Here is a 115,343-nt window from a genome sequence, read left to right as displayed (position 1 = left end):
GCGCGTCCTCGGCCTGGAGTTCGGCCAGGACTTCGCGGGCTACTTGCTCGGCTGCCGGGTCACCCACCCATGACAGTGTGGTTGCTGTGTAGGCGTGCATCTTGCCCGGGTCGTACTGGTAGTGGTGCTCGGGGTGTTCGGGTCGTGGCCGGTGTTCGGCAAACTGCTCGACGCGGTCCAGGGCTGCGAGAGTCTGCCCGCGGTCGCCAAGCCGGGCCCAGGCACGTCCTTCCTGAGCAGTCGCCTGCACGATCGCAGACCCGCCGGCGGGAGCGACCGCCTGGGCGTGCTGTGACAACTCGGCGGCCTGTCGGAACTCCCCGCGCACCAGGGCATCCCAAGCCGCGGTCTCCAGGCACCAGGCGCTGATCTCCGGCTGCTCGGCCTGCTCGGCGAGGGTTGCCGCGGTGGTCAGGTGCGCGCCCGCGGCGGTCCGTTGCTGTAGGTCGACGTGGACGGTGGCGCGAAGCAACGACAACCAGCCGCCCGCGACGAGCAGGCGTCGCTTCTGGCTGAGGGTGGCGCGTCCGTCTATCAGCTGCTCGACGAACCGCTGGTGCCGCCGAACTCGCGGCAGTAGCTCGGCCGGCGGCGTTGTCGAGTAGGCCATGGCGAGGGAGTCGACGCTGTGCTCCAGACAGTGGAGGACCGCATCGGTGACGTCGGAGGCGGCCGCACGGCGGGCCAGTTCCAGCGCTTCGAGCTCGCTCTCGGCATCCTGCGGCGCGGGGGTACGCAACAGGGCGGACAGTGAGCCGTTCGCGGCCAGCGTCCGGTCGAGGGCTTCGGCGATCTCTCGGGTGGGCCGACGCCGGCCGCTCTCAAGATCGGCCAGGTGCCCGGCGCTCACCACGGCCAGTCTGCCGAGTCCCCGATACGACAGGCCGGCCCGCTCGCGTCGCTGGCGCAGCTCAGAGCCGAACGGCGATTCGGTCATGGTCACGTCCCCTGCTTGCGGTCAGGGTGGCGGCGGCCGGGCCGCAAGACACCGACCGCCAGGTCCGACCGTAGCCGGATCCGGTCCGTAACGGCACCCCTCGCACGGGTGTCGGCGAACGCTTGCGGACGTCAGCACCCGAAGACCCTGTTCGCAAGCTGCGAACGGGGTGGTGTGGACCGCGAACGGGAGACGCCTGCCCTCGGCGCCTTATGGCCGTGACGATCGAATCATCTCTGCATCGGGAGGACTCATGCTTGTCACCGTCATGCGGCGCCTTCTGTGGCGCCGACGGGTCAAGGCTGTACAGGCGTGGCGCGACACCGAGCGTCAGGAGTACCTGAGGGCGGTGCAGCGGTTCACCGCGCTGGAGCCCGCCAGGCTCGGCCGGACCGGACGGCCGCGGTCATGAGGTGGTGGGAGGCCGGCATGCCAGGCAACGATCGCGACGAGATCCCCGCAGACGAATTGGACGAGCCCCAGCCCTCGATCATGCGCCAGTTGCTGTCATGCGAGGACGCCGAGCGGCTGGAGATCGCCCCGGGGCAGTGGTACCTGCCGGGCACTCCACCCTGAGCCCCCGTCCGTGTCGGGGGAGTGGTGGGCACCGCCCTGTGTTCCAGTGGGATGGCGCGGGGCGGTGCCGGCCCTCTTACCTGTGATGGTTCACCGCCACTGTTTGAAGCGGCGGACCTCCTGGGGCCAGCCGCAAGCCTCCGCGATCTTTCCGGCCCACATTCTGGCCGTCTCCTCGTCGGGCACATCCACGATGGTCAGCCCGCCCAGGAACTCCTTGGTCTCGACGTAGGGCCCGTCGGTGAACAGCACCGCACCGCTGGTGGCGTCCGCGCTGAAGACCGGGCCGTCCTCCTCCTCCAGGCCGCCGGCGAAGACGAATGCTCCGGCGGCCTTGATCTCCTCGACGACCGCCCTGGAGAGCGGGCCGCGTCCACGGAACCACTCCTCGCTGTGGTCACCCACCCACTGCTGGTTGAAGTAGATGAGGTACTCGGGCATGTTTGCTCCTCTGGTCATCCGGATCCGGCGTTCGGCTCCACCTACGCTACGAACGGCACATGGGCGATCCGACACCTGCGATCCTCATTCTCTGGCCCGAGACCGGCGGTTGCTCAGGAACCCGTCGATGATGACGTCGAGTCTCCAGGCGGCGTGGGCGCGGCTGTCGCGGCCGGCGGTGGTCATGATCGGGCGCAGGGCGTGGATGGTCGGGTGGGTGTCCGCGGGGAGGCTCCCGTAGACGGCGTCGAGATCGGATCCGGCGGCAGCCGACATGGCCTTCTCGGTGGCCGCCGCCGGGCCGTCGGCCGCGGCCAGCGCGCGCTGATCACGTAGCCGGGCGGCCAGTTCGAGGGCGGATGAGGTGACGTACTGGTCGAGCAGGTCGGCGGCCCAGGGGCAGAGGTCGTCGTCGACGCCGCCGGCGCGTAACAGGGTCATGGTCGCTTCGAGCAGGCGTAGGGCGTTCGGCCCGGTGGGCACTCGGGTGATGGCGACCAGGGCGATGTCGTCGTGACTGCCGAGGGTGGTGATGGTCCGGTTGACCAGCAGTTCCAAGCGGGCTCGCCAGTCGCCGTCGGCCGGACCGGGTGTCTCGACGGTGGCCAGCGCCAGGTCGTGGACGTGGGCCATCAGTTCGTCGCGGTCGGTCACGTAGACGTAGAGCGACGCCGGTCCGGTGTCGAGTGCCTGGGCGAGTCGGCGCATGGTCACCGCGCCGTAGCCGACCTCGTCGACCAGCTCCAGTGCCGCCGTGACGACTGCGTCGAGGCTCAGTGGGGCTTTGGCGGGACGGGTGCGGGGGGTGTCCCGAGTCCGGGCGGTGCTGTCGGTCACGCCACCACTGTACCCATTGACGAACACTGGTCGCCACGAACATAGTTCGTAGCGAACAGTGTTCGTTAGAAGTTTGGCGGGGAGAAGGTCTCAGCATGAGCATCAAGGTCGTCGTCCTCGGAGCGGCGGGCCGCACCGGCCGCCTCATCGTCACCGAGGCCCTGCGCCGCGGGCACCACGTCACCGCGGCCGTCCGAAATCCCACCAGCCTCGAATCCGCTCCTGGCCTGCACGTGGCGCGTGCCGACGTCCGCGACCCGGACAGCCTGCGCCAGGTCATCGAAGGCCACGACGCCGTCGTCTCCGCCATCGGCGCCCCCGGCCGTCAGGCGGACAATCTCTACTCCGAGGGCGGCCGCGCCATCGTGGCAGCGATGTACGCGACCGGAGTGAAGCGGCTGCTGGCGATCACCTCCGTCGGCGTCCGGCACGACGACCCCCAGCACGCCTGGTGGTACCGCAGCCTGATCCGGCCCATCGGCGCCGACCTGTACGCCGACATGGCCCGCATGGAGCAGATCGTGCGAGACAGCGACCTCGACTGGACCTTCGTGCGGCCCACCTACCTGCTGGACCGTGAACCCACCGGCGCCTGCCGCGCCGTGGACGACAGCACCCCGGAGGGCGGTTGGCGTGTCACCCGTACCGCCGTCGCTTGTTTTCTCGTCGAGGAGATCACCGCGCAGCGCTGGTCCCGCCAGGCGCCCGGTCTTGCCGAATAGCCGCCCCGGCTGATCCGGATGCCGGGCGGTGGCCGGCTACCTGGACGTTCCCGCTTCGGAATGATGTTCAGGCCTTCTTCTGCATGCTCGATCTCGCCGGGTTGCCCTGGTGGGCCGCTTTGGGGTCCTTCTCGCCCTGTTTCGCGCGGACTCCGGCCACGATCCGGTCACCGAGTTGCTTGTCGACGTGCTGCCAGTACTCGAAGGCCCGTTCGAGGATCGGTTCGCTGACGCCGTTGAGCAGGTGGCCGACGATGTTGTCGACCAGCCGGCTGCGGGCGTCGTCGTCGAGGACCTCCCGGACCATCGTGCCGGCCTGACCCCAGTCGTCGTCCTCGGCGTGCAGCGTGTACGCCGATCGAACCATGTCACCGTCGGAGTGCCAGGTGCCGCCGTCGTCGGTCAGCGCCGGGTCGGCCAGCGGTCCGCCGTAGGAGTTCGGCGCGTACACCGGGTCGGTGGCATTGCGCATGCGCATCGCGCCGTCCTTGGAGTAGCTGTGGACCTCGACCTTCGGCGCGTTGACCGGGATCTGCCGGTAGTTGACCCCGAGCCGGGCCCGGTGCGCGTCGGAGTAGCTGAACCCACGGGCGAGCAGCATCTTGTCCGGCGACAGCCCGGTGCCGGCGACGGTGTTGTTCGGCTCGAAGGCGACCTGTTCCATCTCGGTGTGGTAGTCGGTGACGTTGCGGTTCAGGGTCAGCCGCCCGACCTCGTGCAGCGGGTAGTCGGCGTGCGGCCACACCTTGGTCAGGTCGAACGGGTTGAACCGGTAGTTCCTGGCGTCGTCGAACGGCATGATCTGCACGTGCAGCGTCCAGCTGGGGAACTGCCCGTCGCGGATGTGCTCGAACAGGTCCCGCTGGTGGTAGTCGGTGTCGGCCGAGGCCATCTGGTCGGCCTCGTCCTGGGTGAAACACTCGATGCCCTGATCGGTCTTGAAGTGGTACTTGACCCAGAACCGCTCGCCGGCCGTGTTGATCCACATGTAGGTGTGGCTGCCGTAGCCGTTCATGTGCCGCCACGTACGCGGGATGCCCCGGTCGCCCATCAGCCAGGTGACCTGATGCGCGGACTCCGGTGACAGCGTCCAGAAGTCCCACTGCATGTCGTGGTCGCGCAGGTTGTTGTCCGCCCGGCGTTTCTGGGACCTGATGAAATGCTGGAACTTCATCGGGTCCCGGATGAAGAAGACCGGGGTGTTGTTGCCGACGACGTCGAGGTTGCCGTCCCGCGTGTAGAACTTGACCGCGAAACCGCGCGGGTCGCGCCACGTGTCGGGCGAACCACGCTCACCGGCGACGGTCGAGAAACGGACGACGACGTCGGTCTGCTCACCGGGGGAGAACACCGCGGCCCGGGTGTACGGGCTCAGGTCCCGGGTCACCTGGAAGGTCCCGAACGCGCCACCACCCTTGGCGTGCGGCTGGCGTTCCGGAATGCGTTCCCGGTTGAAGTTCGCCATCTGCTCGATCAGGTAGTGGTCCTGCAGCAGCAGCGGCCCGTCGGGTCCGACGGACAGGGAGCGCTCGTCGCTGGCAACGGGCACCCCGGCATCGGTCGTGGTGGGTGGTCGCTCGGATGTGGTCACGTTGGTGCTCTACCCGTAGGCGGGCCGGGCACACCAGCGATTCACAGCGAGTCGGCCAGCCGGTCGTCGGCGGTGCGCAGGCGGGGCGGCAGTTCGCCGGAGCCGCGGCGGATCAGTTCGGTCGGGATCCAGTGCCGGCGTGGTGGGCTGTCGTCGCCCTCGATGCGGCTGAACAGGGCCTGGGCGGCGATCCGGCCCATCATCGCCGGGTCCTGGGCGATGACGGTGACCGCGGGTTCGAGCAGGTCGGCGAGCGGGAAGTCGTCGAAACCGATGAGCGCCACGGTCCGGTGCAGGCCGAGGCGCCGCAGCGCCCGGACGGCGCCGATGGTGACCAGGTTCTGCCCGGTGAACAGGGCGGTCGGCGGCTCGGCGCGGTGCAGCAGGTCCATCACCTTGCTCTCGGCCGCGGGAATGGTGTGCAGGTCCGGGACGATCAGGGTGGGGTCGGTTTCGAGGCCGGCCTCCCGCATCGCGTCGAGGAACCCCTGATGGCGTTGGCGGGCGGTGGCGATGCGGGTGTAGTCGCCCAGGTAGGCGATCCGGCGGTGCCCGTGGTCGATGAGGTGCCGGGTGGCCTCGGTGGCCCCGATGACGTTGGTGGCCAGGACGGTGTCGGCGGGAAGGCCGTGGCCCGGGCGGTCGACGAAGACGACCGGGGTGTCGCCCTGGAACTCGTCGACCAGGTAACTCTGGTCGTCGCTGGCCGGGACGATGATGAGCCCGTCGGCCCGGCGCATGGTGAAGGCGCGGGCCAGTTCCCGTTCGCGCTGGGGATCCTCGTCGAGGCTTCCGGTGAGCACCTGGACGCCGCGGGTGCGGGCCTCGTCCTCGACCGCGCGGTGCAACGCCGACGAGAACGGGTTGCTGACATCTTCGAGCAGAAGAGCGATCGTTCCGGTACGGCGGTCGCTGCGGCGCAGGGTGCTGGCGCCGATGTCGGGGCGGTAGTTGAGGGCCTCGATGGCTTCGCGCACCTGCTCGGCGAGCACGGGGTTGACGCTCTGCACGCCGTTGACGACCCGCGAGACCGTTTTGAGGCTCACTCCGGCGGCGCGGGCGACGTCATTCATCCGTGCGCGGCCGGTCCTGCCGGCCTCCGACGTCGGTTCGCTTGACACGGTGCTCCTCGGTGGCCTGGTCGGGAGGCGCAGCGTACCAACGCCACCGACCGGAGACAACGATGTCTCGTCCATGTTCGCTCAGGGCGGTGGAGGCAGGAAGTAGCTGGTTGCGGGTTTTCCCAGATCGCGCGACATCGACGAGAAACCCGAGCGTGACATGGTGTTGACAACCCCCACGCCGGGGCGTCTACTCCCAGACAACGTTGTCTCGGCACTTCGAAGACGCACACTCCCGCTCCCATATACCTCCTGGAGGCATTGATGCCCCGTGTACTCGTGACCGGCCGCCGGCTCCCGGCGATCGCAATGGTGGCCGCGTTGAGCCTGTCGTCCGCGGCTTGCGGTTCCGACGCCGCGGACGGTTCCGGCGACAAGCCGATCGTCGGCCTGATCACCAAGACCGACACCAACCCGTTCTTCGTCAAGATGAAAGAGGGCGCGCAGCAGGCCGCCCAGCAGCAGGGCATCGAGTTGCAGACATTCGCCGGCAAGCAGGACGGCGACAACGAGGCCCAGGTGCAGGCGATCGAAAACCTGATCTCGGTCGGCGCCAAGGGCTTCCTGATCACCCCGAACGACTCGAAGGCCATCGTCCCGGCGATCGACAAGGCCCGTCAGGCCGGCCTGCTGGTGATCGCCCTGGATACCCCGACCGACCCGGCCAGCGCCGTCGACGCCACCTTCGCCACCGACAACTACCAGGCCGGTCTGCTCATCGGACAGTGGGCGAAGGCCAAGTTCGCCACCGACGGCAAGCAGGCGAAGATCGCCATGCTGGACCTCAACGCGAACCAGATCTCCGTCGACGTCCAGCGCGACCAGGGCTTCCTGGAGGGCTTCGGGATCGACGTCAAGGACAAGACGAAGATCGGCGACGAGGCCGACCCGCGGATCGTCGGACACGACGTCACCGACGGTGCCGAGGACGGCGGGCGTACCGCGATGGAGAACCTGCTCCAGAAGGATCCGTCGATCAACCTCGTCTACACCATCAACGAACCCGCCGCCGCCGGCGCGTACGAGGCCGTCAAAGCCGCCGGCAAGGAGAAGGACGTCACGATCGTCTCGGTCGACGGCGGCTGCCCCGGCGTCGCCAACGTCGAAGCCGGCGTCATCGGCGCCACCTCCATGCAGTTCCCGCTGAAGATGGCGTCCCTCGGCGTCGAGTCGATCGCCAAGTTCGCCAAGGACGGCACCAAACCCGCCGCCACCGAGGGCAAGACCTTCACCGACACCGGCGTCCAGCTCATCACCGACCAGGCGCAGAGCGGCGTCGACGGCAAGGACTCCACCTGGGGCAAGGACAACTGCTGGGGCTGACCGGCGCCCCACCGACCCATCCTCACCCCCTCGCCTGAGGAGCGCCGATCTTGGCCACCCCGTCACCCACCCTCGCCGAATCCGACTCCACACCCGACTTCGAGGTGACCGGCACCGACTCCTGGGGTCTGCGGCTACAGCATCTGCTGCATGCCAACCCGACTCTCGGGCCGTTCGCCGTCCTGATCGTGGCGATCGCCGCGTTCAGCGCCATGAGCCCACGATTCTTCTCCGCCCCCAACCTGTCGCTGGTCCTGGCGCAGGTCACCGTGATCGCGGTCCTCGCCCTCGGTCAGACCCTGGTGATCCTGACCGCCGGCATCGACCTGTCGGTCGGCGCGATCGCCGTCTTCTCCTCCATCCTGATGGCCTACTTCGCCACCAAAGCCGGCCTCCCCGGCGCGTTAGCCCTGGTCATCGGCCTGGTCCTGGGCACCGCGATGGGCGCCCTGAACGGTTTCCTCGTCACCCGGATCAAGCTGCCCCCGTTCATCGTCACGCTCGGCACCCTGACCATCTTCTTCTCGCTCAACTCGGTGGTCAGCAAGAGCGAGACGGTCCGCGGCTCCGACATGCCCGCCCTGATGACCTGGACCGGAACCACAATCCCGTTCGGCGGGTTCCGGCTCACCTACGGCTCGATCATCATGCTGCTGCTGTTCGCCGTGCTGCTGTACGCCCTGCGTATGACGGCCTGGGGCAAGCACGTCTACGCCACCGGCGACGACGGCGAAGCGGCCCGCCTCGCCGGCATCCGCACCAGCCGGGTGCTGCTGTCGGTCTACACCGTCGCCGGCGCCCTGTACGCCGTCGGCGCCTGGATCCTCATCGGCCGTCTCGCCTCGGCCAGCCCCAACGTCGGCACCGACTACAACCTGGACTCGATCACCGCGGTGGTCCTCGGCGGCGCCAGCCTCTTCGGCGGCCGCGGCGGGGTGATCGGCACCCTGATCGGCGCGCTCATCGTCGGCGTGTTCCGCAACGGCCTGCAACTGGCCGGCGTTGAGGTGGTCTGGCAGGGCTTCGCGATCGGCCTGCTCGTGCTGGTCGCGGTCTCCCTCGACCAGTGGATCAGAAAGGTGAAGGCATGACCGGCGTCAGCACCCCGGTGCTCCAGGCCAAAGGCCTGACCAAGCGGTACGGCCGGGTGGTCGCCATCGACGGCAGCGACCTCGAGCTCCACGCGGGGGAGATCCTGGCCGTCATCGGCGACAACGGGGCCGGCAAGTCCAGCCTGATCAAGGCGCTGTCCGGCGCGCTGGTCCCGGACCAGGGCGAGATCTACCTCGACGGTGAGCGGGTCAACTTCCGCAACCCGATGGACGCCCGCGCCGCCGGCATCGAAACCGTCTACCAGACCCTCGCGGTCGCCCCCGGCCTCGACATCGCCGACAACCTGTTCCTGGGCCGGGAGAAACGGCGGCCCGGCATCCTCGGCTCCGTCTTCCGGATGCTCGACCACAAACACATGCGTGCCGAAGCCAGCCGGCACATGAGCGAACTCGGCGTCGCCACCCTCCAGAACATCGGACAGGCCGTCGAGTCGCTCTCCGGCGGCCAGCGCCAAGCCGTCGCGGTCGCCCGGTCGGCCGCCTTCGGCAGCAAAGTGATCATCCTCGACGAGCCCACCGCAGCGCTCGGGGTCAAGGAGGGCAACCGGGTGCTGCAACTCATCCGCGAGGTCCGCGATCGAGGGCTGCCGGTCATCCTGATCAGCCACAACATGCCACACGTCTTCGAGGTCGCCGACCGCATCCACATCCAGCGTCTCGGACGCCGGGTCGCGGTGATCACCCCGGAGACACACTCGATGTCCGAAGCGGTAGCCATCATGACCGGCGCGGCCCCGGCCCCGCCGGTCCAGTAGACGAGGAACACCATGCGATACGCGGCGATCCTGGGTGAAGCCCTGGTCGACCTTCTGGAAACCCCGACCGACACCGGCCCGATCTACCGCAGCGCCATCGGCGGCGCACCGCTCAACGTGGCGGTCGGTGTGCGCCGCCTCGGCGGTGCCGCCCACTTCGTCGGTGCGCTCAGTGACGACCTGTGGGGAGACCGGATCGCCGCGTTCCTCACCGACAACGACGTCGACATCCAAGGTGTACGGCGAGCGCCGGCCCCGACCACACTCGCCCTCACCACCTTCGCCGGCCCCGAACCGCAGTTCCGGTTCTACGGCGCGCCCCCCTCGTACGCCCAACTCCGGACCGCGGACCTGGACCCGGCCATGCTCGCCGGAGCCGCAGTCCTCTACACCGGATCGATCAGCCTGCTCGCCGAGCCGATCGCCGACGCCGCCCGCAAGGCCTGGGCGCAGCCCGGGCCGCTGCGGGTGCTCGACCCCAACGTCCGCCCGGCGCTGCTGCCGGACCGGGCCGCCGTCGGACACCTGCGCGAGCTCATCGAGGACTTCGCGGCCACGGCCGACCTGGTCAAACTCAGTGAGGCCGACGCGGCGGCACTCTACGACGGCGCCGGCGCCGAGGAGGCGGCGACCCGCCTGCGGGCCATCGGCGCCGCTGCCGTGGTCGTCACGCTCGGTTCCCGTGGCGCATGGCTCGACGCCTGCGACGAGGCCACGGCGATCGCAGCACCCGCCGTGGCCGCCGTCGACACCACAGGCGCCGGCGACTCGGTGATGGCCGCACTGATCTCCCGGCTGCTGGCCGACGGACGACCCGGCGGCATCGCCCGCTGGCGCGACGACGTCCACTTCGCGCTGCACGTGGCCGGCCACGTCTGCGAACATCACGGTGGTGCGGCCGCCATGCCCACCCTCGCCGACGTCCGGAGGCGCTGGGGCCTTTCCGCCGCCCGACCTTGACCGCTGCACCACCGTTTCGAAGCTTCGCGGTATCCGCGGTCAAATCCCTCTGCCGTGCGATGATGTCGCGCCCGGCCTACAGACTCTCGCACCGGTCACGCAGGCGACCGGGACACCGGGCCGGAATGTCGTGCTCGCAGCGGATTCGTCCCCGGTCGGCCTCGCAGATCTTGCACGGTTCTCCACCTTCGCGGCGATCTTGCACGGTTCTTCACGTCTGGGAACGGTTTGTCGTGCAAGGTCTGCAACGCGGGGGAGACCTTGCAGCTTTCTTCCCGTCGGGACGCGGAAAGGCCTGCAAGATCGGCACGAGGGTGGAGAACCGTGCAAGATCCGCGAGCGACGAGCCGCGGACGATCAGCCGCGGGGAGGCGTCGCGGGCGAGGAGAGATCATCCGCCTGAGGGCCGTCCTTCCCAGGCTGAGGCGGCTGTGCAGAAGTCGCTTCCGGTGGTGAAGCGGTCAAGATCGGCGAAATGGCTACCGCCTCGGTGCGGTGCAGGTCCAGCGGCCGTTCTGCCAGCCGCACGTCTGCTCGTAGCCGGAGCGGAACGACCCGAGCCACGCGATGTCGTCCCGGTACCGGGTGGGCGGCGGCGCCGGAGCGAAGTTCGCCGCGTCGTCGGTGCTGCCGCTTCCGTCGTACCGCGCGACGGCCGGATAGGGGTAGACCGGCCTGGTCCGTACGACGGCCTCGTCCTGCCGCATCGAGGTGACGAGCCGGACCGGCGCCACGCCGTTCTCGACCCAGTCGATGGTGGGGGTGAGCGCGTCGAACGCGTCCGGCCCCTGACCGCCACCGCAGTGGCCGACACCCGGCAGCATGAACAGGCGCGCGAACCGCTGGGTGGCGTCCGTCCCGCCCATGCGCTCGGTGAGAGCGTGGTAGTAGGCGATCGTGCCGTACGGCGAGATCGCCGGATCCGCCCAGCCGTGCCAGAGCACGAGCCTGCCACCCGCGGCACGGAAGGCCGTCAGGTCCGGGTTGCTCGCGTCGTAGATGCCGGCCTGCCGGCTGATCTCACGGAACGTCGCCGAGTCGTAGTGCAGGTCGCGCAGCGTCATCGACGGCCGGGGAGTGGCGTGGACGAGGTACTTCAACGCGTTCGTCGTGTTGCGTTCGGCCATGGCCGGGGCGCCGGCGGCGGTCGGGGTGACCCAGCGGGCCCAGTTGGCCTCCGAGCCCACCGGCTCACCGCCCGGATACATCAGCCGGCCCCGCTCGTCGCGCGGCCCGTCGTACAGCTTGCGGGCGGCGTCGACCTGCGCGTCGGTGAGACAGCCGTCGCCGTCGGTTCTCACCGGGCAGCGCAGGCTGCCCGGATCGAACGCGCACGCCCGCGGGTCGTCGATCTGCCCGTCGGCCAGGCCGTCGCGTGCGTCGCACTCGCGCAGGACGGCGGCGTGCAGCGCGGGAAGCTTGGCAGCGGTCAGGATGGGTCGGCCCTGCGCGTCGGTGTTCGCCGTGGCGTGCCAGCCCGTCGACCACACGATGAGCGACGTGAACAGCGACGCCGGGGCGCCGGCGATGATGCCGTCGAAGTCGTGCGGGTAGCGCTGCGCCTCGGTCAGCCCCTGGTGGCCGCCCTGCGAGCAGCCGTCGAAGTAGGACCAGCGCGGCCCCTGCCCGTAGTAGAGGGTGATGAGCCGCTTGGCGACGAGTGCGACCAGGTGGTCGGCCCGGTAGCCGAAGTCGGCTCGCAACTGCGGATCCGTACCGAAGACGGCGTCGAAACCGGTGACGCCGACATGTCCCTGGTTGTTGGTGGCCACCGCGAAGTCGCCGCGGTCCAGCGGCACGCATCCGTCCGCCGCGTCGGCGAAGAAGTCGACACTGCCGCAGAACGCCCCGCACCCGGTCTGCAGATACCGCTGCCGCCATGTCCCGGTGGGCAGGAGCACGTCGAACTGGATCTGCGGCGCCACCGTGCCCTTCACCTCGCAGGCGGGCCAGCCGCTCGGCGAGGTCGTCTCGGCCGCGGACCCGATGACCGCCGGAGCGCCGGCCGTTCCGGACAGGTCCTGCCCGGCGAGGGCCGCGCAGTCGATCGCCGGCAGCACCACCGGAGGCCCGGCGGGGGAGCCGGCCGCAGCGGCGAGCACACCGGCCACGGCCACATCGGGCGCGGCCTGACTGCCACCGGCCACCACGAGGACGGCAAGGACAACCGACAAGACCCGCAATCCAGCGGTACGGACGACGCGTCCCGGAATACGTGTGCGCATGTGTGTCCCCCGTTGCGGCCCTGTGATCCCGACTCCACGACACGAGCACGGAAAGCTAAATCCGGCCGTAGACAGGTGTCAATCTCGAACCCGACACCGAAGATCGGCGGCAGCACCGTGCGACGCCGCCTCGCCGCCGGGTGCCGGCATGCGAGGCTTCCAGGGTGTTCATCAAGGGCATCATGCTGAACCGGACGCCGCCGGGTCCCTACCCGTTCGATCTGCCGGCGGTTCGTGCGCTGCGGGAGAGCGGAGAGCTGCGCCTGACCACCCCGGTCACCTTCCTGGCCGGTGACAACGGGACGGGCAAGTCGACCCTGGTGGAGGCCGTCGCGGTGGCGGCGGGCTTCAACCCCGAGGGTGGCAGCACCTCGTTCAACTTCGCGACCCGGGCCAGCGAGTCCAGCCTGGGGGACCACCTGGTGCTGTCCCGGGTGCCCGGCCGGCGCCCGCGGACGGGCTACTTCCTGCGCGCCGAGACGTTCTACAACGTCGCCACCGAGATCGACAATCTCGGTGTGACCGACGGATACGGCGGGACCTCGCTGCACGAGCGTTCCCACGGGGAGTCGTTTCTGGATCTCGCCACCCACCGGTTCGGTCCGGGCGGGCTCTACCTGCTCGACGAGCCGGAGGCGGCGCTGTCGGTGCAGGGGTGCCTGGCCCTGCTGATGCGGATCGGTGAGCTGGTCGTGCAGGGCAGCCAGTTCATCATCGCCACGCACTCACCGATCCTGTTGGCCGCGCCGGACGCCACCATCTTCGAGATCGGGGCGGCCGGCGACATCTCCCGGATCGACTACGACCAGGCTGACGCGGTGGTGCTGACCAGAGCGTTCCTGGCGAACCCGGAACGTTTCCTGGGGCGGCTCCTCGCCGACGACGCGAACTAGGAGCCCGCTACTCCGCAGGCCCCGCAGGAGGCGACGCGGCCCGTGCCGCCGGCACCCGATCATCCTGGTGCCGTGACCGAGGCCGGCCCCGTGGAACGAGACTCCGGGGAGACCGCTGGTGCGGTCTCCCCGGAGCGGTCGGGAGCGGGTCAGCCGGCCGCCCGCCGGCCGACCACTGTCGCGCCGGACGCCTGCGACCAGCCGGCGAAGTCGTTCAGCGGGGTGTTGCTGATGCCGAACGTGCCGTCGCCGTTGGCGAACGCCACCGGCTGCGTGTACCACCACGGGGAGTTCGGGCCGGGGGTCAAGGCGATGTCGGTACGGCCGTCGCGGTTGTAGTCGCCGGTCACCACGGTGGCCCCGGGGACCTGGGCCCAGCCCGCGAAGTCGCCGACGCCGCCGTTGGTGACCCGGAAGGTGCCGTCGCCGTTGGAGAACGCCACCGGCACGGTGTTCCAGCCGGCGCCGCCGGTCAGGGCCAGGTCGGTACGGCCGTCGCTGTTGAAGTCACCGGCGACCGTCCGCGCGCCGGCGGCCTGCGACCAGCCGGCGAAGTCGTTCAATGGCGTGTTGGTGATCCGGAACGTGCCGTCGCCGTTGGCGAACGCCACCGGCTGGGTGTACCACCACGGGGTGTTCGGGCCGGGCGTGAGCGCGACGTCCGTACGCCCATCGCCGTTGAAGTCTCCGGTGTTGAGCCGGACGCCAGGCGCCTGAGCCCAGCCGCCGAAGTCGCCGACTCCGGTGTTGGTGACCCGGAAGGTGCCGTCGCCGTTGGCGAACGCCACCGGCACGGTGTTCCAGCCCGCGCCGCCGGTCAGGGCCAGGTCGGTACGGCCGTCCTTGTTGAAGTCTCCGGCGAAGGAGGACGCACCGGGCTCCTGAGCCCACGTGGGGAAGCCGCTCACCGCCGTGTTGGTGATCCGGAAGGTGCCGTCGCCGTTGGAGAACGCCATCGGAACCGTCGTCCAGCCGGCGCCGCCGGTCAGGGCCAGGTCGGTCCGGCCGTCGTTGTTGAAGTCACCGGCGACCGGAGTCGCCCCGGACTCCTGCGCCCAGGCGGCGAAGTTGTTCAGCGGCGTGTTGGTGATCCGGAACGTGCCGTCGCCGTTGGAGAACGCCACCGGCTGAGTGAACCACCACGGGGTGTTCGGGCCCGGCGTGAGCGCGACGTCCGTACGCCCGTCGCCGTTGAAGTCTCCGGTGTTGAGCCGGACGCCCGGAACTCCGGCCCAGCCCGCGAAGTCGCCGACGCCGGTGTTGGTGACGCGGAACGTGCCGTCGCCGACGGAGAACGCGGCCGGCATGGTGTTCCAGCCGGCGCCGCCGGTCAGGGCCAGGTCGGTGCGGCCGTCGGCGTCCAGGTCGCCGCCGGCGAGCACCGGCGACGCCCCGTTGGCCGCGCCGGCGAACAGCAGCCGGTTGGGTGAGCCCGTGCCGATCTGGCTCAGGACGCCGGTCGTGGCCGTGTTGATGATCAGCGACTTGATCGTCGCCGGCGACGCCGTCGGGCGGCCCTCCAGGAACAGGGCCGCGGCGCCGGTGACGTGCGGCGCGGCCATCGACGTGCCGTCGATCGTCGCGGTCGCGGTGTCGGAGGTGAACCAGGCCGAGGTGATGCCGGTTCCCGGCGCGAACAGGGTCACGCAGGTTCCGAAGTTGGAGTAACCGGTGTCGCGGCTGTCCGAGCGGGTGCTGGCGGCCACCGTGATGGCGGCCGGCGTGCGGGCCGGACTCTGGCCGCAGGCGTCCGAGGCCGCGTTGCCGGCCGAGACGGCGTACGTCACCCCGGAGTTGATCGAGCGGGTGACCGCGTCGTCCAGCGCCTGGTTGGCGCCGCCGCCCAGGCTCATGTTGGCCACCGACGGGCCGGTGTGGCGGCCGGTCACCCAGTCGACGGCCGCGATGATCGTCGAGGTCGGGGTGCTGCCGCTGCATCCGAAGACCCGGACCGGGACCAGGGTGACGGCCTTGGCGACGCCGTGCACCGAGCCGCCGATGGTGCCGGCCACATGGGTTCCGTGGCCCCGGCAGTCCTCGGTGCCGCGGCCGTCGCCGACGAAGTCCACACCTGCGGCGACCCGGCCGGTGAACTGGGAGTGGCCGGCGCGGATGCCGCTGTCGATCACGTAGGCGGTCACGCCGGCGCCGGTCGCCCTGCTGGCGTAGACGCCGTTCAGGGTGCCGCCGCGCTGATCCACGCGGTCCAGTCCCCAGGTCGCCGAGGTCTGCACCCCGTCCAGGCTGACGAGCTGGTCGGCCGCCACATAGGCCACGGCCGGATCCTGGCGTACGGCGGCGAGCTGGCCGGCGGTGAGAGTCGCCGAGTAGCCGTGCAGAGCGTGCTTGTACTCGCGGTGAACCTGCACTCCGCTGGTGCGGGAGCGGGCCACCGCCTTGGAGCTGTCGGCGGACTGTCGCAGCACGACGATGTAGCTGCCGGCGGCGACCGGTTCGCCGGATGCCGTGATCAACGGCGCCGGGTCGGCCGGCGCCGCCACCGCCGACGTCGCCGGCGCCAGGGCCGACACCGCGGCCACCGCGGCTACGACCAGCGTGCGGCTCCATGGCCGGCCGGTTGATGTTGCTGGGATCTTCACGCGCCCCGTCCTTTCGGTTCCATCGACCTGCCTCGCTGCGGCAGATCGACGAAATCGTGGCTGGGAGCGTTGAGACGGCGCTGACGTCGCGCTGAAAACGCGACGTCAGCCCGCTGATCCAGGTCAGGCTGCAGCTGGGCGGCGTCAGTTGCCGAGCAGGCCGGCGCGCTGGGCGACCATCGCCGCCTGGACCCGGTTCTCGCAGCTCAGCTTGGTGAAAAGGCGGTAGACGTGAGTCTTGACGGTGCCTTCGGAGACGAACAGCTGCTGGCCGATCTCGGCGTTGGACAACCCCTGCGCCAGCAGAATCAGCACCTCCCGCTCCCGGCCGCTCAAACCCTTGACCAGATCAAGATCCCGATCCGGTCGTACGGGTGAAGCCGGCATCCGATCCAGCACCTGACGTGTGATCCTCGGGGACAGGTACGCGTTCCCGGCCGCCGCGGCACGGATCGCGAACGCCAGTTCCTCGGCGGCCGACTCCTTCAGCAGGAACCCGGCCGCGCCGTCGGTCAGCGCCTGCGCGACGTACTCGTCCTGTCCGAACGTGGTCAGCACGACCACCCGTACCGCGGGCGCCAGGCGGCGGATCTCCCGCAACGCGGCCAGGCCGTCCATGACCGGCATCTGGATGTCCAGCAGCGCCACGTCCGGCCGGTGCCGCACGACGATGTCGACGGCGGACCGGCCGTCGGCGGCCTGGGCGACCAGCTCGATGCCGTCGACCGGCCGCAGGATCGCGTCGATCGCGGTGCGGATCAGCGAGTCGTCGTCGGCCAGTGTCACCCGCAGCGCCCCGGTCACGGCGTCTCCTCCCGCTTCTGCTTGTCCACCAGCACCCCGTCCCGGAAGCAGAACCGGTAGATCATCTCACCGGCGTCGGTGCGGAGCTGGTCGAGCAGTGCCGCCGGGTAGTCCGCACAGCCGGCGGGAGCGTCCAGGGTGTCGTCGGGCTCGGGCAGCATCGCGCGTACGTCGGGTTCCGGCTGACCGATCCGGATCGCGTCGTACGTCTCCTGGTCGACCGACACCATGGCGGTCGTCAGCCAGATGCCGGACCCGCACAGCACCAGGAACCCGGCGATGGACACGGCCGTGGTCACCAGGACGATCCGCGACCGGCGGCCCTGCCGCTCGACCAGGGACGCGAAGTCCGGCCCGGTGGCGGCGACCGCCGGCGGTGACGAGGGTTCGTCAGCGGTGTAGGCGAGGGTCGCCGCCAGCCGGAACCCGCCGTCGGGGGTGGGCCCGTGGAACAGCACACCGTTGGCGACCCGGACACGTTCGGCCAGCCCGAGCAGGCCCTGCCCGGAGGTGACCTGTTCGGTACGGCGGCCGGGCGTGTTGGTGACCGCGGCGATCAGCGCGTCCGGCTCGTACCGTAGAAGGATCTTGATGGTGCCGCCGTGAGCGTGCCGGAGCGCGTTGGTGAGGCCTTCCTGAACGACGCGGTAGGCGGCGTGCTCGGTCATGGTCGTCAGCGGTCGCGGCTCGCCCGCCCGCTCGAACTCGACATGCGCTCCGGAGGCCCGGGCCTGCTCGACCAGTTCGTCCAGGCCGGACAGTGGCCGCACCGACGACTGGGCGCCGTCCTGGCCGAGCAGGCCGAGGATCTGCCGCAACTCGGTCAGCGCCGCCGCGGACGCCTGCCGGATGAGCAGGGCCTCCTCGGTCTGCGTCATCCCGGCGTAGAGCGAGATCAGGGTCAGCCGGTTGCCCAGCGAGTCGTGCAGGTCGCGGGCGATGCGGGCGCGTTCGCGGATCTGCGCCTGCCGGGCGATCTCGGCCTGCCCGCTGTGCAGTTGCACGTTGCGGTGGTGCATCGCGGCGAGCAGGGTCCGTCGCCGGCGCACCAGCCGGGCCACGCCGGCCGGTGCGCAGGCCAGCAGGGCATACATGGACGAGACCAGCACCGCCCACTCCAGCGTCAGCGGCGTCTCCCACAGCACCGACAGCACGAAGCACACCCAGCCGGCGGCCAATCCGGCCACCACCTGCCAGACCCGGGCGGCGCGGTAGCTCAGCGACGCGCTGAGCACCACCATCGGCACGACGCCCAGCCCGCCGGCGCCGAGGCCGACCAGCGCCGCCACGACGTACGCGCCGAGCGGGTTGATCAGCCGCAGCACCATCAGCACCGGGGTGGTGAACCCGACGAGCCACGGCGCGAGCGGATAGAGGTCCGCCGCCACGGCGCCCACCGTGGCGCCCGCCGTCACCAGGATCAGCAGGCCGGCCTCGTAGACCAGGCGCCAGGCGCCGGCGGCGGCGATCCGCTCACGCCAACGAGCGATGATCACGGATTCTCCTCAGTGGCTGTCGCGGGTGATCCGCCGGACAGCGTCGTGGGCTTCGAGCAGACCCGCACCGGTCCGCTCGCGGTAGATCCTGACCGATGCCGCCCAGCCGTCGCGACCCAGAGTGTCCCTGACCTCCGCTCGCAGCGCCTCCGGGTCCGGCGCGGTCACCGCCCGGCGGCCCAGGTACTGCCCGGCGATCAGCATCACCAGGCCGGCCGCGCCGAGCACCAGCCCGGCGACCATGAGCGGGGTCACGGCTGCGCCGGGATGGTGACGGCGCTCTTCTCGGCGAGTTTGCCGTCGACGAAGCAGAAGCGCCACAGATCCGGGCCCTCGCCGGTGATCGGGCTGATGCCGTAGTAGACACACGACGCGCCGGCCGGGGCGCCGGTGCGCAGATCGCTCTCTTCGAGGTCTTTCAGCGGCGCGGGCAGGGCGGCCAGCACCTGACTCTGCGCCGTTCCCTCCTTCTGCGCGTCGAACTGGGCGCGGGTGATGCTGGCCTTGCTCAGGTCCAGGCCGGCGTCGATCCACTGGTAGGCGACCCATCCGAGACCACCGCACAGGACCACGAGAACGACCGCGATGACGATGACGACCTTGCGCATTCCGATTCCTCCGTCGTTGTGGGGAGGACTCGAAGCCTTCCGAATTCCGGCGTCCAAATCGTCAGGCCATCGTTCGAACGAGAGCACCCCGCACGTCAACGAAAGTCAGAGACCGATTCTGCGGTACGCCAGACGACGCGTTCCCTGGCCAGGGGCCGCGTGTCGGTCAGTGCACCGGTGGTTTCAGCGCGTCGAGCAGGAAGCCGAGATATCGGCGCCGCCGATCGCCGTCCACTGCGACGGCGCTGAGCGCTGCCACGATCATGGCGATCAGGTAGGGCAGGTCCTCGGGGTCCAGATCGGCACGGACGTTTCCGGCCTCCTGTGCCTTGCGCAGCAGCGGGGTGAGGGTCTCGGCGCAACCGGCGAGCAGCGCGGTGGTCTCCTCGGTGACGTTGCCCAGCGACGCGACCAGGCCTTTCTCGCGCAGAATGATCTCGTACAGCCGCTCGGCGACGTTGAGCAGCGCGTCGCGGGGGGCGTCGGTCCGGGCGAACTCGGCGATCAGCGGCTCCACCTCGGTGGTGAAGATGTCGTCGTAGGCGGCGCGGGCCAGCGACTCCCGGTTGGGGAAGTGCCGGTAGAGGGTGGCGATCCCGACGCCGGCGACCTTGGCGATGTGGTTGAGGGAGTCGCCGTCTCCGGTCGCGAAGACCTGCCGGGCGGCCGCCACGATCCGCGAGACGTTGGCGAAGGCGTCGGATCTCATCGCCGTGTGGCTCTTCTCACCGCGCTTGACGATCACGCCTAAACGATAGCATCCTCTCGTTTTGAGAGTTGACTATCACTTAGGGGTTCCCGTGTCGACGCTGCTGTACCGCATCGGAAAGAGCGCCTACGCCCATCCGTGGCGCCTGCTCACCGCCTGGCTGCTGTTGCTCGCCGCCATCGGCGGTTCGCTGGCGGCGTTCCCGATGCACCTCAAGAACGAGATCCGGATCGACGGAACACCCGCCCAGCAGGTCATCGACGACCTCGCCGATCGGCTCCCGGAAGCCTCCGGCGGCCAGGGCATCATCGCGCTGCGCGCCCCGGCCGGCGCCCACGTCGACGACCCGGCCAACCAGCGGGCCCTGCTCGCCGCGGTCGACGCGATCTACCGCAGCGAACACGTCATCGACGCGCGCACCGCAACGGCGGCAGCCGGCGACACCCTGATCGAAGCGGCCACGGCCATCGCCCAGGCCACGCCGGCCCCGGCCGCCGGCCGCCCGCTCCCGCTGATCTCCGGTGGCACCCCGGTGCCCGGCGTCCTGCTCTCCGGCGACCGCGCCGCTGCCCTGATCACCTTCCAGTTCGACAGGCAGACCTTCGAACTGCCCGCCGGCGCCATCGAGCGGATCGTCGACGCGGCGACCAGCGCGGTCAGCGGCAGCGGCCTCGGTGTCTACCCGTCGTCGGCGATGATCGAGCTGCCCGAGGTGGTCGGCGCCGGTGAGATCATCGGCGTGCTGATCGCCGCCGCGGTGCTGGTCGTGACCCTGGGCTCGGTGATCGCCGCCGGCCTGCCGCTGGTGTCCGCCTTCGCCGGGGTGGCGACCGGTGTCGGCGGCGCTCTCGCGCTCTCGCACGTGCTGCAGATCCACTCGCTCACCGTGGTGCTGGCCCTGATGATCGGGCTCGCCGTCGGCATCGACTACGCGCTGTTCATCGTCAACCGCCAGCGCCGCCTGATCCTCGACCAGGGGCTCAGCGCCCACGAGGCGACCGGCCGCGCCACCGGCACCGCCGGCAACGCCGTCCTGTTCGCCGGCGCCACCGTCGTCATCGCGCTGGCCGCCCTGACCGTCATCGGGATCGAGCTGCTGACCGTGATGGCGCTGGTCGCCGCGGCCACCGTGATCCTGGTCGTCGCCGCCTCCCTGACCCTGCTGCCCGCCCTGCTCGGCCTCGCCGGCTCCCCACGCCCCCGCCGCGGCGCGACCCGTGACCACGGCACCCACCGACTCGCCACCCGCTGGGCCGGCCTGCTGGTCCGCCGTCGTCATCTGATCGCCCCGGCCGCCGCCCTGCTCGCCCTGGCCCTGGCCGTCCCGGCCCTGCACATGCGGCTCGGACTGCCGTCCGGCGAGGCGTACGACACCGGCACACCCCAGCGCACCAGCTACGAGATCGTCGACGACAGCTTCGGCGCCGGCTACAACGGCCCACTGATCATCTCGGCCTCCGCCGACGACGGGCCCATCGACATCAGCGACCTCACCGGCCTGCACCGCGACCTCAGCAGCCTCGACGGCGTCGGCCTCGCCGGGCTCAGCGCCGACGGCGGCACCGCCGTGCTGTCGGTCGTCCCGGAGACCGGACCCAACGACGAACGCACCGCCGACCTGGTCCGTGCCATCCGCGACCACACCGGCTCCTACCAGGCCGACTGGGACCTCGCGGTCGGCGTCACCGGGTTCGCCGCCCTGGCCATCGACGTCTCCGAGCGCCTCGCCGACGTGCTGCCCGTCTACCTCGGCGTCGTCCTGCTGCTGTCGCTGCTCGTACTCCTGCTGGTCTTCCGTTCGATCCTGGTCCCGCTCAGCGCCACCGCCGGCTTCCTGCTCAGCATCGCCGCGACCTTCGGCGTCACCACAGCCGTCTTCCAGTGGGGCTGGCTGCAGAATCTGCTCGGCATGGACGCCACCACCCCGGTGCTCAGCCTGCTGCCGATCATCGTCACCGGCGTCCTCTACGGACTCGCCATGGACTACCAGGTCTTCCTGGTCTCCTCGATGCGCGAGGCCCGCGTCCACGGCCGGCACGGCAACGACGCGGTCGTCCACGGCTTCGGCCAGGCCGGCCGGGTGGTCGTCGCCGCCGCCGTGATCATGACAGCGGTCTTCGCGGGCTTCATCTTCAACGCCGACCCGATGATCAAGCAGTTCGGGCTGGCGCTCGCCGCCGGCATCCTGATCGACGCCTTCCTGATCCGGCTCACCCTGATCCCCGCGCTGATGGCCACCTTCGGTGACCGGGCCTGGAACCTGCCCGGCCCGCTCGCCCGGCTGCTCCCGGACCTGGACATCGAAGGCGACCGCCTGATCACCCACCTGGCCGGCAGCGCCACCACCAGGCAGCCGGAGCCCACGCCGGTCGCGCGATAGCCAGCCCGGCCGGGACCGCGAGCCGTCGCTCACGACTGGAATGCGTGCGGTTTTACCGTGGTGGGCGACGGCCGGGACCGTGAGCCGTCGCTCACGACTGGAATGCGTGCGGTTTTACCGTGGTGGGCGACGGCTGGGACCGTGAGCCGTCGCTGGGCGCGGGAATGCGGGCGGAATTACCGGGGTGAGCGACGGCTGGCGGGGCGAGCGGCCTGTTCCGGGTGCCGGCGGGACGGTCAATGGTGCGGGTGGGGAGTTGTGGCGCGTACCGAATCGTGGTTCAAGGTGGTTTTGATCTGGTTCAGCAGGGCTGCGGCGGTGAACGGCTTGTTGAGGATGGGCACGCCCTCCGGGAGGCGGCGATCACTGTCGGCGGTGTAGCCCGACATGAAGACGATGCGCATCGACGGGCAGGCCCGGAGCGACGTCTGGATGAACTCCAGGACCGGCATGCCCGGCATGATGACGTCCGACAGCAGGAGATCGAACCCGGCCGGGTCGTCGTGCACGTGCCGCAGCGCCTCGTCGCGAGTGGCGGCGTCGACGACCTGGTAACCGCCTCGGGTCAGCACCCGGCGGGTGATGGCGCGGATGTCGTCGTCGTCCTCGACGACCAGAATGCGTTCGCCCAGCCCGCGGGCTGCTTCACCGGCGGTGGGCAGCGGCTCGGTGGCCGGTGGCGGCTGGTCGGCGGCCGGCAGGAAGACGGTGATCCGGGTGCCCGCGCCGGGCGCCGAGTCGACGGCGATTGCACCCGCCGCCTCGTGCACGGCGCCGTAGACGGTCGCCAGGCCCAGGCCGCTGCCCTGACCGGTGGCGCGGGTGGTGAAGAACGGCTCGAACGCCCGCCGCTGGACCTCCTCGTCCATGCCGCAGCCCGTGTCGGCGACGGTGAGACTGACGAAACGCTGCGATGCGGGCCGGGCGCCCAGCGCCGTGGCCGGGACCTGGCCGGTCTGTCGCGTCCGGATGACGAGGCTTCCGCCTTCCGGCATCGCGGCCCGTGCGTTCACCACCAGGTTCATGATGATCTGTTCCAGTCGGCTGGGATCGATGGTGACGTGGTCGAGGTCCGGTTCGATGTCGATGACGAACTCGATGTCCTCGCCGATGGTGCGGCGCAGCAGTCGTTCGATCTGGCTGACCACGTGGTTGAGGTCCACCACCTCGGGGTGCGAGGGTTGCAGGCGGCTGAAGATGAGCAGCTGGCGGGTCAGTGCGGCGGCGCGGCGGGCGGCGTCGTCGATGTTCTCCAGGTCGGGGCGGCACGGGTGGTCGGGTCCGAGCTCGTCGAGCACGAAACCGGTGTAGCCGCTGATCACGCCGAGGATGTTGTTGAAGTCGTGGGCGACCCCGCCGGCCAGCTGGCCCAGGGAGTCGAGGCGTTCCGCCTGGTGGAGCTGGCGTTCCAGTTCGCGGCGACGGTCCGCGGCCTCGACCTCGGCGGTGATGTCGCGCAGGATGCCCTCGACGGCGATCGGCACGTCACCGTCGTACACCGCGACGAGACGCTGTTCGGCGCAGGCACGGGTGCCGTCGGTGCGGGGCCAGTGCAGGACGAGCGGGGTCTCCGGCGGTGACTGCCACGATCGCCGCATGACGTCGCGGTCCTCGGGGTCGGTGGTGTCGAAGAGCAGTTCGGGACGCTCGTACAACTCGTCGGGGGTCAGGCCGGTGATCGAGGCCACGGCCGGGCTGATGTATTCGAGTTCCGGAGTCCGGCCGGGACGAAACCGGAACAGCACGTCCTGAAGGTTCTCCGCCACCAGCCGGAACCGTTCCTCACTGGTGGCCAGCGCCGCCTCGGCCCGCCGCCGTTTGTGACGATCCCGGGCGTCGCGGAGTTCGCGCTGCACGGCCGGCGCGAGGCGGGCGAGTTTGTCCTTGAGCACGAAGTCGGCGGCCCCGGCGCGCATCAGGGCGGTGGCGGACTCCTCGCCGATCTGGCCGGACACGACGATGAACGGCACGTCCATTCCGGTTTCGCGCAGCAGCCGCAACGCGGACTCGGCGTCGAACATCGGCATCCGGTTGTCGGAGATCACGATGTCGGGGGAGCGGCGCTGCAACGCGGCCCGCATCCCCTCGGCGGTCTCGACCTGCTCGTAGTCGAGCCGCAGGCCGGACCGGCGCAGCCGGTTGACCACCAGGACGGCGTCGTCCTCGCTGTCCTCGATGAGCAGCAGCCGGATCTGGTCCGGCTCCTCAGTCATGATGTCGTCCGACCGGCCGGTTCACCAGCAGCCAGTACATGCCGAGCACCCGCACCGCTTCCAGGAACTCGTCGAACGCCACCGGTTTGCGGACGAAACTGTTGGCGCCGAGGTCGTAGGTGTTCACGATGTCGCGTTCCTCGGTGGACGTGGTGAGCACGACGACGGGCAGATACCTGGTCCGCGGGTCGTCGCGGATGTGCCGCAGCACCTCCAGACCGGTGACCTTCGGCATGTTGAGGTCCAGCAGCACGAGCGCCGGCAGCGCGTCGGGTTGCCCGTCGGCGGGGAACAGGTACCGGATCGCCTCCTCCCCGTCGCTGGCGATGTCCACGGTGTTGGTGATGTTGTTCTTCTTCAGCGCCCGCAGGGTGAGCGCCACGTCGTCGGGGCTGTCGTCGACGAGCAGGATCCTGCCGTGGATGTTCATTGCGTTCCCTTCGCCCGGCTCATCAGGTTGAAGTAGAACGTCGCGCCCCGGTCCACCTCGGCCTCGGCGAAGATGTGACCGCCGTGGCGGCGCACGATGCGGGCCACGGTCGCGAGCCCGATGCCGGTGCCCTCGAAGTCGGAGGTCGTGTGCAGCCGCTGGAACGCGTCGAAGAGCTTGCCGGCGTAGGCCATGTCGAAACCGACGCCGTTGTCGCGTACGAAGAAGCAGGTCTCGCCGGACCGGACGGTGCGGCCGACCTCGATGGTGGCCGTGTCGCGTGTGGCGGTGAACTTCCAGGCGTTGGCCAGCAGATTCTGCAGGGCGAGCCGGAACAGGTGCGGGTCGGCCTCGACGGTGAGCCCGTCGGGCACGATCAGCTCGACGATGCGGTCCGGATCCGTTCCCCGCAGGTCCCCGATCACCTCCTGGCACATCGCCGAGATGTCCACGGCAGCGCGGTCCAGGTCGGCCCGGGTGGCCCGGGACAGATTGAGCAGGGCGTCGATCATCCGGCCCATCCGGCCGACGTTGCGCTGCAGCCGGTTCAGGTAGTCCTTGCCGACGTCGTCGAGGACGTCACCGTAGTCCTCCAGCAGGGCGTCGCTGAATCCGTGCAGCGACCGCAGCGGCGCACGCAGATCGTGCGAGACCGAGTAGGCGAACGCGTCGAGCTCCTTGGTCGAGGCCTCCAGCTCGGCGGTACGCTGCGCCACCCGCGTCTCGAGGCTGCTGTTGAGACGCCGGACCTCGTCCTCGGCCCGTTTACGTTCGGTGATGTCGGTGGAGATGCCACACACGGCGTAGGGTTTGCCGACGCTGTTCAGGACCGGGAACTTCACCGACATGTACGTGTGCACACCGTCGACGCTGTCGGCGGTCTCCTCGTACTGAACGGTTCTGCCGGCCTCGGCGACCCTCAGGTCGTTGGCACGCAACTGCTCGGCGAGTCCGGGCGGGAAGACGCCACGATCGTCGAGTTCCACGACACGGTCACGGGTGACCCCGAACAACCGCTCCCATTCCCGGTTCACGAGCAGGTACCGGCCGTTGTCGACCCGCTTCATGTAGATGATCGACTCGGTGTTGTCGATCAGCTTCTGCAGCTGATTGTGGCTGGCCGTCGCCTCCTTCTGCGCCTCGGCACGGGCCCGGCCGGCCCGCGCGACGACGTTCAGGCAGTAGACGCCGAACCCGCCGAGCAGCCCGAGGTTGACGCCGGCCAGCGCCATGGTCGTCCGGTCGGTGTGCTTGCGGATCAGCAGGCTGCCCAGCACCGAACTGGCCGCGACGGCAGCCGACAGGACGAGGCGGACATCGACCGTGACCGGCCGGGACAGTGCCATGGCGCCGGCTCTTGCGACCGCAGCAGTCATCGCCATGGCGGCCCCCGATGCGCCCGAGCTTGGTCAGGGCATGACGCTAACACCGTGTGCAATCACATCGGGTGGCTTTCGTCAGGGTCGGACCGATGCTCGTACTCGATGTGCAGCATGCTCCCGGCAAGATCCACGAGACGCCGGACACCGCGATGGTCAGGTGCCGAACCGTGCACGATGCCGACATACGCCAGCGTGCCGTGCCGCCAGTCCAGAGCCGTGCCCGGCTGTGCCAGCACCTCCACCGACTGGATTCCCGGCACCTCACCGAGCCGGTCGACACCGTCGAGACGGCGTAACGCCACCGCGTCCATGGGCGGGGTGAGGAAGTACTGGAACGCGTGCCGCCGGTAGACGGCCCGCGGTGGCTCGTAGGGCCGGCCCAGCGCCACCGTCAGCGCGGCCCGCACCAGGTCGAATCCCCGTGCGCGCCGGACCAGGTCGGCGACGTACCCGCCGAGGCGGCCGTTGATCTCGATGATCCGCGGCCCGTCCGGGGTGAGCTTGACCTCGGTGTGGGTGACGCCGTGGCGTACGCCCAGGGCCGTGAGAGCCGCCGTCGTCAGCGCCAGGACCTGCGCCCGCCAGGCCTCGCTCAACGTCCCCGGGACGACATACCCGGTCTCGCGCAGCGGCGCCGCCAGGGGGAACTTTCCGGTGACCTCGATGTGCCGGATCTCGCCGTTCGAAGTGATCGACTCGACGGAGACGTAGTCGGCCCAGCCTGCTCCGGCGGCTGCGGGATCGCCGTGGAGCATCTGCTCGACGACGAACTCGGCCGGGGCGCCGCCGGACGCCGGATCGGTGAAGGCACGCAACCGGCGATGCGCTTCGTCGATGTCGTGCACCGTGCAGGTCCGTGCGCTCGCCGACCCGCTGCGCGGTTTCAGGACGGCCGGGAGACCGGCGGCGTCCAGGGCCGGACCGAGCTCGCCCGGGTCGCGCACGAGCCGGCACGGAGTGTGCTGCACACCGGCTTCGGCGAGCACCCGCCGCTGGGTGTACTTGTCGGTCAGCGCCGCCGCGGTGGGAACACTGAGGAAGGGCAGGCCACGACGCTCGGCCAGGGCGGCGGTCCGGTTCAACCGGCTCTCGCTGAACGTCACGATGCCGGTGAGTCCGGCACACTCGGGCCGGTTCAGGATCTCCTCGTCGGACGCCCCGGTGATGTCGCAGACCGGCGCCAGCGCACGCAGATCGTCGTAGTGGCGCCGCACGTGCGGCAACGCCCGGTCACAGAGGAAGACGACCTCGGCCAGGTTCCGGGCGGAGGCGAGGATGCCCATCGGGCTGGCCGACCCGAAGTCGAACACCACGGCCAGCCGCGGCAGCACCCCCGGAGAAGTCATGGGGTCGCCGATTGTGAGCCGGCGACCGGGGCGGGGAAGAAGCCGGAGCGCTGGAAGAACCGTACGTAATGGCCGAGAAGCCGGGTGTCGACCGGGGGCATCGTGATGCCGGATCCGGCCAGCGCGCGCCGGGCGTTGTCCCGGCCGAAGCGGGGGAACACGCCGGCGAAGTACATCTCCTTGACCACGAGGCCGCTGTGCGGGCTGCGGTCGACCCAGAGCGGGACGAACGGTGTGAACGGGTGCCGCGGATCGCCGGCCACGAACGCGACCACCCGGGTCACCCACTCGCGCAACGGCAGCTCCTCGACCGGGTAGCCGTGCTCGCGCAGCACCTGTGTCATGTCCCGCAGTGTCGCCGGGCGCGGATTCGTCAGGTGGTAGGTGTGCGTCCGGGCGGTCCGGTGCAGCGCGATGTGGACGATCTGTGCCGCCAGCACGTCGACCGGCACGAGGTCGAGGGGGATGTCGGCGTCCGGTGCGATCCCGGTGTCGACGATCAGACGCAACAGCGCGCAGGTGGCGTTCTCCAGGTTCCACGTGCCCTGCGTCAGATCGCCGGAGATCTCGTACGGCCGGTGGACGGCCACCGGCAGCCCGGCGCCGGCCGCCTCGGCCAGCACCTTCTCGGCCATCCATTTCGTCTCGGTGTAGCCCATGAACAGGTGCTCCGGGTGGTCCAGCGGGGTGTCCTCGGTGACCTCGCGTATCCCGGCGGCCCCGGACCCGGCGAGCACCGCGAGTGTGGAGACGAAGTGCACCGGTGTCCGCCGGTGCGTCGCGAGCCGCACGATCTCCCGGGTGCCGCCGACCGTGACCGGGGCCAGGCGGGCGTACGGATAGGTGAAGTTGACGTAGGCGCCGGCGTGCAGGATCAGGTCGGTTCCGGCGGCCAGTTCGGCGAATCGTGCCTCGGTGAGCCCGAGCCGCGGCCGGCTGAGGTCGCCGGTCAACGCCCGGACCCGGTCCGGGGGCAGGTCGCCGAGCCGGTATTGCCGCTGCCCGATCTCGAGACGGTGCCGCGCGTGCTGCGGGTCGTCGGCGCGGACCAGGCAGGACACCTCCGCGTCGGTTTCGGTCAGCAGCCGGCGCAGCAGGTAGCCGCCGAGGAATCCGGTGCCACCGGTGAGCAGCACGCGCCGGATCGTGGCGGGCGCCACCGCCCTGGCGGGCGACCGTGGCCGGATCACCGCGGCGGACCGGCCGATCGTCCGCAGATCGGCCTCCATCGCGGCGCTGTCCTCGTCGTGCAGGCCGGCCCGTGCCTGCTGCACCGCGGCGATCGAGCCGGCCAGGGTCGGGTCGGCCAGCAGCCGCGCGGTCAGGAACCGGCTCTGGCCCGGGTCGACACCGAACATCGTCTGCAGCCGGACGAACAGACGCGCCGCGAGCAGGGAGTTGCCGCCCAGGTCGAAGAAGCTGTCGTCGAGCCCGACCTCGTCGGGCGCCACGTCGAGGACCTCCGCCCACAGCCGGGCCATCCCGACCTCGATCGGCGTCCCGGGCGGGTGCGCCGGTGCGGTGCCGTGGACCGGGCCGGCCGCGGTGGTGGTCAGGAGGGCCGCCCGGTCGATCTTGCCGGTGCCGGCCAGCGGCAGGCGATCGAGCGCCACGATCCGGGCCGGGATCATGTGGCGCGGCAGCCGGTCGGCGAGCGCGGCCCGGACCGCGGCCACCGTGACGCCGGGATGGGCCGGCTGGAAGAAGGCGACGATCGTGCGGGTGTCCGCGTCGTCGCCGGTGGCGACGACGGCCGCTTCCGCGACCCCGTCCGAGCCGGCCAGCACCGTCTCGATCTCGTCCAGCTCGACCCGGAAGCCGCGAACCTTCAGCATCCGGTCCCGGCGGCCGAGGAAGTCGATCTCACCGCCGGGCAGCCAACGGGCCCGATCGCCGGTACGGAACAGCCGCGCGCCCGGACGGCCGGAGAAACGGTCCGGCACGAACCGGACGGCGGTCAGCTCCGGATCGTTGACGTAGCCCAGGGCGACACCGTCACCGCCGACCCACAGTTCGCCCTCGGCACCGACCGGCACCGGATCGCCGTCGTCGGCGAGGATGTGACAGGTGGAGCCGGACACCGGCCGCCCGATCGGAATCCGGGTCGTCCGGTCCGGCACGTCGACGATGTGGTGGGTGGTGGAGAAGGTGGTGTTCTCGGTCGGCCCGTACCCGTTGAGGAACCGCCCGGGTGGTCCCGCGGCCAGCACCGAGCGCACGTGGGCGGGCACCAGGACGTCGCCGCCCGCGATCAGGCAGCGCAGCCCGGCGAACATGCCGGGACGGGTCCGGGCGCACTCGTGGAACACCCCGGCGGTCAGCCACACCACCGTGACGGCGTGCGTGGTGAACGCTTCCTCCAGCCGAACCGGGTCCAGCAGGGTCGCCTGATCGACGATGATCAGGCGGGCGCCGTTCAGCAGCGCGCCCCAGATCTCGAAGACCGAGGCGTCGAACGCGGGGTGGCCGGTGTGCGTGACCCGGTCGGCAGCGGTGACCTGCAGATAGTCGGCGCCGATCACCAGGCGGGCGATCGCCCGGTGCGGCACCGCGACCGCCTTCGGCACACCCGTCGAGCCGGAGGTGAACATGATGTAGGCCGGATCCAGGCCGGTCGCGACGCCGGGCGGGAGCGGGTCCACGTGCCGGTGGTCGGTGGCCGTCACTCCGGCGCAGCCCGCCAGGACGCCGGCGGTGTCCGGCAGCCTGACCACGTGCCGGATGCCGATCTCGTCCATCAGGGTCTGCAACCGCGCCACCGGATCCGACGGATCCAGCGGGACATAGACCGCGCCCGCCTTCAGGATGGCGAGCATCCCGGCCGGGGCCTCCAGACACCTGTCGCCCAGCAGTCCCACCGGGTCGCCGGGCCGTACCCCGATCTCGAGCAGGCGGGCGGCCAGGCCGTCGGACCAGCGGTCGAGTTCGGCGTAGGTGATGTGCCGGTCACCCTCGACGACCGCCGCCGCGCCGGGCGCCGCCGCGACCCGGGCCGCGAACAGGTCCGGGATCGTCGACCTGCCCGGAAGGCCGGCTGGGTGACCCGACCGATCAGCATCCACGAGAACCTCCGGCCACCAGCGATGTCGCCGCACCAGCGTCGCGGCCGACGAGATCGGCCGCTCTCACCCATCGTGTCTGCCGCACTTCGATCCGTGAAGGCAAGTACCTCGATCGCTTGACGTCCCAGCCGGGTCACTCCCCGTTCTCGATGATCAGGTCCGCGTTCTCGCGGACCTCCTCGGCCGCGTAGAACGCGTCCTCGTGCCGGGCCCATCGGGCCCAATGCGGGGCATAGGTCTGCCCATCCCGATCCAGCGCCCGCCGCCTGCGGATCACCGTGGGGCTGTCAACCCAGATCAACCCACTGGTGTACGGGCGGAGCGCGCGCCCACCCGCACCGACTCCCTCGACGACCAGCCAGCCGGCGTCCGGCACCGGATGCTCCTCGGCGTACGCGCCGGCCGCCCAGTCCCAGCGCCGCCACACCGCGGGGCGTCCCTCGGCCAGCGGCGTCAGCACCCAGTCCCGTAGCGCGGCGACGCCCTGGTCCAGGCCGTCCCATCCGGCGTACAGGTCGTCCATGTGGATCAGCGGCGCGCCGAGCCGGGCCGCCACCGCCCGTGCCAGAGTCGTCTTGCCGGCCCCGGACCGGCCCTCCACCGCCAGCACCCGCCGGCTTCCGGCCCGAGCCGGCCGGCCCACCGCCCACGCCACCACCCGGGCGGCGGCCTCGTCGAGCACCTCGCTCATCCGATCAGCGACACTCGCTCGGCGATGGTCACGAGGGCCCTCCAACGTCGGCCGGATCCGCGGTATGCCCGCGGGTCAGAAGTCCAGGTGCTGGTATTCGACGCCGTCCAGCCAGCCGGTCAGCTCCGCCACCTCGTCGCCGGTCATGCCGTGGGCGACCCATTCCTCCTGGTCGTCGAGCCGGAGGAAGCCCTTCGCGGCGAAGGCGCGCCGCAGGTAGTCGGTGAAGGCCAGGCCGTGCTCCTCCTCCCGGACGACCGGATCCGCGCCGGCGTGCGGCAGCCAGACCGAGTACGGGCCGCCGCCGCTGATGTTGGCCTTGTGCAGGTAGTCGGCGGCGATGACGACGGCCAGTGGCCCGGCGAGTTCCGGATGCAGGTCCGCCGACTCGTCCACCCAGTCCTCGACCTCGGACCACGCCGTGTCGAGGTCGATGACCTCCAGCGGGTCGGCGACGGCGAGATGTTCGGGCACATCGGGCGGGAACGGGCCGTCCCAGGTGCCGCGGGGCACGAGGTCGATCGTTCCGACGATGCGCCAGAAGGCGGCCAGCGCCGGCGGCACCGCCGATCCGGTGATCTGTTCCAGTTCGCGCAGCCGGTCCTCGATGTCCGCGTCGGGGCCGGGCAGTGCCTGCTCGAGACCGACCGGCCAGCCGCGGGCGATGAGAGCCGCGGTGAGGTTGGCGGCGTTCTGCCGGACCCGGTCCATGGTCAGGGCGGCCACCTGTTCGGCTTCCGCGCGCCACACGTCGTCGAGGTGGGCGACGGCGCCGAGGTCGCGCCACACTCCTCGATGGTCCCCGTCGAGATAGCGTGCGACGAGCTCACCCGGTCGCAGCTCCCGGCCGGCAGGTGTCGCCGTCTGCGCTGCCCGCAGGGCCCGGGCAGCGTCGAGCGCCGGGCCGGTGACGGCCGGATCGGCATGCGTGAGCACTTCGCGGGCCACCCAGCCCAGGTCTTCGTGATCACGGAGCTGCACGCACAGATCAAGCCACCGGTGGTCCTGCGACACCAGATCGCGCAGTCCCTCCGCGTGCCACTCAGGGCCGGATGCGGAGAAGGATCGCGGTGTCAGAAAGCTGAGCGCCTCGCTCGCAGCCGCCAGGCCGGCCGTGGTCGCCAGACGTTCGCCGGAGAACAGATGGCCGAGGTTGTCCCACGCCGTTCCGTCGTCGGTGAACATGACCTTCACCGCCATGAACCGGCCCAGGTGGTCGTGGTCATGGATCCCGTGCCGCAGGGCGTCGCGAGCCTCGGCGGTTCCGATCCCGAAAAGCGCGTGGGCGGCGGCGACCGTGACCGGCTGGACGAGACACCGCTCCCACAGCTCGATCAGGGCCGGAACGGCCGGCTCATACCGCAGCCGCCCGAGCTCGCGGATCTGGTCGGTCACCGCCCGCCAGTCATCGACAGCACGGATGGCGGCGATGCTCTTGTCCTGGTAGGCCTTCACCTCGTGTGCGGTGAGGTTGTTCCACTGCTCGATGTCGAGACGAGTCCGGCTGCCGAGATCCGGCCAGCGCGCGAGGGCTCCGAGAAGTGACTCCAGCACACGCGCGCCACTGATCTGATCTTCGCCCGGGTCGCTCACGCGCACAGTATGCCAAGTGATCTAGCGCAGCTTGAGAGCAGCGCAGTAGAGGGGATCTCCTGGCCGGCCGCCGTCGACTTCCTCGAAACGCCATGGCGATGCCGCGACCACGTCGTCGAACTCGGCGACACTGGCGAGCCAGTAGTCGAACCAGTCGGTCACCGTCTCGTCGTGGCGGACGCGGACACGTAGTTGTCCGCCCGGCCGGTTCGCCCGGATGTTCCGCAGGTGGTACCCGGTGTGATCCGGGTTCTCAGTCTGGTACGGATCGATGTTGGATCCGAGAATCACCGTCTCCGGATGAGCTGCCGCCGCCATCGCGGCCAGCCGTCGCGAAGCGGCCTCCGGCGAACCGAGCAGCGCCAGGTTGCCGCCCAGCAGCAGCAACGTGTCGAACACTCCGGTCGGTAGATGGTCGATGTCACCGACGTCGGCAGCCAGCCCGCGCTCCCGGCAGACAGTCACCGCACCGAGGGACGGGTCGATGCCCTGTACCTCCGCTCCTCGGTCACGCAACGCGGCCATGTGACGGCCTGCTCCACAACCGATGTCGAGAATGCGCCCGGCGGCCCGGCCGAGGAACGCGACCTCCCGGTCCGGCCAGAACTCCGGTCCCTGGAAGTAACGCGCGGCGTCCCCGTGGCCGGTGAACCCGTCGTCACGTTCGATCACCTCCGCGGCAACGCCTGGACCGGCCTGCCCGGCCCAGCACTGCTTGAGAAGGTCTCCGAACGCGTCTCCGACCACGAGGCTCATGAGATCGAGTGATATCAGACGACAGGCGCTGGGCGGAGATCGGGCAGACTCGGTGAGATGCGGATCAGGGCTGGTACGACGGACGATGTCGGCGCGGTGCTCCGGCTGATGGACGGTGCGGTGGCATGGCTGGTGGCCCGGGGGATCGCCGGACAGTGGGGCACCGAGCCGATGTCCGGCGATCCGGGGCGGATCGCCCGGTTCACCGCGATGGCCGAGCAGGGCGAGTTGCACGTCGCGATGGTCGCCGGCCAGGTGGCCGGTGTGCTCGGGGTGGGTTCCGCGATGGATTACGTCCCGGCGGTGGCCGAGCCCGAGTTGTACGTGCGGCTGCTGGTCACCGACCGGGCACATGAGGGCGCCGGAATCGGAGCGCGGCTGCTGGACCACGCTCGCGGGATCGCGCGGGAGCGTGGCGCAGGCTTGCTGCGGGTCGACTGTTATGCCGGGGCGGATGGCGCGCTCGTCAGGTACTACGAACAGCAGGGATTCACCGCCACCGAGACGTTCCGGGTCGGAGAATGGCCGGGGCAGTTGCTGGTCGAGCGACTCGAACACCGTTGACGCCGTCGACACGCGCTGAGGCCCCGGCCCGTGCTCGTCAGCGCATCGTTCCGCCGTGTACGAGATAGTGCAGGTCGCACAGCAGTTCCGAGAGGATCACCGGATCCAGGGCCGCGAAGTTCGGGGCACCGGAGAGGCGCGCGTCCCGGAAGGTCTGCACCGGGTCCTCGGCCGGGAACTGGACGCTGATCCCCGGGTCGAGGGGAAAGGTCAGCCCGCCCCGGCCCGGCAGGTGGCACTCGAGGGTGTCCTGGATGCCCGCGTCCATCGGCGTGCTCCGCTCCCACCATCCGCGCCGCTCCAGTTTCAGCAGCCGGTCGACCGCGACGTTCGCCCCGACGAATTCGGTCAGTCGCTGCTGGGCGGCCTGTTCCGCGGTCAACCGTCGCACCGGCCGCTGGAGCTGCAGGAACGGCTGGAGAATCTCGTAGTCGACGAACAACCGCGTCCAGGTGGGCAGGTCGGCCTCGATGTGCAGCGGGTGCGCGACACCGACCGAGGCATCGCCGGCCAGCACGAACTCCTTGTCGTCGACGTCTGCCGGGCTGCCGTCCTCGGCCACCCGGAACGCGGTGCCCACCGTCCCCTCCGCGGTGAACGTCGCCCACACCAGGCGCGACACCACGTGCCGCATCAGCGGGTGCTCGACGAGCAGCCGCCGGAACTCGTCGGCGGTCCACCGCCGCTGGACCACCATCGCCGTCTCCAGCCGGTGGATCAGGTCCGCGGCCACCGTACGGACGTCCTTCTTCAGCCCGGCATACCTCTTGTGGGCCGCCGTGGCGAGCGCCTCGTCGTCCTGGGCCCCGGGCTTGGGCAGGTCCTTGCGCCGCATGCCGTCGTCGTCCACGACGTAGGGCTTGAGTTGCTCGTCGAAGCCCACCACGAAGCGGCGCGGTCCGTAGTCGAGGGTGAGCCGGCCCCGGGCGTCCAGCCCGAAGTCGGGGACCAGCCGGTCAGCCAGCTGTTCGGCGGTGAGGCCCAGTTCCCCGGCGACGACGTCGATCCGCTCCTGCGCGGCATGTCTCAGCCCGGCGAACTTCACCTTCTGCGCGATGCCGTGCAGGTGCATGAGCGCCACCTCGGTGCCGATCTCCCGGAGCACGTCGAGCCCGGTCACGGCACGAGCGTGACCGCCTTCGCCGGGCCAGGCGCGGATGACCGGCGCGAGCCGGCGGACCGTGTCGTCGTCACCGGTCAGCGCCAGAGCCTCCAGAGCCCAGCTCTGCTTCGGCGGGCGTCCGGCCGATTCCCAGCTCTGGAACAGCGACCAGCCGAACTCGGCCAGCGAGGCCCGGTCGAGGGTCTCCCGCACGATCGCGACGCCCGGATACGGGGTGCCGATGCGGGACAACGCCAGCATGGTGCACAGGTGCCGGACGGCCGCCGCCGGCAACGCATGGCGGCGGCCGTGCAGCAGGATCGGGGCGAGTGCGGCGGTGTCATCGGCCCACGCCGGCAGGTCAGGCATCCGCTTCGGCAGGATCTCGGCCGGGTCGATCGACAGCAGCGCGTCCACGGCGGTGGCGGCGGCCGGCCCGTAGGCGACCGCGGCATCGCGGACGACGTCCTCGTGACCCGCCGCCGCCACGGTCCGCAGCGCCTGCTCCGCGGCCCGGCGTGCCGGACCGGCCGGACCGGCCGCGGCGGGCACCAGTTCGCGGGCTGCCGACTCCGGGTGCTGGCGCAGCCAGGACACCGCGATCCGCCGCACCGATTTGCCGCCGCCGAGCCACGTGGCCATCAGGGTCGCGACGTCGAGGCCTTCGGCGGGCAGCAGCAGGGGACCGTAGACGTCCGCCCCGCCCGTGCGGCGGGCGTTGTGCACCAGCACCGGCAGCGCCTCCACATCGAACCTGGCGAGCAGGCGGGGCAGGGTCCGGGGGGACCAGAAATCCGTCGGCCGCCAGTCCGCCAGAAACTCGTCCGTCATCGAACGCGGCGCATCGGTGAAGAACCTCTCCACGTCCACCGGATGCTGCGGGCGTCCGTCGCGCAGGTTCGCCGCCGTCCGCTCCCAGTGTTCCGGGCCGCTCAGTGGCGCTTCCTGCGCGAACTGCGCCAGTTGCGCCGCACGCTCACCGGGAAGCCAGCACACCCGGGTCAGGTCCGGCGGGGTGAGGCCGTCGACGACGATCGGCTTGTCCACCGTGCGTGCCCGGGTCCACGGCGGCGTCGCCAGCAACGGGTGCAGCGACTCGGCCGGTGCGGGCGGCAGCGTGGTCAGCGACGCGAGGATCGGCTCGATCTGCCGGCGGGACGCTTCCGGCAGCATGGGCAGCGCCGCTCGTACTATCTCCGGGCTCGCGGTGACGCGCCGGTGCAGCAGCTCGGTGACGCGCCGGTGGCTGCCCGGGGTATCGGCTGCGAGCCCGAGCAGGCGCAGTGCCCGCACCGGGAACCGTTCCGCGGCCTCCATCAGCGCGGGTTCCGTCAGGTCGTCGTCGACGTGGCGCAGCAGCGCCTCGAACGCCTCGTCGGTGGGAATCAGCGTGAGGCCGTTGAACACCGCACGCCGCTGCTCGGAAGAGCCGTTCTTACCGGCCAGATCGAGCAGGCGCGCCCCCACGATCGGCCCGATCACATCGAGGGCCGTGGCCAGCAGGCCGAGCGCCGGCGCCAGGTCGAAGTCGCGGACGCGGTGGCTGATCCGCTCCCACTCCTGCGGGGTGGACACCACGAACGCGGCCAGCGAGTCGTCGCGCAGCTCGGCTGGACAGTCCGCACCGAGCCACCCGGGTTCGGTGGGGAGCAGGAACGCCGCGAGCATGTGCTGCTTCGTGGACCGGTAGGGCTCGATCGCCTGCCGGGCCTGCTCGTATGCCGCGTCGTCGGCGAAGGCGAGGCGGGCCCGCACACGCTCCGCCGCCAGCCGCCACGGGGCGCCCAGCCAGTACGAGATGCGCTCGTTGCGGCCGAGGTGGCCGCCATATCCGTTCTGCAGGCCGCTCAGCTCCAGGACGGCCCGTGCGGCGAAGTCCAGTCCGTGTGCCGCGGCCCATCCGTCGGCGACCGCCGCCTTGACATGCCGATGGGCGAAGACGTCCCAGGAGGCCCACGCGGCCGCCGCCGCGCCGAGTGGGGTGATCCGGCTCCCGTCGAGGAACGCCACCGCGGCGGCCACCAGATCCGGTTCGCTGCTCCGGTCGGCCAGCACCCGCTCACGATGATCGCGTGTCTCGGCCAGGATGTCGTCGGCCTTGGCCGCCGCACCGTTCAGGGAGGGCGGACGACCAGCCGGCCGTCCGCCGCGCCGCGGCCGGATCCGGCGCACCCACGCGTCGGGAAGGACGAACGTGTCCTCGTCCGGAAGCTCGACCTCGAAACTGCGCACCCTGTGTCTCCCCAACTTGATGGACGATGGGCGGCACAGTATCGATGGGCTACGACAAAACCGAGTCGGCAGCTCCGGCATGCTCTATATTCGGCCCGAAGATCCGCAACGGCCGAGTTCGATGGGTGGCAGCGCAGTGACCATGACGCCGCTGCGGCCCGGTGACCCCGATCGGCTCGGGCAGTACGAGTTGCTGGGCCGGCTCGGCGCCGGCGGTATGGGCACCGTCTTCCTCGGCGCCGGCCCGGACGGGCAGCGGGCGGCGGTCAAGGCCATCCGCCCCGAGTGGTCGGCCGACCCCGCCTTCCTGGCGCGTTTCCGCAGCGAGGTGAAACGGGCGCGGGAGGTTCCGCCGTTCTGCACGGCCGCGGTCCTGGACGCCGACGTCGAACACGATCCGCCCTATCTGGTCGTCGAGTTCGTCGACGGGCCCAGCCTGGCCGGCGTCGTCGGAGAGCGAGGACCTCTCAACCCCTCCGAGGTGTACGGCGTAGCCGTCGGCGTCGCAACCGCACTCGTCGCCATCCACGGCGCCGGAGTCGTGCACCGCGACCTGAAACCGGCGAACGTCCTGCTCGCCGTCGGCCTGCCGAAGGTGATCGACTTCGGGATCGCCCGCGGGGCCGAGCTCAGCGCCGAGCTGACCGGTCCTGATCAGGTGATGGGTACGATCGGCTACGTCGCCCCGGAGAGCCTGGGCGGCTCCGGGAAGGCCGGTCCGGCCGCCGACGTCTTCGCCTGGGGTGTGCTGATCGGCTACGCGGCGACCGGCCGCACCCCGTTCCGCGGTGACTCCCCGATGGCGACGATCGGCCGGATGCTCACCCAGCCGCCCGACCTGAGCGGCATTCCCGGCTCGCTGCGTGACCTGGTCGCCACCACCCTGGAGAAGGATCCGGCGGGCCGGCCCACCGCCCGCGAGCTGCTCGACTCGCTGCTCAGCATGGGCACCGCCGACGTGTCCTCGAACGTCACCCCCGAGCTGCGGGAGGCCGCCCTCGCCGCCCGCGCCCGCTCCCGGCTGCGCCGATGGCCGCGACGGGTGCTGACCGCGGCTGTGGTAGCCGTGCTGCTGGGCACCGCCGGGTTCGCCGCCGTGCAGGCCCGCGCCGACGCCGACCGTGCCTCTGACCAGGCGAAACAGCAGCAACGTGAGCTCGTGCAGCAGGATCTGCTGGCTCGCTCGGCGGCCGCGCTGACCGCGGATCCGGGGCTGGCGTCGCGGCTGGCGGTCAGCGCCTACGGGATGGACCGGTCGGCGCGCAGCGGCGCCGCGGTGATGGCGGCCCTGGCCACCGGGTACGCGGGGGAGCTGACCACGGGCTCGCCGGTGGTCAGTGCCGCGTTCCGGCCGGACGGCAAGGTGATCGCGGTGGGCGGGGAGAGCACGGCCGAGTTGTGGGCGGCCTCCGCCCGTACCGCCGCGTTGCCCTCCGGGTTGGGAAACGTGAACGAACTGGCCTTCAGCTCGGACGGCCGCATCCTGGCCGTCGCCGCCGACCGGCTCACCCTGTGGAACGTCGCCGATCCGGCCGACCCACGCCTGCTCACCACCCGGGACCTCGGGCCGGCCGTCACCGACGTGCGGTTCAGCGCCGACGGGCGGCTGTTCACCGTCGCGGGCCGGGCCACCCTCTGGGACATCCGCGACCGGGCCCGGCCACGCGCGCTCTGGAACAGCACCGCCACCGTGATGAGCGCCGGCGGCGCCCTGTTCGCCGGCACCGGCGCCGACGGGCGGCTGACGCTCTGGCGTGCCTCCGGGGCCCGGATCGTCACCGGCGTCTCGACCGGCGTCCCGGTCGCTGTCAGTGCGGACGGCCGGCTCCTGGCGGTACAGGACGGCGAGAAGGCGATCCACTTCTACGACCTGACCGACCCGGCCGACCCACAACGCCGCGGCACCATCACGGTCTCCGGCGACCGGTTGTCAACGACCGAATTCGATCATTCTGGTACGGCCATCGCGCTCGGTCGTATCGACGGCACTGTCGAGGTGTGGAACGTCGCCGACCCGGACTCCCCGGTGCAGACGAAGGTGATGACCCGGACCGGCGGGTGGATCACCTCGATCGACTTCAGCCCCGACGGCGCCCGGATCCTGACGCCCGGGCCGCGCCTGACCAGGTCGGCGATGCTGTGGCAGATCGACGGGTTCACGCCGCGGCGCCGGGCCACCCTCAAGGGCGCCACCGTGATCCCGGCACGGACCGTCTCGGTGTCGGCGGAGGACGTGGTCGCCGCCGGATCAGCCGAGCACCTCGACTACTGGGACGTCATCGACGCCGGAAACCCGCGGCCGGCCGGTACCGCGAAACTCGCGCCGGCGGCCGGCGCGCCATTGGTGAGCAGCACCTACGCGGTCCACGGCACGACCTTCTACTACACCAGTGGCAGCCTCTACTCGCTGACCGGCGGCGTCCCGCGCAACGTCTTCCCGGACCTCGACGCGGGCGCCGTCCTCGACCTCGACCCGGTCCGTGGGCTGATCGCGGTCCTGGCCGGCGGCCCGCAGGAACAGATCCGCATCCACCGGCTGGCCGGCGACCAGCCACCACCGCTGGTCGCCACCATCCCGGCCACGAACGTGTTCACCGCCCGGTTCGGCCTGGCCGGCGGCACCCTAGCCGTCGCCGGCAGCGCCGGCCAGCAGAGCGGCAGCAGCAACGTCACCGTCTGGGACCTCGTCGACCCGGCCGCGCCGACGAGGACCGGGACGTTCGAGGTGAGCAGCGTCGGGCCGGCGGCGCTCGTCGCCGGACCCGCGTTCACCGTCACCGTCGGCCAGGATCTGACCGTGTGGAACAACCGGGACGGCAACGACCGTTCGGTCCGGACCGCCCGGCGCGCCGACTTCGGCCGGCCCGACTCGCTCGCCCTGTCCGCCGACGGGTCGCTGCTCGCGGTCACCTCAGGCGGCTCCACCGAGATCTGGAGCGTCGGCTTCGCCAGCGATCCGGTGCTGCTGGCGGTGCTGGGCGGGCGGACGACCGGGTCGGCGTTCAGCTCCCGGCAGCCGCTTCTGGTCACCGCTGATCCGGCCGGGGTGGCGCTCTGGGACCTGGTCCCGATCCGGGCGGTGCTGCGCGACCCGCTGCCCGCGGCCTGCGCGCAGACCAGCGGCCTCACGGCGGCGGAGTGGGCGGCGTACGCACCGGGCCTGAACTTCGAACGCCCCTGCTCCTGACCCGTGCTGTCGGCAACACGACGTACGAGCCGGCCGCCGTCCGCTGTCTTCACCATGACCCTTCCGTTCAGGAGGAGTGATGGGGACAGCGCATCGTCCGGTGTCGGCGCCCGCCGCCTGGGCCGTCAGTCTGGCCGCCACCGCGGCGTCCACCTACGCGTTGGACGCCTGCGCGGCCGCCGCCGGCGCCGGCCTGGTCGCCACCGGGCTGCTCGCCGACCTCGACCATCGATCGGTGGTGGCGTTCCTGCTGGCGAGCTATACGGTCTGGGTGTTCGGGCTGCGAGCCAACCTGCGAGCGAACGGCAGCCTGCTGGCGGCGACCGGCACCAGCACCAACGTGCTGTCGAAACTGGCGTACGACCTCACCCGCCGCCGGTTCGGCGACGGCCGCGCCGCCCGGCTGGCCGCCGCCGTGGCCTACACCGGCACCGAGGTCGCCAAGGAGGTGCCGTACTACGTGGCCGCGTTCGGCGCCGCCGCCGCGACCGACGCGATCACCACCGACGAGGCGCTGGTCTTCCTCGGCGGCGCCAACCTCGGCGCCGCGTTCTACGAGGTCGCGCTCGCCCGCCTCACCCGGGCCGTCCTCGCCCGCAACCGTGGTCACGCGTCGTTCGACATCGACTGGGTGCCGTCCGAATACCTCAACGACTACTACCGCACCGTCGAACCGGACGAACTCGCCACCATCGCGTTCCTCGTCGACGCGATGCGCCACGCCCAACCCGGTCAGCCGATCCTGTACGTCGGGACCGGTCCGACCCTCCACCATGTCTTCGCGTGCGCCGGGACGGCATCCGAGATCCATCTGGGCGACTACCTGCCGGAGAACCTGGCCGAGATCCGGCGATGGATCGAGCGCGCGCCAGGCGCCCACGACTGGCGGCCGTTCGTCCGATACACCCTGCAATGCGAGGGCAACCCCCATCCGTCCGACGACCAGGTGACCGCACGGGAAGACCTGACCAGAGCAAAGATCACCGATTTGGTACGGCTGGACGCCCGCAAACGCAACCCGGTGCACCGGAGCTACCCGACGGTGGTCAGCGCCTACTGTGCGGAATCGGCGACCGGCGACCGCGCCACCTGGGAACTGCTCATGCGCAACATCACCGGCCTGGTCGAGCCGGGCGGCCTGTTCCTCACCGCGGCGCTGCGCCGGTGCCGTGGCTACACGGTCGGTGGCAAGACCTTCCCCGGCGCCGACATCGACGAACACGACCTCCGAGCGGCTCTGCGCCCCGGCTTCGAACCACTGCACGAGAAGATCGAGGTGGTCCCGACCGCCCAGCATGACTCGCACGGCTACCACGGCATCCTGCTCTGCCGGGCACGCCGCGATCTTGGCGGGTGATCGGCTCCGGTTACGGTGGTGGACCATACAGAGGAGGAACATCGGTGGTCGACGGTTGCACGGTGACGGTGTGCCGGGATTGTTGTTGCGGCAGCCGGACCAAACATCCGGGAGTCGACCACGACGCCCAGCTCGACGGCCTACGGGCGGCGCTGGAGCCTGTTCACCGGGTGCGGACCAGCCTGTGTCTTGATGTGTGCTCGCAGTCCAACGTGATGGTGGTGCAGCCCGGTTCGGCGGCCCGGCGTGGGGGAGCACGGCCGGTGTGGTTCGGGCTGGTCCTCGACGATGCGGTGGTCAGCGATCTGGTGGCCTGGATCAGGTCCGGCGGGCCGGGCGTGGCCGCGCTGCCCGCGGTGCTGGAGCTGTCCGTGATCACCCCACCGGTCCTGACCGACCGCTGAGGTCTCCATCCACCCAGGCGCTCGCCACCCGGTGTCTCGAACGCCGCCCGTAGCCATCACCGCAGCGGTGATGCAAGCACACGTTGGCGTTGGGTGTGCCCGGGTCATCGTCCCGGCGTGGATGGTCGCTCACGCTCGGCCGTGCGTGCGCTTCTGTCTCTGCCCCGGCAATGACCGGAGCACACGATCGGCCAACGTGTGCGCTGGTAAACGTTGCCATCCCAACCCACACCACCCGCAGCTGCCCGAAACCGCCAGCCGTCGCCCAGCTCGGTAAAGTCGCCCGTATTCCGGTGCTCAGCGACGGCTGGCGGTTTCGGTCCGGACCGCGCCGGCAGAACTCGGCCGCGACTGCTCTACGGTTCTCGACCGAGCGGGCGGAGCCCGGTGGTGACCTTCAGTCGTAGGGGCGTGCCGACAACGGCAGTCCCGTGGTGGGGAAGGTCGTCGACTTGCAGGCCATCGGCACGGAACGCTACGGGATCGGCATCCCGAACAACCGCCCGCAGCTGTGCCGCGCGATCAACGAGGCGCTCGACGACTTCCTGCAGGACTCGTGGGAGGCAACGTTCAAGGACTTCCTCGGCCCGGCCGGCGTCAACCCGGCCAACAAGAACCCGAAGAAGACGTCGGCCTGCGAAGAACCCGGGCCGGCCTTCACCAAACGCTGACCCCACCGCGCGGCGGGTGGTCAGGTCAGGGTCCACTCCCAGTGGTAAGTGTCCGCTTTGAGCAGGTACTGGGGGAGGGTGTCGGGGCCGCATGAGGCGGTGCCGAGGCCTCGGTGGGCCGCGTCCAGGTGGATCACGGTCTCGGGCCGGGGGATCAGCTCGTCGTGGTGGGTCGCCCGGTCCAGGTCGGCGGCGGTGAAACGGGTGACGCTCACCTGCCGGGGCTGGTCCATGGTCAGTTCCACGGCGGGTAGGTCCGGACCGGTCAGGCGCAGTCGCCGGACCCCGTGCCGGCCGCCGCTCTCCTGCGGGCGCAGATACGGAGTGAACGCGTCGTCGATCCGGCAGGAGTGCTCACCGACCGGGCCGCCGGCGTGGCGATCCGGGTAGGTGTCGCGGGGACCATGCCCGTACCAGGACATCGACTCAAGGCCGGGTCCGAGATGGAAGACCGTCCCGACCCGGGGCACGTCGTCGAGCCCCACGGGCAGCGTCACCTCCTCCTGAACGCAGATGACCGGCCCGAAATCCCGGCTCGTCTGCCGGTGCAGCACCAGCCCGGCGGCAGTCTCGTACACCGCGTCGACGACCGTACGGTCCGCTTCCCGCCGGATCGCTGTCACCCGCCGCACCGGGTCGGCAAGACCGAGCCGCAGCCACCGTGCGGCCGACCCGCCGATCCGGTCGTTGTCGGTCGGCGCCCGCCAGAGGCTCAGCCGGGGCGCGGCAGCGAACACGGCATGAACCAGCAGGCCGTCGTCGTCCACTTCGGCGGGCCTGCTGTTCCCGGTCGCGCCGGACCGCCTCGCCAGCGTCCGCTGCTCCGGCCGGAGCCGGACCTGCGGCCGGGCGATCTCGGTCCCGGCCGGCGCCCACGGCTGGTCCGCACCGACGGACACGCGGAGGGTGAGCCACTGCTCGGCCTCCGGGTCGCCGCCGCTCGCCGGGGCCGGAATCACCGCCTCCTGCCTGGGTCCGAGTTCCGGCAGCGTCAGGGGCAGCAGCGAGCCGTCCAGTTCCCAGGCCGCGTTCAGCCAGCCGAGATCACGGAAGGCGCTGCGGTTGACGATCCGCACCTTCCCCTCCCCGGCGTCGGACAGCCGGATCGGGGAGGCCAGTTCCCGATGTTCGTCCATCGCCGGTTTCGGGGTCCGGTCCGGGAAGACCAGGCCGTCGGCGCAGAACGTGCCGTCGTTCGGGCTGTCACCGAAGTCGCCGCCGTAGGCCCAGCGGTACCCCGATTCGGCCACACCATCCGTCCAGTGCTCGCTGCTGGACGGACCGGCCGGCCGCCCGTCGGAGAGCCGTTGCAGGATGCCGTGGTCCCAGAACTCCCAGACGAACCCGCCTTGCAGTCCGGGGGTGGTCTCGATGGCGGCCCAGTGATCGGCGAGGGTGCCGTTGCTGTTGCCCATGGCGTGCGAGTACTCGCACATGATCAGTGGCCGGTTCTGCTCACCGGAGCGGGCGTGCTCGACGATCTGCGCCAGGGTCGGGTACATCGGGCAGACGATGTCGCTGCCGGTCAGCCCGCCGGTCCAGTCGTCCTTGATCGCCCCCTCGTACTGCAACGGCCGGGTCGGGTCGGCGCGGCGCAGCCATCCGGCCGCCGCGTCGTGGTTGGCCCCGTAGTCGCTCTCGTTGCCCAGCGACCAGATGATCACGCTGGGGTGGTTGCGGTCGCGGGACACCATCCGGGCCACCCGGTCGACGAAGGCGGGCAGGTAGCGCACGTCGTCGGCGATCTCGTGGGCGTGGTCGTGGGCCTCGATGTCGGCCTCGTCGACGACGTACAACCCCAGTTCGTCGGCGAGGTCGAGCAACACCGGGTCGTTCGGGTAGTGCGAGGTGCGGATCGCGTTGAACCCGTGCCGCTTCATCAGGACCAGGTCGGCGCGCATCTGCTCGGCGGTGACGGTTCGCCCGGTGCGGGGGTCGAAGTCGTGCCGGTTGACGCCGCGGATCATCACCCGCACCCCGTTGACCAGCAGGTCCCGCCCGGCGATGGCGACAGTCCGAAAACCGATCCGGATCTGTGTACGGTCCAGCTCGGCCCCGCCGGCATCGTGCAGGACGACGTCCAGCGTCGACAACGCCGGTGTCTCGTCCGACCAGGGCACGACATCCGGGACGACGGTGGAGAACCGCGGTTCGGCCCACCAGTCGGACACCCGGTCCACGTCGATCTGCCGCTGTTCGTGGGCGGTGTCCAGCGGCACCGGCCGGCCGTCGAGGGTGACGGTGACCCGCCAGCCGCCGGGCAGCACCGGCCCGGTGCCGAGGACCCGCACGTCGACCCGCAGACTCCCGTCCCGATCGGCGACGGTCCGCAGGTCACCCAGATACGTGGGGCCGGTGCTGTACAGGAACACCGAACGGGTCAGCCCGGCGTGCCACCACTGGTCCTGGTCCTCGATCGCGGACGCGTCCGACCACTTGACCACGGTCAGGCGGACCGTGTTGGTCTCGCCCGGCCGTACCGCCGCGGTGATGTCGAACTCGCTGGCCAGGTGCGAATCCTTGCCCCAGCCCACCTCGACGCCGTTGACCCGGGCCAGCAGCACGCTCTCCGCCGCTCCGACGTGCAGCACGATCCGGCGGCCGGCCCACGCGGCGGGCACGTCGACGTCGCGCTCGTACACGCCTGTCGGGTTGTGTTCCGGCAGCCGCAGCGGCGCACCCGGCCAGGGCATCGTCACGTTGGTGTAATGCGGCAGGTCGGCACCGCCGGCCTCCTGCACGGTCCACGCGCCGGGGACCCGGATCCCGGTCCAGTCGTCGCCGGCCGCCTGCTCCGGGTGGTCGAGGAGCTGGAACCGCCAGGTGCCGTCGAGGGGAAGGCGCCGGTCTGATCCGTCGAGGTCGCGCCGGATGGCGTGTGCGGTGACCCGCCGCCAGCCGGTGATCTCCGGGGTGTCCCAGATGCGGTCAGCCACGGCGCAGCCGGAAGGTCTGCACCTCGAACGCGCGCAACCCGAGCACGACCTCCTCGCCGTCGAGCGTGACGGGTTCGTCGACAGGCCGTTCGAGCAGGTCGGTCCGGACCACGCCGGCCAGCGCGAACCCGGTCCGCAGCCGGCCGGCCGCGCGGGCGCCGAGCGACTCGTAGAGGCGCACCACCACGTCACCGGAACCGTCGTCGGCCAGTTTCACGGCCTCCACGACGATCGCGTCGCCGCTGGTCTCGATCAGCGGCGCGACGGCTGCGCCGCCGCCGGCGGCACGCAACGGCAGGTTCAGCGCATAGGCCTCGGCGATGGCGGTGGAGATGTCAGAGCCGGGCACGATGGCGTACGTGAACCGGTGGCGGCCCTGGTCAGCGTCGGGGTCGGGGCTGCGTGGTGCGCGGAGCAGGCTCAGCCGTACCGTCGTGGTGGTCCCGCCTTTGATCCTCGTCTCCCGTCGGGAATCGTGACCGTAGGTGGAGTCGGTCAGCAACGCCACGCCGTAGCCGGGTTCGCCGGTGTGGATCCACCGGTGCCCGCTGACCTCGAAGCGGGCCGCGTCCCAGCCGGTGTTGGTGTGGGTGGGCCGGTGGACGTGACCGAAGGGGATCTCGGCGGCCACCCGGTCGGCGTGCACGTCCAGTGGGAACGCCGCTTTCAGGAACTTCTCCCGCTCGTGCCAGTCGGCGTCGGTGACGATGTCGACGCGCCGGCTGCCGGCGGTGAGCCGGATCGTCTGGGTGATGGTGGAGTCGCCGTGGCTGCGGACCACCCGGACCGCGGCCAGCAGCGGCCCGTGGTCGGTGAGCGTGACCTCGTCGGCCTTGTCCAGATCGGTCGACTGGTGTGCGTAGTGGCGTTCGACGTCCCACGCGTCCCACTGGCTCGGCCGGTCCGGGTGGATCTGCAGCAGGTTGCCGGGGCCGGCCAGGGCCTCCCGCCCGCTGGTGTGGTCGACGACCGAGCGAAGCAGCCCGGCCTCGTCCACCACCACCCGGACCAGGCCGTTGTCCAGCACGATGCCGCCGCCGTCACGTTCGGTGGTCACCGGGGCGCCGGCGAACAGGCCCGCGGTGGGCGGGGCGGCAGCGCCGGCCGCGACGTCCACCGCGACGGCCCAGCGGCCATCGGCGAGTTGCTGTGCCTGCGCGGACTCACCGGTGACGACCGCTACCTCACGGCGTGGCCGGGGACTGGTGTTCAGCAGCAGATGTCCCGGCTCGCCGCCGATCTGCGAGGCCGCTTTCGCCACCAGGACACCGAGTTCCTCGGCGACCCGGGCGTAGGTGGCCTCGGCCTCGCGGTGCACCCAGGCGATCGAGCTCCCCGGCAGGATGTCGTGGAACTGGTGCAGCAGCACGGTCTTCCACAGCCGGTCCAGCTCCTCGTACGGATAAGGCGCTCCGGTCCGTACCGCCGCGGTCGCCGCCCACAATTCGGCCTCGCGCAGCAGGTGTTCGCTGCGCCGGTTGCCGGCCTTGGTCCGGGCCTGGCTGGTGTACGTCGCCCGGTGCAGTTCCAGGTAGAGCTCCCCGGACCAGACCGGGGCGTCCGGGTACTCGGCCTGCGCCTTGGCGAAGAACTCGTCCGGCGGCTCGATCTCCACCCGGGGCGCGCCTTCGAGGTCGCGGAACCGGCGGGCGCGTTCCAGCATCTCGCGGGTGGGGCCGCCCCCGCCGTCACCGTGCCCGAACGGCGCGAGCGACCGGGTGGCCCTGCCTTTGTCGGCGAAGTTGCGGACCGCGTGCGCCAGCTCGTCGCCGGTCATCGCGGCGTTGTAGGTGTCGATCGGCGGGAAGTGCGTGAAGATCCGGGTCCCGTCGATGCCCTCCCACCAGAACGTGTGATGCGGCAGCGGGTTCGACTCGTTCCACGACAGCTTCTGGGTGAGGAACCACTCCATCCCGGCGAGCCGCGCCAGCTGCGGGTAGGCGCCGTTGTAGCCGAACGAGTCGGGCAGCCAGACCCCCTTGGTCTCCACCCCGAACTCGTCGAGGAAGAACCGCTTGCCGTGGACGAGCTGCCGGGCCAGCGCCTCGCCACCGGGCAGGTTGCCGTCGGCCTCCACCCACTGCCCACCGACCGGCACCCACTGGCCGGCCGTGATCGCGTCCCGGATCCGCTGGTAGACGGCCGGATAGTGCTGCTTGACCCACGCGTACTGCTGGGCCTGGGAACACGCGAAGACGAACTCCGGGTACTCGCTCGCCAGGGCGGTCACGTTGGCGAAGGTGCGCGAGGTCTTGCGGATCGTCTCGCGCAGCGGCCACAGCCAGGCGCTGTCGATGTGCGCGTGCCCGACCGCCGACAGGGTGTGCGCGCTGGCGTGTGCCGGCCGGGACAGCACCTGCGCCAGAGCCGCCCGCGCGGCCGGAGCGGCCACCGGCACCGGATCGGCGTCCAGCAGATCCAGGGCCCGTTCCAGGGCGCGCAGGATCTCGTGCCGGCGCGGATCGGTGACGGCGAGTTCGAGCATCAGCTCGCGCAGCACGCTCAGGTCCAGGCCGAGGTGCCAGACCTCCTCGTCGAGGACGGCCAGGTCGGCGGCGGCGAACCGGTACAGCGGCCGGTCCCCGGCGGTCAGCTTGTCGCCGAGCGGGGTCGGCTTGAATCCGTCGGCCAGGATGTCCGGGTTGGCGGCCGCCTCCAGCAGCAAAGTCACCTTCGAAGACCCGGGCGGCGGTACGACGTACTGGTTCTGCGGGTTGATGGCCTTGATCGGCGTCCCGTCCGCGGCGTACACCAGAGCCTCGGCCTGGTTGCCCGGCCAGTCACCGACGAAGCCCAGGTCGAAGACGGCCTCGACCCGGCGACCGGCCCACGACGGCGGTATCTCGCCCTCGGCCCGGAACCAGGTCGTCGACCAGGGCCGGCCCCACGGGCTGCCGAGCGTGAACGGCTCGTAGCCGGCGGTCAGCGCCTCGGCCACCGGGACCGGCTCGTCCGGCACGTGCCAGGCGGACAGCCGCAGCGGGATCCGCTCGCTGTACGCGGCGGGCAGGACGCGCTCCTTGAGCACCCGGTCGAGACGTCGTTCGACCAGGGTCCGGTCGTCGTGCATGTCCGTTCTCCTAGGGTCTGTTTCGTGAGGGGGCAGGAGCGAGGCGAGCCCTAGCTCAGGTAGCCGAGTTGCGGCAGCTGCTGCTGGTATTCGTCGAGCAGGCGCCGGGCCACGGCGACCGAGTCGACCAGCGGGTGCACGGCGAAGGCCCGCAGCGCCGCCCGCCGGCTGCCGGTGGTCGCCGCCTCGATGACCGCCCGCTCGACCGCCTTCACACTGGCGACCAGCGCGGCCGCGTGATCCGGCAGCGGGTCCACGACGGTGGCCCGGGCCCCGCCGGCCCCGACCGTGCAGGGCACCTCGATCACGGCGTCCTCGTCGAGACCGGGCAGCGCGCCCTGGTTACGGATGTTCAGGATCAGGGTGGCCCGCTGGTCCAGCGCGATCGCCCGCATCAGCGCCAGAGCGATCTGCTCGTAACCGCCCGACTCCAGGTCGCTCTCGTCGCGGTCCCCGGCGCCTGCTGCGTCCCGGTTCTCCGCCATGTAGGTGGTCTCCCGCTCCAGCAGGGTGGACTGCCAGGCGGCCAGGGCGCCGGTGTCGCAGCCGGCCACCGTGGCGTAGAAGCGGCTCTGCTGATCGAGCAGGAACGAGCCACGGGTCTGCGCGGCGCCCTTGGTGGCGGCCACCCCCTCCCGTCCGAAGTAGTAGTAGTGCAGGTACTCGTTCGGGATGGCGCCGAGCGTGCGGATCCAGTCGGCGCCGAAGAGCTTGCCCTCCTCCAGCGACAGGAGCGCGGTGTCGTCGGCGAGCAGCCGGGGGAGCAGGTCGACGCCGTCCACCTCGGCCCGCCGCAGCCAGCCGAGATGGTTGAGCCCGGCGTAGTCCAGCCGGACCCGCCGCGGGTCGGCGCCGAGCGCCCGGGCCACGCGTTTACCCAGGCCGGCGGGGGAGTCACAGATGCCGATCACCCGGTCGCCGAGGTGGCGGGACATCGCCTCGGTGACCATGCCGGCCGGGTTGGTGAAGTTGATGACCCAGGCCTGCGGCGCCACCGCGGCGATCCGCTCGGCGATGTGCAGGGCGACAGGCAGAGTCCGCAGGCCGTACGCGACTCCGCCGGCGCCGACCGTCTCCTGCCCGAGCACCCCCTCGGCGAGCGCCACCCGCTCGTCGATCACCCGGCCTTCGAGACCGTGCACCCGGATCGCGGAGAACACGAAGTCGGCGTCCCGGATCGCCTCGTCGAGATCGGTGGTGGTGTCGACCACCGGGGCGTCGGGCACCCCCTCGGCCTGCTCGGCGAGCACCCGGCCGATCGCGGCCAGCCGCCCCGCGTCGAGATCGTGCAGGGTGACCCGGGTGACCCGGCCGGGCTCGTGGTCGGCGAGCAGCGCCCGGTAGACCAGCGGAACCCGGAAGCCACCGCCCCCGAGGATCGTCAGTTTCATGCGGTGAGCACCTCCACGCCGGCCTCACGCAGGGCGGCACACGTCGTCGGGTCGGCGTCGTGGTTGGTGACCACGACGTTCAGATCGTCCGGCCCGCAGATGCGCGCCACACCGGAACCGGGGAACTTGGCCGCGTCGGCCACCAGCACCACCTGGTCGCTGGCGGCGATCATGGCGCGCTTGATCGGCACCTGGATCACCGTCGTGTCGACGATCTGCCCGTCCGGCTTGATGCCGCTGGTGCCGAGGATCAGCCGGTCGGCGTGCACCTGGCGCAGGTTGTCCTCGGTGAGGAAACCGACCACGCAGCGGTAGTCGCGGCGCACCACCCCGCCGAGCAGGATCAGTTGCACGGTGGGGTCGTCGGCCAGCTCCTCCTGGACGGCGAGGCTGCTGGTGATGACCGTCAGCGACCGGCCGTGCAGCAGTTTCGCCACCTGGTGGGTGGTGGTGCCGACGTCCAGCAGCACGGTCTCGCCGTCTCTGATCAGCTCGGCACACCGTCGCGCGACGGCCTCCTTCTCCACGGTGCGCACGGCGGCGACCTCGGCGAACGGGTCGTCGGCGTCCTGCACCAGGGCGGCGCCGCCGTGCACCCGGCGCAGCAGGCCCTGGTTGTCGAGCATCAGCAGGTCACGGCGGATCGTGGCCTGGCTGGCACCCAACCGGTCGGCGAGCGTGACCACCGACAGCGGGCCGTCGCGGAGGCCTCGCAAGATCAGATCGTGTCGTTGCTGCTGAAGCATGCGCTGAGCCTACACAGCAGATTCGATCATTTCCATGCTCACTTTTGATTGACTATTGATAAAAACGATCGGCTGTTCCACGATCGTGCTTACCTTTGCAGACATCAGCGCGAAACCTCGGGGTCGTCACCCCCAGGCCGTCACCTCGGGGTCGTCACCCCGGGCCGTCACCCCGGGCCGTCACCCCGGGCCGTCACCCCGGGCCGTCACCCCGGAAAGGAGCCGTCGTGGAAGCCCACCCCGCGTCCACTCCGGTCACCGACGTGTTCCTGTCCGGACTGCTCTTTGTCGACGTCGTCTTCAGCGGCCTGCCGAAAGCCCCGGCTCTGGGCACCGAGACCTGGGCGACCGGCTTCGACACCGGCCCCGGCGGCATCGCCAACCTCGCCGTCGCGGTCCGCCGCCTCGGCCTGCACACCACCCTGGCCGCCGCCTTCGGCGACGACTTCTACGGCAACTACTGCTGGGACGCCCTCAGCGCCGGCGAGGACATCGACCTGTCCCGCTCGCGCCGCTTCCCGGGCTGGCCGATGCCGGTGACCGCGGCCCTGGCCTACGACGGTGACCGCGCTCTGATCACCCACGAGCAGCCCACGCCGATCACCTTGAACGAGATGATCGGCGAACCACCCGCCTGCCGTGCGGCGATGGTGCACCTCGGCCAGGACCCACCCGGCTGGCTGGCGCCGGTCTCCGCGGCCGGCGGACTGGTCTTCGCCGACGTCGGCTGGGATCCGGCCGGCCGCTGGCCCGAGGAACTGCTCGACCTGCTGCGCCAATGCCACGCCTTCATGCCCAACGAGCACGAGGCGATGGCGTACACCCGGACCTCGACACCACAGGCGGCCCTGGCCCGGATCGCCGAACTCGTACCCCTCGCCGTGGTCACCCGCGGCGACCGGGGAGCACTCGCGATCGACGCCACCACCGGCGAGGTCGCCGAAGTCCCTGGCCTGCCGGTCGACGCCGTCGACACCACAGGCGCCGGCGACGTCTTCGGCGCGGCGATGATCGCCGCCACCCTCGCCGGCCGCCCGCTCGCCGACCGGCTCCGCTTCGCGAACCTCTGCGCAGCCCTGTCCGTCCAGGGCCTGGGCGGCGCCAACTCGGCGCCCGACCGGCCCCGGCTGCGGCGCTGGTGGCAGGCCGCCCCACTTGATCTTCGACACGAGTACAGCTTTCTGGAATCCCTCTGATCCTCCCCTCAGTTTGTCGTCCCTCAGTTTGGAAGGAATCACCATGACCCTTTCCCGACGCCACTTCCTCCGGTACGGCACCGCCGGCCTCGCCGCCGTGGCGATTCCCGGTCTCGCCGCTTGCACCTCCAGCACCGCCACCACCGGCTCGACGGACGCCGGGACCACCGCCCTCTGGTACTGGGGCGACGGCCTCAGCGACAAGGTGGTCGACGCCGCCAAGACCCAGTTCGCCTCGCAGACCACCCTGGAACCCACCAAGGTCGGCGGCGACTTCAAGCAGAAACTCACCACCACCCTGTCGTCCCGGCAGTTCGTCCCCGCCATCACCGGCATCAAGGGCGAGGACATGGCCAACTTCCGGGCCAACGCCGACCAGTTCGCCGACCTCAACGAATACGGGTTCAAAGACCTGTCGTCGCAGTACCTGGAGTGGAAGGTCAAGCAGGCCACCACCGCCGACGGCAAGGTCATCGGCTTCCCCATCGACATCGGCCCGACCGGCATGTTCTACCGCGAGGACGTCTTCGCCAAGGCCGGCCTGCCCACCGACCCGGCCGCGGTCAGCGCACAACTCACCAGCTGGGACGCCTTCTACGACGCGGCCGTCGCCGCCAAGGCCAAGGTCCCGGGCACCTTCCTGGTGATCAACGCGGGGGCCATCTTCAACCTGGTCATCGGGCAGGGCACCAAGCGTTTCATCGACGAGAACAACACCTTCATCGGCGACCAGCCGCACGTGAAGGCCGCCTGGGACCTCGCGGTGAAGGCACACACCCTGGGCATCTCCGCCAAGATCGAGGACGGCTCCGCCGACTGGACGGCCGGCATCACCAAGGGCACCCTGCCGTCGATCATCGGCGCCGCCTGGGCCGGCATCGACATCCGCAACAACGCCGCCGACACCTCCGGCAAGTGGCGGGTCGCCTCCGCACCCGGCGGGCCGGGCAACTTCGGCGGCTCGTTCCTGGCCATCACCAAACAGGCCGCGAACCCGCAGCTCGCCTTCGACATCGTCAAGTGGATCCTCAGCCCGGAGAACGCCGCCAACAACTTCACCGACGCGTCACTGTTCCCGGCCAGCCCCGCCACGTACACCTCGGCCGCCCTCACCACCGGCGACCCGTTCTTCGGCGGCCAGAAGACCATCGACGTCTTCGGCCCGGCCGCCCAGAAGATTCCCATCGCGTACGAGGCAGCCGCCGACGCCGCCGTCTCCGCCCCGTACTTCAACCAGCTCGGCAACGTCGAACAGGGCCAGAACGCCGACGAGGCGTGGGCCGCCGCGATCAAGGAAGCCAAGCAGATCGGCGAGCGACAGGGCGTCAAGTGACCACACGCGCGAGGGCACTGCGGTCGGCCTGGCCGCAGTACCTGGCCATCTCACCGTTCTACCTGCTGTTCACGGTGTTCCTGCTCGGGCCGACGCTGTTCTCGCTGTACCTGGCGTTCCACAGGTGGGACGGCATCGGCGAGATGCAGTACGTCGGACTCGACCAGTTCCGGTACCTGATCGACGACCAGACGTTCTGGCTGTCGGTCCGCAACACCCTGATCATCTGGGTCCTGAGCACCGTCCCGATGCTCTTCCTGGCCCTGGTGCTCGCGGCCCTGCTGAACAACACGAAACGCCTCGTCGGCTTCTACCGGGTGGCCCTGTTCATCCCGAACATCACCTCGGTCGTGGCCGTCGCCATCGTCTTCGGCGCGCTGTTCGCCACCAACTCCGGCCTGGTCAACATCACTCTGCAAGGCATCGGCCTGCCCGGGGTGCCGTGGCTGACCGACTCCTGGGCCATCAAGATCGTGATTGCGATGCTGATGACCTGGCAGTGGACCGGCTACAACGCGCTGATCTACCTGGCCGGCATGCAATCCATACCCAGCGAGCTGTACGAGGCGGCGAAGATCGACGGCGCCGGGCCGGTACGCGCGTTCTTCTCGGTCACCGTCCCGCTGCTACGGCCGATCATCCTGTTCACCGTGGTGGTCTCCACCATCACCGGCATGCAGAGCTTCACCGAACCGCAGGTGCTGTTCGGCAACAACTCGGCGGTCAACGCCAACTCCGGCGGCCCCGGCCAGGCCGGCCTGACGATGGTCCTCTACTTCTACCGGACCGCGTTCGGGCAGAACGACTACGGATACGGCGCCGCCATCGCGTGGGCGGTGTTCCTGATCGTCATGGTGTTCACCATCCTGAACTGGCGCCTCGTGCAGCGCCGGGCCGACTGAGGGGGCGCTGTGCGCAAGATCCTGCTTCATGCCAGCCTGGGCGTGGCGGTGCTGCTCTCGCTGTTCCCGTTCTACTGGACCGTGGTGATGGCCACGAACACCACACAGGACGTGTTCCGCAACCCGCCGAAGCTGACGATCGGCCCGCACCTGCTCGATAACGTCCAGCAGGTGCTGAAAAGCGTCGACCTGATCGCGCCCATCGTGAACACCGTCCTGGTCGCCGTCTGCACCACGATCCTGGTGCTGTTCTTCGACTCGCTCGCGGCGTTCGCCTTCGCGAAGTACGACTTCCCCGGCCGCAAGGTGCTGTTCGGCCTGCTCCTGCTGATGTTCATGGTGCCCACCCAGCTGGCCCTGATCCCGCAGTTCGTGATCATGGCGGACCTCGGCTGGGTGGGCACCCTCAAAGCGCTCGTCATCCCGGCCGCCGCCAACGCGTTCGGCATCTTCTGGATGCGGCAGTACATCAGCAGCGCGGTCCCCGACGAGATGCTCGACGCCGCGAAACTCGACGGCGCCGGCTTCTTCCGCATCTACCGCAGCGTCATCCTGCCGGTGATCCGCCCCGGCCTGGCCTTCCTCGGCATCTTCACGTTCATCGCCGCCTGGAACGACTACGTCTGGCCACTGATCGTCCTGCTCGATCCCAACAAGGTCACTCTGCAGGTGGCGTTGTCCCAGCTCAACGTAGGCCTCAAACAGGACTATTCGGTGCTGATGGCGGGCGCGCTGATCGGCGTACTCCCGCTGGTCTTGATGTTCGTGCTCTTCGCCCGGAACTTCATCGGAGACGCCGTCAAGGGAGCCGTCAAATAGCCACCACCCGCCGCCCGGCCGTCAGGGTGCTGCGAGCATCGCCAGCACTGCGGGCCATCCGTCCACCCGTGCGCGTTGATCGTCTGCGCGGGTGCCGCCGAAGCGGAGCTGTCCCGTGGCGACGCCGGTGGGAACGTACGGGAAGGTGCCGACGACATGTCCGGCCTTCGGATAGATCAGGATCTTGGTGTCCGGGCGCCGCTCCTGCAGCCGTTTCGCCGACCCGGCCGAATCCCACAGCTGATCGTCGCCACCGGCGATCGCCAGCAGCCCGCCGGAGATCCTGTCGACCGGGATGGGCCCTTGCGGCACCGGCTTGCCCCGATGGGTCCAGGCCGGCCGGTCCTCGTAGGGATAGCCGGCATGGACGACGTCGCTGGGTGCGTAGACGACCACCCCGTGCACCAGGTCGGGGAAGTGCTGCCCGACCAGGAGCGCCGCCTCGCTGCCCCGGGAATAGCCGATCACCGAGACCGGTCCGCCGCCGGTCTGCGCCGCCAGGTGCCGGAGCGCCGTCGCGAAATACTCCAGCGGGACCCGTTCCAGCGTCGCCGGTAGTCCCGGCGCGTCGAAGTAGGCCAGCGCCATCGCCGGGTGCCCATGCGAGGCGAGTTGGGCGGCCTCCCAGAGTTGACTGCTACCGCCTTCCGAACCACCGAAAATCAGGACCGGCCGCCGGACCTGGCCCTCCGCCGACGGCAGATAGATGTCGGCGACGAGTCCGTCGGTGTCCACCCGCTGGTGGGTGACGCCTGCACCGAGCCACTGTCGTCGCGCGACGGCCGTCGCGGTGGCGCCGCTCGCCGCGGTCGCCGTCAACCGCACTTCGGAAGGGCCCAGCTCGGGGCGGGCCGGGGCCAGAAAGCTGGTGTCGGGGTCGGCGCCCTCCGGCGCCATCGACCAGAACAGGCCCATCCCGTCCACGCCCTGGTAACTGCCGCCCGTCGAGGGGGCCGCGTCCAGGTCGGCGACGCCGGTCCGGTCGGCGTGCACCACCGCGGTGCCACGCCAGGTGATGTTGTTCCGGTCGGTGGTCTCCGAGCGGATCGTGACGGCGCTGCCGGCGGCCAAACCTGTCACCCGGATCCCTACCCGCTCGTCGGCGAGCGTGACCGCGGCATCCACGGTCAGCACGGGATGCTCGTCCGGCGCTGAGCAGGCCGGGAGAGTGGCGAGCAACAGAACTACGGCGATGGCACGACGAAACATCCGGTCAAGCTAATCGATTCGATGGGAACGATCATCCCCGCCGGGAGCCGGACCGGGTCGACAGGTGCTAACTTCTACAGCCTGTAGAAGTTGGTGGGCTGATCGAGGGATGTGGGCGCCCGGCGATGACGGCGACTCTCGGTGATCTGTTGCTGGTCTTCCTGGCTGACCGGCCGGGTACCTCCTACGACCTGCAACAACGCCACCTGCAGACCTTCGGCTCGCGGCGGGCTGTCGACGTGACCCGGATCGGCATCGTCTTGAATCGCCAGGAGAGGGTCGGCTACGTCCGTACTGCGGCCGTCGCTTCGCCGGGTACGCGACGGGTGTGCACGTTGACCGATGCGGGCCGCCGCCGGCAGCGGACCTGGATGCTGGAGGTGCCACCGGCCCTGAGCGAGGCGGAGGTGATCGACCGCGTGTTGCTGGCCATGACGGCGGGAGACCGCGCGACCTTCGACACCGTCGTGGCCGCTTGTCTCGCAGTGCTGCAGTCGGCACCATCGCCGCCAGATCTGGACCCGGCGCCGGTGGTGTCGGCCCGGCACGCTCGCGCCGAACTCGAGGAGATCAGGACGGCCTCCGTCCTGACGTGGCTACGACGGCTCGGCGACCGGCCGCGAGGGCGCGACATCGCGGCCTGAGCCGGCCCGGCAGCGTGGCGTCCGGATGTAGTCCTCACTCGTGACGGATCCGCCGGCCTGCCGGAGCACGTAACGAGCAGCGTGGCATGGCGTCGATGCGCCGGGCGGAATTCCCGTCCGGGGCGGGTCGGTGGCCCTCGTCCCGGGATATCCGGCCCCGAAAGCTGAAGGCCGGAACGACGACCTACGAAGGGACCACCCGTGCGAAAGCGTCCAATCCTGACCGCACTCGGCAGCATCGTGGCACTCGCCACCAGCATCCTCGCGTTCCCGGCGGCGGCCATGGCGGCCAACCCCTCCCAGATCACCAACCCGATGCAGACCGTCTGCCTGGAGCCCCAGGGCAAGTCGATGGATCGAGGTGTGCTGATCCTGCAGGCGCCCTGCGACGGGTCGGCTGCGCAGCGCTGGACCCGGGACGGACTCCACTACATCAACCTCGGCAGTGGCCTGTGCCTCTCCGCCGGCCACGTCCCCACCGAAGCCGGCCACATCCAGACCAGCCAGTGGCCGTGCAACCGCAACAGCGAGTTGAACTGGGAGTCGGGGTCCTCGGTGCCCGGTGCCGTCACGACCCTGATCTCGCGGATCTCCGGCACCCGCGACAAGTGCCTCGAGCTGCCCGGGGGATTCCCCGCCGCCGGCAACGGTGCGTGGCTCAGCAGGTGCAACGGGCAGCTCGCCCAGCAGTGGCTCATCCCCGGCTAGAAACCGTTCAGAGGACGAGCGCGCAACGGCGCGCTCGTCCTCTGACTGCGGGCCTGGTGGATCTGGTCACCGGACCAGCCCGGCCCGGTAGGCCATCAGGACCGCCTGGGAACGGTCACGGGCGCCAACCTTCGTCAGCACGGCGGAGATCTGGTTGCGCACCGTCTTCTCGGCGATCGTGAGCTCCTCGGCGACAGACCGGCTGCTGTGCCCGTCGGCAAGCAGCAGGAGCAGGCGCAGCTCCCGGGGATTCAACGCGTCGAACGGCGCCGGCGGCCGCCCGGAGTCACCGCGCGTGACGCCGGGTCCGAACACGCTGCCGCCTGCCGCCACGGTCCGCGCCGCCGCCACGATCATCTCGGGCTCGGCGTCCTTGAGCAGGTAGCCGCCGGCGCCCGCGTCCAGCGCCGAACTCACCGCACGGCTGTCGGCACTCATCGACAACACCAGGCAGGGGCAGGCCGGACTGGCCCGGGCCAGCCGGCGGACCAGGTCGGCGCCGTCGCCGTCCGGCAGGCGCAGGTCGACGATGGCCAGGCCGGGGAGGTGCGTGTCGGCGGCCTGCCGGGCCTCGGCCAGGGTGCCCGCCTGGCGGACGTCGCTGACCCAGGGCTCCAGGGTCAGCAGTGCGGCCATGCCACGCCGTACGACGGGATGGTCGTCGACAACCAGGACACTGCGGGACGACATGGTCCGGAAGTCTAGGGTCCGGTAGCCCAGCCGGACCCGCGATCGGTCGGAAAGCTTACCGATGCGTTGTTACGTCTCACATCGCGTCATGAGGATGAGCCGATGCAACCACAAGCAACGAAACCCACGAATGTCGTCATCGTCCTGGACGGCACCGACGAGGCGCAGTCCTGGGTGGACATCCTCGTCGTCCAGGCGCGGTCCGGGGTCGGTGACTGGCCGCACGCGCACCCGGCCATCCCGCCGAGCCGGATCACCATGTCCGAGCTGAACTCCGCCATCGCGCGCTTCTTCGTCATGGACGGCCGGCCCTGGTCGGTACCGAGCGACGGGTACCCGCCGCTGGGCACGCCCGGGCACCCGGTGGCCGACCCGCACCCCGGCGACCCCGGCAACCGGGGCACACGGAGCCACAACCTGCTCCACAGCCTCCTCGGAGACTTTCATTGACCGAGACCGGTGCCGTGACCCGGCCGGCCGTCCGGCTCGCCTGGGCGGTGGCGTCGGCGTCCGCGGTCCTGCTCGCCGTCGGCCTCTCCGCCACCCTGCTGGACCTGGGCGCCGGCCTGCCCACGGAGCGGTCGGACTGGCTGCTGGCGTTGCTCTGCACGCCGCTCGGGGTGCGGGTGGCGGTGTATGCGCCCGGCAACCCCTGCGGCTGGCTGCTGAGCGGCGTCGGCCTGCTCGCCTCGGGCACCCTCGCCACATCGGTCGATGACGCCGGCCCGCTGCTCTGGACCCGGGAGTGGCTGTGGTGGCCGAGCACCGGCCTGCTGATCCTGATCCTCCTGCTGTTTCCCGACGGTGCCGGCACCTCCCGGTTGCGGCGCTGGGCGGCCCGCGCCGCGGGCGCGGCCACCGTCGCCGGCACGGTGGCGCTGGCGCACCTGGCGGCCCGTGCGCCCGCCGGTTTCCTCGACGACCCGGTCCGGGTGACACCCGGCTGGGACACCACGGTCCTGCTCGCCGCGCTGCTCGTGCTCGCCGGATCGGCGCTGCTCGCGCCGGGCCTTCTGGTGGCCCGGCTCCGCCGCGAGCCGGCCGGCCGTCGCGGCCCGCTGATCTGGGCCGCCGGCAATGCCGTCCTGCTGTTGACCGGGCTCGTCCTGGACACCGTCGCCGGGATCCCGCTGACCTGGCTGGCCGTGGTGGTGGCGGTGCCGGTCGCGACAGTCGTCGGCGTGGTGCGCTACCACCTGTACGACATCGACCTGCTCGTGCACCGGTCGGTGTCGTACGGCCTGTTCGCCTGCCTGGCCATCGCCGGCTACACGGCCGTCGTCGCCGTCGCTGCCCGGCTGCTGCCGGGCGCGGCCCCGGTCGTGGCGGCGGTGGCGGTGGTCGCCCTGCTGCCGCTGCGCCAGCGCATCGACGCCCTGGTGCGCCGGGCCTTGTACGGGCTGAGCGCCGACCCGTACCGGCTGGCCGAAGCCCTGAGCCGCCGGATCGGTGCGGCCCGCACGCCGGACGAGGTGCTCCGCGCCGCCGTCGAGGTGATCGGCACCGGCTTCCGGGCACCGTACGTGGCGATCCACCTCGACGACCGGTCGCCGGCCCGGAGCACGACGGGTCGCCGCCGGGACTGGCCGGTGTCGACTGTCGCGCTGGTCCACCGAGGTGCGCCGGCCGGCCGCCTGGTGGTCCAGCCCAAGGGCCCCGACGAGCCGTGGAACCGGCGGGAACGGACCCTGCTCGATCACCTGGCCGGTCAGCTCGCGGCGTCGGCCGCTTCGGTGCGGCTGACCCATGAGCTCCAGGCCGCCCGCGAGCGTCTCGTGCAGGCGCGGGAGGAGGAGGTCGTGCGGCTGCGGGACGACCTCCACGACGGGGTCGGACCCTCGCTGTCCGGTGCCCGGATGCTGGTGAGCGCCGGCCTGGCGGGTGGCGGGACGGCCGACGGCCGGGCCAACCTGCAGCAGATCGGCGACTGCCTGACCGACGCCGCGGAGGAGATCCGCCGGCTGGTGGACGGGCTGCACCCGCCGCCGGCCCTGCAGCAGGGGCTCGCGGCGGCGCTGTCCCTCGTGGCCCGGCGACACGAGACCGGTGGGCCGGTCATCGACCTGCGCGTCGACGGCGAGCTGGCCGACGTGCCGTCCGCCGTCGCGGTGGCCGTCTTCCGGCTGGTCGACGAGGGTCTGCTGAACGTCGTCCGGCACGCGTCGGCTGGCCACGCGTGGGTGCACGTGCGGCGGGTCGGCGCAGAAATGCGGGTGGTGTTGGACGACGACGGCGTGGGCGGCGCGACGAGCACGCCGGCCGGTGTCGGCCTGGAGTCGATGCGGCGCCGCTGCCAGGATCTCGGCGGCACGTTCCGGATCGCCGACCTGCAACCCGGGACCAGACTGTCGGCGGTCATCCCGCTGCCCTGACCCGGCACGATGGAGAGCTCGCCGGCCGGGTCGATTCAGGGCTTTCGGCCGACCGCGACGAACTCCGACACCACGTCGGTGATGCCGGGATTGTGCGGGTCCGGCCGCCACGCCGTACAGGTGACGACTCCGGGGTCGAGAATTTCGAGGCCGTCGAAGAAAGCGCTGATCTCCTCAACGGTACGGGTCCTGATCGGAGCGGCGCCGCTCTCGTTCCACTGCCGCATCGACTCCTCGACAGCAGGGCCGTTGACCACCGTGGTCGGATGGGAGATCAGCAGGTGGCTGCCGGACGGCACCGCCTCCACGAACCGGGTGACCACCGCGTGGGCCTCGGCGTCGTCGATGACGAAGTTGAGGATGCCGGACAGCACGACGGCGATCGGCTGCGTGAAATCGAGCGTGCCGGCGGCCGTACGCAGGATGGTCTGCGGGTCGCGTACGTCTGCCTCGAGGTATGTCGTGGCTCCTTGCGGGGTGCTGGTCAGCAGTTTCCGGGCGTGGATCAGCACCAGCGGGTCGTTGTCGGCGTAGACGATCCTCGCCTCGGGGGCGACGGCCTGAGCGACCTCGTGCGTGTTGTCGGCGGTGGGCAGCCCGGTGCCGACGTCCAGGAACTGGTGGATGCGTGCCTCGCCGGCCAGGAACCGGACGGCCCGCCCGAGGAACTGCCGGTTCGCACGGGCCGACAGCACCAGTTCGGGCATCAGCGCGACGGCGTATTCGGCTGCCTCGCGATCGACGGCGAAGTTGTCCGTGCCGCCGAGTAGGTAGTTCCAGACGCGCGCCGAGTGCGGCACGGTCGTGTCCACCTGCGGGTCTGTCATCGCGGATGCCTCCTGCGTCCGGCGGATCGGGCGGAGCAAGGGTGGCGCCGCGATCACCGTACTGGCCGGGTGCCTGCGGCGCAGCAGCGTCTTTCTCAAGACCTGCCCCGGGGCGCCGTCGGCGATCGGCGGTGCGCGTTGCTCAGGATGCGCCGGAACGTCGGGCATTCGAGATGGCTGGTGGCGGGGCAGGCGGCGGCGTGGCGGAGGCCGTCGCGCAGCACGCGCAGCCGCCGGATGGTCCGGTCGAGTTCGTCGGCGCGGTCGCTCAGCAGCAGGCGGTCGATACGCGGTGTTCCGTCGGGGGCGAACATGCCGGCGATGTCATCGAGGGAGAAACCGGCCTGCCGCCCGATCGCGATGAGCGCCAGCCGGTCGATGACCCCCGGGTCGTACTGACGGCGCAGCCCTCGCCGGCCGGCGGCGGCGATCAGGCCCTTCTCCTCGTAGTAACGCAGTGTCGAGGCGGCGACGCCGGTGCGTTCGACCACCTCGCCGATGTCCAGGTGTGTCACTTTGACCTCAAGTCGGCTTGAAGTGAAAGCCTAGCTCCCATGAACGACACCGAGAGTCAGGCAGCCCGCTGGAACGGGCCCGCCGGCAACGCCTGGGCCGACTCGCAGGAGCTGGTCGACGAGTTGTTCCGCCCGATCGAGCGCCTGCTGGTCGAGTCCCTCCCGCCGGGGCACGTGCTCGACGTCGGCTGCGGAACCGGCAGCACCACGGTCGCGGCCGTGCAGCGGCCGGGCGGGGGAAGCCACGCGACCGGCATCGACATCTCCGCCCCGATGCTCGCCGCCGCGCGGGCCCGCGCCGAACGTGCCGGGGTTGCCGGCGAGGTCGGTTTCGTCGAGGCCGACGCGCAGGACCACCCGTTCGAGGCCGGAACGTTCGACACGGTGATGTCGCGCTTCGGCGTCATGTTCTTCTCCGACTTCGTGCGCGCGTTCACCAACCTGCGCCGGTCCGGCGCGCCGGGCGCCGGCCTACGCATGATCGTCTGGCGCGACATCACGGAGAACCCGTACATGAGCGTGGCCGAGACCGCCGCTCGGCCGCTGCTGCCGGACATGCCGGTCCGGGATCTGCGCGCGCCCGGCCAGTTCGGGTTGTCCGACCCGGATGTCGTCAACGGGATCCTGCGTGACAGCGGCTGGACCGGCATCAGCGTCGACCCCGTCGATGAGGTGTGCCGACTGCCGGAGAGCGAGCTGGTCGGCTACTTCACCCGGTTCGGCCCGGTCGGCCTGGCCTTGAACGGGGTCGACGCCGACACCCGGGCCAGGGTGATCGACGTCGTCCGGCCCGCGTTCGACCCGTTCGTCGACGGCGCCGACGTGCGCTTCACCGCGGCCTGTTGGCTGGTGACGGCACGGGCGTCGTAGTCGAAACCCGGACCGGCGGTCAGGTCTCCGGCGCGGATGAGTCCCGCAGGTGAATGTGCGCGCGGTCTGCTCATCGGCTGCTCATCGGCGCGCGGCAACCTCATGTCGAGGCGCTGCCGGATGTCCCGGCAGGTCTCGAGGCCCGGCTCCGGCCGGGTCACCGCACATGAGGAGAGACCATGGATCTACAGCTCACCGGCAAGACCGCGTTCATCAGCGGATCCAGCCGCGGCATCGGGTACGCGACCGCGAAGGCACTGGCCGTCGAGGGCGCCGCCGTGATCCTCAACGGCCGTGACCCGGGGAAGCTGGCGGAGGCGGTCGAGGCGCTGCGACGTGCGGTGCCCGGCGCGCCGGTCAGTGGTCTGCCGGCCGACTTCTCGGTCACCGGGGACGTCGACCGGCTGTGCGATCAGCTCCCGGACGTCGACATCCTGGTCAACAACGTGGGGCTCTTCGAGCTCAAGCCGTTCGAGAAGATCACCGACGACGACTGGCGGCTCTACTACGAGGTCAACGTGCTCAGCGGCGTCCGGCTCGCGCGGCGGCTCCTGCCGGCCATGCTCGAACGGGGGTGGGGCCGGATCGTGTTCGTCAGCAGCGAGTCAGGCGTCGACATCCCCGCCGACATGATCCACTACGGCACGTCCAAGACGGCGATGCTGTCGGTGGGCAACGGCCTGGCGAAGCTCACGAAGGGTACGGCGGTGACCGTCAACTCGGTGCTGGGCGGCCCGACGTACTCCGACGGTGTGGCCCGGACGGTCCAGATGATCGCCGACGCGCAGTCCCTGTCCGAGGAGCAGATGAAGGCGGCGATCATCGGCGCCAACCAGACGACGCTGCTGGGCCGCTTCATCGAGCCGGACGAGATCGCGAGCGCGGTCACCTTCATCACCAGCCCGCGTGCGTCGGCGATCAACGGAACGGCGGTCCGTGTCGACGGCGGTGTGCTGACCACGGTGCTGTGACCCCCGAGTATCACCCCTACAGTTATGCCCGTCCGCCGACGGGAGGGGAGGGCGTCGATGGCTGTCGAGCTGGGGCCGTTTCCGCTGTGCCCACGGTGCCAGGAGACCAACGGTGGGCTGGTGGCCGTACGCCATCGGCAGGTCCATGTTGAGATCGCCGGCAAGCAGGCGTGCGTCGACCAAGGACTGGCCGGTGTCATCGCCGCGCTGTGGCCGGTCTGCGACACCCGGAGCTGCTGCGAGGACGACGACGGGCGGGCGTACGTCGTGCCGACTTCCGAAACCACCGACGCAGCCGAGGCAGCCCTGACGGGTCTGGGGCTCACCGTCGAACGGACCCCGGAGGGCGTCCTCCACTTCACGCTGCCCGACCGGCAAGCACCGGTCCGGACCGAGCCGGACTCGAACCTGCCCGGCGGCAGTCTGCTGGCGGCGATGGCCGGCGCCCGGACCGCCGTCGCCATTGCCGCCGCCCGGCTCGACGAGAACACCGAGGGGATCGGGCATCCGCGGGTAGTCGAGGCCCGCGAGTTGCTGGCCGGTGCGAGGGAAGCGCTGACCGCGGCGATGCACCGGCGGGTGAGCCTCTTCCGTGGCGGTTGGGGGGCGCTGCGTCCCGGTGGGGTCGTCATTCAGGTCGGCCTGCTGGCGGCGAGTTGCTGGCTCGGGGCGCGGGCGGCCGGTGCGGTTTCGGGCGGGTCCACGCCGTGGACGATCGTCGGCGCGGTCGTCGGGTTCGCGGCCATCGCCTGGCCGATCATCCACCTGACCAGCGTTGCCGAGACCTGGCTCGGTTCGTGGACGGTGGCGTGGCTCCTGCGCCGGCGTGGTCGAGCGGTCGCCGACGCTTTGCCGGTCACCGAACCGGCGGGCGTCCTGGCTCCTCTCGACGTCCGGATGGACGACGTTCGGGCTGCGATCGCGGTGGCGCGATCGAGGGTGGCCGCGCTGGCCACCGGCTACCTGTCGACTCGACGGCCAGTGCCGGCCACCACACCGGCGTTCGTCTGGATGCGCGACCGCGATCTGGAATGGCGCTCCATCGCCATGGCCGACCTGTCGCTGCGGCAGGCGTCCGACGCCATCCGGCTCTGGTCCGAGTTTCCGAGAGGGTGATCAGCAGTTGACGGACTATCCACCTGCCAACAGTGAGATCGCCGAGCGGCTCCAGCAGATCGCCGACCGGTCGCGGGAACTGATCATTGACTTGCAGCGCCGGTCCTGGGCCGGCGGCGAAGCCTTCGACGTGGAGATCGCCAACCTGTCCCGGGCGATCGGACACCTGCACCGGGCCGCGAAGGCCCTCGGCGTGGTGGAGTCACCGGGGCGAAGCGCGCTGACCGTCGCCGCGGCAAGTTCGGCAGCGTTCATCCTGACCTCCGCCGGGGTGCTCCTGCTGGTTCCCGAACCGGGCCAGCCGGTGAGCATCGTGATGGCGGTCATCGCGGGATGGTTCGTGGCGGAAGCCGTCGGGCGTGTCGGCGTCAGTTCGTCGTGGCGTCGGATCACCGCAGCTCGCGACGCACCGGACGACGATCAGGCTCCGGTACACGCCCGCATCCGGCGGATCCAGACGGCAGTCGACGAGATCCATTCCACGATGGCCACGGGCACGGACCCCGCCGAGGACGTCCGACACGCACGCGGCTGGCTGGCCCTGGCGACGGAAACCGTCCCTGGTTGATCGGCAGAGCGCGTCGGCATGTGGTGAAAACCACGAGGCCGGCCGACGATGATGAGCCCGCGTTCTGACTCGCGCTTCTTTGCGTTCCGCTTCCTTGGAGGTGGATTGGGTATCGGGTTCGGGCTGAGGCCGGTATCGGCGGACGGCGGGGTGGCGGTGGCGTGACGGGTGACTCGTTCCGGGTAGGTACGGATCACCGGTATGTCGTCATGCGAGCGGCGGCAGGTTGAGGATGTCGCGTTCGATGATGACCAGCTGCCGGCGCAGCGCGTCGGGGCCGATCGTGAACGGCGTGGCCCGCAACTCCTGGCGGGTCCGGTTCATCACCAGATGCGGGTGCACGGTGCCGTCCGATTCGACCCGCACAGTCCACAGCAGATCGCTGCCGGGCGTGCTGTTGAAGCCGGGCCCGGAGATGACAACCATCGACATGCCGTCGTCGTCGACGACCACGTCGCCCTGATCGACCTCGTCGCTCTCGCCGAGTGCCGCCTCGTGCGCCTGCCGCTGCGCGGGGGTGGCGTCCCAGAACGCCTGATCACCGACGAAGGCCCAGTGCACGAACCGCAGCACCTGCCGCAGGCTGGACGGATCCGCCGGCGAATCGGCCTGGTCGGTGAACAGCGTGCGGTCCAGATGAGTGAGCCGCATCGGGTCGTAGCCGGCTGAGGTGTACGGCACGCCCCACACGACGGGGTTGCCCGGCAACACGTTGAACGCCGCCGCGGACACCACGAGGAAGCCGTCCTCCCGGTGCGGGTGGTAGCGAATCTCTCCCGGCCGCATGCCTGATGCTCGCACGCGAGCCGGCGCCGTCCCGCACGCGCGCGGCTCCTATTCAGTCTTTTCCATCATGTGTTCAACTTATTTCAGAAAGCCATCCAACTGTTGCGACTCCATGTCCGATGCTGTCACGATGACCGTCGATCCCTCCCCGTCCCCGGATCGGCTGGAGTCCCCATGGCAGTCACTCGTCGTACCCTGCTGTCCTCGGCCGCCCTCGGCCCGCCCGCCGCGGCCCTCGCCGCCGCCGCACCGGCTCGGGCCGCGTCGCCCGTCGGTGACGTGGTCGGCAAGGTCAGCGTCGGCTACCAGGGCTGGTTCGCCTGCCCGGGCGACGGCGCGCCGATCGGCGGCTGGTGGCATTGGAGCCGCGACCGCTTCCAGCCGCCGTCACCTGCCAACACCACCATCGTGTCCTGGCCCGACCTGCGCGATTTCACGCGCACCTACCCGACGGCGTACCCGAATCTCGGCGACGGCCGGCCCGCCGCCCTCTTCTCGTCCTACGACCAGCAGACCGTGGAGACCCACTTCGACTGGATGCGGACCTACGGCATCGACACCGCCGCGCTGCAAAGGTTCAACCCGGCCGGCGACGAGGGCCCGACCCGCGACGCGATGACCCGGAAGGTGCGCGCCGCGGCCGAGCGGACCGGCCGCAAGTTCTACATCATGTACGACGTCACGGGCTGGACGAACATGCAATCCGAGCTGAAGACCGACTGGACGACGAAGATGTCGGCACACACCGCGTCCAGCGCGTACGCGCGGCAGAACGGCAAACCCGTCGTCTGCGTCTGGGGGTTCGGTTTCAACGACGACGGCCGCCCGTTCACCCCGGCCCAGTGCCTCGACGTGGTCGAATGGCTGAAGGCCCAGGGCTGCTACGTCATCGGCGGCGTGCCCACGTATTGGCGCGAGGGCAGGAACGACAGCCGGGCCGGGTTCCTCGGCGTCTATCACGCCTTCCACATGCTGTCGCCGTGGATGGTCGGCCGCACCGGCGACCTCGCCGGACTCGACTGGTTCGCCACCAACGTCAACACCGCCGACCAGGCGGACTGCACCGCGAACGGCATCGACTACCAGCCCTGTGTGCTACCCGGCGACCTGTCCTCCGGGCACCGCCGGCACGGCGACTTCTACTGGCGCAGCGTCTACAACATGGTCCGGCTGGGCGCCCAGGGCCTCTACGTGTCCATGTTCGACGAGTTCAACGAGGGCAACCAGATCGCCAAGACCGCGGAGACGGCCGCGTCCGTGCCGGCCGGCGCCGGGATCCGCGCCCTCGACGAGGACGGCACCTTCTGCTCCGCCGACTATTACCTGCGCATCACCACGGACGCCGCAAAAATGCTCAAAGGCCAGATCCCTTTGTCTTCCGTACGCCCAACGCAGCCGACAACCGCAACCACCCCGCCGCCGCAACCGGCAGGTGATCTCGCCGCCGGCAAGGCGGTGAGCGCGAGCAGCCAGGTCCAGGTCTACGGGCCGGGCAACGCGGTCGACGCGGACCCGAACAGCTACTGGGAGAGCGCGAACAACGCGTTCCCGCAGTGGATCCAGGTGGACCTGGGCGCGGCAGTCACGGTCGGGCGCGTGGTCCTGAGAGTGCCGCCGTCGTGGGGCGCACGCACACAGACCCTCGTCATTGCGGCAAGCACCGACGGATCCACCTTCACCACGCTCTCCCCGGGCGCCGGGTGGACCTTCAGCCCCACGACCGGCAACACGGTGACGGTCACCTTCCCGGCTGCCACCACCCGATACCTGCGGGTCACGGCGACCGCGAACTCCGGGTGGCCGGCCGGGCAGCTGTCCGCCCTCGAGGCCTACCGGTGAGGTGCCGGAGTTGCGGCTCGGCTGGTCGTGCGGCGGGCGTCCCACCAGGCGACGAGAGCTGTTCGCAGCCGGGGTGAAGCGACCTGGTGTCCGTGCCGCCGGGCCCGTAGCTGGTCGATCAGCCACGCGGGGGCGTACGCCTGCTCGATCGCCTGGCTCTTGGTGAGGAGCTCGCCGGTGCGCAGGGCGTGCCGGCCGCGGGCCATGGAGGTCAGACCCAGATCGGCGATGACCGGATTCAGCCACATCCACGGACGCCGTGCCGCCCACGCCCAGTACCCGGTGAGTTCCGCGCGGGCGGCCTCGCGGACGTCGTCGTCGGTCATCGCCGGCAGGATCTCGCACGGCGGACGTCCGAAGACGGGATACCCGTGCCGTACGAGCTCGGCCCTGGTGATCCCGGACAGGATGCGCTGCACGAGCAGCCCATGGGTCCAGGTCGGATGCGGGACACCGGCGTCGGCGGCCTGTCCGGTGTCGACGTAGACGCAGCCGAGGTCCATGCCTGCGGCCGCGCCGGCGTCGAGGTGCCGGTGCAGATCCACGAGCGCCGACTGCCGGGGTGCGTCGACCGGCCCGTCGACGAAGGCGACCAGGTCGAGGTCGCTGACCCCGGAAAGGTAATCACCGGTGGCCAGGGATCCCGCGACCTGCAGGTCGGTGACCCATCCCAGTGCTTCGAGCCGCCGCCCGAACTCCACGACAGCCGGCAACGAGGTGACCATGGGTCAGTGGGCGGCGAGCAGCCGCTGCAGGTCGCCGTGGACTTCGAGGCCCGCGCAGTGGCCTTCGTCGTCCAGAAGCGTCCGGCCGGCCGGGTCGGCGAACCGCACCCGGACCCGGGCGTCGAGTGTCTCCTCGACCCGGCGGTGCATCTGGGTACGGATCGGGGCGTGCAGCAGGCCTCCGCGCCGCCGGTCCGCGATGATGTCCAGGGTGGCGCCCCGCCGGGACCGCAGACTCCACCGGACGTGGTCGTCGTCGAGCTCCAGCGAGGTGGTCCGGGCGCCGGTGTAGGTCGTGAACCGGTGCAGGCGTCCGGCGTGCCGCAACCCCACGACCATGCCGCGGAACTCACCGCGCAGCCAGGGCACCATCGCGATCGACGCGGTGAGGCAGGTGTCCGGCCGGGTGAAGTGGTTCGTCTGCATCCAGATGTAGGCGGACGGGAAGGCCTGGCCCCAGTCCTTCTCCAGATATCCCCGCCCGTCGTCGAACGAGACCGGGCCGCCGTCGGTGTCGACGGTTCCGGCGAGCCCGTGCCCGAACGACAGGACACCGTGGTAGCACTCCATCCGGGGCACCCAGGCGTACCAGCCCATGCTGCCCGGCGCCCACGCCCGGACCGGCCAGGGATCCAGCGGCCCGGTGAAGCGCACCTCGCCCCGCAGTCCTGCCTCCTCGACGTCGAGGGTCACCCCTCCGGTGGTGAACCGGTTCGGGCCCACGGTCACGTCGAAGGAGCCGGGGCTGGCGGTGAACTCCGACCGCTCGTAACGCTGGTACCACGACCGCCCGCTCGTGCCGTCGAGCACCTGGACGAAGGCTTCGGCGTCACCGTCGACTCCCAGGAACAGTCCCGGAATCACCGCCCATCGATGGGCCCGGTCCGCGCTCACCAGCTTGATGTACCAGCCCTCGAAGAAGCCGCGGCTCTTCCGGAGACCATGGAAACCTTCCGGGTGCAGCGTCTCACGCACCCGCGCGACAAGCCGTTCCGGTACGCCGACCACCATGCCGGGACTCTATCCGCCGCACCGCCCCCGGCGAGCCCCTCAGGGGTTGGTCGGGACGAGACCGCCCAGCGCCAGGTGTCGCAAGCCGGCGGTCGGCGCCACGCCCAGTTCGCGTAGCAGGCTCGCCCGGAAGCCCTCGAAGCAGCGGACCGCCTCGACCACGTTGTTCTCGGCCAGGTGGGCCAGGATCAGCACCCGGTTGGCGCTCTCGCGCAGGGGTTCCAGGCGGACGGCGGCGAGCGCGGCCTCGATCGCGTCGGCGTGCCGGTCCATCGCGATCAGCTTGGTGGCGGCCGCCTCCAGCGCGTGCATCTGCAGCTGGCGCAGGCGTTCGCGTTCGAACAGGACCCAGTCGTCGTACCAGCCCGGCAGCAGTTCGCCGGCCGTGATCAGCGCCGGGGCGCCGGCCGGCGAGAGTACCCGGCGGGCGGTGCCGACGAACTCCACCACATCGACCTCGACCTCCGGTGCCAGCGTGAGGACCTGGCTGCCGATCACCACCGGGTCGGCGCAGACCTGCCGTAACCGCCATAACGTCGTACGGAGGCAGGCGTGGGCTTTGCTCTCGGAAGCCTCAGGCCAAAGGCTTCCGGCCAGTTCGGCGCGGCTGGCCCGGCCGCGTACGCCGATGAAGGCGAGCAGCCGGGAGACCGCCTGGGGTGCGGCGAGCGCACGGCCCTGACACTCCAGCCGGAAGCAGTCGAGCAGGGTGAGCCCGAACGGCGCGGTGCGCGCCGCCCGGCCCGGTTCGAACCACACATCGGAGGGCGGAATAGGCATGTGTAACCCCCTCATCGAGGAGGACGACGCTCACCAGGGTGTCGTGGCGCCGCGTGGAAGTCCACGGTGAGTCACCCTTCGGACCCACCATCCGCATCTTTCGGAGGACGGCGTCACCGTCGCGTCACCGGTGGCGTACAGGGCCGGTGATGCCTCGGTGACACCCCGCGGCACAGAATCGACGTGTGTCCACTGACGCGCCACCTCCGGCCGAGTGGGGTGTGCTGACCGCCCGCGCCTGGCGCGAATCGCAGCCAGGGACTCCCGCACGCATCCGGGTGACGTTCGGCGTCGACCGGGCGGACGGCACCCACGTGATCCGGCCGCAGACCGTCGTCGTGGCCGGCTGGGACGATCTCGTCGCGGTCATCCGGAAGTGGTACACCGCGATCGAAGAACCCTAGACGATCTTGCCTTCCTTGACGTACTCCCGCAGGACCGCTGCCTCCAGGGCGGCGCGGCCGACCCGGGGCGAGCCGTCAGCGAGGGCCTGCACGGCACAGTATTGAATGACGTTGACGATGCTCGCGCCACTCAGCTCGAACCGGTGCGCCAGGCTGTCCCAGTCGACGTCCGTCGTGAGCTGGGGCGGGAAGGCGGCGGCCCAGATCGCCCGGCGCTGTTCGGGCCCGGGCATGGGAAACGGCACCGCGCACTGGAAGCGGCGCAGGAACGCCTCGTCGATGTTGCCGCGCTGGTTGGTGGCGAGAATGACCAGGCCGGCGTACGTCTCGATCCGTTGCAGCAGATACGACACCTCCTGGTTGGCGTACTTGTCGTGCGCGTCGCGAATGTCGGTGCGTTTACCGAACAGGGCGTCCGCCTCGTCGAAGAACAGGATCCAGTCGCGGTTCTGCGCCTTGTCGAACAGCCGGGACAGGTTCTTCTCGGTTTCGCCGATGTATTTCGACACCACCCGGGACAGGTCGATGCGGTAGACGTCGCGTCCGGTCTGCTTGCCGAGGAGGGTGGCGGTGAGAGTCTTGCCGGTGCCGGGCGGCCCCTGGAAGAGCGCGCGGAAGCCGGGTTTGAGCCGCCGGCCCATCCCCCAGTCGCGCAGCAGCGTGCCGCCGTGCGCGATCCAGTTCTCGATCTCGCGGATCTGCCGGGTCGTCTCCGGAGGCAGCACCAGGTCGTCCCACTCCATCGCGGTCTCGATGCGTTCGGCGGGGAATTCGCTGCTGAACCGGGGTGGACTCACCTCGCCGGTGGTGAGCCGTTCGACGAACTCCGGATCCAGGACCAGGCGCCCGCTCATCAGCGGCTCACCCTCCGGGACCGGGTCGAGCCACAGCAGATGCCGGACCGCGAAGAAGTGCCGGCCGGCGAAGAGACGCTGCACGTCGCGGCGCCGGGTGAGGTCGTCTCCGGCGAGCACGAACTGTGCGGTCTCGCCGGTCGGGAGCACGCCACGGTGGTTGGCGGCCTTGACACCGCCGAACTCGGGCAGGTCGCCGCCCTCCGGCAGGTGCTCGGCGATCACGCGGCTGAACAGGTGCGGCATCAGGTGCGGGACGAGGGCGAGCAGCACCACCACGTACTCGTCGTGGCTGGGTTTCGGGCCGCCGGTCAGTTCGGCGAGCCAGGCGCCGTCGAGTTCGGGTTCGGTGTCCGGGCCGCCGTCGAGGCGGGCGGCGATCAGGGCCGCCAGCTGCCGCAGGTCCTCGGTGAGGTGGTCGGCGTTCATGGCTTTTTCACAGGTGTCTCCTGGAAGGTGCCGTCGAGGGCCCACGACCGTTTGATCCGGCGCACGTGGAAGCGCAGTTTCCCGTCGGCGAGGTCGGGATGGCCGTCGTCGAGGTGCTCCTGAATCGACCGGTTCTCCTCGCTGTCGCCGAGGAAGATGTTCTTGGCGTAGCCGAAGAACTTGGCGTAGCGCTTCCGGGCGGCCTCCTGGATGGCCGCGAGGCTCAGCGGCGTGCCGACCGGGGTGACCGCCACGATGGGGTCGGATCCGGTCGAGCCCCGCTGTTCGATCAGCAGCTTGGCACGCGACCAGGTCATCTTCTTCTTGTTGAGTACCTCTTCGTAGTGCGAGCTCATGTCGTCGGCGGAGACGACGTGCCGCCGATCCAGCTCCCGGCTCGGCCGCAGGTTGATCTTGCGGCCCTGGGAGTCGGCGACCAGATCCTTCGGGTCGCCGCCCTGGGCCAGGTGCTCTTCGGCGATCGCTCGCTTCTGCGCGACGGTGAACTCGTCACGCGGAACGGTGACGCCGCTGACCTCGTCGTCGGCGACCTTCCATTTCACCAGGTGACGGGCGATGTGCGAGGCGAGCCGCCGGAGACGCACGTCGAGCTCTCGCGCCGCGGCGTCGGCCTTGGTGGCCTGTTTTCCGGCGGCGGCGTCACCGTCCTTGGCGTCGATGTCGCGCAGGACGGCCTGCTGCTCGGTGATCTGGGCGTGGGCGCGTTCGGCGGTCTCGACCGGCTTTGCCCGTTCGTCGTCAGTCTTCCCGGCTTTCTTTCCGGCTTTGTCGAGGAAGACCGACGGCTTCTCCGGCGTGGAGCGCACGACAAGCGTGGCGGAGGCCGCGGCGCCCTCGAAGGTGAGTACGTGCTCCTCGTCGCCGCCGCTGATCGGGATCCGTGCCCTCCACCACTCCAGGAGCCTCGCGGCGCCGGCCTTGATCTTCTGAAGGAGCTGGCCGAGCCAGGCGACGATGCGGTCGAGTCCCTTGTCGATCGGCTGCCGGATCTTCTTGACGATGCCGACGAGCTTCTCCGGCACATTGCCGAGGCCGGCGAACTTCGCCAGGAACGCGATGATCACGGTGAGCGTGCCGGCCATGGTCTGCTCGACCTTCTTCGCGGCCGCGTCGACCTGGCCGGACGCGATCGCCGCGATCGAGTCGACGAACGCGGCCACCACTGCCGCGATCTGCTGGATCTTCTGGATGAAGAACGTGACGGTGTGGTAGGTCGCGATGATCGCCTGGATCACCGCGCCGGCCGGGTTGAGCATGCTGACCAGCTTCACGACGGCGGCCTTCACGACCTCGGTCGTGATCATCTGGGTGACCTGGCCGATCAGTTGGTCCTTCAGTTCGGTCAGCTCGGCCTTGATCTGCTCCCAGGCCGCGGCCGGACCCTGGGTGACCAGCGTGACCAGCACCGCCGCGGTCTTCTCGAGGGCGGCCAGCACTGGCTCGGGGATGATCTTCACCAGCTTGGCGCGAATGTTCTGCCAGGTCAGGCTGAGCACGGACAGGACCAGCTTGACGATCTCCAGGAGCGTGAACGCGGTCGGGATGTAGACGCCCGCCTCGCCGAGCGGCCCGGTCAGCCACTTCACGAGCGCGTTCTTCAGGTGCGTGCCGATGTTCTTCGCGAACATCTCGAAGCCGAGCCGCCCGGCCCGCACCAGGTTGCCGACGAACCGCACCGGATCCCGGACGATCGTCTGGAACGCGGTCCGCGCCTTCGCGACGTACGGCAGGACGGCCGGCGCCACCACCGAGAAGAGGATCTCCAGCAGGCCGAGGACCTGGCGAAGACCCCAGCCGAGGAAGTCGCCGGCGATCCCCGCGAACACCCCGGCGACCTTGCGGAACGCGCCCGCGACGGTGATCACGTCGGCGAAGGTCAGCGACCGCAGCATCGCCAGGATCCGGCCCGGCACGGCGGTGACCATCCCCATCAGGCCGGTCAGGGCGTTGGTGAACCAGGACCAGGCACGGGCTACCGCATTGCCGCGTTTGAGGTTCTGCCAGACCTCCTCCTGGCCGATCAGCTTCATGAAACCGCCGATCACGGTCTCGGCCGTACGCGGGCAGACCTCCCCGGTGATCGGGTCGCGGCCGAGGACGGCCTTGAGCAGATCCCAGCCGCGGGTGCCGGCGGCGAGCCCGGCGAGCGGCCGCAGGGTCGCGTCGCGCACCATGGCGAGGATGTCGCCGACCACGCCGGTGATGAACGCGATCAGCGCGCCGATCGGGTCGGTGAAGATGCGCTTGGCGCGGTCCCAGACGCCGCCGAGGTCGAAGATGTCGCTCCAGCTGAGCGAGTCGACGAAGCGTTTGAGCCCGTCGACGACCCGGCCGCCGATGTCGCCGAGCACGGTCATCCGCTGCCCGGCCCAGGCCGCCGCCTTGTCGATCACGCCGTGGGCGTCGAGTGCCTGGGTGATCAGCGCGCCGCCCGGTATCAGCTCGATCATTGCCCGGAGCAGGTTTGCCGCGGTCCGCGGCACGGCGCGCCGGTTGATCGGGTTGACGCCCAGCATGAGGGTGAGCATCCGGAAGCCGGGAAGGTTGTCGGCCTTGCCGGCGAAATAATCGAGCGCATCCGGTACGCCCAGGCGCTGCACCGCCGGAGTCGCTGCCGGCCGGACCGCGGCGTCCGGTGTGAGCGGCTTCGATTGTCCCTGCTGGATGGTGTGGGTCAGCTCGTGCGCGAGCAGCTGCACGCCCTCGCGGGTGCCCGGCTGGTATTGACCGCGGGCGAAGAAGACATGGTTGCGGTAGGTGAAGGCCCGCGCCGAGAGCTGGTTGCTCAGGCTCCCGGCGAGGCTGTCGTCGTGCACCCGCACGCCGGTCAGGTCGGCCCCGAGCCGTGGTTCCAGGAAGGCCCGCAGGTCGGCGGGCAGCGGCTGTCCGCCGGTGGCCGCGGATTCGACGGCCGGGGCAGCGACGGGGCCGCTGGGGGCGGCGGGTGCGCGGGAGATCGCCGGGGCGGTGCTGGACATCGCGGTCGGGGACGCCGAGCGCATCACCCGTTCGGCGGTCCGGTCGGCCTCGGCTTCGAGGCTGTCGGTCGGCTTGCTGACGGTCAGTTTGGTCTGGACCGCCGGGCGGGCGGGCGCGAAGAAGCCGCCACCGCGGGCCTTGCCGAAGAACGCCTCGGCCGGAGCCCGCGTGGCGGTGCCGGCGGGCTTCGACGTCTTCTCGGCGGTGGCGGCCATGGCTTCCCCGTTACCGCCATTCCACCAGGAGCAGGCGGCTCATCCAGGGCAGCTGGATCATCGAGAGGCCCCACGGCAGCTGGTCGAGGAGGACGTCGAACGACTCCGTCTCGATCCGTAGCAACCGGTCGTGCAGACTCCCGGCTCTGGTCAGGAACGTGCCGCGCAGGCCGTCGGGCCCGGTGCCGCGCAGCACGTCCCAGTGCCCGATCGCGGAGCGCAGCAGGAGGTCCGCCTCGGCGAGGTCGTGCGCGCCGAGTTCGAGCACCGTCACCGGTTCGTCGCTCGGCACCTCGCACAGCACCTTGGCCATGCTCAGGTCGTATTCGGGTGCGCTCGTCTCGCCGGTGGCCAGGTGGTGCAGCAGGCACAGTGCCCGGTCGGGCTGCAGCAGGCGGTCCCCGTCGGCCACGCCGAGCGTCTCGAAGAACCGTGGCAGGAACGGGTGGAGCACCACAACCCCGGCGTTGACGACATACTCACCGTCCTCCTGCGCGCCGCCGGACGCAGGCCGGCCGGACGCGGTCGTGCCGGATGCGGTGTTTTTCGGAGTGGTCGTGCCGGGTGTGATCACGGGGGCCGGGACCGGCCCGGCTGCAAGGTCGATGTTCTCCGTCGCCTCGATGGCGCTCAGCAGGTCCGTACGGCCGGGCGCGTCGACCGGCACGGATCGCCAGGCGGTCGCCAGCAGCTGCGCCGGCCCCGGCGGCACCGCTGCCGTGAGGCCAGCGAAGGCCGCCTCCCAAAGTGCCTCGCGTAGCAGGTCGGCGGCGGCCGGCGGCGATACCGCGGTGGCGGATGTGGGCCGGTCGGCGCCGACTCCGGTGATGTCTAGGCAGCGGTCCATGGTTGCGGCGGTGGCCGCCGACAACTCGCGAAGCAGCGTCCGGTGAAACGACGGCGGGAACTGCCGGAGAAGCCGCCGTCGAGGAGTCTCGGCGGCGAGGATGCCGGCGAGTTCGGCACGGAATGCGGCCGACGGTGCCCCACCCGCGTCCGGCGCCCACGCGGCGAGCACCTCGTCGGACAGGTGCCGCCCGGCCGGCACCCGGTACGACCAGGGCAACCGTCCCGTACGGAGAAAGGTGAGCAGGGCCTCGGCCACCGCTTGGCGCTCCGTTCGATGCCGGATGTCCGCCGCCGGCTCGCCAAAGGGCTCCGGGGGAGCTGCGGGCCGGCTGAGGAAGGTCGTCACCTCGCGGGCGACGGCCTCCGGCAGCTCGCGGGCGAGCCCGTCCCAGGAGAGGGTGCCCAGGTCGATCTCCAACCGGTCGATGACGAGCCGGCCCTCCGGCGGCCCGAGCAGCGCCAGGGTGCGCTCCAGCGAGGGCGTGACCGCGTCGGCGCAGATCCGCCTGAGCCGCCGCTGCAGGTCCAGGCCGTCGGCCTCGGTGCCGTGCAGCGTGACCTCGACGATCTGCCGTCCGATCAGGTCGGTCATCGCTCACCCCCCGGTCTTGATCGCCCGGACGACACTCGCGGAGCAGCCCTCCGCGGTGTATGCGGTCAGCCGGACCAGTTTCTCGGCGGGCTCCGCCGGATCGAAGCCCATGCTGGTGCTGAGTCCGTTGGTGATACCCAGTGTCCCGTCCTGCACCTCCCAGACGAAGGATTCGGCCTTGGCCGGGCCCGACGGTTTGGCGAGCAGGGTCACCCGGTCCCTGCCGACGTCGGCGGTGAAGTCGATGGTCAGGCCGGGTTTGCACACCTCGACCGGTTCCTCCTTGGGCCGGCATTTGTTGGAGGTGACCGGGTCGGAGGGCGGCAGGAACGCGCGTCCCGACCCCTCGAGCAGGACGACGGACGTGCCCTTCGCCGCGTCATAGGTGGTTTGGATCGCCTGGGTCCGCTTGGCCTGGCTGAATCTGACCGTCAGGATGAATTGCAGCTCGATGCCGATCAGCCGGTCGATGAGCAGCGTGCCGGTGGTGAAACCCGCGGCCGGCGGGACGTAGTCGAGGCGCAGCCAGTCGGGCGAGCCGACCCGTGCGGCGATGATGCCGTTGATCTGGTCGAGCCACTTGGCGACGACGGTGGCGAAGCGGGTGCTCGGCAAGGGGTTCGGGGCCTGGCTGACCACGGCGGTGACCTCGGCGGTCAGGTCGATGGTGGCGCCCTGCGGGTCGCCGAGCAGGAACCGGATGTCGGTGGCGGTGTAGTCGTTGATCGGGAAACCGGACGTGGGTTCCGGCACCCAGAAGCGGTGGCCGGCGCGGATCGCCTTGCCGTCGAACGGCAGGGTGCAGACCTTGTCGACGTTGTGCTGGAAGTCCTGCGAGACGGTGCAGCCGTTGGCGTCGCCGATGGTGACTGTCACCTTGTCGCCACCGGCTATCGGCGTGCTGGTGTAGGCCGTCTTGACGATCGTGCCGGGATCCGCCCGGTAGGGCTCCGTGCCGCCGGAGACGGTGAATCCGACCTGGTAGGTGCCGGTCTTGGTGTCCTCGGTGATGGTCGCGGGCCCGATGGCCAGGGCCGCCGGCACGACGATCGGCGTGGGCGCCGACTCGCTGCCGGCGGCGTCGCGCACCACGACCGTGTGCGACCCGGCCGGGAGCAGCACCTTGCCGGTGAACTCGGTGAACGTCCCGTTGTCGACCCGCACGGCGGCGGTGCCCGTCCCGCCTTCGACGGTGAGGGTGACCTCGGCGTTGCCGTCGGCGTTGGTGCAGCCGCGCCGCAGGGTGAGCCGTGGCCGGTCGGCGGACAGGGTGAACTGAATGGGCGGGCATTCCGAGTGCAGGCTGTACGGCAGGAAGAAGTCGGCGATGACCGTGCCGTCGGCCAGCTCGGCCTCGGCGTCGACATAGATCCGCTCGCCGATGTCCTCCGGCGGTTTCCGGCCGACCAGGACGGTACCGGTGAGCAGCTGATACACCTCCTGGATCTGCGCGTTCCCGGTGAGCGTGGGGTCGAACCGGAGCCGGCCGAGCGCGGCGGCGAGAGCGTCACCGTCCGTCACCCTCGGTGGCGGGGCCGGGGCGGAGGACGGGTTGGTGGATTCGTGGTAGACGAGGATGAACGTGCCGCCCAGCGGCACCCCGGCGTGGTGCTGGACGCCCGGGTGCCGGTCCAGGAAGGTGCTGAGCAGCTGCGCCTGCTGGGCCTCCTTGAACCGCCGCCGGTATTCGGCCTGCAGGGCGCGGAAGGGTTCGAGCCGGCAGCGCCACACTATGTCGGTGAGCCGGTCGGCGAGCCCCGCCGAGGTGAACAGGTTGTCGGTGCCCGGCCGGACGGCGGCGCGGGCGGCCTCGAAGGCGGTCGCCGACTCGACCAGGTTTCCGTAGCCGGTGGCGAACCGGGCGGCGTCGAGGTGCCGGACGTCCGCGGTGAGTTCGCCGAACAGTGCCGACATCGCGTTGACGAGACTGAACGTCTGGGCCAGGAACTCCACGTTGGTGCCGGCCCCGCTCTGGCCGACGGCGAAGAACCCGGTCCGGGCCAGCATGTTCTCGATGACCCGCCCGACGGTCTCGGGCTGCACCCGGAAGCCGGGGTCGCACGCGCGCAGCAGCGACAGGATCGGTTCCCGGGCGACGGTACCCGCGGCCGTTCCCGGCGACGGCAGGCCGTAGAAATACTGCACCTGCTTGCAGAGGAAGCAGATCAGCTCGGCCTTCAGGGTGGCGTAGAGGGCTTCCAGGTCGTCGAAACGGCAGTCCTGCCCGGTCAGGTCGACCGGGATGCTCTCGTCGAACGCGCCGGTACGCAGCGCCACCACCTCGATCGGCAGCCGGTACGTCGTGCGCAGGTGCAGCAGAGTGGCCATGGTGGTGCCGAGCGCCTTGCCCAGGTGCCCCTCGACGCGCAGGAAGTTGTAGGGCTCCAGCCCGTACGCGAGGGGGTCGAGGACGAAGTCGGGGGCCGTCCCGTACTTGTCGGCGCGGTAGCCGAGGTTGCGGTCGGCGCGCCGCCGCCGGGTCTGTTCGGGGTTCCACACCTGGTGCAGTGGGGTCGTTCCGTCCGACTCGTAGTAGTACGGGATGGCTGCGGCGGAGAGCGGTCCCGGCCCGTACACGCTGGGGGTTATCCGAATCTGCGAGTCGAAGCGGCCGCGGTCGCGTTTCGGCAGCGGTGGCTCGTCGGTGAACCGGTCGAGCATGGCGACCAGGCGACGGAAGAGCACCAGCAGGTCGCCGCAGCGGGCCGTGGCGGGGGAGGGCAGGAACCGGTGCCGGTAGCCGGCCGGTTCGGCGACCGAGGTGGGATCGAGCACGCCGAGGGCGAGGTGCCGGGGGAAGAGGCCGGCGGGCGGGCAGCAGACGGCGAGCAGTTCGGTGCCGGCCCAGCGGAAGTCGTCGTAGGCCCGGATCAGGTCGTCGAAGAGGTCCCAGTAGTACTGCAGGAACCGTACCTGGCCGATGGTCTTCGGGACGGTGTCCAGGAACCCGAACCGGGTTTCGACGTCGGTGAACGGGTCGTTGGGGAAGGCGGCGGCGAGCAGCGGGCGGAAGATCCGGTATGCCTCGCCGAGTGCGGTGGCCACGTGGTTGACCAGGGTGTGGTCGCGAAACGCCCGCTGGAACGCGGCGAGCACGTCGGCCGAGGTGACCGGCCCGGAGTTGGGCACGTCGACGCGGGGCATTCGCAGGTCGGGCAGGGTGAGCCGGTCGAGCACGCCGGCCTCGGTGCCCGGGTCGGCGCCGGCGGCGGCGAGCATCGTGGTCAGGTCGGCGGTGCGGATCAGGAGCCTGCGCACGGTTGCGGTGACCGCCGAGCCGCGATCGTCGCAGTCGTCCGGAGCGCAGGTCCGCATACCCTGCCGGCGGAGTTCGAGCAGCAGCAGCATCGCCTTGTCGCCGAGGTCGAGCTCGCCCGCGGCCAGTGGCCGGCTGCCGGTCTCCTTCGTGGGGGAGAGCTCCCAGAGCGGGAACTGCTTGCCGGTGCCGTCGTGCAGCGGCGGGTAGGGCAGCTGGTCGGGCAGCGTGTAGTCGTTCCAGAAGAGCAGGTCGACGTCGTTCGGCTCGACGATCAGGTAACCCTGCGAGGTGACCCCGCATCCCTTGGTCAGGCTCACCGTGGTGCCGGCGAGTGAGGCGTCGAGACCGCACAGGATGCCGATGCCGATCAGGTCGGCCCGGGTGAGGCGCTCCTGCTCGTCGAGGTAGTCGCGGGTCTCGTTGAGCTGGGCCTCGGTCAGCACCTGGTTGGCCTGGTAGACCGCGTACGTGTCGTTGACCGTGTTCATGGCGTGTTGCTCCCCAGTGCCGTTCGGTTGAGGCGGATCGGGTTGCGGTCGCCGCCCTGGTCGCAGTCGTGCAGGTGGGCGCCGGGGTAGGTGTTGCGCAGCGTGTCGAGCGCGTCGGTGAGCAGCCGCAGACGGTAGGAGACCTCGGCGTAGGCGGTGTAGCGGTCGATCAGCAGCGCGCGCAGGGCGGCGCCGACCGGCAGCGGTCCGGGGTCGAACGGCGGGAAGTCGGTGAACGCCCGGCCCTCGGCGACGTGGGTGTCGCGCCATTGCGCGAACGCGGTGCCGGCGAGGGTGAGGATCTCGGTCGGGTCGGCTCCGAGGTGCGACTCGACGGCCTCGGTCAGGTCCTGTGTCGTCCAGTCGATCCGGGCGTCGGCGCGCCACCAGCGGCACCAGGCGTCCTCGAAGCGTTCGAACTGGCGGCCGTGCACGGCGATCTCGGCGAAGTGGTCGACGGCCACGGCGCGCAGGGCGGTGGCGGTGTCGCCGTCGATCGGGTTGGCGCAGCTGGCTGCGGACAGGTCCACGGCCGACAGTGCGGTGGTGAGCTGCGCTCGTACCGCATCGGGTTGGTGGGGTTGAAGTTCCTTGCCCGCATACCAGGTCTCGAATGCGGTGCCGAAGGCGTCCCGGACGGCGGTGGCGCAGGAGCAGTCGTCGCCGAGGAGCGCCGCGAACTCGTCGAGCACCGGGTCGCAGGGATCTGGGACGTAGCCGTCGTTGCCGACCCAGCAGATCTTCACGATCAGGTGCGCCGGAGTCTCCTGCCGGATGGTGTGTTCGGCGAAGTCGCGCATCTGCATGTCGGTGTTGAACGGCGCGGTCCAGCCGGGCATCACCCAGGTGAGCCGGAAGGCGTAGGAGTCGTCACAGCCGGTCACGTCGCCGGGGAACTTGGGCCGCAGCAGCAGGTGTTCGACGAGGACGGCCCGTTCGTTGGCGCTCCAGGTGGCCAGTGTCCGGTCTGCGGAGAGCACGAGTTGAGCGAGGATCGCACGTTCGGCGTCGGCGAGTGCGTCACCGAGCGCCACATCGTCGACGGGGTCGCCGGTGTGCCACCACAGCTGCCCGCCGGTCTGGGTGATCGCCCAGTTCGGGGGCAGCGGCGCGTGGGCGGTGAGCAGTGCCGACAGGGCGGTGGTCACGGTCGCCGGTACGGGGAAGGCGGTGTCCGGGCCACGCAGCACCAGGGACTCGCCGGCCGCGTTCGCGTGCCAGACGAGCGCGAGGTCGGGGTGGCCGAGCAGCAGGCTGACCCGGCGTTGCAGGCCGGCGACGTTGCCGGGCAGGCAGGGCGCCTCGGCGTGGTTGGCGGCCCGGCCCCGGTCGTGGCTGATCCGCGGGTGGGCCCGCAGGAACGCGGCCTTGTCGGCGATCAGGTCGAGCTGGGCGGTCCGCTGCCCCTCCAGGCTGGTGAGCAGCAGCGCGTACTCGGCGAACTGCTCACCGAAGCGGGCCAGCAGATGGTCGAGGAACCGGTTGCGGCGGGCCGCGAACTCGGGCGCCGACTCCGCGAGCCCGGCCAGCGTCGCCGCATCGAGGCCGCTCGTCAGGTCCGCATATCCGGCCAGGTCGGCGGCGGTGAACGGTTCGGTGAAGTAGGTGTGCTCCTGGGCGGCCAGGGAGAACAGGTCGGGCAGGTGCGCGAGCTGGGTGTACCGGTCGCGCAGCATCTGGTCGAAGACCAGCAGGTACGCCTTGAGCTGCTTCGCCTGAGCCCGGCGTGGCGGTGGGGCGGTGGCGGGCAGCCCGGCCGGCCCGATCCCGTAGGTCAGCGGGAACGCATGCTGGATCGGCAGGTAGGCGCCGACGTCGCGGGCGGTTCCGGCCGGTGGCGGCAGGTCACCGGCGTCGGCGGGCAGTTTCGGCCGGGCCGCGGCGCCGCGCAGCTGGGTGAGGATGCTCTCGGCCTCGTCGGTGCGCGGCACGAACGGCAGGCCGCCTGCGGTGAACCGGAACCGCGACATGCTGCGGTAGAGGTTCGGGCGGCGGCCGGGGGAGACCGGCAGCAGCCACGGTGCGGACCCGCCGGCCGGGCGGCTCCGGTCGTCGTAGGTGGTGAGCAGGACGTTCTCGACGGTGAGTACGCCCGGGATCTCCATCAGCAGGTCGATGAGGTCGGAGACCCGGATGTCGGTGCGCAGCGCGGCCGCGGCCAGGTCGCCCGGTGTGACGTAGCCGTTGGACATCTGCGGGCCGTTGAAGATCTCCTCGACTCCGAGGCCGGCCGCCAGCAGTTCGGCGACGGTGTGAAAGGCGATCGGTGGGTTGAGGTAGCGCTCGATCGCGAACCAGACGGCCGCCTGCACCGCCTCGACGTCGGCGTCGGCGCGGATCTCCACGTCGGCGCAGACGGCGATGTCCTCGACCTCGATCGGCCGGACCCGATGGAGGTCCTCGGCGAGAGCCCGGTGCCGGTGCAGCACGGCCCTGGCGGCGGCGACCGCCCGGCCGGCGGCGAGCACCCGGCGCCGGTAGCGGTCGACGAGCCCGCCGGGCCCGGTGTCGGCGAGCACGTCGCGGATCGCGGCGACCGTGGTGCCGGCGCGGGCCTCGCGGTCGCCGAAGACGCGCAGCGCGGCGTCCACGGCCAGGGTGGAGCCGTCGGCGAGGCCGATCTGCAGGCCCACGTCGAAGACGCCGCGCCAGGAGCCACGCAGGGTGTCGTCGTCGACCGGCAGGGTCACCGTGATCGTGGACAGCGCCGGGCCGTCCGGGAACGGAATCGCCGGGAACCGTAGCTCCAGGGTCAGCTCGTGCGGGACGCCGGCCGGGTCGGGCACGGTGCGGCGGGCCGCCAGCGTGCGGTCGGCCAGGTCGCCGGCCTCCTCGTCACCGTCGAGGTCGAGTGCCACGTCGTACAGGCCACCAGGCCGGCAGTCGAGCCACGCGTTGCGTACCGTGTCGAGATCGATGAGCAGGCGGCGCAGGTCGTCCGGGGTGACCGGGTTGATCGTGAGGATCTGCCGGGCGGTCGGGAACGCCTGGTCGGAGTAGGGCGCGGCGGAGGCGAGCAGGTCGGCGATCGGCAGCGCGGTCCGGTAGGACAGCTCGGTCATCGCATAGCTGAACGCCTCCAGGATCGTGATGCCTGGATCGTGGGTGTTGTAGTCGGTCCAGTGGTCGCTGCCCATCTCGGCGATGAAGCCGATGCCCTGCCGCCGCAGCTCGTAGAAGTCGCCCGCGCTCATCCGGTCGCCGCCTGGTGGATCGCGGTGATCACGTGGCGGGCGGCGGGCGCGGAGACCAGCACCGAGACGGCCCGCGAGCCGGTGATCAGGTCGGCCGGTTCGCCGTCCGGGCCGGTGCCCGGGTGGTGGTGGAACATCCGGAAGTCGGTGACGTAGTCGACGTATGGCCGCTCCTCGATGAAGTCGATCAGCACCGATGTGGCGTACCGGCCGGTGAAGGTGGGGTTGGCGGCATCACTGAAACCCCACGGCGACAGGAAACGGGTGATCTGCTCGCGCAGCAGGCCGAGGTGGAACGTCTCGTCGAAGCCGTCGCGGAGCCGCACCTTGAAGTCGACGTGCACCGCCTCGAAATCCGGGTTCTTCACATGCAGGGTGACGAAGCCGGACATCCGCCGGGCGAGGAATTCATGGATGCGATTCAAAAGACCGAGGCTGGTGTACGGACGAAGCGGGTCCCGTCGATCGCCGTCGCGATGCACCGGGATGGTCACCACGGTCACGTGTCCTGCCGCGAGTTCCTGATAGACACCCGGTTCGTAGAGCGTGTGGTTGAGACAGCGCACGCGGTGGATCGCCGGGAACGCCTCCAGCACGAGCCGCTCGTAGTCCCACAGCGCGACCGCGCGGTCCTTGTGCCGCAGCCGCTCGCTGACCCGGGTCGCGAACGCGGCCGGCGACTCGGCGCCCGCGCCGCCGAACCCGGCGAACGGCTGCGTGATCGTCTTGATCGCCGGGTCGGGCCGCACGGGCTTGCCGATCGTCGCGGGCGGCAGGTCGGGCACCCCGGCCGGGCCGGTCACGCGCAGGCCCTGCGCCTCGACGAGCAGCAGCCGGCAGACCGCGTCGCTCGCGGTACGCACCGCGGCCCGTACCCAGTGCAGGCCGCCCGGCAGGAGGGTGTTGTCGCTGGTCGCGTCGCCCGGCACGGCCAGGGTGAGCACACCGGATTCGAGGAGCCCGCCGGTGTGGTCGTCGACCGCGTCGGCCGCCAGATCCTGCCACGCGTTGTCGCGCAGATAGCTCCAGCGCACGTGATCGGCGGGTTTGCGGGTGAGCGGGTCGGCGGTGCCGTCGAGTACCTGCACGAGCAGGGCGAGGTTCTGCGGCGGACGCAGCCCCGCGATGCCGAGGTAGAACTCGGCCTGGTCGGGGAACTGCGGCAGCAGCGTCTGTCCGATGCCGGACGCGACCGCGCCGAACGGGGCCAGGTGGAACAGCCGGGCGCCGGTCTGCTGGTCGGCGCGGTAGTCGAGGGCGAGGTCGCGGATCACCGGGATCACCGGCACATCGGGTGGTGGCTGGCCGGCCTTGATCTTGATGGCGAGGGCCACGGCGTACCTGTCGAGGCCGAACCCGGCGTCGAGGCGCAGCCGGACGAAGCCGCCCCGCGACGACGGGCTGAACCGTTCGTCCACCTCGGCGACGGCCCGCAGCCCGGCGCGGCCCGCCAGGTCGTAGCTCGCCGCGCCGAGCGTCGCCGCGGTGATCGCCGACGGCACCCACTCTCCGCCGGTCCGCACGTCGATCATCAGTTTCGGGGTGGAGTCGTGGGCTTTTGGCGTCACCGGCCAGGTGACCCGCAGGGTGGCGGCGCCGACCTGTTTGCGGAACATCTCGGCGCAGCCGACGACGAGCGCGTTGCCGGCGATCGGGGCCGGGCCGAACGGCTGGAAGGCCTTCGTCGGGTCGACCGGGCCCAGGTCGTTGGCGAGGGTGAGCCCTCGGACGCCTTGCACGTCGACGCGCAGGCGGATCCCGGTGACGACGAGGCCGCCCAGGACCGGGGCGCGGAGCCTGATCGCCAGCACGGGTTCGATGGTGGCCAGTGTGCCGCCGTGAGTGGCCGGGACATAGCCGGTGACAGCCGGATCGTCGCCGGTCAGATCGACGCGCAACCTGATCGGGCCGCCGGCCTCGCGGCTGAGCTGCGACAGGCGGCGTTCCAGCCAGCCCTTCGTGGTGGTGAGCCGGCAGACGACGGCGTCGCGTAGGTCGGGCAGGGCCGTGCCACCGCTGGTGGTGATGTCGACGGTGATCGCCCGCGTGCCCTCGGCGAGCGCCAGGTAGGGCGAGGCGACCGCGAACCCGATCTCGGCGGGCGTCCCGGCGACGAACGGATCCCAGCTTCCGTCCGGCCCGGCGGTGACCGGTGCGGCGAAGATCCGGCCGTCGTCGCCGCGGTGGACGGTGCGGCGGTCGGCGACGTGGGCCTGGTTGACGACGAGATCCCGGTCGGCGGTGAAGACGACGTCCCGACCGGCCCGGAACGGCAGGCCGGCCGCGACCAGGTGGGTGCCGACCGTGCGGGCCGGTTCCAGGAGCAGGTGCGCGTGCCCCGCCACCGGCGGCCGTTCCCGGAAGCGCAGGATGTCGCGGTAGTAGAAGTCCAGGTGCCGGGCGGTCAGCGTGTTGGTTTCGGCGCGGACCTGATCGAGGAGCCGCACGAACGCGAGGAACAGCGCGTAGTGCGGTTCGTGGCCGGTCTGCTGGAGGGTGGCGGCGAGCGCGGTGCCCGCGTCCCCGGCGACGCGGGCGTAACCGGCCAGGAACACCGTGCGGACGGCCGTGAACGCGTGGTGGTTGACCAGGTGATTGAGGCGGTCGTCGACGTCGGGGCCGGCCCCGTACACCTCGGTGTCGGCGGCGATGCCGGCGTGGTAGGCGGCCCAGCCGGTGCCCGGTGCGGTGATCCAGTCGGCCGAGAGGCCGCCGGCGAGGACTGCGGAGAAGGTGGTGGCGGCCCGGCCGAGGATGCGTAGCGGCGGGTCGGGCACGGCGTCGCCGACGACGCCGAGGCCGCGGCCAGCTTTGTCGATGGCGATGAGTGTGCGCAGCGCCGGGGCGAGCCGGGTGCGGATCAGGTTGACCAGCGCCGAGCGCAGTGGATGGCTGTCCGGCAGGGTTTCCTTGAGCTGGTCGAGCCGGGCCGCGAGGGACCCGATCGCGCCGATCACCGCCCCGGCGGCCCGGATCTGCACGGTGGCCGGCGTCGACGGTTGCCGGCCGTCCAGAGTGGTCAGCAGGCCTTTGAGCACCGCGCCGTAGTCGGTCACGTCGGCGATCGCGGCGACCGCGAGCTGGACGGAGACGTCCCGGTCGAAGAACGGCTGCCAGCCGCCGGTCACCGTGTCGTCCTCGCCGTAGTAGCGCAGGAAGGCGGCGTAGGCGCGGGCGTAGACGATCGCGTCGGCGAGCCCGTGCTCGTCGACCGGCGCCGAGGCCGGGTCGAGGGCGGCGGGAGCCCGCTGGTCCTGGGCGGTGCCGTCGCGGATCATCGCCGGTCCTCGGGGAGCATCCGCACCGATGTGGTGAGGTTGATGTCGGTTCCCTCGCGCAGGTAGTAGGGGAAGACGAAGTTGAACCGTGAGTTGGTCGCCCGCACCCGGTAGATCACGCCGATCAGCACGACGCCGTCGAGGCCCTCGCTCTCGTCGAGCCGTACGCTTTCCAGCTCGATGCGCGGCTCGTGATAGAGGATGGCCGCCTCGATCTTGTCGGCCATCAGGGTGCGGGTGCGGGTGTCGAGTTCCTCGAAGACCAGTTCGTCCATCGAGCAGCCGTAGAGGGGCACCATGATGCGTTCGCCCTGCCCGGTGGTGAGCAGCACGTGCAGGCTCGACGCGATGTCGTCCTCCTGCTCCAGCATGCGTACGCCGGGCAGGGCCGTGTCGAAGGCCGGCGGGAACGACCAGCCGCGCCCGAGGAACGGCCGGTCGCCGGGGTTCTCAGCCACCGATCAGCACCGTCGGCTCACCCGGCGGCAGCACCACGCCACCGCCGGCGCTCTGGTCGCCGGCCCGCGCGGCCGGCATCCCGCCGATCAGTACGGTCGCCGAGCCCTTCAGGATCGTGTCGGCGCCGCAGCCGTCGCCGACCCGGGCCGCGGGCAGGCCGCCGATCAGCACCGTCGGCGCGCCGGGCGGCACGATCGGGAGGGGCGCACCCTGCGTCGCGGCGCTCACGATCTGGTCGGTGACCCGCGCGGCTGGAAGCATCGTTCGCACTCCTAGTTGATGTTGACGGTCCCGCCCTTGATCACCGTGGCCGAGTCGCCGGTGATCTTGGTGCTGGAGCCGCTGAGCTCGGCGCTGGAACCGCCCGACACCTTGACCGCGGTGTCGGCCTCGAGCGCGGCGTTCTTGCCTCGAACCGTGATGTCGCCGGTGGCCTTGAGGATCAGGTCCTTGGCGCTGTCCAGGGTGATGCCGCTGTCGTCGAGGACTATCGAGTTGCCGTTCTGGTCGGCGATCGTCACCTTCTTCTCGTCCTCGGAGAGGGTGACCCGGTTGCCGCCCGGAGTCTCGATCGACACGGCCACCTTGTCGTCGTCGAAGAGCAGCTTGATCTTCGAGCGGCTGACGTACCCCTTGTGGTGGTTGTCGTCGCTCGCCGGTTCGGGGGCCGTGTTGGCGCTGCTGTGGCACATGCCCAGCACGATCGGGAACCGCGGGTCGCCGTCGAGGAAGCCGACCACCACCTCGTCGTCGATCTCCGGCCGGAAGAAGGTGCCGCGTGACCGACCGGCGTCGAGGGTGGCGATGCGGGCCCATGTGCCGTCCTCGGCCGGGTCGACCATCGGCAGCCGCACCCGGATGCGTTCCTCGGCGTCCGGGTCGTCCTGCAGCGCGGTGACGACTCCGGTCTGCAGGCCGTGCACGGCGGGCAGCAGACCGGCGGCCGGTGGCGGGCTCATCCGGTAGGTCGAGGCGAACGTCTGTGGTGACAGCCCGAACTGGACGTCGGTGTCCCAGTCGCCGTTGGCCACGGTGTGCCGGACGCCGGAGACGTACTGCGGGCCGGCGAAGCGCTTGCCGATGCCGGTCACCTCGATCACCGCGCCCGGGGTGACGCCGGCGAAGCCCTGGAAACGGACCCGCCCGCGGACCTTGGCCAGCCGGTCGCGCAGCAGCCGGGCGTCGGCCCAGGCCTGCAACTCGGGCTGGCTGAGCTGGCCGCCGTGGCGCAGCAGATCCGGGTCGCCGCCGAGCACCCCGGCCAGGTCGGTGGCGTCGAGGTTGCCGGCCGCGGTCACGTGTGGTTCGGCCGCGTCGGCCGACACCACGTCCTGGTCGGCGGCGCTCCAGCTGGTCGCGGTGCGGCCGGGCGGCTGCACCCGGGCGTCGATCTCGGCGTCCAGCTCGATCACGGTCGCGCCGTAGTGGGCGGTCACCACCGAGGTGGCGCCGGTGTCCGGGGCGGCGACCGTGACCTTGCCGTCGCGCACGACGACCACCTGGCCGTTGGCCTCGGCCCGGCAGAGCAGGAAGTCCCAGTCGGTGGCGTCGTACTGCACCACCTCGGCCGACTTCGCGCTGGTGGACGCGACGTCGCCGGTGAGGTCGTGACCGCTGATCAGATCGGTCATGATGTCGCTGTCGGACTGGCCGGTGAAGTAGCGACTGCGCCGCCCACGGGTCATCCTCACCGCTCTGTCGCGGCACTCCACCACCAGGACGCTCTCGTTGCGGCGGACCCGGATCCGCTGGCGCACCACGATGCCCTGGAAGACCCGGTCGACCTGGCCGCGGTAGCCGAGCCGCAGCTCGATCTCGCGGCCCGGCACGAAGTGGTCGGTGTCGCTCGCCTCGAACGTCGCCTTCGAGGCCTCGCCGTCACGTAGTTCGAGCAGGGCCGACGGGACGCGGTTGAGTTCCGCCGAGACGGTCAGCGACAGCACGTGGAACTCGCCGGAGATCTCGGCGCCGTCGATCAGCACCACGACCGAGCAGACGTCGGGGGTGGCCGGCGTCGGGATCGTCGACGTGTCGCTCATCGGGCGACCTCCGCGGGCAGCGGCGGGAAGTACAGCTCCCGGCCCGGGTCGAGGCGGCGGAAGTCGGTGAGCCCGTTGCGGGCGGCGACCAGCGCGTAGTGCCGCGGGTCGCCGTACACCTGGAAGCACAGGTAGGGCAGGGTGTCGCCGGCCTTCACCACCCGCCGGTGGGTCATGTCGGGCGAGCTGCGTGCCTCCCGCGCCGCCCGCATGCTCTCCTCGATGCTTCCGCCGAACTTGACCTTGACGACCGCCCGGATCGGTTTGCCGTCCGGGTTGAACAGCTTGTAGGTGATGCCGACCTCGAGAGCTCGTCCCTTGAAGACCAGGGCACCCCAGACCAGCTTCAGGTGGTACGGCTCGTGCGACTTGCCCTGGTACGCGGTGAGCAGTTTGCGGAAGTGGGTGACCTCGTCGAAGATCCCGTCCGGCTTGGGTGTGCCGTCGATCAGCCCGGTGCTGTCGAAGAGGAACTCGAAGTTCAGCTGATCGGGCAGCGTGTACTGGAACTTGGCCTGCGCGCCGCTGGTGCCCTGCCCCTGCCCCTCGGCCGTCTTCACCTTGTATTCGAGGGTGTAGGTCTCCGGGTTGATCAGTGCCTCGAACATGTCGGCCGCGTTCGCCCGGCTGCCGGTCTCGGCGTCCTTGGCCGAGTCGAACGCCAGGATCAGCATCTTCTCCAGTTTGCCGGCCATCGGTCAGCGCTCCGCCCGGTCGGCGAGCAGCCGCATGACCCGCTCGACGCAGAGCGCCACGATCTGCTCGGGATCCCCGCCGGCGCCGGCGGGCGCGGGCCTGTCGGGAACGGCCTCCTGCGGGGCGGTCACCGCGACCCGGATGTGCAACTCCCTGATCTCGATCGGCACGGCCCTGCCTCCCTACTGCACCGAGAAGTACTGGTACGACAGTTCGAAGGTCTCGATCACCAGTGAGCTCTCACCGGAGTTGAAGTCGCTCACGGTCCACTTCTTCGGCACGGCGTGCGCGACCTTCCACGTGCGCACCTGCTCGCTCTTGTCGTTGAGCAGCAGCACGGTGACGTCCGCGGCGGTGAAGACCCGCTCCCGGAACGCGTCGAGGCACCATTTGACGACCGAGTTGCCGTCGAGCGTGCCCGGCCCGGTGAGCATGCCCCGCCTGAGTACGAGGTCCGCGTACTTCGTGCGCACCGGCAGCTTGTGCACGAACCGGTTCTCGCCGCCCTCCCGGTACTCCTCCATGTCGTATTCGACGGTGAGCCCGGACAGCGTCTGGAACCGCACGTCGTTGCGCTCCCGGCTGATGCTGAACTCGACCTTGTAGTGGAAACCCCAGGGCGGGTAGTAGTCGGTCACGGGTCGGCCCTGCTCAGGCCCTCGTGCGCGATCTCCATGCTCTCGATCGCCACCTCGTTGGCGTCCGACTTGAGATCCGGCGCCGTGATCTTGACCGGGAAACAGCGCAGGGCCTTCCAGGCCGCGACCGGCAGCTGCCTCTCGTTCAGCATCGTGATGAGCACCTCGCGCCGCTCGGCGACCCGCTCGGTGGTGACCGCGTCGAACCAGAGGTAGACGTCGATGTCGCCGATGAACTTGCCGCTCTTGAGGGTGATGTGGTTGTTCTTCAGCAGGCCGGGCATGGCGATCCGGTTGAAGCCCTGGGAGTCGCTGTGCCGGTACTCGATCTTCTCCCGCTCCAGTACCAGGCCGGTGACCTCGGTGAAGCTGAGTCTCGCCGGGCCCCAGTGCACCTGGAACTGAAAACGCGGAAGCGGATAGGGCTGTGTCATTGCCGGTCTCCTCGCCCTCAGCTCTGCGCCATCTTGTGCGAGAAACGCAGAATGATGAACTCGGCCGGGCGCACCGCCGCCATGCCGATCTCGACGATCAATTTGCCGTCCACGATGTCGATCGGCGTCATCGTCTTGCCCAGCCCGACCGCGACATAGAAGGCGTGCTCGGGTTTGACCCCCTGCAACGCGCCCTGCCGCCACTGCACGGTCAGAAAGTTCTCGATCATCGACTGCATCTTGATCCAGGTGTTGGCATCGTTCGGTTCGAAGACGAACTGCGCGGTGGCCTTCCGGACCGACTCCTCGACGAAGATGAAGAACCTCCGCACGGGTACGAAACGCCACTCGCTGTCGTTGCCGGCCAGCGTGCGCGCGCCCCACACGAGCGTGCCGCGGCCGGTGAAGGCCCGGATCGCGTTCACCGACTTGCCCGCGGTCGGGTCGACGTTGAGCACGTCCTGCTCTCCGTTGGTCATGTCGGCGCACGGCCGGACCACTCCGGACAGCCCGACGTTCGCCGGGGCCTTCCACACTCCACGCGAGTTGTCGGTGGCGGCGTAGATGCCGGCCACCGCCCCGCTCGGCGGCAGCCGGCACGGGAAGTCGCGGATCGCGGCGCGGGCCAGCTCGTACCGCTGGTTGTTGGTGGTTTGCAGGGTGTTGAGCTTGCCGGTGGTCGCGGCCCCGCCGTCCTTGACATAGCTCACGTCGACCTGGGTCTCATCGGCGGCGAGGTCGAGGACGGTCTCGATGTTGGGCGTGTAAACGGCGCCGTAGGTGAGATTCTTCGTCAGCCCGCCGGCGCGGAACAGCCCGGCCGCGGTGACCAGGTCGGCCTTGGCGTCGGACATCGAGATGGTGCCGCCGTGCATGTCCATGATCGCGAACCGGTCCTGGAGGGCGGCGCACTGGCCGAGCACCTGATCCGACATGGACAGGTAATCGGTCAGCCCGAGCGCCTGAGCCTCGGGCACCACGATCAGGGTCGGCTCGTCCACCTTCTTCAGCGGATCGAGGGCCTTCTGCAGGTCGGCGAGCTCGGGCAGCGCGCCGACGGCCTTGAACTTACCGACCGACACGATCCAGCACGGCCCGCCGCCGTTGGCGAAGAACATCTGCAAGGCGTAGAAGAGGATGTGCCGGGAGCGGTTGGCCTCGGTCAGGTCGGCCGTCGCGGTGATCCCGACCGTCTTGCCCGGCGTCTCCCTGGTCACCTCCTCGACCCGTACGACGAGTTTGTTCTCCGGCTGAGGGCCGCCGAAGAACTGCTGAAACTGCACCAGCGACGTTATCCGCTTCGGCACCAGCACCAGGTCGCCGGCCGCCCGGTCGTCGGCGAACTCGGTGTATCCGATGAACGCCGGGATGGCCGTCTCGACCGGGGCGATGCTCGGCGGGAACTTCGGGATCTCCTCCACGTACACACCCGGCGACCGGTAGGTGGCCATGCGGTTCGTCCTTCCTACGACTGATCAGATGAAGATGTCGGAGACGAGCCGCGCCACCCGGCCCGGCGAGTTCGGGTCGGTTTCGGCGACGACCCCGGCGGCGGCCGGCTTGCGGCGCGGGCCGGCGTTGCCGAACCAGGTCAACGGGCTCGGATCGGCCTCGGTGAGGGTGACCGTGCCGTCGCTGCGCTTGCGGTAACGCCGGACCGTCGCCCGGTTCTTCAGGCGCACCTCGAAGACCGGTGGCGGTGTGGCCGGCGGCCGGCCGTCGAGACCGACGAGGCTGAAATCGGGGTCGCCGGGGCGCACCGCGGCCAGCCGCACCACGGCCAGCACGCCGGCCGGCAGTCCCGCCCCGGCCGGCAGGTCGCCCTGGTGCAGGTAGACGGGACGGTCCGCAACCGGGCCGAGGCTCCGCTCCGGCGCGCCGGGCTGGTCGGCGGAGAGCTGGCGCAACACCCCGCCGGTCACCACGAGATCCTCGACCTGCCCGCCCGGCCCGGCCGCATACTCGGCGGACAGGAAAAGGTGCTTACGCCCACCGAAGGTACGGGTCACGCCGGTCAGGTTGGACAGCATCACCGGCGGCCGCGGGCGCAGCCAGGCGGCGGTGTAGCTCAGCAGGTCCGGGTCGACGGCCGTGACGTGGATGTCGAACACGGCGCCGGTGTCCAGCACGGCGTCCTCCGGCACCGCGAGCACGAACCCGGCGCCGGTCGCCCGGAACACCGGGCCGGTGAACTGCGGCGTCACCGCGAGGACCTTCCGCACGTCGTAGCGCAGCAGCCGGGACGTACGGTCCGGCTCCGGGAGGTCGTCGAAGCCGGTTGCGCCGTCGTCGAGCCAGTAGTGGTGCAGCAGCCGCACCTCGGCGAGGCGGCGGTATGCCGTACGGATCCGGTCGGGCACCGTCCTCACCGCCCCACTAAGGTGCTGATCACCTCGGTGACCAGGCCACTCTCGCCGGACGCTGCCGCGAACCGCATCTCCAGCATCCGCACCGAGTAGAGGGCGAACGGGAACTGTTTGGCACCGAGGGTGCCCCACAGGTGGTTGACCTCCTCGATGCTCGGCGACGCCAGGCTGAAGATCAGTTTGAACTCGGCGAGCCGGTCGGCCGGATTGATCGGGGCGCCGGCCGTGAGCGAGGCCGGGGCGACCGTCTCCGGCGTGAACACGTCGTGGTACTGGAAGAACGCGATCGCCCGGGACAGCGCCAGCAACGCGTCCCCGTAGTCGGTGTGTGTCGCCGTCACCAGCACGGTGAGGTTGAGGAAGACCGGCGGGTTCTGATGGCTCACCCGCAGCGTGGAATCGTCGCGGACGTTGCCGGACACGTTACGCAGAGTCCGTTCCGGCGTGACGTTGACGACCGACAGCAGGATCGTCCCGCGTTTCGGGCCGCCGGTGCTGCCGACCTCCCCGACGTTGGCCAGCTCGACCTGGCCGGTGCCGGCGCCGAGCCCGGTCAGGTGCTGCTCCAGTTCGTTCGCGACGATCCGCAGGGCGTGCGAGATCATCACGCGCCCGGCTTGCTCAGCGCTGCCGCGATGTTCTCGTCGCGGGCGGCGGCCAGTGCGTCGCGTTGCTGCCGGGCCTCGGTCGCCTTCGCCCGCAGCGGTTCGACCGCGGCCCTGGCCGACGTCAGCGCCGCCGCCGCGGCGAGGTTGTCGCTCCACAGCTTCGGCAGCCGGTCCGCGAGCTGTCCGCCCTGAGGATCCTTGACCGCGGCGTCCAGGTCGGTGAGGGCCTTCTGCAGGTCGCGGTTGCGGACGAACGCCTCCGCGGTCCGGCCCGAGTCGACCGCGGCGTTCGCGGCCGCGTGCAGGGCGGCGACCCGGGCCCGCGCGGCCTCGGTACGCTGCGGCACCGCCACGAGCTGCCGGAGGACGTCCGCATGCTCGGCGGCGGCGGCGTCCGCGGCGACCCGTGCGTCGGCTGCGGCCTTCTCGGCGGTGGCGAGCCCGGCGGCGGCGGCGTCCGCGGCGGTGGCCGCCTTCGCGATCGCGGCGTCGATCTTGTCGATCTCGGTGGCGAGCGCGTCCCGCCGCGCCTGCGACAGTTCCTGCTCGATCCGGGCGGCGAGAGCGGTCTGCGCCTGGCCGATCTTCGTCACGTCGTCCGCGCCGAGGTCGTGCGCCTCGGTGCGGGCCTTGGCCGCGCCGGCCAGGTCGGTCTCCAGCCGGGCGGTGGCGTCCACGTCCGCGTCGAGGCCCCGCTGCTCGGTGTCGAGATCCTCCAGGGCCCGTCGGTCCGTCTCCAGGTTGCGGGCTGCGGTCTCGATCTTCGCGGCCTTGTCCCGGCGGGACTTGTCCAGCTTGTCGCGACGGTCCTTCAGCTTCGCCAACTGCTCCGCGATGCTCGTGCTCGCCATCCCTGCCGGCCCCCTCTCACCGCTTGCGGGCCAACCTCGCACGGCACACATCACCGCGGCGTCACGGCGGGCGTACCGCGGTCAGAGCTCGCGGGCGACGCCGGTCACGGCGGGCACGGCACCGAGCCGCACCCCGCGGTGCCTGGGCCGTTGTGCCGAGTCACGTCGAGGGTGAGGTCGTCACGTTCGTGGCGTTGCGGATCGCCGCGCTGACCGCTGCCAGCGTCGGGTTGCGGATCACCGGCACGGCCAGCGCGTCCCCGGTGGCTGCTCCGGGCAGCTCCGCGGCGACCGCCGCGAGCATCTCCAGCATCGACAGCGAGTCGCCGCCGAGGGCGTGGAAGTCGCTGTCCGGCCCGATCAGCGCGTGGTCGACCCGCAGGATCCGGGCCCAGATCTTCGACAGGTGCTCCTCGAGGTCGTCCCGGGCGCGCGGTGGCCCGGTCGGCGCGTCGCGATCGGCGAACGGGTCCGGCAGGGAATCGAGGTCGATCTTCCCGTTCACCGTGCGCGGCAGGTCGTCGACGACGACGACCGCGGACGGGATCATGTACGCCGGCAGGCGCTCCGACAGGTGCCGGCGGATGTCCCGGCCGGCCGTGCCGGCGCCGAGGACGTACGCGCAGAGCAGCCTGTCCGCGTGTGCGTGCCCGGTCCGGGCGACCACCACCGCCCGGTCGACACCGGGATGCGTCTCGATCGCCGTCTCGATCTCGGCGGGTTCGATCCGGTGCCCGCGGATCTGGAGCTGGCCGTCGGCGCGGCCCAGGTATTCGAGCACCCCGCCGGACATCCGGGCCAGGTCACCGGTCCGGTACACCCGGGTGCCGTCGGCCAGCCGGCGGAACCGTTCGCCGTCGAGGTCGGGCCGCCCCCGGTAGCCGCGCGCCAGTTGCCGGCCCGCGAGGTGGATCTCACCGGTCTCGCCGGGCGCGACGAACCGTCCGTCGGCGTTGAGCAGGTGCACCGCCGTGTTCGCCACGGGCCGCCCGATCGGCACCGCCGCGCCGGTGTCCCGGCCGGCGTCGAAGACGTGTGTGACACAGCCGATCGTCGCCTCGGTCGGACCGTACTCGTTGACGATCCGGCACTCGGGACCGAACACGCGCTGGGCCGCCGCCGCGACTGTCGAGCGCAACTGCTCGCCGCCGACGACGAGCACGGTGAACCCGGTCGGGGACAGCCTCAGCCGTACGATCAGATCAAGGTGTGCCGGGGTTAGTTTGAGGGCGTTGGCACCGGAGCGGTCCAGCATCTCGGGCAGACTCTCGTGGGTCACCTCGCCGGAAACCAGGGCCACGCTGCCGCCGGCGAGCAGCGGCAACAGGATCGCCGTGCCGGTCAGGTCGAACGCCAGCGAGGTGAACAACGCGAACCGGGTGCGGGTGCCGACCCGGTACAGCTCGGTTGCCCAGGTGACGTAGTTGACCAGGCTCCCGTGTTCGACCTGCACCCCTTTGGGCTGCCCGGTCGAGCCCGAGGTGTAGATGACGTACGCCAGGTCGCCGGGGGTGTTGAGGTCGGCCGCCGGTGGCGCTCCGGTGGTGGGGAGATCCTCGAGGATCAGGTGGTCGCCGCCGGCCCGGCCGGCGTGGCGGCGCCCGGCCAGGCACAGCGGGGCGCCCGCGTCGCTCAGCAGCCGCTCGATCCGGGCGTCCGGGTGCGACGGGTCCAGCGGCAGATAGGCCGCACCCGCCTTGAGCACGCCGAACAGCCCCGCGACGGCCTCCACCGTCCGGTCGGCGAGCAGCCCGACGACGGCGCCGCGGCCGACACCCCGCTGGTGCAGCGCGTGCGCCACCGCGTCGGCTCGCCGGTCCAGCTCGGCGTAGCTGACCTCGCCCGCGGGCCCGATCAGCGCCACGGCGTCCGGGTCCGCCGCCACCCGCCGGGCGAACAGACTGGTCAGGGTATCGGCGGGCACGTCGCGGCGGGTGTCGTTGCCGGCCCAATGCCGATGCGGCGACAACGCCGCCTCCACCGCGTCCAGCAGTTCCTCGGCGCGGTCCGGCGCGCCGTGGTGGGCCACGGTCAGCTCGGTACGCCCGGGCGGCGCCGTCGCCACGATCGACAATGGGGCCAGCGGCGCGTGGGTCGGCAGCGAAAAGACCGTCGATGCCCGGAACCCGCCGCCGCTGAACTCGGCCAAGTCGACACGGCCGAGGTGGGACAGGATCGCCGAGCACAGGAACTGACTACGGGTCATCCGCAGAAAACCGGAGAGCAGACCCAATGGCATCCGGTACGCGACCCGCTCCGCCAGTCCACCGGTGACCTCGTGGCGTTCGGCGAGACCGCGCAGGATCTGCTCGTGCAGAGTCTGCCACCCGTCCCGTGGGCCCGCGGTGAGGAACAGCGGCAGGCTCAGGTTGGCCGTGCTGCGCAGCGCAGGGTCGTGCCGGCGCAGGTCGACCGGCACCATGAAGCGGGAGCGTCCGGCGCCGGTGAACCCGGCCACCGCCACGGCGAGTTTCGCGACCAGCCCGGGATGATGGCCGTCGACGGTCCGCCGGGCCCACTGCTGCAACCCGGCCGGCCCGGCCAGCGGAGATCGCCAGCCGACACTCGCCCGGGGCCGCCGGCCGGGCGCGCCCAGCCGCTCGACCAGGCCGTAGTCGGTGAGAACCGAGGCAGCGCCCAGCGGCGGCTCGCCGCGCAGCGCCCGGAACACGTCCGCCACCCACGCCAGCACGCCCCGGCCGTCCATCACCGTGTGCGACACCCGGAACAGCACCGCGCCCTCGGTGACCACCACCTCGCAGGCGCGCCGCAACGGAGTGGACAGATGATCTGACCACTGCCCGGTGAAGGTGACCGGCGGCTCCCGCCCGGTGTCGACCCAGGTACGGCCGTGCCGGGCCAGCCGCGCCCCGGGGCAGGCGGCGGACGCCACCCGTACCGCCTGGGTGAGGGTCTCGGGTTGGAGATCTCCCTCGCCCTCGACGACGAGCTGGATCGCCAGCGGCGGCATGGCGCGCTCACCGGCCAGGTAGAGCCATTCGTTCGGCGACACCGGCCGCCGGTAGTGGCTCACCGGACGTGCCTGGTGAACGCGTCGACGCCGCCGAGGCCGTCGGCCCACGCCCGCAACTGCCGGAGCCCGGTCGGCTGGTCGATCACGGGGGAGTAGCCGAAGTCGCGGGCCGCGGCGCCCGTGTCGTACGTGCCGGTTCTGGTCAGCAGCGCGATCGAGTACCGCGACAGCGGCGGCGAGTGCCGGTCCTGCAGGTACGGGATGCGCCACACCGTCTCGACGGCCGCTACCAGCGCGTCACGCAGGACCGGCGGCACCCGGCGCGTCGGCGGCGCCGCGTCGAACAGCCTGGCCACCTGCGCGGTCAGCGCCCACACGTCGCTGATCTCGGCGTCGGCCACGAAGTACGCCCGGCCACCGACCCGGTCCGAACCCGCGGCGAGCAGGCAGGCCCGGACCGCGTTGGTGACGTGGCACAGGGAGGCGTGCACCACCCGCCCGCCGGACAGGTCGGGCAGGCGGCCCGCGCGTAGCTTCGCGACCATCCGGGGCAGGAAGCCGTGCCGGTCGCGCGGCCCCCAGATGCCGCGCGGCCGCAGCGCGCAGGTGGTGAACCCGGGGGTGTCCGCGGCCAGCACGAGACGTTCGGCCGCCGCCTTGGACTCCGAGTAGAAGTTCAAATACCGGGCCGGGTACGGCACGCTCTCGTCGATGGCGACCTGGTCACCACCGTCCATCACCGCGCTCGGGCTGCTGACGAACACGAATCGGCGCACGCCGTTGGCCCGGGCCGCGGCCAGTAGCCGTTCGGTGCCGGCGACGTTGGTCTCGTGGAACCGTGCCCGGCTGCCGTGGTCGGTCACCCGCGCGGCCGAGTGGTAGACGACCTCCACTCCCCGCGTCGCCACGTCCAATGACACCGGGTCGGACAGATCCCCGGGCACCGCCTCCACGCGATCCACACCGGCGTCCACGGACAGGGCCGCCCCCGGGCGCAGCAGGGCCCGGACGTCGTCGCCGGCCGCGACCGCCGCCTCGGCGAGGTGCCCGCCGAGGAATCCGGAGGCGCCGGTCACCAGCACCTTCACGGCCGCCCCCGCCACCAGGTCGCACGCCGGCGGCGCGGCCGCAGCCGGTGCGCCGCCCACACCGACAGGGACTCCCGGTTGATCTTCGCGTTGTGCCGGATGTCGACCGGGAACGACGGATGGAACAGGAACGTGTCCAGCGGCTCGGTCACCGGCCGGCTCAACGCCAGGTCGCGCAGCTCGCGGCGCAGCCGGTCATGGCCGTCGAAGCCCGGGCGCGTCTCGACGCAGACCACCGGGCGGCCGCCGACGCCGACCAGCGCGGTGCGGCGCACGTCCGGGTGGGCGTTGAACACCCCCTCACACTGCACGGTGTGCAGGTCGCCGACCCGCTGGCTCTTGCGCCCGCAGAACCAGATCCGGCCGTGCTCGTCGATCCAGCCGAGGTCACCGGTCCGGTGCCAGCGCCGGTCACCGTCGGAGATCTTGGCGGCCGCGTCGGCCTCGGGCAGCCGGTGGTACCGAGGGCTGACGGTGGGACCGGCGACGGTGACCTCACCGATCTCACCCGGCGCCACGAGCAGGTCGTCACCCCACACCGGCATCGGCTCATCGGTGGTACGCACGATGCGCACCTCGATCCCGTCCACTGGCCGGCCGACACACGTGCCCGCCCCGGCGCGGCTGCCCGCACCGGTGTCGAGCAGGATCTCGCGCGACTCGATCGAGGCGATCGGCAGCACCTCGGTCGCGCCGTACGTGGTGTCGAACCGCAGGCCGTCCCGGTGCAACAGCCGCACGATCCGGTCGGCGACCGGGGCGCCGCCGGACACCAGCGTCCGTAGGGCCGGCAGCCGCCGGCCGGTGTCACGCAGGTACCGCCCGAAAGGGTCGAGCAGTGCCGGGGAGGCGAACATCGCGGTGACGCCGTACTCCTCGATCGTGTCGGCGATCGCCTCCGGAACGGCGTCACCCACCCGGGTCGGGTCGACCGGGGCGAGCACGCAGGTGGAGCCGATCAACAGGTGCAGGACACCGAACATCGGCGAGGTGACCAGCCCGACGTCGTCCGGGGACTGGCCGTGCCCGGCGATCACCTGCTCGATCATCGCGTCCAGCGCGCCATGGGTCGACTCGACGCCCTTGGCCGGGCCGGTGCTGCCGGTGGTGAAGCCGATCATCACCAGGTCGTCCGGGTCCGGCGAGACGTCCGGCCGGGTACCGCGGTGCCCGGCGAGCTCAGTCAGCGTGGTCCCGCCCCAGCCCCACCGCCGCCCGGCGGTCACCAGGGTGCGCACCCCGGCGAACGCCCGCCGGTTGAGCAGCCGCACCACGTGGGCGACCCCGACGCCGATGAACGCTTCAGCGCCCGCGCTGCGGTAACAGTGCAGCATCCGGCGGACGCCCATGCCGGGGTCCACCACGACCGGCACCGCGCCCAGCTTCACCAGCCCGAACAGCACCGGGAACAACTCCAGACCCGGGCGCAGCATCAGTACGGTCTTCGTGCCCCAGCCGACACCCCGGGCGGCCAGCCCGGCGGCGTACGCGTCGGAGCGTTCGTCCAGCTCCCGGAAGGTGAGCCGGCCGTGGCCGGGCCAGATCACGGCGTCCCGGGCGCCGAAGGCCTCCGCGTGGGCGGCCAGCCGGGCCGCAGCGCCGACCATCGTCGAAGCGGCCATCAGCGGCCACCGCGGTAGACCGAACACGCCACCGACAGGCCGGCGCCCGCGGCCACGAACAACGCCTGCGGGTACGCCGCCGCCTGCCCGGCACCGACCGCCTGGTGATAGGCGAAGGTCAGCGCGGACGAGTGCGGGTCCCCGTCGACGTCGCGCACCGTGACCACGGCCGGTGCGGCGATCCCCAGACGCCGGGCCAGCTCGGCCGCGAACTCCGGCGTCGGCTGCGACGCGACCAGCAGCGTGTCGGAGAGGTCGAGGCCTTCCTCGGCGGCATACCGGGCCGCCTCGGCGGCCGCGAACTCGACCAGCCGTTCGGTGTAGCCGGCGTCCCGGTCCACCCGGACCAGCTCCCGCCCGCGGGTGCCGACCGCGTCGAGATCGAGGTAGCCGACCACACCCGGCGTGTCACCGTCGTCGGCGGCGACACCGATCCGGCCGAACCCGGTGCCGGCGCCGGCCGCCCGCGACAACAGCATCGCCGCACCGGCCGTGGCGTACCCGAACGACGGATCCGGGCGCCCGGACGGATGCGCGTCCCCGGAGACGACCAGGGCGAACTCGGCGTCGCCGGTGTCCAGGAACGCGCCGGCCACCTGGACCGCGTTGAGCACCCCGCAGGCCCCGTTCATCAGGTCGAAGGACAGGGTCGGCCGGCCCGACCGCAGGTAGTCCAGGTTGGTGCCGATGTTCTTCTGGATCAGCGCCGCCATCGCCGGCTCGGCCATGTTCTCGTCGCGGTACACCCCGACGTTGATCAGCAGGTCCACCTGGTCCGGGTGGAGGCCCGCCCGCTCGATGCAGGCGGTCGCGGCGGCCGAGGCGTGCGCGATGGATCCGCCGAGGTCCGGATCCGTGCTCACGGCCGTGGACATGATGGCGGCGGGCATGCTCAGACCTCCAGCGAGCTGATGGTGGCGGACACGCAGCCGGTGACGACACCCGAAGCGGCCGGGACGAACAGGTATTTCGCGCCGGCCCGTGCCGCGGGGCTGCGCAGGTGGTCGTGCAGAACCAGGAAGTGCGAGGTGGTGGACGTGTTGCCGTACTTCTCGACCACGGACAGCGACTCGGGCATCGGTGTGCCGAAGGCGGCCTCACCATGGGCGTTGAAGTTGCCGATGAACCTGCTGCCGACCTGGTGGTGGATGATGTAGTCGTAGCCTTCGGCGGCGACGGTCGACCCACGCTTGGCCAGGAAGTCGCTCTGGAAGCGGGTCCACAGCGCCGAGCGTTCCTCCTTGTGCATCTGATGATTGTCGGTGTAAAGAGCGATGCCCTGGTTGCGGTCGCTCGGTTTGCCGATGCACAGGTGCGAGTACTCGGCGCAGGTCATCAGCTCGACGTAGTGGATCCGGTCGTCCGCCGAGGTGGACTCATCGATGATCACCGCCGCGCCGGAGTCGCCGACGGTCAGCGAGCCGAACTGCGGGTCGTACCGCTCGCTGATCTCCTGCACCGCGGTCTCGGCGATCGCGGTGATCCGCTCACCGCTCACCACCATTCCGTTTCGTACGACGCCCGCCTTGACCATACGATCCAGGATCGCGACACCGGACATCATTCCCGCACACGCGTTTGAAACGTCGAAATGAATCGCCTGACGCGCGCCCAGCACCCGGGCCAGTTGGTGAGCGAAGGACGGCTCGAAATGAAAGTCGTCACCGTCCTTGAAACGTGTGATCGAGGTCGAGACGATCACGTCAAGATCGCCGGCGGCGTACCGGGAGCGGGACAGACAGTCCTCAGCCGCCCGCCGGGCCAGCACGAACGAGTCCTCGAACGAGTCCGGCCGCTTGTCATGGACTCGCCGCTCCGCGATTCCGGTAATGCTCTGGAGATCGAACGGTGGCTGATAGCTCATCTGTGCGACGAGGTCCCGGGTGGCGACGACGGCAGTCGGAAGATAAGCGCCAATCGATTCGAAACGGGTGTGAGTCACCGGATCACCTTCGGATGGGCGGCCACCTTTGGGTGGCCGCGACGAGCTCTCCTGAATAGATCGAAGGCAATGTTTTCGTCAGGCATCCGCTCGGATCAAGCAAATGAGAGGTGTGTCATGCCGAAATCGATTCCGGAAACCCGCACGCGGCCGTTCCGACACAGGCAGGAAACCGGGTCTTCAGAGACGTCGCCGGGCCTCGCTGAACAGCAGCCAGCCGAGGTATCCGCCGCCGAGGATGACGGTGATGATCCCCACCGGCAGGGGAGTCGGGGCGACGTGCTGCGCGAGGTAGTCCGCCGTCAGGCACAGCAGCGCGCCGACGAAGGCGGCGGGTGCGAGGGTGATCCCGGCGGTACGGGCCAGCCGCCGGGCGATCTGCGGCGCGACCAGGGAGATGAACGCGATCGGCCCGGACGCGGCGGTGACCGTCGCGGTCAGCGCCACCCCCACCACCATCAGCCCGAGGCGGGTCGGCGACACACGGACCCCGTGGGAGGCGGCTGCGGCGTCGCCCAGTTCCAGCTGCCGCATCGGGCGGCTCAACGAAGCCGCAAGCAGCAGGAGCACGCCGATGCAGACGCCGCCGACGGCCACCTGCCCCCAGGACACGCCGTTGAGCGACCCGGCGCCCCACACGGCCGCGGCCATCGCCTCTTCCAGGTCGGCTTTGAGGATCAGCCACGTGTTGATCGACTCCAGCATCGCAGAGACCCCGATGCCGACGACGATCAGCCGGAATCCCTGCATCCCGCGCCGGTAGGCGAGCAGGTACACGGCGACGGCGGTGGCCATGCCGCCCACCAGAGCCCCGCCGACGAGCTGCAGGTAGGTGCCGTTGACGACCAGGATCACGATCAGCGCGCCGGTGAACGAGCCCTGGGAGAACCCGATGATGCCGGGGTCGGCGAGCGGATTGCGCAGCATCGACTGGAACACCGCCCCGCTCACGCCGAGCGCGGCGCCGAACACCACCGCCGCCGTCACCCGCGGCAGCCGCCACTCGACCACGATGGTGTGCACCAGCCCGCTCTCTCCACCGGTCAGCGCGGAGACCACCTGATCCGGGCCGAGCTGATAGGAGCCGGTCATCAGCGCGAGCACCGCCACGGCGATGATCGCGGCCGCGAGGACCGCGCAGACGACCAGTGAGCGCCACTCGAGCCGGACCGCGACCCGCCGGCGCCGCAGCACCAGCACACTGCGCGCGCTCACAGGCCGCTCGCCTTGTTCCGCCGGACCAGGATGATGAGGACGGGGGCGCCGATGAAGGCCGTCACGATGCCCACCGGGATCTCACCGGGGCGCATGACGATGCGGCCGACGATGTCGGAGGCCAGCAGCAGACTCGGCGCCAGAAGGATGCTGTAGACGAAGATCCAGCGTTGATTCGGGCCGACGATCCAGCGGGCCACGTGCGGGACCATCAGCCCGACGAAGGCGACGGGCCCGGCGATCGCGGTCGCGCCGCCGGCGAGCAGGGTGAGCGCGACGACCGCGAGGATGCGGGTGCGCGCCGGGTGGACGCCCTGGGCGGTGGCGAGATCGTCGCCCAGCGCCATGGCGTTGAGCGGGCCGGACACGGCCAGGGCGAGCACGAGCGCCACGGCGAGCAGCGGCAGGATCGGCCACAGCAGGTCGAGTGGGCGGCCCACGATCGAACCGGCGTTCCAGGAGCGCATCGCGTCGAAGGCCTCCGGGTCGGTCAGCTGGATCGCCTCCCGGGCGCCGCCGAGCACCGCGCCGACGCAGACCCCGGCGAGCACCATGACGACAGGCGACTGGCCCTGCCGCGTCGACCCGAGGGCGAGCACCATGAGCGTGACGATCAGCGCTCCCGCGAACGCGAACCACATGTAGCCCTGGATCTCCCGGATACCGAGCACGCCCACGGCGACCGTCACCGCGAAGGACGCGCCGGCATGGACGCCGAGCACACCCGGATCGGCCAGCGGGTTGCGGGTGATCGCCTGGATCAGCGCGCCGGACAGGCCGAGCGCGACGCCGACGGCCAGGCCGATGATCGTGCGCGGCAGCCGGTAGTCGCGGATCGCGAACTGGTCGATGTCGGCCGATGGATGGAACAGGGCGTTCCACACCACCGACGGGGAGATCTCGGTCGATCCGATCAGCACGCTCAGCACCAGCAGGGCCGAGAGCACCAGCAGCGCCGTCACCAGGCCGAGCAGACGACGACGCGGTCCGGGCGCCGTGGTGGCGCCCGGACCGTCGTGCTGTTGGGCGAGGACTGTCACTTCTTGGCGGGCAGGGCCGCCAGCGCCCGGTCGAGCGAGTCCAGGTACTGCAGGACGGGCCCGTAGGAGTTGTTGCCGGGGCAGAAGACGCCGAGCGCGTGGCCGGAGGTCACGGTCGACAGGGATTTCCAGGTGTTGGACTCGACGACCGGCGCGAAGGCCTTCTTCGGCTGTCCCGCGGCGTCGACCGGGTACAGGATCACGTCGTACTTGGTCAGCCCGGCGATCTGCTCGAACGGCAGGTTCGTCCAGCCCAGGGGATCGGCGCCGGCGGCCGCCTTGGGGGCGTTCAGGCCGATGTCACCCTGGGCGATCTCGATGCAGCCGAAGTCGCTGATGACGAACGTGCCGGGGTCGGAGTTGTCCCAGCGGTCGACCGCGACGAACTTGGTGTCGGCGATGATCGCGGGGTAGGTCGCCTTGATCTTCGCGATCTTGTCGGTGAACTGCGTCTTCTGCTGGCTCAGGGAATCGGTGAGGTTGCCGGCCGTGGCGAGCGCGTCGGCGAAGGCCTTCCACTCGGTGTCGAGTCCCCAGAAGAGCGTCGGGGCGACCGCCTCCAGCTGCTTCTTGATGCCCTCGAACTCGTCGTCGGGCACCTGGACCAGGATGAGGTCCGGCTTGAGGCCGGCGAGCTTCTCCAGGTCGACCTCAGCGGTGTCAGCCCCGAGCTTGGTGGCGGCCTCGTAGGTGGCCTTCTGCTCGGCGGGGATGGGGTCGAGCTCGGACGCGGAGAGCTCGGTCACGCCCACCGGCTTGCCGCCGATGTCGATGAACGGCTGGGTCGTGTTGCCGAGCGCGACCACCCGCTGCGGGGCGGCGGGGATCTCGACGGCACCGTTGCCGGCCGTGACGGTGCGGGTCTTGGCAGCCGCGGCCGTGTCGGTGGTGCTCTCGCTGTCGTTGCCACCACAGGCGGTGAGGACGAGGGCGACACCCATCAGGGCGGCGGCCAGCGCCGTACCGCGTCGTCGGGTTTCAGTCATCAAGGTGTTCTCTTTCTCTATTTTCGGGGTGAGGGCGCAAGCCGTCGGGGTGAGGGTGCGAGTTCGTGGACGGTGGCGCCCCAGCCGACGGAGTGCGTGGCGCTGCGGGTCAGTCCGGCCCGGGTGATGACGGCGTCGAGTTCGGCGGCGGTGCGCAGCCCGGAGCCGTGCACGGCGAGGGCGAGCAGGTCGGCTTCGCCGTCGTGCTCGTCGAGGTCGTCGGTGTCGAAGAGGTCTTCGACCAGCAGCACCCGGCCTCCGGGGAGGAGGTTCTCGGCGGCCCGGCGCAGGGCGTGGGCGGCGTCGGCGTCGGGCAGGGCCTTGAAGGCGCGGATGATGAACACCGCGTCGGCGGCCGGGCCGGGTTCGAAGACGGACTGCTCGACCACGCCGACCCGGGCGCGCTGCTGCTCGTCGGGGATGGTGGCGGGCAGGTCGCGGCGCAGCCAGTCGGCCTGGGCGGGCAGCGCGCAGATCGTCACGCGCAGGTCGGGGTGGGCGGCGACGAACTCGCGTGCCTGGGCGGCCGCGCCGCCGGAGTGCAGCACCAGGTGCCGTACTCCTTTGAGGATGTCCGAGGTGGCGATCGGCTCGGCCAGCGTGGCCTGGAACAACGCGAGGCGTTCCAGGTAGCGGTCCTCGTAGTCCTGTTCGGCGCGAACCTCGGCAAAGGTCTGCCCGGTGACCGAGGCGTAGGCGGCGCGGCCGGTGCGGATCGACTCGGTGAGCCCGCGGATGCCGAGCATCTCGCGTCCCACCACCCCGGCGGGATGCAGCGCGCCGGCGACGAACTCGACGGTCAGGACCTCACCGACCGGCGTCAGGTCGTAGTGGTTCGGGCCGGCCGGGGTGAGGACGTCCAGGGTGTGCAGGTAACGCAGCAGTTTGCCCAGCGCCCGCTCGTCGGCGCCCACCTTGGCGGCCAGCTCCGCGACGCCGGTCACGCCCCGGGAGATCAGCTCGGGCACCCCGAGCTCGACGGCGGTGCGGATCGCCACCGGCGCGATCAGCTCGGTCAGATCGTGCAGTCTCTCGAACGGGGTTCTCGTCTTCCCGGGGTCGGGCACCGCGGCGTCGTCCTCCAGGGCGACGACCTCGCCGCGACGCCAGTACCCGGCGAACCCGACGTCCTCCTTGGGCACTGCCCGGTCCTCGACGAGATGGCGCCGGAGGTCGCGTACCGTCGTCTGTTCCCCGGCCAGCCACGCGTACGGCCTGCCGTCCCACCAGCCGCAGTCGCGGACCGCGTCGACCAGGAGCGTGGTGGCGCCGTCACGCAGCAGCCAGGTCACCTCGACACCGGGCAGCTCACGCAACTCCTGGCGCAGCTCGTTCCCGGCGATCTCGATGAACACCTGGGCCCTGGTGTCCTCGGGCAGTTCTTCGAGCAGGCGGGCGATCGCCGGGATGGTCGTGTCGTCGCCGGCGACCAGCAGCCAGTCCGCGTCGCCGGGGAGCGCACGGGACGCGCTCGGCCCGTAGAAGTGGATGCGGTCCCCGACCTGGGCGCGGTACGCCCAGGTCGTACCCACGCCGATGCCGTGTTTGACGAAGTCGACATCCAGCCGGCCCGTTCCCGGGTCCCACCGCCGCACGGTGTAGATCCGCGACAGAGGCCGCGGGGCGCGCGGCAGATCAACACCTTTCTCCGTCTGTACGGGCAGAACCGGCTCACTCTGGCCGGGATAGCAGAACACCAGCCGGATGTCGTCGTCGAAGCCCGTCGACTCGAATGCCGGCTGGGGGAAGCCGTTCGCCGAGGTGAACTCACCCAGCTGCGCCCCGGACAGGGTGATCCGGCGCATCCCCGACGTCAGGTCCGTCACCTCGACGACCTCGACCTCCCGCAGGGTCAAGGGACGCACGGTGATCCGGCGTGAGGTCTTCGGCATTCCGGGGTGGATCCCTTCGAGGCGGCAAGTTAGGTGAGCCTAACCTTCAAAGGTGTGCGCCGATCGCCATATGGTTAGGACGTGATGGGCATCGATCCACCTCCGCCGATCCCTCCGGTACGGTCGAGCGGCCTCTGGGACCAGAGCGAGCACCTGCTGCTCTGGGTCCGCACCGGCTCGGCGTGTGTGCAGGTGGCGGACAGCCCGGAGTTCCGCCTGGCCGCCGGCGAGGGCGTCTGGATTCCGGCCGACGTCGGCAACCACTGGACGATCGCCACCGAGCCCGGCACGGTCGCCTTCCCTCTGCTGACACATCCGAGCGTCGCGGCCGGGGCACTGTCCGAGCCGAGACGGTTCGCGGTCCCCGGCGGCTGGCAGGACTGGCTGATCCAGAACTTCAACCTCACGGTCACGCCGCTGGCCGGCCACGGCTACTCCCAGGACCCGCTCGCCGATCTGCTGCGCCGTCCCGGATCGCGCCCCCCGGGGCCGGCGGAGGACACCCGGCCGGTCATGCCGAAAGCCCGCGGAGCCCGGGAAGTGGCCGCCGAACTGCTCCGCAATCCCGCGCTCGACCTCACTGTCACGCAATGGGCGCAAAAGGTGCTGTCCAGCCCGCGCACCCTGCTCCGCGACTTCCGCGCCGACACCGGCCTGACCTTCGAGCAGTGGCGACTGCGCTGCCGGCTGAACGCCGCTGTCGAGCACCTGGCCGCCGGCCACAGCGCCGAACGGGTCGCGGCGCGCGTGGGTTTCGCCACCCGGAACGGTTTCACTCGCGCCTTCAAACAGCAGTTCCGGCAGACCCCGCACGAGTTCGGCCGGAGCATCACCACCCGGCCCGCCGCGAGCGGGCCGGCACACCGGACCGACGACCTGCTGCGCATCATGCGCGCGGCGGACACCCCCGCCGTGCCCGGAGCGCTGCCCGCGGCTCGCACACCGCTGCACACCAACCACGTCCACGTGCTCATCTGGACGTATCGCGGCAGCGGGTACGTCGACATCGGCGACCACCGCTACCAGCAGGAACGGGGCGTCGCGACCTGGATCCCGGCCGGCTCGGAACACACCGCCGGGGTCCACGAGAACTCGATCTCGCTGCCCCTCGGCAACGCCGGCGCCGGGGACCTGCAACTGACCGAGCCGCTACAGGCCCAGTTCTCGCCCGCCTGGGACGACTACCTGATGTTCTGCTCGATCAGCGCCCGCACCCCGGTGCGCCCCGGCGACTACGACCCCAGCCATGTCGTCGACCTGTTCGCCGAGCAGGTCGCCGCGCAGCGGGCGCTGTCGGTGCCGATGCCGGCCGACCCCCGGGCCCGGGCGGCGGCCATGGACTACCTGCGCGGCATCGGCACGTCCGGTGGCGGGTCGGAGCTCGACGTGCCCGCCGATACCCACCGCGCCTTCCGCGAACAGACCGGCATGAGCTTCGCCCGCTGGCGCTACGCCGCCCGCATGCGGATAGCCCGCGACCTGCTCGCCGGCGGCGCCAAGCCGAGCGCCGTCGCCCGCCGGGTGGGCTACGCCCACCTGCCGACCTTCAGCGCCGCCTTCACCCGCTTCCACGACCTCTCGCCCCGTGACTACGCGGCCCGCGAGTCCGGCCGCGGCGATGGTCACCCGCCGGATTGACGGCGACGCTCCCGCGCGCTGCGGTGTTTCATGAACTTCCACCGCCGGTCCGCGATTTCTAAACAAACTTTATTGCACTCGCGCCCTTCGATGAACTTGAGTAGCGGCAAGCGTCGACGCCCCACCGCCCCCACGGACCGACGGACGGAATCCCCTCGATGAGCTCTCGCTTGCGCGTACTGTCAGCAGCCCTTGCCCTGGCCGTCACCGGCGGCCTTCTCGCCCTGTCCGGCCAGGCCGCCTCGGCCGCGGTGACCGGCCAGATCACCGGACTCGCCGGAAAATGCATCGGCTCCGCCGGAGGAAACACCGCCAACGGTACGGCGATCGACCTCTACTCCTGCGTCGGCGGAGCCACCCAGCAGTGGACCTTCCCCGGCGACGGCACCATCCGTACCGCCGGCAAGTGCCTGGACGTCGCGTCGGCCGGCACCGCCGACGGCACGAAGGTCCAGTTGTGGGACTGCAACGGCTCGGCCGCCCAGCAGTGGGTGTACAGCAGCGCCCGGGATCTGGTGAACCCGAACGCCAACAAGTGCCTCGACCTGGCCGGCAACTCCTCGGCCGACTTCACCCTCGCCCAGATCTGGACCTGCACCGGCGGCGCCAACCAGAAGTGGAACGCGCCCACCGGCAGCACCCCGCCGACCAACCCGGGTGGGTTCGTGGTCACCGAGGCCCAGTTCAACCAGATGTTCCCCAGCCGCAACGGCTTCTACAGCTACAGCGGCCTGGTCACCGCGATGGGGGCGTACGGCCAGTTCGCCAAGACCGGCAGCGACACCGTGCGCAAGCAGGAGGCCGCCGCGTTCCTGGCCAACGTCAACCACGAGACCGGTGGCCTGCGGTACATCGTGGAGATCAACACCGCGAACTACCCGCACTACTGCGACTGGGGCCAGCCCTACGGGTGCCCGGCCGGGCAGGCCGCCTACTACGGGCGCGGCCCGATCCAGCTGTCCTGGAACTTCAACTACAAGGCGGCCGGCGACGCGCTCGGCATCGACCTGCTGGGCAACCCGTGGCTGGTGCAGAACGACGCCGCGGTCGCCTGGAAGACCGGCCTGTGGTTCTGGATGACCTCCACCGGTGCGGGCAGCATGACCGGCCACAACGCGATGGTCAACGGCGCCGGATTCGGCCAGACGATCCGCACCATCAACGGCAGCCTCGAATGCAACGGCGCCAACCCGGGACAGGTGCAGAGCCGCGTCGACGCGTACAACCGGTTCACCCAGATCCTCGGCGTCCCGGCCGGCACCAACCTGTACTGCTGATCCCGCCCACCGGCACGGCCCACGCGGCCGTGCCGGTCGTACCGAAAGGAGAGCCGGGATGGTCCGCGAGATCAACCGCCGAGTCCTGCTCGCCGGACTGGCCGGAGCGGGAATCGCCGCGACCACGGCACGTCCCGCGGTCGCCGCCCCATCGGCGGTGCTTCCGTCCCGGGACGACATCCTCGCCGTCGCGCGGAGGGTCAACGATCACTGGATCGGCGCGCACACCAACCCGGGCGACAACCAGTGGGCGCGGGCGGCCTACTTCAGCGGGAACATGGCCCTGCACCGGGCGACCGGCGAAGCCCGCTACCTGCAATACGCGCGCACCTGGGCCGAGCAGAACGGCTACGGGCTGCACAACGGGGTCGCCACCCGGCACGCCGACGACCACATGGCCGGACAGGTCTACTACGACCTGCACGACATCGCCCCGGAACCGGCCAAGGTGGCGGCCATCAACGAGTCGATCCGCCGGATGGTGGCCGGCACCAAGATCGACGACTGGTGGTGGGTGGACGCACTGCACATGGCGATGCCGGTCTTCGTGCGCGCGGCCGGATACGTCGGCGGTGACCCGTACCTGCAAAAGCTCTGGAATCTGTATCAACACACCAAGAAGACCAGGGTTCTGTACGACTACAGCAACGAACTGTGGTGGCGCGACGGCGACGCCAAGAAGGCCGTCTCGCCCGCCGGGAGACCGGTGTTCTGGTCGCGCGGCAACGGCTGGGCGATCGCGGCGCATGCGAAGGTGCTGGCGCTGCGGCCGGATCTCGGCACGCGCTGGCCGGAGTACCGGTACAACATCCAGGGCCTGGCCCGTGCGCTGGCGAAATCGCAGCGCACCGACGGCTTCTGGAACGTGAACCTGGCCGATCCGAGCCATTTCGGCGGCCCGGAGACCAGCGGGACGGCGTTCTTCGTGTTCGGGCTGGCCCACGGCATCCGGACCGGCGTGATCGACCGTGCGACGTATCTGCCGGTGGTCGCTCGGGCCTGGAACGGCATGGTCGCCACCGCGGTCCGCGCTGACGGTCTTCTCGGATATGTGCAGGGCGTGGGGTACGCGCCGGAATCGAGCCAGCCGGTCCTCGCCTCGTCCACCGCCGACTTCGGCGTCGGCGCATTCCTGCTCGCCGCCGCCGAAGCCGCCCGTCTCTCCTGACCCCAGGATGGTCAGCTGCCGCGCACCTCGGCGGCGGCCGCGACCAGGCGCCGGAGGGACGCCTCGGTCTCCGGGTATCCGCGCGTCTTCAGGCCGCAGTCGGGGTTGACCCACAGCCGGCGGGCCGGGACGGCGGCGACGGCGTTGCGCAGCGCCGTCACCACCTCATCGTGTGACGGCACGCGCGGGGAGTGGATGTCCCAGACGCCGGGGCCGACGCCGCGGCTGTAGCCGATGGCGGCCAGGTCGCCGAGGACCTCCATCTTCGAACGGGACGCCTCGATGCTGGTGACGTCAGCGTCGAGTTCGTCGATCGCGGTGATCACCTCCCCGAACTCCGAATAGCACAGGTGGGTGTGGATCTGCGTCTCGTCGGCGACTCCGCTGGTGGCCAGCCGGAACGCGCCGACCGCCCATTGCAGGTAGGCCTTCTGGTCGGCATGACGCAATGGCAGCGTCTCCCGCAGGGCGGGCTCGTCGACCTGGATCACCCGGATCCCGGCGGACTCCAGGTCGGCGGTCTCGTCCCGCAACGCCAGCGCCACCTGGTCGGCGGTGTCACTCAGCGGCTGGTCGGTGCGCACGAACGACCACGCCAGAATGGTGACCGGCCCGGTGAGCATGCCCTTGACCGGCTTGGCCGTCAGCGACTGGGCGTAGGCCGACCACTCGACCGTCATCGGCGCCTTGCGGGCCACGTCGCCGTAGATGATCGGCGGCCGCACGCACCGGGAACCGTACGACTGGACCCAGCCGTGGTCGGTCGCGGCGAACCCGTCGAGCTGCTCGCCGAAATACTGGACCATGTCGTTGCGTTCCGGCTCGCCGTGCACCAGCACGTCCAGGCCCAGCTGTTCCTGTAGACGGATGACGTGTTCGACCTCGGCCCGCATCCGCGCCGTGTAACCGGCGGCGTCGAGCCGGCCGGCCCGCAGTTCGGCGCGCGCCTTGCGCAACTCGCCGGTCTGCGGGAACGAGCCGATGGTCGTGGTCGGCAACTCCGGCAGGTTCAGGTGCGCCTGCTGGAGGGCGGCCCGCTCCACAAAGGGTGCGCGCCGCCGCGCGGCGGGGGAGAGGGCGGCCAGGCGGGCGCGCACGTCACCGTTGCGCCACGCTTGCGGACCGGCGGGCAGCGGTACGGGCACATGCGCCGTTCCATCGCGGAGCGCCTTGCCGAGCAGCACCACCTCGTCGACCTTCTGCCGGGCGAACGCCAGCCGCTCGAACAGTTCCGGTGCCAGCCGGGTCTCCACCGACAGGTCGACCGGCACGTGCAGCAGCGAGCACGAGGTGGACACGGCCACATGGTCGGCCAGGGCGGTGACGGTAGCGCCGGTGGTGATCGCGGCCCGCAGGTCGGTGCGCCAGATGTTGTGCCCGTCGACGAGACCGGCCACGATGGTCCGCCCGGCGAGCGGTCCGGAGGCGGCGAGCTTGCGCAGGTTACCGGGCCCGGCGACCAGGTCCAGGCCGATCGCTTCGATCGGGGTGTCGAGCAGCGCGGTCAGGGCCCCGCGGATCTCCCCGAAATAGGTGGCCACGAAGATTCGGGGCCGCTTGGCCAGCTCCCCGAGCCGGGTGTAGGCGCGGCGAAGCCCTTCGACTTCGGCCGGAGTGCGGTCGGCCACATACGCCGGCTCGTCGAGCTGCACCCAGCCCACGCCCGCATCGGCGAGCGCGTTGAGGATCCGCGCATACGCCTCGACCAGGTCGTCGAGGCGTGCGAACGGGTCCGCGCCCTTGGCCAGCAGCAGGAACGTCGCCGGACCGATCAGCACCGGACGCGTCTCGATGCCCAGGGCGCGCGCTTCGGCGTACTCGGAGAGGGCCTTTGTGGGGTTGGCTTCGAAGACCGTGTCCGCGTCGATCTCCGGAACCAGGTAGTGGTAGTTCGTCGCGAACCACTTGGTCAATTCCAGCGCCGGTTCGGCGTCGACGCCGCGCGCCATCGCGAAGTAGGTGTCCAGGGCGGACAGGCCGAGCCGGGCGAACCGGGCTGGGATCGCGCCGACCGCGACCGCGGTGTCCAGGACATGGTCGTAGTAGGAGAACGTGTTCGACGGGATCGAGTCGAGGCGGGCGTTGCGCAGCTGCTGCCACACCTCGGACCGCAGCCCGGCGGCGGTCTTCTCGAGGTCGTCGGCGCCGATGCTGCCGGCCCAGTAGGCCTCGACGGCCCTCTTCAGTTCCCGGTTGGCGCCGATGCGCGGATAGCCGAGCACAGTGCTCTGCCCGAAGGTGTAGGTCACCAGGGATTTCCTTCCCTCGAAGTGCCCGGCGGGCACGCGAGGGGGAGGGGAAGACGCGGCCGAGGGCCGGCTTCCGCCCTGGTCCTCCCGAGAGACCGCCGGCGGCGCCCACCGGACGGCGGGCGCAGTGTTGGCAGGTCTTCGGACTCGCGGGCACGGTGTCACACCACCTACCGGCCGTCGCTTCCCAGACCCTGCGGTCCAGTGCTCGATGACGGCTTTCGTTCCCACTCACCGCTGCGGGGCAGTCCCGGTCTCACACCGGGTTCCCTCTTACGACACCCCACCTGGCTGACGGGGCGAACCAGCACCACCGCCATCCTAGCCGGGCCACGGACCTCCGCTGCAAGGCGTTGCAAGGTTAGCCTAACCTTCATTACTGTTGTGGCGATCGTTGCTCCGGTTGGCTCGGTCTGGTCTCAAGAGAAGTGGGTGTGCTTCCGTTGACGGCTTTTGATCGTGTGGAGTTGACGGCGAGTCAGCGTGGTAACTGGG

General features: G+C 70.8%; 91 protein-coding genes and 1 riboswitch (1 of these 92 running past the window's edge). Of the genes, 31 read left to right on the top strand and 60 right to left on the bottom strand.

Annotated features, from left to right (window positions below; genetic code table 11):
• Nucleotides 1-937, bottom strand: partial view of a helix-turn-helix transcriptional regulator gene (locus tag AB0E94_RS08270; RefSeq protein ID WP_360324160.1) — the 5' portion only. The gene continues 239 nt to the left of window position 1, outside the view; only the first 937 of its 1,176 coding nucleotides appear in the window; the start codon lies at nt 935-937; its stop codon lies off the left edge, out of view.
• A gap of 253 nt (nt 938-1,190) precedes the next feature.
• Here AB0E94_RS08270 and AB0E94_RS08265 point away from each other — a divergent pair, with 253 nt between their 5' ends.
• A complete protein-coding gene (locus AB0E94_RS08265; RefSeq protein ID WP_360323910.1) occupies nt 1,191-1,349 on the top strand; it encodes a hypothetical protein in 159 nt (52 codons plus the stop codon).
• A 17-nt stretch (nt 1,350-1,366) separates the two neighbouring features.
• Nucleotides 1,367-1,513, top strand: coding sequence for a hypothetical protein (locus tag AB0E94_RS08260; RefSeq protein WP_360323908.1), 147 nt, complete (start codon nt 1,367-1,369; stop codon nt 1,511-1,513).
• Nucleotides 1,514-1,603: 90 nt separating this feature from the next.
• On the opposite strand, the gene AB0E94_RS08255 is transcribed toward AB0E94_RS08260, so the two are convergent.
• On the bottom strand, nt 1,604-1,954 hold the full coding sequence (locus tag AB0E94_RS08255; RefSeq protein WP_360323906.1) for a YciI family protein: 351 nt from the start codon (nt 1,952-1,954) through the stop codon (nt 1,604-1,606).
• 84 nt (nt 1,955-2,038) lie between these two features.
• Nucleotides 2,039-2,791, bottom strand: a complete 753-nt coding sequence (locus AB0E94_RS08250; protein WP_360323904.1) for a TetR/AcrR family transcriptional regulator — start codon at nt 2,789-2,791, stop codon at nt 2,039-2,041.
• Nucleotides 2,792-2,886: 95 nt separating this feature from the next.
• Between AB0E94_RS08250 and AB0E94_RS08245 the strand changes: the two genes are divergently transcribed.
• Nucleotides 2,887-3,513, top strand: a complete 627-nt coding sequence (locus AB0E94_RS08245; protein ID WP_360323902.1) for an SDR family oxidoreductase — start codon at nt 2,887-2,889, stop codon at nt 3,511-3,513.
• A gap of 67 nt (nt 3,514-3,580) precedes the next feature.
• Here AB0E94_RS08245 and AB0E94_RS08240 read toward each other — a convergent pair whose 3' ends face one another.
• Both AB0E94_RS08240 and AB0E94_RS08235 read right to left on the bottom strand, forming a co-directional pair.
• Nucleotides 3,581-5,104 carry a catalase gene (locus AB0E94_RS08240; protein WP_360323900.1) on the bottom strand — a complete coding sequence of 508 codons (1,524 nt, stop codon included), beginning with the start codon at nt 5,102-5,104 and terminating at the stop codon, nt 3,581-3,583.
• 41 nt (nt 5,105-5,145) lie between these two features.
• On the bottom strand, nt 5,146-6,177 hold the full coding sequence (locus AB0E94_RS08235; protein WP_360323898.1) for a LacI family DNA-binding transcriptional regulator: 1,032 nt from the start codon (nt 6,175-6,177) through the stop codon (nt 5,146-5,148).
• Nucleotides 6,178-6,489: 312 nt separating this feature from the next.
• Here AB0E94_RS08235 and AB0E94_RS08230 point away from each other — a divergent pair, with 312 nt between their 5' ends.
• Genes AB0E94_RS08230 through AB0E94_RS08215 form a run of 4 tightly spaced genes read left to right on the top strand, consistent with a single transcriptional unit; the run spans nt 6,490 to nt 10,375 of the window.
• Nucleotides 6,490-7,548, top strand: coding sequence for a sugar ABC transporter substrate-binding protein (locus tag AB0E94_RS08230; RefSeq protein WP_360323896.1), 1,059 nt, complete (start codon nt 6,490-6,492; stop codon nt 7,546-7,548).
• 50 nt (nt 7,549-7,598) lie between these two features.
• On the top strand, nt 7,599-8,639 hold the full coding sequence (locus tag AB0E94_RS08225; protein ID WP_360323894.1) for an ABC transporter permease: 1,041 nt from the start codon (nt 7,599-7,601) through the stop codon (nt 8,637-8,639).
• Nucleotides 8,636-9,415 carry an ATP-binding cassette domain-containing protein gene (locus AB0E94_RS08220; protein ID WP_360323892.1) on the top strand — a complete coding sequence of 260 codons (780 nt, stop codon included), beginning with the start codon at nt 8,636-8,638 and terminating at the stop codon, nt 9,413-9,415. The genes AB0E94_RS08225 and AB0E94_RS08220 overlap by 4 nt, the downstream gene beginning before the upstream one ends.
• A 12-nt stretch (nt 9,416-9,427) precedes the next feature.
• Nucleotides 9,428-10,375 (top strand): carbohydrate kinase, encoded by a 948-nt coding sequence (locus AB0E94_RS08215; RefSeq protein ID WP_360323890.1) that lies wholly within the window; start codon nt 9,428-9,430, stop codon nt 10,373-10,375.
• A gap of 479 nt (nt 10,376-10,854) precedes the next feature.
• On the opposite strand, the gene AB0E94_RS08210 is transcribed toward AB0E94_RS08215, so the two are convergent.
• The gene (locus tag AB0E94_RS08210) at nt 10,855-12,549 is read right to left on the bottom strand and encodes a tannase/feruloyl esterase family alpha/beta hydrolase (protein WP_360323888.1); all 1,695 of its coding nucleotides are present in this window, start codon (nt 12,547-12,549) and stop codon (nt 10,855-10,857) included.
• Between the two features lie 215 nt (nt 12,550-12,764).
• Here AB0E94_RS08210 and AB0E94_RS08205 point away from each other — a divergent pair, with 215 nt between their 5' ends.
• A complete protein-coding gene (locus AB0E94_RS08205) occupies nt 12,765-13,493 on the top strand; it encodes an AAA family ATPase (protein WP_360323886.1) in 729 nt (242 codons plus the stop codon).
• 149 nt (nt 13,494-13,642) lie between these two features.
• Here AB0E94_RS08205 and AB0E94_RS08200 read toward each other — a convergent pair whose 3' ends face one another.
• The 6 genes from AB0E94_RS08200 to AB0E94_RS08175 all read right to left on the bottom strand — a co-directional run bounded on the left by AB0E94_RS08200 (nt 13,643) and on the right by AB0E94_RS08175 (nt 19,746).
• Nucleotides 13,643-16,093, bottom strand: coding sequence for a S8 family serine peptidase (locus AB0E94_RS08200; RefSeq protein WP_360323884.1), 2,451 nt, complete (start codon nt 16,091-16,093; stop codon nt 13,643-13,645).
• Nucleotides 16,094-16,237: 144 nt separating this feature from the next.
• Entirely contained in the window at nt 16,238-16,897 is a 660-nt protein-coding gene (locus tag AB0E94_RS08195; RefSeq protein WP_360323882.1) for a response regulator transcription factor, read from the bottom strand.
• Nucleotides 16,894-18,393: a histidine kinase gene (locus tag AB0E94_RS08190; protein WP_360323880.1), complete on the bottom strand. Its 1,500-nt coding sequence runs from the start codon at nt 18,391-18,393 to the stop codon at nt 16,894-16,896. The genes AB0E94_RS08195 and AB0E94_RS08190 overlap by 4 nt, the downstream gene beginning before the upstream one ends.
• A gap of 9 nt (nt 18,394-18,402) precedes the next feature.
• Nucleotides 18,403-18,648, bottom strand: a complete 246-nt coding sequence (locus AB0E94_RS08185; protein ID WP_360323878.1) for a hypothetical protein — start codon at nt 18,646-18,648, stop codon at nt 18,403-18,405.
• Nucleotides 18,645-19,001 carry a hypothetical protein gene (locus tag AB0E94_RS08180; protein ID WP_360323876.1) on the bottom strand — a complete coding sequence of 119 codons (357 nt, stop codon included), beginning with the start codon at nt 18,999-19,001 and terminating at the stop codon, nt 18,645-18,647. The genes AB0E94_RS08185 and AB0E94_RS08180 overlap by 4 nt, the downstream gene beginning before the upstream one ends.
• A gap of 166 nt (nt 19,002-19,167) precedes the next feature.
• Entirely contained in the window at nt 19,168-19,746 is a 579-nt protein-coding gene (locus AB0E94_RS08175) for a TetR/AcrR family transcriptional regulator (RefSeq protein ID WP_360323874.1), read from the bottom strand.
• A 55-nt stretch (nt 19,747-19,801) separates the two neighbouring features.
• Here AB0E94_RS08175 and AB0E94_RS08170 point away from each other — a divergent pair, with 55 nt between their 5' ends.
• The gene (locus AB0E94_RS08170; RefSeq protein WP_360323872.1) at nt 19,802-22,090 is read left to right on the top strand and encodes an MMPL family transporter; all 2,289 of its coding nucleotides are present in this window, start codon (nt 19,802-19,804) and stop codon (nt 22,088-22,090) included.
• Nucleotides 22,091-22,326: 236 nt separating this feature from the next.
• On the opposite strand, the gene AB0E94_RS08165 is transcribed toward AB0E94_RS08170, so the two are convergent.
• The 8 genes from AB0E94_RS08165 to AB0E94_RS08130 all read right to left on the bottom strand — a co-directional run bounded on the left by AB0E94_RS08165 (nt 22,327) and on the right by AB0E94_RS08130 (nt 33,563).
• The gene (locus AB0E94_RS08165) at nt 22,327-24,303 is read right to left on the bottom strand and encodes a response regulator (protein ID WP_360323870.1); all 1,977 of its coding nucleotides are present in this window, start codon (nt 24,301-24,303) and stop codon (nt 22,327-22,329) included.
• Entirely contained in the window at nt 24,296-24,733 is a 438-nt protein-coding gene (locus AB0E94_RS08160) for a response regulator (RefSeq protein WP_360323868.1), read from the bottom strand. Before AB0E94_RS08160 ends, AB0E94_RS08165 begins: the two co-directional genes overlap by 8 nt.
• Entirely contained in the window at nt 24,730-26,079 is a 1,350-nt protein-coding gene (locus AB0E94_RS08155) for an ATP-binding protein (RefSeq protein WP_360323866.1), read from the bottom strand. The genes AB0E94_RS08160 and AB0E94_RS08155 overlap by 4 nt, the downstream gene beginning before the upstream one ends.
• 92 nt (nt 26,080-26,171) lie before the next feature.
• Nucleotides 26,172-27,461 carry an ATP-grasp domain-containing protein gene (locus AB0E94_RS08150; RefSeq protein ID WP_360323864.1) on the bottom strand — a complete coding sequence of 430 codons (1,290 nt, stop codon included), beginning with the start codon at nt 27,459-27,461 and terminating at the stop codon, nt 26,172-26,174.
• On the bottom strand, nt 27,458-30,523 hold the full coding sequence (locus AB0E94_RS08145) for an amino acid adenylation domain-containing protein (protein WP_360323862.1): 3,066 nt from the start codon (nt 30,521-30,523) through the stop codon (nt 27,458-27,460). Before AB0E94_RS08145 ends, AB0E94_RS08150 begins: the two co-directional genes overlap by 4 nt.
• 133 nt (nt 30,524-30,656) lie before the next feature.
• The gene (locus AB0E94_RS08140) at nt 30,657-31,214 is read right to left on the bottom strand and encodes a dephospho-CoA kinase (protein ID WP_360323860.1); all 558 of its coding nucleotides are present in this window, start codon (nt 31,212-31,214) and stop codon (nt 30,657-30,659) included.
• Between the two features lie 75 nt (nt 31,215-31,289).
• Nucleotides 31,290-32,807 carry a hypothetical protein gene (locus tag AB0E94_RS08135; RefSeq protein WP_360323858.1) on the bottom strand — a complete coding sequence of 506 codons (1,518 nt, stop codon included), beginning with the start codon at nt 32,805-32,807 and terminating at the stop codon, nt 31,290-31,292.
• A gap of 21 nt (nt 32,808-32,828) precedes the next feature.
• Complete coding sequence (locus AB0E94_RS08130; RefSeq protein WP_360323856.1) at nt 32,829-33,563, bottom strand: class I SAM-dependent methyltransferase; 735 nt, start codon at nt 33,561-33,563, stop codon at nt 32,829-32,831.
• A gap of 57 nt (nt 33,564-33,620) precedes the next feature.
• On the opposite strand from AB0E94_RS08130, the gene AB0E94_RS08125 reads away from it, so the two are divergent.
• On the top strand, nt 33,621-34,127 hold the full coding sequence (locus tag AB0E94_RS08125; RefSeq protein ID WP_360323854.1) for a GNAT family N-acetyltransferase: 507 nt from the start codon (nt 33,621-33,623) through the stop codon (nt 34,125-34,127).
• 37 nt (nt 34,128-34,164) lie between these two features.
• Here AB0E94_RS08125 and AB0E94_RS08120 read toward each other — a convergent pair whose 3' ends face one another.
• Nucleotides 34,165-37,461 carry a DUF4132 domain-containing protein gene (locus AB0E94_RS08120; RefSeq protein ID WP_360323852.1) on the bottom strand — a complete coding sequence of 1,099 codons (3,297 nt, stop codon included), beginning with the start codon at nt 37,459-37,461 and terminating at the stop codon, nt 34,165-34,167.
• Between the two features lie 142 nt (nt 37,462-37,603).
• Between AB0E94_RS08120 and AB0E94_RS08115 the strand changes: the two genes are divergently transcribed.
• The 4 genes from AB0E94_RS08115 to AB0E94_RS08100 all read left to right on the top strand — a co-directional run bounded on the left by AB0E94_RS08115 (nt 37,604) and on the right by AB0E94_RS08100 (nt 43,080).
• Entirely contained in the window at nt 37,604-40,648 is a 3,045-nt protein-coding gene (locus AB0E94_RS08115) for a serine/threonine-protein kinase (protein ID WP_360324158.1), read from the top strand.
• Between the two features lie 79 nt (nt 40,649-40,727).
• Entirely contained in the window at nt 40,728-42,005 is a 1,278-nt protein-coding gene (gntF, locus tag AB0E94_RS08110; protein ID WP_360323850.1) for a guanitoxin biosynthesis pre-guanitoxin forming N-methyltransferase GntF, read from the top strand.
• Between the two features lie 62 nt (nt 42,006-42,067).
• Entirely contained in the window at nt 42,068-42,409 is a 342-nt protein-coding gene (locus AB0E94_RS08105) for a hypothetical protein (protein WP_360324156.1), read from the top strand.
• Between the two features lie 434 nt (nt 42,410-42,843).
• Complete coding sequence (locus AB0E94_RS08100; RefSeq protein ID WP_360323848.1) at nt 42,844-43,080, top strand: hypothetical protein; 237 nt, start codon at nt 42,844-42,846, stop codon at nt 43,078-43,080.
• Nucleotides 43,081-43,100: 20 nt separating this feature from the next.
• Here the strand turns inward: AB0E94_RS08100 and AB0E94_RS08095 are convergent, their stop codons facing one another.
• From AB0E94_RS08095 to AB0E94_RS08080, 4 genes are read right to left on the bottom strand one after another with little or no spacing between them, the layout of a single operon-like run.
• The gene (locus AB0E94_RS08095; protein WP_360323846.1) at nt 43,101-46,016 is read right to left on the bottom strand and encodes a glycoside hydrolase family 2 TIM barrel-domain containing protein; all 2,916 of its coding nucleotides are present in this window, start codon (nt 46,014-46,016) and stop codon (nt 43,101-43,103) included.
• Nucleotides 46,009-49,086: a glycoside hydrolase family 38 C-terminal domain-containing protein gene (locus tag AB0E94_RS08090; protein WP_360323844.1), complete on the bottom strand. Its 3,078-nt coding sequence runs from the start codon at nt 49,084-49,086 to the stop codon at nt 46,009-46,011. The genes AB0E94_RS08095 and AB0E94_RS08090 overlap by 8 nt, the downstream gene beginning before the upstream one ends.
• A 50-nt stretch (nt 49,087-49,136) precedes the next feature.
• Nucleotides 49,137-50,477, bottom strand: coding sequence for a 6-phospho-beta-glucosidase (locus AB0E94_RS08085; RefSeq protein ID WP_360323842.1), 1,341 nt, complete (start codon nt 50,475-50,477; stop codon nt 49,137-49,139).
• Entirely contained in the window at nt 50,474-51,223 is a 750-nt protein-coding gene (locus AB0E94_RS08080) for a DeoR/GlpR family DNA-binding transcription regulator (protein WP_360323840.1), read from the bottom strand. Before AB0E94_RS08080 ends, AB0E94_RS08085 begins: the two co-directional genes overlap by 4 nt.
• Before the next feature lie 227 nt (nt 51,224-51,450).
• Here AB0E94_RS08080 and AB0E94_RS08075 point away from each other — a divergent pair, with 227 nt between their 5' ends.
• Genes AB0E94_RS08075 through AB0E94_RS08060 form a run of 4 tightly spaced genes read left to right on the top strand, consistent with a single transcriptional unit; the run spans nt 51,451 to nt 55,473 of the window.
• The gene (locus AB0E94_RS08075; protein ID WP_360323838.1) at nt 51,451-52,419 is read left to right on the top strand and encodes a PfkB family carbohydrate kinase; all 969 of its coding nucleotides are present in this window, start codon (nt 51,451-51,453) and stop codon (nt 52,417-52,419) included.
• Between the two features lie 43 nt (nt 52,420-52,462).
• Entirely contained in the window at nt 52,463-53,752 is a 1,290-nt protein-coding gene (locus AB0E94_RS08070) for an extracellular solute-binding protein (protein WP_360323836.1), read from the top strand.
• Nucleotides 53,749-54,654 carry a sugar ABC transporter permease gene (locus AB0E94_RS08065; RefSeq protein WP_360323834.1) on the top strand — a complete coding sequence of 302 codons (906 nt, stop codon included), beginning with the start codon at nt 53,749-53,751 and terminating at the stop codon, nt 54,652-54,654. Before AB0E94_RS08070 ends, AB0E94_RS08065 begins: the two co-directional genes overlap by 4 nt.
• A 9-nt stretch (nt 54,655-54,663) precedes the next feature.
• Nucleotides 54,664-55,473, top strand: a complete 810-nt coding sequence (locus AB0E94_RS08060) for a carbohydrate ABC transporter permease (RefSeq protein WP_360323832.1) — start codon at nt 54,664-54,666, stop codon at nt 55,471-55,473.
• 21 nt (nt 55,474-55,494) lie between these two features.
• Here the strand turns inward: AB0E94_RS08060 and AB0E94_RS08055 are convergent, their stop codons facing one another.
• Entirely contained in the window at nt 55,495-56,682 is a 1,188-nt protein-coding gene (locus tag AB0E94_RS08055) for an acyl-CoA thioesterase/bile acid-CoA:amino acid N-acyltransferase family protein (protein ID WP_360323830.1), read from the bottom strand.
• Nucleotides 56,683-56,831: 149 nt separating this feature from the next.
• On the opposite strand from AB0E94_RS08055, the gene AB0E94_RS08050 reads away from it, so the two are divergent.
• Both AB0E94_RS08050 and AB0E94_RS08045 read left to right on the top strand, forming a co-directional pair.
• The gene (locus AB0E94_RS08050) at nt 56,832-57,326 is read left to right on the top strand and encodes a hypothetical protein (protein WP_360323828.1); all 495 of its coding nucleotides are present in this window, start codon (nt 56,832-56,834) and stop codon (nt 57,324-57,326) included.
• Between the two features lie 201 nt (nt 57,327-57,527).
• Entirely contained in the window at nt 57,528-58,034 is a 507-nt protein-coding gene (locus AB0E94_RS08045) for an RICIN domain-containing protein (RefSeq protein ID WP_360323826.1), read from the top strand.
• 66 nt (nt 58,035-58,100) lie between these two features.
• Here AB0E94_RS08045 and AB0E94_RS08040 read toward each other — a convergent pair whose 3' ends face one another.
• Nucleotides 58,101-58,724, bottom strand: a complete 624-nt coding sequence (locus AB0E94_RS08040; protein WP_360323824.1) for a response regulator transcription factor — start codon at nt 58,722-58,724, stop codon at nt 58,101-58,103.
• Nucleotides 58,725-58,826: 102 nt separating this feature from the next.
• Here AB0E94_RS08040 and AB0E94_RS08035 point away from each other — a divergent pair, with 102 nt between their 5' ends.
• Nucleotides 58,827-59,174, top strand: a complete 348-nt coding sequence (locus AB0E94_RS08035; protein WP_360323822.1) for a hypothetical protein — start codon at nt 58,827-58,829, stop codon at nt 59,172-59,174.
• Nucleotides 59,171-61,096, top strand: a complete 1,926-nt coding sequence (locus AB0E94_RS08030; protein WP_360323820.1) for a histidine kinase — start codon at nt 59,171-59,173, stop codon at nt 61,094-61,096. The genes AB0E94_RS08035 and AB0E94_RS08030 overlap by 4 nt, the downstream gene beginning before the upstream one ends.
• 35 nt (nt 61,097-61,131) lie before the next feature.
• Here AB0E94_RS08030 and AB0E94_RS08025 read toward each other — a convergent pair whose 3' ends face one another.
• Together AB0E94_RS08025 and AB0E94_RS08020 are read right to left on the bottom strand one after the other, a co-directional pair.
• Complete coding sequence (locus AB0E94_RS08025; RefSeq protein WP_360323818.1) at nt 61,132-61,923, bottom strand: SAM-dependent methyltransferase; 792 nt, start codon at nt 61,921-61,923, stop codon at nt 61,132-61,134.
• A gap of 95 nt (nt 61,924-62,018) precedes the next feature.
• The gene (locus AB0E94_RS08020; RefSeq protein ID WP_360323816.1) at nt 62,019-62,438 is read right to left on the bottom strand and encodes a helix-turn-helix domain-containing protein; all 420 of its coding nucleotides are present in this window, start codon (nt 62,436-62,438) and stop codon (nt 62,019-62,021) included.
• A 39-nt stretch (nt 62,439-62,477) separates the two neighbouring features.
• Between AB0E94_RS08020 and AB0E94_RS08015 the strand changes: the two genes are divergently transcribed.
• From AB0E94_RS08015 to AB0E94_RS08000, 4 genes are all read left to right on the top strand, one after another.
• Complete coding sequence (locus AB0E94_RS08015) at nt 62,478-63,308, top strand: class I SAM-dependent methyltransferase (RefSeq protein WP_360323814.1); 831 nt, start codon at nt 62,478-62,480, stop codon at nt 63,306-63,308.
• Between the two features lie 179 nt (nt 63,309-63,487).
• Complete coding sequence (locus AB0E94_RS08010; protein ID WP_360323812.1) at nt 63,488-64,279, top strand: SDR family NAD(P)-dependent oxidoreductase; 792 nt, start codon at nt 63,488-63,490, stop codon at nt 64,277-64,279.
• Nucleotides 64,280-64,336: 57 nt separating this feature from the next.
• Nucleotides 64,337-65,395 (top strand): hypothetical protein, encoded by a 1,059-nt coding sequence (locus AB0E94_RS08005; RefSeq protein WP_360323810.1) that lies wholly within the window; start codon nt 64,337-64,339, stop codon nt 65,393-65,395.
• Nucleotides 65,396-65,402: 7 nt separating this feature from the next.
• Nucleotides 65,403-65,963: a hypothetical protein gene (locus AB0E94_RS08000; protein ID WP_360323808.1), complete on the top strand. Its 561-nt coding sequence runs from the start codon at nt 65,403-65,405 to the stop codon at nt 65,961-65,963.
• Nucleotides 65,964-66,170: 207 nt separating this feature from the next.
• Here the strand turns inward: AB0E94_RS08000 and AB0E94_RS07995 are convergent, their stop codons facing one another.
• A complete protein-coding gene (locus AB0E94_RS07995) occupies nt 66,171-66,749 on the bottom strand; it encodes a hypothetical protein (RefSeq protein ID WP_360323806.1) in 579 nt (192 codons plus the stop codon).
• 174 nt (nt 66,750-66,923) lie between these two features.
• Between AB0E94_RS07995 and AB0E94_RS07990 the strand changes: the two genes are divergently transcribed.
• Nucleotides 66,924-68,588: a discoidin domain-containing protein gene (locus AB0E94_RS07990; protein ID WP_360323804.1), complete on the top strand. Its 1,665-nt coding sequence runs from the start codon at nt 66,924-66,926 to the stop codon at nt 68,586-68,588.
• On the opposite strand, the gene AB0E94_RS07985 is transcribed toward AB0E94_RS07990, so the two are convergent.
• From AB0E94_RS07985 to AB0E94_RS07975, 3 genes are read right to left on the bottom strand one after another with little or no spacing between them, the layout of a single operon-like run.
• A complete protein-coding gene (locus AB0E94_RS07985; protein WP_360323802.1) occupies nt 68,579-69,301 on the bottom strand; it encodes a nucleotidyltransferase domain-containing protein in 723 nt (240 codons plus the stop codon). The two genes, AB0E94_RS07990 and AB0E94_RS07985, sit on opposite strands and share 10 nt — an antisense overlap.
• Nucleotides 69,302-69,316: 15 nt before the next feature.
• Nucleotides 69,317-70,324 (bottom strand): tocopherol cyclase family protein, encoded by a 1,008-nt coding sequence (locus tag AB0E94_RS07980; protein ID WP_360323800.1) that lies wholly within the window; start codon nt 70,322-70,324, stop codon nt 69,317-69,319.
• A 39-nt stretch (nt 70,325-70,363) separates the two neighbouring features.
• Nucleotides 70,364-71,104: a BTAD domain-containing putative transcriptional regulator gene (locus AB0E94_RS07975; RefSeq protein WP_360323798.1), complete on the bottom strand. Its 741-nt coding sequence runs from the start codon at nt 71,102-71,104 to the stop codon at nt 70,364-70,366.
• Nucleotides 71,105-71,289: 185 nt separating this feature from the next.
• Here AB0E94_RS07975 and AB0E94_RS07970 point away from each other — a divergent pair, with 185 nt between their 5' ends.
• On the top strand, nt 71,290-71,508 hold the full coding sequence (locus tag AB0E94_RS07970; protein WP_360323796.1) for a hypothetical protein: 219 nt from the start codon (nt 71,290-71,292) through the stop codon (nt 71,506-71,508).
• Here the strand turns inward: AB0E94_RS07970 and AB0E94_RS07965 are convergent.
• The 26 genes from AB0E94_RS07965 to AB0E94_RS07840 form a co-directional block, all read right to left on the bottom strand.
• Nucleotides 71,505-72,791: an ATP-binding protein gene (locus tag AB0E94_RS07965; RefSeq protein ID WP_360323794.1), complete on the bottom strand. Its 1,287-nt coding sequence runs from the start codon at nt 72,789-72,791 to the stop codon at nt 71,505-71,507. The two genes, AB0E94_RS07970 and AB0E94_RS07965, sit on opposite strands and share 4 nt — an antisense overlap.
• The gene (locus AB0E94_RS07960; protein WP_360323792.1) at nt 72,788-76,006 is read right to left on the bottom strand and encodes a DUF4157 domain-containing protein; all 3,219 of its coding nucleotides are present in this window, start codon (nt 76,004-76,006) and stop codon (nt 72,788-72,790) included. The genes AB0E94_RS07965 and AB0E94_RS07960 overlap by 4 nt, the downstream gene beginning before the upstream one ends.
• A gap of 10 nt (nt 76,007-76,016) precedes the next feature.
• On the bottom strand, nt 76,017-77,447 hold the full coding sequence (locus AB0E94_RS07955) for a contractile injection system tape measure protein (RefSeq protein ID WP_360323790.1): 1,431 nt from the start codon (nt 77,445-77,447) through the stop codon (nt 76,017-76,019).
• A 3-nt stretch (nt 77,448-77,450) separates the two neighbouring features.
• Nucleotides 77,451-81,194, bottom strand: a complete 3,744-nt coding sequence (locus AB0E94_RS07950; protein WP_360323788.1) for a hypothetical protein — start codon at nt 81,192-81,194, stop codon at nt 77,451-77,453.
• Complete coding sequence (locus tag AB0E94_RS07945) at nt 81,191-84,388, bottom strand: hypothetical protein (RefSeq protein WP_360323786.1); 3,198 nt, start codon at nt 84,386-84,388, stop codon at nt 81,191-81,193. Before AB0E94_RS07945 ends, AB0E94_RS07950 begins: the two co-directional genes overlap by 4 nt.
• Nucleotides 84,385-87,666 (bottom strand): baseplate J/gp47 family protein, encoded by a 3,282-nt coding sequence (locus AB0E94_RS07940; RefSeq protein WP_360323784.1) that lies wholly within the window; start codon nt 87,664-87,666, stop codon nt 84,385-84,387. The genes AB0E94_RS07945 and AB0E94_RS07940 overlap by 4 nt, the downstream gene beginning before the upstream one ends.
• Entirely contained in the window at nt 87,663-88,124 is a 462-nt protein-coding gene (locus AB0E94_RS07935; protein ID WP_360323782.1) for a GPW/gp25 family protein, read from the bottom strand. The genes AB0E94_RS07940 and AB0E94_RS07935 overlap by 4 nt, the downstream gene beginning before the upstream one ends.
• Nucleotides 88,117-88,386: a PAAR domain-containing protein gene (locus tag AB0E94_RS07930; RefSeq protein ID WP_360323780.1), complete on the bottom strand. Its 270-nt coding sequence runs from the start codon at nt 88,384-88,386 to the stop codon at nt 88,117-88,119. The genes AB0E94_RS07935 and AB0E94_RS07930 overlap by 8 nt, the downstream gene beginning before the upstream one ends.
• 11 nt (nt 88,387-88,397) lie before the next feature.
• Nucleotides 88,398-90,164 carry a type VI secretion system tip protein VgrG gene (gene vgrG, locus AB0E94_RS07925; RefSeq protein ID WP_360323778.1) on the bottom strand — a complete coding sequence of 589 codons (1,767 nt, stop codon included), beginning with the start codon at nt 90,162-90,164 and terminating at the stop codon, nt 88,398-88,400.
• Nucleotides 90,161-90,859, bottom strand: coding sequence for a hypothetical protein (locus AB0E94_RS07920; RefSeq protein ID WP_360323776.1), 699 nt, complete (start codon nt 90,857-90,859; stop codon nt 90,161-90,163). Before AB0E94_RS07920 ends, vgrG begins: the two co-directional genes overlap by 4 nt.
• A gap of 3 nt (nt 90,860-90,862) precedes the next feature.
• Nucleotides 90,863-91,030 carry a DUF5908 family protein gene (locus AB0E94_RS07915; RefSeq protein ID WP_360323774.1) on the bottom strand — a complete coding sequence of 56 codons (168 nt, stop codon included), beginning with the start codon at nt 91,028-91,030 and terminating at the stop codon, nt 90,863-90,865.
• 12 nt (nt 91,031-91,042) lie between these two features.
• The gene (locus tag AB0E94_RS07910) at nt 91,043-91,498 is read right to left on the bottom strand and encodes a phage tail protein (protein WP_360323772.1); all 456 of its coding nucleotides are present in this window, start codon (nt 91,496-91,498) and stop codon (nt 91,043-91,045) included.
• Nucleotides 91,495-91,932: a phage tail protein gene (locus AB0E94_RS07905; RefSeq protein ID WP_360323770.1), complete on the bottom strand. Its 438-nt coding sequence runs from the start codon at nt 91,930-91,932 to the stop codon at nt 91,495-91,497. Before AB0E94_RS07905 ends, AB0E94_RS07910 begins: the two co-directional genes overlap by 4 nt.
• Nucleotides 91,933-91,949: 17 nt before the next feature.
• Nucleotides 91,950-93,383, bottom strand: a complete 1,434-nt coding sequence (locus tag AB0E94_RS07900) for a phage tail sheath C-terminal domain-containing protein (RefSeq protein WP_360323768.1) — start codon at nt 93,381-93,383, stop codon at nt 91,950-91,952.
• A 24-nt stretch (nt 93,384-93,407) separates the two neighbouring features.
• Nucleotides 93,408-94,301: a hypothetical protein gene (locus tag AB0E94_RS07895; protein WP_360323766.1), complete on the bottom strand. Its 894-nt coding sequence runs from the start codon at nt 94,299-94,301 to the stop codon at nt 93,408-93,410.
• Nucleotides 94,298-94,903, bottom strand: a complete 606-nt coding sequence (locus AB0E94_RS07890) for a DUF4255 domain-containing protein (protein WP_360324154.1) — start codon at nt 94,901-94,903, stop codon at nt 94,298-94,300. Before AB0E94_RS07890 ends, AB0E94_RS07895 begins: the two co-directional genes overlap by 4 nt.
• Nucleotides 94,903-95,757, bottom strand: a complete 855-nt coding sequence (locus tag AB0E94_RS07885) for a hypothetical protein (RefSeq protein WP_360323764.1) — start codon at nt 95,755-95,757, stop codon at nt 94,903-94,905. Before AB0E94_RS07885 ends, AB0E94_RS07890 begins: the two co-directional genes overlap by 1 nt.
• 160 nt (nt 95,758-95,917) lie before the next feature.
• Nucleotides 95,918-98,791 (bottom strand): non-ribosomal peptide synthetase, encoded by a 2,874-nt coding sequence (locus tag AB0E94_RS07880; RefSeq protein ID WP_360323762.1) that lies wholly within the window; start codon nt 98,789-98,791, stop codon nt 95,918-95,920.
• Nucleotides 98,788-99,819, bottom strand: a complete 1,032-nt coding sequence (locus tag AB0E94_RS07875; RefSeq protein ID WP_360323760.1) for an NAD-dependent epimerase/dehydratase family protein — start codon at nt 99,817-99,819, stop codon at nt 98,788-98,790. Before AB0E94_RS07875 ends, AB0E94_RS07880 begins: the two co-directional genes overlap by 4 nt.
• Nucleotides 99,816-101,441, bottom strand: coding sequence for a fatty acid CoA ligase family protein (locus tag AB0E94_RS07870; protein WP_360323758.1), 1,626 nt, complete (start codon nt 101,439-101,441; stop codon nt 99,816-99,818). The genes AB0E94_RS07875 and AB0E94_RS07870 overlap by 4 nt, the downstream gene beginning before the upstream one ends.
• Nucleotides 101,441-102,331, bottom strand: coding sequence for a hypothetical protein (locus AB0E94_RS07865; RefSeq protein WP_360323756.1), 891 nt, complete (start codon nt 102,329-102,331; stop codon nt 101,441-101,443). The genes AB0E94_RS07870 and AB0E94_RS07865 overlap by 1 nt, the downstream gene beginning before the upstream one ends.
• A gap of 2 nt (nt 102,332-102,333) precedes the next feature.
• A complete protein-coding gene (locus AB0E94_RS07860; protein ID WP_360323754.1) occupies nt 102,334-103,305 on the bottom strand; it encodes a 3-oxoacyl-[acyl-carrier-protein] synthase III C-terminal domain-containing protein in 972 nt (323 codons plus the stop codon).
• Nucleotides 103,306-103,563: 258 nt separating this feature from the next.
• Nucleotides 103,564-104,598: an iron chelate uptake ABC transporter family permease subunit gene (locus tag AB0E94_RS07855; protein ID WP_360323752.1), complete on the bottom strand. Its 1,035-nt coding sequence runs from the start codon at nt 104,596-104,598 to the stop codon at nt 103,564-103,566.
• Nucleotides 104,595-105,638, bottom strand: a complete 1,044-nt coding sequence (locus AB0E94_RS07850) for an iron chelate uptake ABC transporter family permease subunit (RefSeq protein ID WP_360323750.1) — start codon at nt 105,636-105,638, stop codon at nt 104,595-104,597. The genes AB0E94_RS07855 and AB0E94_RS07850 overlap by 4 nt, the downstream gene beginning before the upstream one ends.
• Nucleotides 105,635-106,624 carry an ABC transporter substrate-binding protein gene (locus AB0E94_RS07845; protein ID WP_360323748.1) on the bottom strand — a complete coding sequence of 330 codons (990 nt, stop codon included), beginning with the start codon at nt 106,622-106,624 and terminating at the stop codon, nt 105,635-105,637. The genes AB0E94_RS07850 and AB0E94_RS07845 overlap by 4 nt, the downstream gene beginning before the upstream one ends.
• Nucleotides 106,625-106,641: 17 nt before the next feature.
• Nucleotides 106,642-108,480 (bottom strand): siderophore-interacting protein, encoded by a 1,839-nt coding sequence (locus AB0E94_RS07840; protein WP_360323746.1) that lies wholly within the window; start codon nt 108,478-108,480, stop codon nt 106,642-106,644.
• Between the two features lie 120 nt (nt 108,481-108,600).
• On the opposite strand from AB0E94_RS07840, the gene AB0E94_RS07835 reads away from it, so the two are divergent.
• The 3 genes from AB0E94_RS07835 to AB0E94_RS07825 all read left to right on the top strand — a co-directional run bounded on the left by AB0E94_RS07835 (nt 108,601) and on the right by AB0E94_RS07825 (nt 112,599).
• Entirely contained in the window at nt 108,601-110,154 is a 1,554-nt protein-coding gene (locus AB0E94_RS07835; RefSeq protein WP_360324152.1) for an AraC family transcriptional regulator, read from the top strand.
• 158 nt (nt 110,155-110,312) lie between these two features.
• On the top strand, nt 110,313-111,431 hold the full coding sequence (locus AB0E94_RS07830) for a glycoside hydrolase family 19 protein (RefSeq protein ID WP_360323744.1): 1,119 nt from the start codon (nt 110,313-110,315) through the stop codon (nt 111,429-111,431).
• Nucleotides 111,432-111,489: 58 nt separating this feature from the next.
• Entirely contained in the window at nt 111,490-112,599 is a 1,110-nt protein-coding gene (locus tag AB0E94_RS07825; RefSeq protein WP_360323742.1) for a glycoside hydrolase family 88 protein, read from the top strand.
• An 11-nt stretch (nt 112,600-112,610) separates the two neighbouring features.
• On the opposite strand, the gene metE is transcribed toward AB0E94_RS07825, so the two are convergent.
• Nucleotides 112,611-114,848: a 5-methyltetrahydropteroyltriglutamate--homocysteine S-methyltransferase gene (metE, locus tag AB0E94_RS07820; RefSeq protein ID WP_360323740.1), complete on the bottom strand. Its 2,238-nt coding sequence runs from the start codon at nt 114,846-114,848 to the stop codon at nt 112,611-112,613.
• 114 nt (nt 114,849-114,962) lie between these two features.
• Nucleotides 114,963-115,172: riboswitch (cobalamin riboswitch) on the bottom strand.
• Nucleotides 115,173-115,343 lie beyond the last annotated feature (171 nt).

The organism is Actinoplanes sp. NPDC026670, from assembly GCF_040638175.1.
In the GTDB taxonomy this organism is placed as follows: domain Bacteria; phylum Actinomycetota; class Actinomycetes; order Mycobacteriales; family Micromonosporaceae; genus Actinoplanes.
Note: the sequence above shows the minus strand (reverse complement) of the source record. Positions and strands in the feature narration are given on the sequence as shown.

Bases quoted from the DNA above. Each gene is read 5' to 3' on its own strand.
- AB0E94_RS08265 (WP_360323910.1), top strand. From the start codon at position 1,191: ATGCTTGTCACCGTCATGCGGCGCCTTCTGTGGCGCCGACGGGTCAAG.
- AB0E94_RS08260 (WP_360323908.1), top strand. From the start codon at position 1,367: ATGCCAGGCAACGATCGCGACGAGATCCCCGCAGACGAATTGGACGAG.
- AB0E94_RS08255 (WP_360323906.1), bottom strand. From the start codon at position 1,954: ATGCCCGAGTACCTCATCTACTTCAACCAGCAGTGGGTGGGTGACCAC.
- AB0E94_RS08245 (WP_360323902.1), top strand. From the start codon at position 2,887: ATGAGCATCAAGGTCGTCGTCCTCGGAGCGGCGGGCCGCACCGGCCGC.
- AB0E94_RS08235 (WP_360323898.1), bottom strand. From the start codon at position 6,177: ATGAATGACGTCGCCCGCGCCGCCGGAGTGAGCCTCAAAACGGTCTCG.
- AB0E94_RS08230 (WP_360323896.1), top strand. From the start codon at position 6,490: ATGCCCCGTGTACTCGTGACCGGCCGCCGGCTCCCGGCGATCGCAATG.
- AB0E94_RS08220 (WP_360323892.1), top strand. From the start codon at position 8,636: ATGACCGGCGTCAGCACCCCGGTGCTCCAGGCCAAAGGCCTGACCAAG.
- AB0E94_RS08215 (WP_360323890.1), top strand. From the start codon at position 9,428: ATGCGATACGCGGCGATCCTGGGTGAAGCCCTGGTCGACCTTCTGGAA.
- AB0E94_RS08180 (WP_360323876.1), bottom strand. From the start codon at position 19,001: ATGCGCAAGGTCGTCATCGTCATCGCGGTCGTTCTCGTGGTCCTGTGC.
- AB0E94_RS08165 (WP_360323870.1), bottom strand. From the start codon at position 24,303: ATGACTGAGGAGCCGGACCAGATCCGGCTGCTGCTCATCGAGGACAGC.
- AB0E94_RS08160 (WP_360323868.1), bottom strand. From the start codon at position 24,733: ATGAACATCCACGGCAGGATCCTGCTCGTCGACGACAGCCCCGACGAC.
- AB0E94_RS08155 (WP_360323866.1), bottom strand. From the start codon at position 26,079: ATGGCACTGTCCCGGCCGGTCACGGTCGATGTCCGCCTCGTCCTGTCG.
- AB0E94_RS08150 (WP_360323864.1), bottom strand. From the start codon at position 27,461: ATGACTTCTCCGGGGGTGCTGCCGCGGCTGGCCGTGGTGTTCGACTTC.
- AB0E94_RS08140 (WP_360323860.1), bottom strand. From the start codon at position 31,214: ATGAGCGAGGTGCTCGACGAGGCCGCCGCCCGGGTGGTGGCGTGGGCG.
- AB0E94_RS08130 (WP_360323856.1), bottom strand. From the start codon at position 33,563: ATGAGCCTCGTGGTCGGAGACGCGTTCGGAGACCTTCTCAAGCAGTGC.
- AB0E94_RS08125 (WP_360323854.1), top strand. From the start codon at position 33,621: ATGCGGATCAGGGCTGGTACGACGGACGATGTCGGCGCGGTGCTCCGG.
- AB0E94_RS08115 (WP_360324158.1), top strand. From the start codon at position 37,604: ATGACGCCGCTGCGGCCCGGTGACCCCGATCGGCTCGGGCAGTACGAG.
- gntF (WP_360323850.1), top strand. From the start codon at position 40,728: ATGGGGACAGCGCATCGTCCGGTGTCGGCGCCCGCCGCCTGGGCCGTC.
- AB0E94_RS08090 (WP_360323844.1), bottom strand. From the start codon at position 49,086: ATGCACGACGACCGGACCCTGGTCGAACGACGTCTCGACCGGGTGCTC.
- AB0E94_RS08085 (WP_360323842.1), bottom strand. From the start codon at position 50,477: ATGAAACTGACGATCCTCGGGGGCGGTGGCTTCCGGGTTCCGCTGGTC.
- AB0E94_RS08080 (WP_360323840.1), bottom strand. From the start codon at position 51,223: ATGCTTCAGCAGCAACGACACGATCTGATCTTGCGAGGCCTCCGCGAC.
- AB0E94_RS08070 (WP_360323836.1), top strand. From the start codon at position 52,463: ATGACCCTTTCCCGACGCCACTTCCTCCGGTACGGCACCGCCGGCCTC.
- AB0E94_RS08055 (WP_360323830.1), bottom strand. From the start codon at position 56,682: ATGTTTCGTCGTGCCATCGCCGTAGTTCTGTTGCTCGCCACTCTCCCG.
- AB0E94_RS08040 (WP_360323824.1), bottom strand. From the start codon at position 58,724: ATGTCGTCCCGCAGTGTCCTGGTTGTCGACGACCATCCCGTCGTACGG.
- AB0E94_RS08035 (WP_360323822.1), top strand. From the start codon at position 58,827: ATGCAACCACAAGCAACGAAACCCACGAATGTCGTCATCGTCCTGGAC.
- AB0E94_RS08025 (WP_360323818.1), bottom strand. From the start codon at position 61,923: ATGACAGACCCGCAGGTGGACACGACCGTGCCGCACTCGGCGCGCGTC.
- AB0E94_RS08015 (WP_360323814.1), top strand. From the start codon at position 62,478: ATGAACGACACCGAGAGTCAGGCAGCCCGCTGGAACGGGCCCGCCGGC.
- AB0E94_RS08010 (WP_360323812.1), top strand. From the start codon at position 63,488: ATGGATCTACAGCTCACCGGCAAGACCGCGTTCATCAGCGGATCCAGC.
- AB0E94_RS08005 (WP_360323810.1), top strand. From the start codon at position 64,337: ATGGCTGTCGAGCTGGGGCCGTTTCCGCTGTGCCCACGGTGCCAGGAG.
- AB0E94_RS07995 (WP_360323806.1), bottom strand. From the start codon at position 66,749: ATGCGGCCGGGAGAGATTCGCTACCACCCGCACCGGGAGGACGGCTTC.
- AB0E94_RS07990 (WP_360323804.1), top strand. From the start codon at position 66,924: ATGGCAGTCACTCGTCGTACCCTGCTGTCCTCGGCCGCCCTCGGCCCG.
- AB0E94_RS07980 (WP_360323800.1), bottom strand. From the start codon at position 70,324: ATGGTGGTCGGCGTACCGGAACGGCTTGTCGCGCGGGTGCGTGAGACG.
- AB0E94_RS07975 (WP_360323798.1), bottom strand. From the start codon at position 71,104: ATGCCTATTCCGCCCTCCGATGTGTGGTTCGAACCGGGCCGGGCGGCG.
- AB0E94_RS07965 (WP_360323794.1), bottom strand. From the start codon at position 72,791: ATGAACGCCGACCACCTCACCGAGGACCTGCGGCAGCTGGCGGCCCTG.
- AB0E94_RS07960 (WP_360323792.1), bottom strand. From the start codon at position 76,006: ATGGCCGCCACCGCCGAGAAGACGTCGAAGCCCGCCGGCACCGCCACG.
- AB0E94_RS07955 (WP_360323790.1), bottom strand. From the start codon at position 77,447: ATGACCGACCTGATCGGACGGCAGATCGTCGAGGTCACGCTGCACGGC.
- AB0E94_RS07950 (WP_360323788.1), bottom strand. From the start codon at position 81,194: ATGAACACGGTCAACGACACGTACGCGGTCTACCAGGCCAACCAGGTG.
- AB0E94_RS07945 (WP_360323786.1), bottom strand. From the start codon at position 84,388: ATGAGCGCGGGCGACTTCTACGAGCTGCGGCGGCAGGGCATCGGCTTC.
- AB0E94_RS07940 (WP_360323784.1), bottom strand. From the start codon at position 87,666: ATGATCCGCGACGGCACCGCCCAGGACCAGCGGGCTCCCGCCGCCCTC.
- AB0E94_RS07930 (WP_360323780.1), bottom strand. From the start codon at position 88,386: ATGCTTCCAGCCGCGCGGGTCACCGACCAGATCGTGAGCGCCGCGACG.
- vgrG (WP_360323778.1), bottom strand. From the start codon at position 90,164: ATGAGCGACACGTCGACGATCCCGACGCCGGCCACCCCCGACGTCTGC.
- AB0E94_RS07920 (WP_360323776.1), bottom strand. From the start codon at position 90,859: ATGGCCGGCAAACTGGAGAAGATGCTGATCCTGGCGTTCGACTCGGCC.
- AB0E94_RS07905 (WP_360323770.1), bottom strand. From the start codon at position 91,932: ATGACACAGCCCTATCCGCTTCCGCGTTTTCAGTTCCAGGTGCACTGG.
- AB0E94_RS07900 (WP_360323768.1), bottom strand. From the start codon at position 93,383: ATGGCCACCTACCGGTCGCCGGGTGTGTACGTGGAGGAGATCCCGAAG.
- AB0E94_RS07890 (WP_360324154.1), bottom strand. From the start codon at position 94,903: ATGATCTCGCACGCCCTGCGGATCGTCGCGAACGAACTGGAGCAGCAC.
- AB0E94_RS07885 (WP_360323764.1), bottom strand. From the start codon at position 95,757: ATGGCGAGCACGAGCATCGCGGAGCAGTTGGCGAAGCTGAAGGACCGT.
- AB0E94_RS07870 (WP_360323758.1), bottom strand. From the start codon at position 101,441: ATGGCCGCTTCGACGATGGTCGGCGCTGCGGCCCGGCTGGCCGCCCAC.
- AB0E94_RS07865 (WP_360323756.1), bottom strand. From the start codon at position 102,331: ATGCCCGCCGCCATCATGTCCACGGCCGTGAGCACGGATCCGGACCTC.
- AB0E94_RS07860 (WP_360323754.1), bottom strand. From the start codon at position 103,305: ATGAGCTATCAGCCACCGTTCGATCTCCAGAGCATTACCGGAATCGCG.
- AB0E94_RS07845 (WP_360323748.1), bottom strand. From the start codon at position 106,624: ATGACTGAAACCCGACGACGCGGTACGGCGCTGGCCGCCGCCCTGATG.
- AB0E94_RS07835 (WP_360324152.1), top strand. From the start codon at position 108,601: ATGGGCATCGATCCACCTCCGCCGATCCCTCCGGTACGGTCGAGCGGC.
- AB0E94_RS07830 (WP_360323744.1), top strand. From the start codon at position 110,313: ATGAGCTCTCGCTTGCGCGTACTGTCAGCAGCCCTTGCCCTGGCCGTC.
- AB0E94_RS07825 (WP_360323742.1), top strand. From the start codon at position 111,490: ATGGTCCGCGAGATCAACCGCCGAGTCCTGCTCGCCGGACTGGCCGGA.